Below are 100,415 nucleotides of genomic sequence, written 5' to 3'. Positions count from 1 at the left end.
ATCCGTGGCCGCCCGAACAACGCCCCTCCCACCCAACTCCAGGCTCCCCCACGCAACTGAGCCTGCTCACAAAATCACCTTGCAGGAGATGACGCACGGTGCCGTGCCGATTGCGCGTCACTGCTAATTTGAATGGGAGCGGTGCTCGGCGAGGCTCATTTGTTCGTGCCAGCCTGATTACAGGTCGAAGCGATCCACCGCGCGGCGCCGCTCGTTGTCATCGCGCACGTCGTAGTTGGCTGTCGTCTGGATGTTGCTGTGATGGGCGAGCTTCTGCGCGATCGACAGGTCGTGCTCTTCGATCACCCGGGTGATGAACGAGCGACGGAAGTCGTGGGGCATGATCTTCACCCCGACCTGCGTGCCACGCTGGCGGGCGATGTAATAAATCGCGTGTTTGGTAATGCGCTCGCGGGTGATGTGGCTGCCGCGACGGATACGGTTGAACAAAAAACCGTCGTCGCTCTCGCCTTCCTTGAGCTGTGAGCGGCGCAGTTCCAGCCAGGCATCAAGCTTGGCGAACGCCCAGGTCGGCGCGTATTTGATCAGTTGTTTATTGCCTTTACCGGTGACGGTCAGGCTGCGTTCGCAGAAGTCTACCTGGGCCAGGTCCAGGTCCACCGACTCTGACTTGCGCATGCCGGTGCCATACAACAACGCGATGATCGCCGCATCGCGCAGGCCTTGCGGGCGCGGATCGGCCGCGCAGACTTCCATCAACTCATGAATCAGCGTGCGCTTGAGATTGCGCCCTTGAGAAAGCCGCGTTCCGGCAATGCCTTTGACCGAACGCATCTTCAACAGGTGATCCTGGCTGATCAGGCTCATGCGCCAGGCTTCATTCATCACGCCGCGCACGGCGTTGACGTACAGCGACGAGGTGTTCGGCGCGTAACCGTCGGTACGCAGGGCGGCAACCAGCGAAATCACATCCTCGGGTTGCAATCCGTGCCAGGGAATTTCCTCGATGTTCACCTCTTCAAAACCGAGGCGGTCGGCGGCGTCCTGCAAGACGTAACGCATGGTCAACTGGCTGGAAGGTGCCAGCCGGGCCAGATAAACGGTCAGCGGGTTGGGCGTTGCGGGGGTGGAAACAGAACCAGGTAAGTCAATCAAACCAAATGCCTTGAAAAAAAACACATCAACAGAAGAAATCAGCTCGAACACCGGCATGACGGGTCGCCGGGGGCACACAACCTGCCGAGCGAGGGCGCAAAAGTCAATTGCTGGCACACCGGAATCCCCCCGATCAATACGCCCGTAGGAGCTGACGAGTGCAACGAGGCTGCGATCTTTTGATTCTGTTTCCTCGATCAAAAGATCGCAGCCTTCGGCAGCTCCTGCACAGGGGGCGGGGTTGACCGGGAATCCTTCTGCGCAGAGGATGTGTGCCGCCTGCGAACTAAGGACGTTCAATTCTCCATGGCCACCTATTCCCCTCTCGTCCGCCGCTTGATGATCAGCTCGCTGACCATCGTCATCAGTCGTGCCCTGATCGGCCCGCTATTGACTCTGTTCCTCAGCAATCAACTCGGCCTTAACCCGGCCGACGTCGGGCTGTTGCTCGGGATTGCCGTGTTCAGTGCGACGCTGCTGTCGCTTTATGGCGGGTACGTCATTGATCGGCTGGACAAGCGCAAGTTGCTGATCCTGACCATGCTATCCAGCGGCATCGGCCTGATCCTGCTGGCCTTCGCGAAAAATTTGTACCTGGTCACGCTGATTCTGATCGTCACCGAAACCGCGTCGGCGCTGTTCCTGATTGGCTCCAAAGCGATCCTCAGTGAAAACCTGCCGGTCGGTCAGCGGGTCAAGGCGTTCTCGCTCACCTACACGCTGACCAATATCGGCTATGCCGTTGGCCCCATGATTGGCGTGGTGATTGCCGGGGTATGGCCGATCGCGCCGTTTATTGTCGCCGGGGCGATTGCCGCTGGCAGCGTGTGCCTGTTGATGGGCGTGAACAATGAAGCGTCTGCCGAATCGGTGACCAGTGCGCCGCAGAGCTTTCTCAAAACACTGATCACGCTGAAGAACGACCGGACATTGATCCTGTTCACCCTTGGCTGCTTGCTGAGCACGGTGGTTCATGGACGCTTCACCCTGTACCTGTCGCAATACCTGCTGGTGACCGAGGATCAACAAGGCACGCTGGACACCATGGCCGCCCTGCTCGCCTGCAACGCGATCACGGTGATCCTTCTGCAATACCAGGTCGGGCGATTCCTCAAGCGCGAGCAACTGCGGCACTGGATTGTCGCGGGCACGGCGCTGTTCATCGTCGGTTTGATCGGATTCAGCCTGGCCGACAGCCTCCTGAGCTGGTGCGTGGCAATGTTCATCTTTACCCTCGGCGAAATGATCATCTATCCGGCTGAGTTCCTGTTCATCGACACGCTCGCCCCTGAAGAACTGCGCGGCAGCTATTACGGCGCACAGAATCTCGCGGCACTGGGCGGTGCGCTGAGCCCGGTGATCAGTGGCTTCCTGTTGGTTCACACCCCGGCGCCGACGATGTTTTATGCGCTGAGCGGCCTCGCCGCGATTGGCGGCTATCTGTGTTTTATCAGTGGGCGGCGCACCTCTTTACTTCAACATTAATGCACTCAAACTGCATTTATATGAATTTGTCAGCATCGGGTTTGATCGGCACACTGTGCACGTTCCTCCCCCAATAGTTGGAACTCTTCAGAGGGCTTTCCGGATTTGCCGGACAAGTCCTTTTTTTTGTCCCGCTTTTTTACAACTGCCTCAAGGATCGGTTTCATGCTCGCTCGCTGGTTACCCGCCGCCATCAATACCCGCCCCACTGAATGGAGCCGCGCCGCCATCGGCATGGCATTAGGCACGCTATTCAGTGTCTGGCTGTGCAGCCGGGTGTTCGGCATTGACGTCGCCTACCACTTGATCGGGCCTTTGGGAGCTTCGGCAGTGTTGCTGTTTGCAGTGTCGTCAGGCGCGCTCGCCCAGCCGTGGTCGATCATTGGCGGCTATCTGAGCGCTGGTGTAGTGTCGCTGCTGGTGGCGCATGTGTTGGGGCGCACGCTCGGCAGCGCCTGTCTGGCGGCGGGCATGGCGCTGATTCTGATGTGCTGGCTGCGCTGCCTGCACCCGCCGGCCGGTGCATTGGCGCTGACATTGGTGCTGGCCGATCCGGCAACCATTGCCATGGACTGGAAAGCCATGGGCCCGGTGATGCTGGGCGCGGTGTGCATGTTGTTCAGTGCCCTGGCGTACAACAACCTGACGCGCATTCGTTACCCGAAGCGTACTGCCGAGCCTGCGCCTGCGGTGATACCCGTCGATACGCAGGCGATCACCGCCGAAGACCTGAAACTGGCCCTCGCTGACATGGAAGCCTTTATCGACGTCACGCCGGAAGATCTCGAGCAATTGATCCACGCCAGTGAACTGCACGCGAAACGTCGCAGCATTCGCGGTGTCTTCTCCTAAAGATGGCTTCATACGCGGTAATCGTTCCCACGCAGAGCGTGGGAACGATCCGTACCGGTGCTGCCCCGACGTTGGTCTAAGGTAAAAACGCAGACTTGCCCTGCAGATATCCCCGTTGTATCGGGCAAATTTGCACTGTTAGGATCCGGTATCGCCCTGGCAAGGGCTTTTTTCGAATAAAAAACAATAAAAGCAGGGAGTTAGCGATGACCGCACAGGCTTCATCACCGAGGACTTCGTCCATGGATGCCATGCAACATGAAGTGCTGGCCGAGGTACGTAATCACATCGGTCACCTCACCCTCAATCGCCCCGCCGGCCTCAACGCCCTCACCCTCGACATGGTTCGCGACCTGCAGCGGCATCTGAATGCCTGGGCAACAGATGCCCGCGTGCACGCTGTCGTCTTGCGCGGTGCCGGCGAAAAAGCCTTCTGTGCTGGCGGCGACATTCGTTCCCTCTACGACAGTTTCAAAAGCCGCGACACGTTGCACGAAGATTTCTTTGTCGAGGAATACGCCCTCGACCTGACCATCCACCACTACCGCAAACCGGTACTGGCGCTGATGGACGGCTTCGTCCTCGGCGGCGGCATGGGCCTGGTGCAAGGCGCCGACCTGCGCGTTGTCACCGAGAAAAGCCGTCTGGCGATGCCCGAAGTGGCCATCGGTTACTTCCCCGACGTTGGCGGCAGCTATTTCCTGCCGCGCATACCCGGTGAACTGGGCATCTACCTCGGCGTCAGCGGCGCGCAGATTCGTGCTGCCGATGCGCTGTATTGCGGCCTCGCCGACTGGTATCTGGACAGCAGCAAGCTAGATAAGCTCGACGAACAGCTCGACCGCCTCGAATGGCACGATTCACCGCTCAAGGATCTGCAAGGCCTGCTTGCGAAGCTCGCCGTGCAAACCCTTCCCGACGCGCCACTCGAAGCCTTGCGCCCGGCCATCGACCATTTCTTCGCCTTGCCGGACGTGCCTAGCATGGTCGAGCAGCTGCGTGCCGTGACCGTCGCCGACAGCCATGAATGGGCAACCGCCACGGCCGATCTGTTGGAAACCCGTTCGCCACTGGCCATGGGCGTGACCCTTGAAATGCTCCGTCGCGGCCGTGAACTCAGCCTGGAACAGTGCTTCGCCCTTGAGCTGCATCTGGATCGCCAGTGGTTTGAAAACGGTGACCTGATAGAAGGCGTGCGCGCCCTGTTGATCGACAAAGACAAGACCCCGCGCTGGAACCCTCCGACCCTTGCCGGACTGCACCCCGAGCATGTCGGGAGTTTTTTTCGCGGATTTGATAAGCGTGGGAGCTGAATCATGCACGACCTCGAATTGAGCGAAGAACAAGTGATGATCCGCGACATGGCCCGGGACTTCGCCCGTGGCGAAATCGCGCCCCACGCACAAGCCTGGGAAAAGGCCGGCTGGATCGACGACGCGCTGGTGGCGAAGATGGGCGACCTCGGCCTGCTCGGCATGGTGGTGACGGAAGAATGGGGCGGCACGTACGTCGACTATGTCGCTTACGCACTCGCGGTGGAAGAGATCTCCGCCGGTGACGGCGCGACGGGCGCGTTCATGAGCATTCACAATTCGGTCGGTTGCGGGCCGGTGCTCAATTACGGCAGCGAAACGCAGAAACAGACCTGGCTGGCGGACCTGGCCAGTGGCAAGACGATTGGCTGCTTTTGCCTGACCGAACCCCAGGCCGGATCCGAGGCGCACAATCTGCGCACCCGCGCCGAACTGCGCGATGGCCAGTGGGTCATTAACGGCGCCAAGCAATTCGTCAGCAATGGCAAACGGGCGAAACTGGCCATCGTATTTGCAGTGACGGATCCGGAGCTGGGCAAAAAAGGTCTGTCAGCGTTTCTGGTGCCCACTGATACACCGGGCTTCATCGTCGATCGCACGGAACACAAGATGGGCATTCGGGCGTCCGACACCTGCGCCGTCACCCTGAACGATTGCAGCATTCCAGAGGCTAATCTGCTCGGCGAACGTGGCAAGGGCCTGGCGATTGCCTTGTCCAACCTTGAAGGCGGACGCATCGGCATCGCTGCGCAAGCGCTGGGCATTGCCCGTGCGGCGTTCGACGCGGCATTGGCCTACTCGCGCGATCGTGTGCAGTTTGACAAACCGATCATCGAACACCAGAGCATCGCCAACCTGCTGGCCGACATGCACATGCAAATCAACGCGGCGCGGTTGATGATCCTGCATGCGGCGCGCCTGCGTTCGGCTGGAAAACCGTGTTTGTCGGAAGCCTCGCAAGCCAAGCTGTTCGCTTCGGAAATGGCCGAGAAAGTCTGCTCATCGGCGATTCAGATTCATGGCGGGTACGGGTATCTGGAGGATTACCCGGTGGAGAAATACTACCGGGATGCGCGGATCACCCAGATTTATGAAGGGTCGAGCGAGATACAGCGGATGGTGATTGCACGGGAGTTGAAAAACTACCCGATCTAAAAGCTAAAGATCGCAGGCTGCGGCAGCTTCTACAGGGCTTTGTGGTGTATTGCATGTTGCGTACACCACAAAGCCTGTGGGAGCCGGGCTTGCCCGGGAAGGCGTCAGCACGGACGCCGATTATTTACCCTGAAACTCAGCGGGCCGCTTGGCCACAAACGCGGCCATCCCTTCCTTCTGATCCTGGGTGGCAAACGCCGCATGGAACACCCGGCGCTCAAACCGTACACCCTCAGCCAAATTGACCTCGAACGCCCGGTTGACGCTTTCCTTGATCATCATCGCGATCGGCAACGACTTGCTGGCAATCACCGCAGCGACTTTCAGTGCCTCATCGAGCAATTCATCACTTGGCACAATCCGCGCAACGATGCCGCTGCGCTCCGCTTCCACCGCGTCGATCAACCGCCCGCTCAAACACATTTCCATCGCTTTGGCCTTGCCTACCGCGCGGGTCAGTCGCTGGGTACCGCCCATGCCGGGCAGCACGCCGAGATTGATTTCCGGCTGACCGAATTTGGCGTTGTCACCTGCCAGAATAAAGTCGCACATCAGCGCCAGTTCGCAGCCGCCACCGAGGGCAAAACCATTAACGGCTGCAATGATCGGCTTGCGCCGGTTGGCCACCCGGTCGCTGTCGCTGAACAAGTCGTCCATGTAGATTTGCGGATACGTCAGCTCGGCCATTTCCTTGATGTCGGCACCGGCCGCGAAGGCTTTCTTTGACCCGGTCAGGACGATACAGCCGATGTTCGCGTCCGCTTCCAGACCATCAAGCGCATGGTTCACTTCGCTGACCAGCTGTGCGTTCAAGGCATTCAGCGCTTGCGGCCGGTTCAACGTGATCAAACCCACACGATCATGGATTTCCAGCAAAATCGTTTCGTAATTCATACATAACTCCAGTCAAATTCGATCCCGTGTTAGACGCAGGCTGTGATCTTGATGCCTGATCGTTCCCACGCTGTGCGTGGAAATGCAGCCGGGACGCGCCGCGTTCCCTTCGATCAAAGATCGTCCGAAAGCGGCCCCGAGCCTGCGGCAGCTCCTACAGGGGGTGGTTATAGGTTGCGCGAAATGACCATGCGCTGAATGTCGCTGGTGCCTTCGTATATCTGGCAAACCCGCACGTCGCGGTAGATGCGCTCCAATGGGAAATCGTTCAGGTAACCGTAGCCGCCAAGGGTTTGCAGCGCCATGGAGCAGACCTTCTCGGCCATTTCCGAAGCGAACAGTTTGGCCATCGACGCCTCGACCAGCGCCGGTTGGCCGCTGTCGCGCAAGGCAGCGGCGTAATGCACCATTTGCCGTGCCACGGCGATTTGCGTGGCCATGTCCGCCAGGCGAAACGCGACTGCCTGATGTTCGATGATCGGTTTGCCGAAAGCGTCGCGATCACGGGCGTAATCACGGGCCGCTTCGAACGCGGCGCGGGCCATGCCGACCGATTGCGACGCGATGCCGACGCGCCCGCCTTCAAGGTTGGCCAAGGCGATTTTGTAGCCCTCGCCCTCCTCGCCCAAACGGTTGGCGACCGGGACTTTCACATCTTCGAACAATATCTGGCAGGTGTCGGACGCGTGTTGACCAAGCTTGTCCTCGACGCGTGCCACTTTATAGCCTGGCGAATCAGTCGGCACGATAAACGCGGTGATGCCGCGTTTACCGGCGTTCGGATCGGTCACGGCGAACACGATCACGATCCCGGCGTTCTGGCCGGAGGTGATGAACTGTTTGCAACCATTCAAGACATAGTGATCGCCCTCCAGCCGTGCGCGGGTTTTCAGGCTGCTGGCGTCGGATCCGGCCTGGGGTTCGGTCAAGGCGAAGGCGCCGAGCATCGCGCCGCTGGCCAACGGTTTGAGGAAGCGTTCGCGCTGATCGTCGTTGCCGAATTTGAGAATCGGCACGCAACCCACCGAGTTGTGCACGCTCATGATGGTCGAGCACGCACCGTCACCGGCGGCGATTTCTTCCAGGGCCATGGCGTAGGCCAGGTAACCCGTTTCGCAACCGCCCCACTGCTCCGGCACCAACATGCCGAAAAAACCCAGCTCGGCCATTTCGCCGATGGCCTCCCTGGGGAAACGATGTTCGCGATCCCACTCGGCGGCGAACGGTTTCAGCCGCTCCTCGGCAAACTGCCGGGCCATGTCGCGGATCTGTTGTTGGTCTTCGTTGGGAATCATCGTAAATCCTCAAAAGGCTCCCCTCTGTAGGAGCTGTGTAGGAGCTGTCGAGTGCAATGAGGCTGCGGCAGCTCCTACATGGACGGGGGAGTTTAATAGACGCATTCCACGGCCATGGCTGTCGCTTCGCCGCCGCCGATGCAAATGGCCGCGATGCCGCGTTTCAGGTTTTTTTGGCGCAAGGCCGAGAGCAAAGTCACCAGAATCCGCGCCCCAGACGCACCAATCGGATGACCGAGCGCACAGGCGCCGCCGTGGATATTGAGCTTTTCATGGGGAATTTCCAGGTGGGTCATGGCGGCCATGGCCACCACCGCGAACGCTTCGTTAACCTCAAAAAGATCGACCTGATCCAGCGACCAACCCGTCTTTTTCACCAATTTCTTGATCGCCCCAATCGGCGCCACCGGAAACAGCCCCGGTGTATCGGCAAACGCCGCATGACCGTGGATAACCGCCAGTGGTTTCACACCGAGTTGTTGCGCCTGCGACTGACGCATCAGCACCAGCGCCGCCGCGCCGTCAGAGATCGAACTGGAATTCGCCGCCGTCACCGTGCCGCCCTCGCGGAACGCTGGTTTCAGCGAGGCGATCTTGTCGAGTTTGGCTTTCGGCGGCTGCTCGTCGTGGCTGATCAGCACCTGTTCCTTGCCGACCGTCACAGTCACCGGAACGATTTCGTCCTGGAAGCTGCCGTCCTTGATCGCCTGCTGCGCGCGGGTCGTCGAAGCAATGGCATAGGCGTCCTGGGCTTCGCGACTGAAACGATTGGTTTCAGCGCAATCCTCGGCGAAGGTGCCCATCAGGCGGCCCCTGTCGTACGCATCTTCAAGTCCATCCAGGAACATCGAATCCAGCACGCGACCGTGCCCCATGCGGTAACCGCTGCGTGCACGATCAAGCAGGTACGGCGCGTTGGACATGCTTTCCATGCCGCCCGCGACGATCACATCGGCACTGCCGGCGAGCAGCATGTCGTGAGCCAGAATGGCCGCTTCCATGCCCGAACCGCACATCTTGTTCAGCGTGGTGCAGCGGGTCGATTTATCCAGCCCCGCGCCGAGAGCGGCTTGACGCGCAGGCGCCTGACCGAGACCGGCGGGCAGGACGCAACCGAACAGCACTTCTTCAACCGCGTCTGGCGCGACACCGGCGCGCTCGACAGCCGCTTTGATCGCGGCGGCGCCGAGTTGCGGCGCGGTGAGGCTTTTCAGTTCGCCCTGGAAACCGCCCATTGGGGTGCGGACGGCGCTGACGATGACAATCGGGTCGTTGGCAGTGGTCATGACAATTTCTCCTTACTTGGCGGCCATGCGCAAGGCGCCGTCGAGACGGATCACCTCGCCATTGAGCATGCTGTTTTCAATGATGTGTCGCACCAGCGCGGCATACTCGGCGGGTTTACCCAAGCGCGGCGGGAACGGCACGCCAGCGGCCAGGGACTCGCGAACTTCCGGGGTCATGCCGGCCATCATTGGCGTTTCAAAAATGCCTGGGGCGATGGTCATCACGCGGATGCCGAAACGCGCCAGTTCACGGGCGGCTGGCAAGGTCAGGCTGGCGATAGCGCCTTTGGAGGCGGCATATGCGGCCTGGCCGATCTGCCCGTCGAACGCGGCGACCGAGGCGGTATTGATGATCACGCCGCGTTCACCGTCGGCATTCGGTTCGCTCTCGGCGATCGCTGCGGCGGCCAGTCGCAGCATGTTGAAGCTGCCGATCAGGTTGACGTTGATCACCTGAGCGAAACTGCCCAGCGCGTGCGGGCCATTCTTGCCGAGGATCTTCTCGCCACGAACGATACCGGCGCAATTGACCAGACCATTGAGCCCGCCGAAGGCATCGACCGCTGCTTGCACGGCAGCCTCGGCGGCGGCTTCGTTGCTGATGTCAGCCACCACGCTCTGCGCGCCTAGGCGCTCGGCCTGAGCGGCAACGGCCTCGGCATTCATGTCTATCAGCATCACTTTGGCGCCGGCGGCCACCAGCAATTCAGCGGTGGCGGCACCGAGGCCGGACGCGCCGCCTGTGACGATAAAAGCCTTATTTTCGATCTGCATGACGGTTTTCCCTGGATTCAAGCTGAAACGTTCTTCGCTGCGGCCTCTTGAGCCTTGGCGATTTCCTGGTTGCGCAAGATAAAGCGCTGCAATTTGCCGCTCGGGGTCTTGGGCAATTCGCTGACGAATTCGATTTCACGCGGGTACGAATGCGCGGCCAGACGTTTGCGCACGTGTTGGCGCAATTCTTCGGCCAGCGCCGGCTCCGCACGGTATTGAGGGTTAAGCACGACGAAGGCTTTGACCAGTTCGGTGCGCTCCGGATCGGGCTTGCCGACGACCGCTGCTTCCACCACCGCCGGGTGCTCGATCAACGCGCTTTCGACGTCGAATGGGCCGACGCGATAGCCGGACGTGGTGATCACGTCGTCGCTGCGACCGACAAAGCTGATGCTGCCGTCCGGGTTCCATTCCACGGTGTCGCCGCTCAAGTAGTAATCGCCAACGAACGCTTTAGTGACCACACCCTCGTAGCCGCCGAACCAGCACATCGGTGATTGCGCACGGTCGATGGCGAGGATGCCCGGCTGGCCGACACCGAGTTCGTTGTGCTGATCATCCAGCACGACGATGCGATGGCCCGGCGAGGCGAAACCGGCGGCCCCCAAATGCACCGGATGGTCGAGACCGTGATGGTTGCACAGCACCATGCCCAGTTCGGTCTGGCCGTAATGGTCGTGAATGACCACGCCGAGGTTGTCGGCGAACCAGCGGATCACTTCCGGGTTGAGCGGCTCGCCAGCGCTGCTGACGATGCGCAGCTTGCCCTTGATCGATTGGGCGAACTCATCGCCGCCGGCGATCAGCAAACGATAGGCCGTGGGCGATCCGGTGAGGTTGGTGATGCCGTACTTGTTGATCACCCGGCAGGTGCTTTCAAGGGTGAACGGGCCATCGTAAAAGGTGATCGGGTGGCCCATCGACAACGGCCCGGTCACGCCGAAATAAATGCCGTAGGCCCAGCCAGGATCAGCGACATTCCAGAATGAATCTTCCGGACGCAGATCCACCGCGTCGCGGGTGTAATTCTGGAAAGCGACGATGGCTTTCAGCGGCACGGACAAGGCTTTCGACGGCCCGGTGGTGCCCGAGGTGAACATCAGCAGGAACGGGTCTTCGCCGGTCAGCAGCACCGGTTCGCAGACGTTGGAGTAGTTGGCCAGTTCAGCCCAGAAGCTGTAATCGCCACGGACGATGCCCTGACCTTTGGCGCCGCCGACGGTTACCACGGTTGGGCAGTCTGCGACGTCAATCAGCTTGGTGCGATTGACCGCATCACTGACGACGACTTTGGCGCCGGAGCTGTTCAGGCGGTGCTCCAGCGCCTTGGGGCCGAACGCGGTGAACAGCGGTTGATACACCGCGCCGATGCGCCAAGTGGCGAACACAGTGATTAGCAATTCGATGTTGCGTGGCAGCAGGCCGGCGACCTTGTCGCCCTTTTGCACGCCTTGGGCGAGCAGGAAATTGGCGAAGCGCGCGGCTTTGTCTTGCAGGTCGCTGAATGTGTACGTGGCGCTGGCGCCATCGCGGCCTTCCCAGAACAGCGCGATGCGCCCGGGCAAAGCGTGGCGGTCGCAGCATTCGACGCAGGCGTTCAGTGCGTCGAGCGAACCGCTGAGCGCGGCCTCGACGGTGTGCTGATAGCTGAACTGTGTGGTAGCGGACAAGTAATCGCGCATTGCCAGAATCCCTCTGTGTTTTTATTAGGCTGGGAACCGTTAACAACACAGGGATACTCGCTCCGCTCGGCGGATGCGGCAATGGCCAAAGCCATCAAGATGGATGACCGGTTTGGCCAATTCTCCATTCCTGCTCGTTCCCACGCAGAGCGTGGGAACGATCTCGTCAACGAGGCTGAGGGATGGATGATTCGTTGAGGATCAGGCTGCGGTAATGGCCGGGGTTGGAACCCGACCACTTTCGAAATGCCTTGTAGAACGAACTGGTGTCGGCAAATCCCAGCCGCTCGGCAATTTGCGCGAAGCTGATCGAAGGCTCCGCCAGCCAGGTGATGGCCAATTCCTTGCGTACGCTGTCCTTGAGCCCCTGCCAGGTCTGTCCTTCTTCTGCCAGGCGCCGGCGCAGGGTCGAGGCCGACATGCACAACTGCTGCGCCAGCGCCTCGGTTTCCGGCCATTGTTCGGCGGGCAACTGGCGCAGATCCTTTTTGATTCGACTCGCCAGGCTTTCAGGGTCGCGATACTTCACCAAAATATTGGCCGGCGCATGGGCCAGAAAACGCTTCAGTTCGCCCTCACTGCGCTTGATCGGCAGTTCGAGGCAATCGGCGGCAAAGATCATCCGCGTGCGGGGTCGGTCGAAACGCAGGTTTTGCGAAAACATCACCCGGTAGTCGTCACAGAAATCCGGGGCCGGACAGCGCAACTCGATAGCGAGAATCGGAATGCGCCGCCCTGCCAGCCAGCAAGCGACGCCGTGAACGATCATCCAGTAGGTGAAATAGGTAAACGCGCGGAGTGGCTGCGGGTCGTCTTCAAGCAGGACGATTTCCGCCAGGCTTTGTTGATGCACCAGTTGCGCGGGCAGACGTTCGAGCATCAGCGACAGAAAGGTCAGCCCGGTGCTGAGCCCGGCAGCCAATGTTGGCTGGGCCATGGCACTGCGGCAAAGGAATTCCAGGCTGCCGGACTTGAGCTTGCGCGAATCCATGCCGAAAAATTCGTCATCGCCACGCCGGGCCAGCAGACGCCAGAGCCGTGCGTAGTTCGAGGCGGGGACGCGACCTTGCTCGGCCTGCAACATCGCCGGATCAATGCCGACCTTGCGCAAGACCTCTTCGGTGGCCGCGCCCGGCGCACAACTCTGCAACAGCGCTTCACGCACCAGTTGGATGGCGATGGTGTCTTTTTCCGACATGGAGCGCGGCGAACCCTGTTTATTGAATGCCCGGCATCTTAACGCAGCACCCTGCATACAACACACAACCTGTAGGAGCGAGCCTGCTCGCGAACGCGTCCGATCAGCAATATCTACACAGGCTGATACACCACCATCGCGAACAGGCTCGCTCCTACAGGGATTTGTGCAGGTTTGTCGCGAGAATGCTGGCGACCCGACATGAAACCTCGTTCAGCTTACGTTCAGCTAAATGGCAACCATCACCATTTGAGAATGACTTTCATTATGTTACAACTTGTAACCCAATTCAGTTGCTGATCGGTGTCCGATGCTTGTCCCCTTTCTCATCATGCTGCGCGAAGGCATTGAAGCCGCGCTGATCGTCGGCATCATTGCCAGTTACTTGCAGCAGACCGGTCGTGGCCAGTGGTTGCCGGCGGTATGGATCGGCGTTTTTCTCGCCGCCGCACTGGCATTGCTGGTGGGCGGTGGTCTTGAACTGGTCAGTGCCGAATTTCCGCAAAAGCAGCAGGAGCTGTTCGAAGGCGTAGTCGGCCTGGTCGCGGTAGGCATTCTCAGTTCCATGGTGTTCTGGATGCGCAAAGTGGCGCGTTCGATCAAGCATTCCCTGCAGGCTTCACTCGATCACGCGTTGACCACTTCGAAACACCAGGTCATCGCGCTGATCGCCATGGTGTTTTTCGCCGTTGCCCGTGAAGGCCTGGAAACCGTGTTCTTCCTGCTCGCGGTATTCCAGCAAAGCGAAGGCTATGGCGCGCCGATTGGCGCCCTGCTCGGCCTGGCGCTGGCAATCATCGTCGGTGTTCTCATCTACACCGGCAGCATGCGCCTGAATCTGTCGGCGTTTTTCCGCTGGACCGGGCTGTTCATTCTGGTGGTTGCTGCGGGGATTCTGGCCAACTCGGTGCAGGCGCTGCATGAAGCCGGGGTGTGGAATCACCTGCAAACAGTGCTCTTCGATTTCAGCGCAACGCTGCCGATGGACGGCCCATTGGGCTCGGTGCTGGCCGGCATGTTCGGCTATCAGGATGGACCAACCGTCAGCACCCTCGGCGCGTATCTGATTTACCTGGTGGTGGCGCTGGTGATGTTCTTCCTCCCCGCGCCCGCGCAATCGTCTTCCGTTTCCTGCCAATAAGGGCGCTCATGTCAAAGCCTCTACCACCCCAGGCTCCACCTGCCCGTGCGTTGCGCTGGGCGCTGGCCGGTTCGGTGATCGTAATGATCGCCGCCGGTGGCCTCTTCTACTACGCCTCGAAAATGGCCGCCGCCAAGCGTCAGCACAACCATGACGAAGTCGTCGTCAACATTCACCCGCACAGTTGCGAGCCGAATGCGCTAACGGTGCCGGCCGGACGCGCGAGTTTCCGCATCGTCAACCGTTCCGACCGCGCCGTGGAATGGGAAATCCTCGACGGCGTGCTGGTCGTCGAAGAGCGCGAAAACATCGCGCCAGGCCTAAGCCAAGTGATTAACGCCAACCTGCAACCGGGCGATTACGTCATCACTTGCGGCCTGCTGAGCAATCCGCGCGGCACCCTGCACGTCACGCCGACCGCGGCATCCGATGCCGCCGCCAAGGCCAAACCGTCGATGGTCGCGTTTGTCGGGCCGTTGTCCGAGTTCCGTGTGTACTTGGCGAGCCAGGGCAGCGCGCTGATCAAAGCGGTGACTGCGCTGAATCAAGCCATCGAAAGCGGCGACTTGAGCCAGGCGCAAGCGCTCTACCTGCCGGCCCGTGCCGCGTATCAGCGACTGGCCCCGGCCGCGCAACGACTGGCGGAACTGGACAACAGCATCAATGCCCGCGCCGATTATTTCGAAAAACGCGAGCAGGATCCGGCGTTCGTCGGCTTTCACCGCGTCGAATACGCGCTGTTCCAGCAACGCAAGCTGGTCGACCTGACGCCAGTGGATCAGCGCTTGCTCGCCGATGTCACCACGCTCAAGCAGCAATTGTTGGCGCAACCCCTGCCGCCGGAGCAACTGGTGAGCATCGTCGTGCGCAACCTCAACACGCTCGCCGACGTGCGCGCCGCCAGCGGCGAAGAGGAACGCTACAGCCACACCGACCTCAACGGTTTCGCCGCAAACCTTGCGACGAGCCACAAAGTGGTCGACTTGCTGCGGCCGCTGTTGAGCAAATCCGCCGCCAACCTGCTGCCGAAGATCGACAGCGCTTTGGCTGATTTCGACACGCTACTCAACGGTTTCAAGGTCAAGGACGACTACGCCAGTTACGACAGCGTCAGCGACGAGCAGCGCAAGCAGATCGCCGACAAGGCCAAGGCGCTGGCCAATGCACTTGATGGGATCGATCCCGCCCTTGGCCTTTCCGGCCTGTAAGCAGAAGACGACGACCAATGAACGATTCAGAACACTTCAATTTGCAACGCCGCCGCGTCTTGATGGGCATGGGCGCCGCGGGCGTCGCACTGGCCGGTTCAGCCTTGAGCTGCCCGGCAATGGCGGCGGCGCCGGCGCAGGTCACTGAGGCACCCAGCAGCGAGAAAACCGAAGACCGTCACGACTTTTACGGTGTGCATCAGAGCGGCATCGTCACACCGCGCCCGGCGGCCGGCATGCTGGTCGCATTCGACGTATTGGCGAGTGATCGCGACGATCTGGAGCGGCTGTTCCGCACCCTCAACGAGCGCATCGCTTTCCTGATGCACGGCGGCCCGGTGGCGCAGATCGATCCGAAACTGCCACCGCCGGATTCCGGCATCCTCGGCCCGGTGGTGACGCCGGATAACCTGACCATCACTGTGTCGGTGGGTGAATCGCTGTTCGACGAGCGCTTTGGCCTCGAAGCGGCGAAACCCAAGCGTCTGGTGCGCATGGTCGGTTTTCCCAACGATGCGCTGGAGCCCGACTGTTGCCACGGCGACCTGACGCTGCAATTTTGCGCCAACACCGCTGATACCAACATCCACGCCCTGCGTGACATCGTGAAGAACCTACCGGACTTGTTGCTGGTGCGCTGGAAGCAGGAAGGCAGCGTGCCGCCGCAAGCGCCGCTCAAACCTGGCGAACCGGCACAAAGCGCGCGTAACTTTCTCGGTTTTCGGGATGGCTCGGCCAACCCGGATTCCAACGATGCCAAGGCCATGGATCGCCTGATCTGGGTGCAACCAGGCAGCGACGAACCGGCCTGGGCGGCCAATGGCAGCTACCAAGCGGTGCGGATCATCCGCAACTTCGTCGAGCGCTGGGATCGCACACCCTTGCAGGAACAGGAAAGCATCTTCGGCCGGGCCAAAACCACTGGCGCGCCCATCGGCGGCAGTCATGAAACCGAGGTTCCGGATTACAGCAAAGATCCTCACGGCAAAATCACCAAGCTCGACGCACACATCCGTCTGGCCAACCCGCGTACCGCCGAGAGCCAGGCCAATCTGATCCTGCGCCGGCCGTTCAACTACTCCAACGGCGTGAACAAGAACGGCCAGCTCGACATGGGCCTGCTGTTCATCTGTTACCAGGCCGATCTGGAAAAAGGTTTTATCACCGTGCAGACCCGCCTCAACGGCGAACCGCTGGAGGAATACCTCAAGCCGACCGGCGGCGGTTACTTCTTCACTCTGCCCGGTGTGAAAGGCGACCAGGACTTCATCGGCCGCTCGCTGCTCGATGCCACACAACCGACAAAAACCGCATGACCACCCCAACACGGAACCGTCCCATGAAGAAGTCACCCCTCGCGTTACTGCTGACCCTTGGCTTGCTCAACACTCCGCTGTCGGCCTTCGCGGCGACCGCTCCGCTGGAGCTGGTGGGGCCGATCTCGGATTACAAAATCTACGTCACCGAACAATTGGACGAATTGGCCAGCCACACCCAGCAGTTCACCGACGCAGTGAAAAAAGGCGACTTGGCCACCGCGCAAAAACTGTATGCGCCGACCCGGGTTTACTACGAGTCGATCGAACCGATCGCCGAGCTGTTCAGTGACCTCGATGCGTCCATCGATTCGCGCGTTGACGACCACGAAAAAGGGGTCGCCGCCGAAGACTTCACCGGTTTCCACCGTCTCGAATATTCGCTGTTCTCGGAAAAAAGCACCCAGGGCCTGACTGAATTGGCTGATGGTTTGAACAAGGACGTGAAGGACTTGCAGACCCGTGTGGCTGGCCTGACCTTCCCCCCGGAAAAAGTCGTCGGCGGCGCCGCTGCGCTGCTGGAAGAAGTCGCCGCCACGAAGATTTCCGGCGAAGAAGACCGTTACAGTCACACCGACCTGTATGACTTCCAGGGCAACATCGACGGCGCGAAGAAAATCGTCGATTTGTTCCGTCCGCAGATCGAGAAGCAGGACGCGACGTTCATCGCCAAAGTCGACAAGAACTTCGCCACGGTGAACAAGATTCTCGCGAAGTACAAAACCAGGGATGGTGGTTTCCAGACCTATGACAAGGTCAAGGACAGCGACCGAAAAATGCTGGTCGGGCCGGTGAATACACTGGCTGAAGACCTTTCCACGTTGCGTGGGAAACTGGGTCTGAACTGACTGCTTTAGCGTCTGGCACGGCCTCATCGCGGGCAAGCCCGGCTCCCACAGGGATTTGGTTTGTCCACAAATGCTGTGTTACACCAACAAACCTGTGGGAGCCGGGCTTGCCCGCGAAGACGTCAGCACCTGCAACGCTAATTCCGGATCTGCTTACAAAATCCTGTACAGCAACCGCTCGATCCGCACCCGGCTCACACGTTTGAGAAACTTGGCCACCCCGGCCGGGTAATCCGGCAGGGTTTCCAGATCCTGGAAACTCTCGATCCGCCGAGTATGGACAAAAATCTCGTCCAGTTCGCGCTGACGGGGCGCCAGCCATTCCCCTTTCGGGTCATCCATCAGCAACGCATTTTCCAGGTCAAGCCGGAACGCACGCGGGTTGAGGTTGTTGCCGGTCAGCAACGTGTAACGCTGATCGACCCACATGCCCTTGAGGTGATAGGTGTTGTCGCCGTCACGCCAGAGGTGCAGGTTCAACTGGCCGCTGTCGATGTTGCGCTGATGACGCTTGGCGAAGCGGCGCAGGCTGATCTCGTACAGGTAGGGCAACGCTGCGATGACCTTGAACGGCTCGCTCGGGGGAATGTAAAAATCGTTGGCCGTCTTGTCGCCGACCACGATGTCAATCTTCACACCACGGGCCAGCGCGCGGTTGACCTCGCGGATGACTCCCAGGGGGAGGTTGAAGTACGGCGTACAGATGGTCAGTTGCTGCTTGGCGCTGGCGATCAGTTCGAGAATCGCGCGGTTCAGCGGGTTGTTCTTGCCGACGCCGAGCAACGGCGCAACCGACAGACCATCGCGCGCCGTGCTGCCGGCGCTGGTGTCGTAAGTCGCGTATTTGAGGCGGCTGCGCAGGTCGCCGATGTCATTGCGCAGGCTGCGGGTGGTCGGCAGATTCGGCAGGTCAAGGCGATGCACCGCTTTCGATTCGGTCAGGCCATGCTTGACCAGATGGTGCATGGAATCGGCAAGGTCGCGGTTGTTCAGCACGTGATAGCGGTCGAAACGGTACTTGTCGAACTTGTGCAGGTACACATTGTTCAGACTCGCGCCGCTGTAGATGACACTGTCGTCAATCACGAAACCTTTCAAATGCAGCACGCCGAACAACTCACGAGTCTGCACCGGCACGCCGTAGACAGGCACTTCGCTCTGGTGGGTGCGCGTCATCTCCTGATACCAGGCCGAGTTGCCCGGTTGCTTGCCGGCGCCGATCAACCCGCGCTGGGCGCGCAGCCAGTCGACCACCACGACCACTTCCAGCTCCGGCCGCGCCAGTTTGGCGGCGTGCAAGGCATCGAGAATTTCCTGACCGGCCTCATCCTGTTGCAGATAGAGTGCGACGATGTAGATGCGCCGGGTCGCCTGAGCGATCTTCTCCAGCAGGCAACGACGAAACTCGGCGGCGCCGGACAGAATGGTCACGGCCTCGGCGGTCAGCGGAAAGCTGCGCAGTTTGGGCAGCAGAGAACGTTTGAAGAGCAACGGCATAGGGCTCGCAATGATCGAATCCGAAGAGTGCGAAAGCTTACACCATCGCTCCCGTCGGGTCTCGCTGGCACCAGAAAAGATCGCAGCGTTCGGCAGCGCCTACATCGATCCGTGCAGGAGCTGCGGCACGCTGCGATCTTTTCACTTTAAAAAATAAATTGACCATGAAGAACGATCGTTCTACAGTCCGCTCATGAACAAAATCACCGACACAACCACACGCGACATCATCCTCGATGTCACCGAAAAGCTGATCTACAAAAGCGGCATCGCAGCCACTGGCATGGATCTTCTGGTGAAAACCGCGGGCGTCTCCAGGAAAAGCATCTACCGTTACTTCGCCAACAAGGAAGAGTTGACCATTGGCGCCCTGCAACGGCGTGACGTGCGCTGGATGAGCTGGTACAGAAACGCCGTGGATCAGGCCGCAACTCCCGCCGACCGCTTGCTCAACCTGTTCACCGTGCTCGGAAGCTGGTTCGATTCGGAAGGTTTTCGCGGTTGCGCTTTCATCAACACCAGCGGCGAAACCGGCAACCCACAAGATCCAGTGCGATTAGTCGCCAAGGATCACAAACAAAAGCTGCTCGACTATGTGTGCGAAATTTGTACCGAACATGGCGCCGAAGATCCGCAACTGCTGGCCAGGCAACTGCTGATCCTGATCGATGGCGCCATTACCGTAGCGCTGGTGATGGGTGATCACGGCGCGGCCGATAATGCGCAATTAGTGGCGCGAAAATTATTGGATCTGTAACGCTTCAATAAGCCTGACAACATTCAACTTGATCGGAGACTTGATATGTCCACTGCAGCCGAAGTTCGCCCGCCACTGCCGCCGTTCAACCGTGAATCCGCCATCGAAAAGGTCCGTTTGGCTGAGGACGGCTGGAATTCCCGCGATCCGCAACGAGTTTCGCTGGCCTACACCCTCGATACCAAATGGCGCAACCGCGCCGAATTCGCCAACAACCGTGAAGAAGCCAAGGCGTTCCTGACCCGCAAATGGGCCAAGGAGCTGGATTATCGGCTGATCAAGGAATTGTGGGCTTATTCCGACACCCGTATTGCCGTGCGGTATGCCTATGAGTGGCACGACGACTCCGGCAATTGGTTTCGGTCTTACGGCAACGAGAACTGGGAGTTCGATGAAAACGGCCTGATGTTCCAGCGCTACGCCTGCATCAACGACTTGCCGATCCAGGAAAGTGAACGCAAATTCCGCTGGCCGCTGGGCCGCCGGCCGGACGATCACCCGGGCCTGTCCGAACTCGGCTTGTAACCAGTCCCCCATGTAGGACCTGCGGCACGCTGCGATCTTTTGATCCTTTTTAAGCAGCGTGCCGCGGCTCCTGCAGGTATCAGCCGCGAATCCTGTAGGAGCCGGGCTTGCCCGCGAAGGCGTCAGCCGGGTCGCCGCAACAACTGGAAATGAGTAACATGGCAGCCCTTCCCCGCAGCCCAGCGCTGCACCCCTGCCGAATAAGCCCGACTCCATGCCTTTCGAACTCAGCGTAGATCTCACCACCCTGGCCATCCTGGCCGTCGTTGCCTTTGTTGCCGGTTTCATCGACGCCATCGCTGGCGGCGGCGGTTTGTTGACCACACCGGCCCTGCTCACCGCCGGCCTGCCGCCGCATCTGGTGCTGGGCACCAACAAACTGAGTTCGACGTTCGGCTCGGCGACCGCCAGCTTCACCTTCTACCGGCGCAAGCTGTTCCACCCGCGTCAGTGGGTGCATGCCATCGTCGGCACGCTGATCGGCGCCTTGGCCGGCGCCATCGTCGCGCACTACCTGCCAGCAGAATGGCTGAACAAGATGCTGCCGGTGATCGTCTTCGCCTGCGGTCTGTATCTGTTGTTCGGCGGCACGCCCAAAGCACCGCTGGACAGCGATGCACCGATCAAAAAGAAATGGCAATCGACCCAGGGCTTCAGCCTCGGTTTCTATGACGGCGTGGCCGGCCCCGGCACAGGCGCATTCTGGACAGTCAGCAGCCTGTTGCTCTATCCGATCGACCTGGTCAAGGCCAGCGGCGTGGCGCGCAGCATGAACTTCGTCAGCAACATCGCCGCGTTGTCGGTGTTTGTGTTCTCGGGGCAAGTGGACTGGATCATCGGCCTTAGCATGGGCATGTCGGTGATGGTCGGCGCATTCTTCGGTGCGCGCACCGCGATCAGCGGTGGCGCGAAGTTCATCCGTCCGGTGTTCATCACCGTGGTGCTGGGCCTGACCGTACGTTTAGCCTGGCAGCACTGGTTCAGCGTGGCCTAAGCGGCGCGCCACGTAGACGTCGATCAGGTAACGGGCAATCGAACGCGACGCCGGCAATGGCGGCAGGTTGTGTACGTTGAACCACTGGGCGTCTTCGATTTCGTCTTCCTGACAGACAATCTCGCCTCCCGCATATTCGGCATGGAAGCCGAGCATCATCGAGTGCGGGAACGGCCAGCACTGGCTGCCCTGGTACTGAATGTTCTTCACCTCGATCTGCACTTCCTCGCGCACTTCGCGAATCAGGCAATCTTCCGCCGACTCACCCGGTTCGGCGAACCCGGCCAGCGTGCTGTAAACCCCGGTGACGAAACGCGGCGAGCGTGCCAGCAGCACCTCATCGCCACGGGTCACCAGCACGATCATGCTCGGCGAAATGCGCGGATAATTGCGCAGGTCACACGGCTGGCAATGCATTGCCCGCTCCCGTGGCACTTGGGACATCGCCTGCCCGCAATTGCCGCAGAAACGATGCTCGCGGGCCCATGTGCCGATTTGCGCCGCATAACCCAGCACTTTGTAGACGGTGTGATCGCCATCCAGCATGAACGCCCGCAAGCCCTTCCAGTTACAACCCGGCACTTCGCTGGCATTCGACAGCTCCAGCAAGAACACCGGTTCGCCGTCGAGATGGCCGATGCCGTGCTCGGTCAATACGGACAAATCCTGGCGTTTGAGCCATTCCCGAGGGAACAGCGCGCCGTTGTCGTCGAACAGAAAGCCTTCGGGACTGCGCGCAACGGCCCAGCCGCCGGGTTGATCGGTGTCCAGTACTGCGGTGATCCAGCGAGATGTCATGGTTTATTCTTCAATCCAGAAATTCGGGTTTCTGTTTGCTCATATGGGCGGCCATGGCCACGCGCAGATCGGTGGATTGCAGCATGGCGGCGTTCCAGGTGGCAACGTATTCGAGGCCATCGTCGATGCGATGGTCACGCATGTAACTGATCATTGCCTTGGTGCCGGCAATCGCAATCGGCGATTTGGCGGCGATCTCGCGGGCGATCTCCATCACGCCTTCGAGCAGGCTGTCCTTGTCGGCGTAAACGCGGTTGACCAGGCCGATGCTGCGGCCTTCTTCGGCACCAAAGGTGCGACCGGTGTACGCCAGCTCCCGCAGCATGCCGTCACCGATGATCCGTGGCAACCGTTGCAAAGTGCCAACATCGGCGGCCATGCCGATATCGATTTCCTTGATTGAGAATTGCGTGTCTTCGGCGGCGTAGCGCATGTCGCACGCGGCGATCAGGTCGATGGCGCCACCGAGGCAATAACCGTGAATCGCCGCCAGTACCGGTTTGCGGCAATTATCGACGGCATTGAAAGACGCTTGCAGGGCGAGGATCTTGCGCCGCAGCAGACGCGCATTGCGACCCACGTCCTTGCCCAGTTCATTGGCCACCCCGGCGAGCATCATCAGATCGATGCCGGAAGAAAAGTGTTTGCCGGCACCACCGAGCACCACCACGCGCACTTCGTCGGTCTCGTCGACCCACTGGAAGATCTCGATGATCTCGGTCCAGAACGCGGCGTTCATCGAATTGATCTTTTCCGGCCGGTTGATCTGCACATGAGCGATGTTATCGACCAATTCGACGCTGAAGGCGGAGTATTGAGACATGGCGATGATCCTTTACCGGCAGAAAAATGAGGCCCGAACTATAACAAGGCATCGGGGCGGTGGTTCGGCCAAAAGCGGGACTGGATCAAGCGCCTGCATGGGTGTTCAATCCGAAACGCCGATCAACGGGCATGGGCGGTCGAGCACAACCGCTGAATTTGGTCTTTCTTTATAGGATGCGCAAAACGATGTACCACCATGGAGCCTGAACCATGACTATCCGCTCAGTGATGTTCGCCGCGCCGTTGTTGATGGCCGCTGTATTGTTTAGCCCTCTCGCCTTCGCCGACGGCGATGAAGATGAACCGGTGAAGAAGCCCGACTGCCCGAAAGGTCAGGTCTGGGACAGCAAAACGCAGGAATGCGTGTTGGTGACGAGTAGTCTGTTGCCAGACGCCGACCGTACCGATTACGCCTATCGTCTGGCCAAGGACGGGCGTTATGAAGAAGCCTTGGCCCTGCTCGATACCCTGAAATCGCCGAACACCGCCAAGGCCCTGAATTATCGCGGTTATGCCACGCGCAAACTCGGCCGTACGGATGAGGGCATCGGCTATTACCTGCAATCGGTGAAACTCGATCCGCAGTACGCGCAAGTGCGTGAATATTTGGGCGAAGCCTACGTGACCAAAGGACGACTGGATCTGGCCCAGGAACAGCTTCAACAGATCCGTTCGATCTGCGGCACCGGTTGCGAGGCTTATCGGGATCTGGCCGAAGCGATCAATGGGTCATCGAAAACCTGACGCAGCGCTGCGTTCGGCAAATGACAGGGCAACGCTATGCATCACCGATGAGCCTCAGAAATATTGCACCCTGAAGTTATCCATCGAGAACCAGTCCGGCGTCGGGCAATGGAAATCCAGGCGCACGATGCCCGTCGCTGCGAATTCGACGTTCACCGGTGTGCCATAGGAGGCGCCGATCCGCTGCACACCGAGCAGTGCTCCGTCGTCGTTGTAGTACGACACGGTGCTGTCATCGTAATTGGAGCTGACGTGCCAGAAGCTGATCCGTGAACAGCCCTGGCTGAGTGCCAATTCGACATTTACAGGATCGACGCCATTGGCTTCGCGGCCGACACTCAGTACTTGCCCCTCGATTCGGCCCGTAAACGACTCACCAATTTCAGTGCGCTCGGTGATTGCACACTCGCCCTCACCCGATTTGAACGTGATGAGCATGCCGGGCACTTCAATCACTTCCCCTGCTCGCACGGTTTGGGACGGCACTTCGGTAAAGTCTTGAAGCAAGACGGGCGGTGAATCCAGCAGCTGCAAAATTCGCGGCGTGAAGCACACCGCTGCACTCTCATCATCATGCCCGTCAAAGGCGACTTTCAGCTCGATGCGCAACGTGCTGCCTGGCTGGAACTTGAGCAGCAGTTCACGCGGCACGGTGTTATCGAGGCCGCTGCCGACTTCCGGTTTGGTGACTGGCGCGCCCTGTGCAATGGGAACCACGTATTCATCGCCGTTCCTGTCAATGCCGTGCAGTCGGAACCAGCGCAACTGGTCGACTGCCATGGACGGCCATGGTTCGCACTAGGCCTGCGCGGGGCCGGTGAACGTAACGAGATCCAGAACTTGGTTGTCCAGTGATTGCGGCAGCGTCGGTATCGGCAAGCGCCAATCGTTGTCTTCAATACGCTTGACCGTCACATCGCGAGTGCGTGACGGCTGAGTGGCGCTACCGCGCAACAGCGCCCACGAAAGTTTCAGCACGTTGCCCTGATTGGCCGCCAGTACGGGTGCCTTGAGCAGAAAATTTGCCCGATGGTTTTTGTTGAACGCGACGGCGGCTAATGGGGGGGAACCGATCCCCGCCGTACCTTGAACGTTGATTCGGGCCTGGTCGCCTGGCTGGTCTTCAAGGTATTCGACGCGCGCGGTGATGCCTTCGGCAAACGCCAACGGATCGATCTCATCGCCCGCACCCACCAGGACGGGTGGCTCCAGCGCACCTGCCGATGCGCCTTTGATGCTGACCCGCTGCACGGTGGAGCGATCCAGCTCAACGCCCGCGCTAACCCGCGTATAGCTGAACACCGCCGACCCGCCTGCCGCCGCGAGAAAACAGGCGTGCGGCACCGGCAGCGAATACATGAACGGCACGTTTTTCACGGTTTCCGCCAAGGTCAGCCGTTCAGTTTCATCCCCCAACTGGAAACGGCAGGTCAGCTGTATTTCGTCGTCCTTCAACCAGCTGCGCGAGACATACACCTGAGCCGTCGCTGGCTTGCCGGCCAGTTTTTCCAGATCGATGACATCGGGATCGTCTTCAGAGTCGTTGGGGTCTTCGCTGACAATCGGCGGGTCGAACCAGGTGCCTTTTACCCTTACAAACAGGTTCACGGTAACGGAGTCGGGGCTGTTTACGTCAGGGCCGTTTCCGACCCGATCCAGCACCGTGAAACGCACCGGAAATTGCGGATTGTCACCGGCAGCGAGAAACGTCGCCTCGTCGATCATCATCCGGATCGGCTGCTGCTGCTCCACTTCGTCCTGGTTGACGATATGCCTGAGAACTTCGCCATTGCAGTACAGCTGAATCATGTCGAATGCCCGCATCAGCGGATAAAAAACGCTGACCTCGACGCCCAGGCGCGCACGCTCGGGATCCACGCCCTCCTCCAGAACTTCATTCGGCACGGTGATTGAAAGTTCGGAATGGCCTTCTTGATCGGGGAAGCGATCCATCTGCCCCGGACGCTCGGTGTTAAACCAGACCTGCAATGGCTGCGACGTTTCGATTTCAACCGTGGCCCGCTGCAGGCCATATTCAAGAACGTTCAGCTTGTCCTTCCATAGTTCCGCCGGGACGTAGACAGTCGCCTGTTGCGACGCCTCCCCCTCTGCGATTTCTATCTCAGTGGCGACGTCACCGTTCAGCCGTACAACGTAATGATCTTTTGCGGATGCCGACGGCGCCGGCTCGATAAGCACTTTTACCCCCTCGGGATAGAGGTAGGTCAGAGCCAGCGGAAGCCCGGCATCAATGGGTTCCGGCCCCAAAATGTCTACCTTCATTTCCGGGATGTGAGGTTGTACGAGTGTCGAGTCGGCCATTGCGCGGTTTTCCTTGGTACGAGGACAAAATCAGCACTGTCCATCAAACACTGGAGACCCCTCAGCCGCTACTGTCAGATCTGACAGGTAAACCGTGCTCAGTGTTGCCACTTATCGGAAACTGATGCCATCGGCGTTCAGGAAGACGTTGGCAACCACAAACGGAATCGCGCGCCGGCCAATGGCGACGACTCAACCGTCAGGTTGCCACCTTGGGCCTCGAGTGCCCGGCGACTGATCGCCAGACCGAGGCCGAAGCCACCCGTGGCGCGGTCGCGGCTGCGGTCAAGTCGATAAAACGGTTCGAAGATCCGCTCGCGCTCGTCATCGGGAATACCGATGCCATCGTCATCGACCCAAATCTCACAACCCTTGGGGCAAACCTGGACGCCGATCTGGATGCGCTTTTCGCAATAGCGCATGGCGTTGCGCACCAGATTCTGGATGGCCCGGGCGGTCAGTCGTGGATCAAGGGAAAAACGTTCCAGTTGGCCGTGGAGCAAGACGTCGATGACGATGTCAGGTGTTTCCAGTTCTTCATCGACGCTGCCCAGGATGCTATCGATGAACTCGTCGAGCGCCACTTCGACCCGCTCCGGCAGGTGCGCCGGATTTTGCAGGCGGCTGAAAGACAGCAGCTCCAGCACCAACTCATCCAGCTCACGAATGTGCGCCACCAAGCCTTGCAGACGTTCGCGGCTCGCCACCGGAAGATCATCGGACAGCGCCAGGGCGAGGCCGAAATCCAGACGCGTCAATGGTGTGCGCAGCTCGTGGGAGACGGCGTTGAGCAAGTCGCGCTGCTGATTGAGCAGGTTTTCGATGTCGCCAGCCATGGTGTCAAACACATGCGCCAGGCTGCCGATATTCGAATGAGGCGAAATTTTCGTGCGTTCGCTCAGTTGGCCCTTGCCGAACCGTTCGGCAGTGCCTTTAAGCCGCTCCAGATCCCGCCAGTGCGGACGTAACCACAACAGAAGGCAAGCGAGCAGGGTCGCGCCGATCAGCACGTTGATGCTCCAGTACAACAAATTGACGTCCAGCGGATCCGGCGGCACCACCATTTGCACCACCGCATCGCCATTCAGCGGCGTGACCGCCAGGGTTCGCCAGCCCCAGTCGCCAATGCGCACCACGTTTTCGCCCTGGCGCAGGCGTTCGCGTTCGTCCGGGGTGAAGTGGGCGTCATCGATGCGTGCCAGCACGATGTGCAGCGGCTTGAACTCCTTGTCCATCTGCGCCGCCAATGCCGGCCATTGCGCTTGCGGCACGGCCTGAAACTGGCGGGTGATGAGCGACTGCAAACCACGGGAATAGTCGAGGTTGTAAGTGACGAATCGCTCGCGGAATGCCATGACCACCAGATCCGGCACCAGATAAATCGCCGCGCTGTAGGAGACGATTGTCACCAGATACAGGCGAAAGAGGATTCTGAACATCGGCTCAGCATTCCCACTCGGAACGGCTGAACAGATAACCCTTGCCCCACACGGTCTTGATTTTGCGCGCCTCGCCGGCATTGTCGTCGAACTTGCGCCGCAGTTTGGAGATTGCCACGTCCACCGAACGATCAGTGCCGTTGAATTCGATGCCGCGCAAGCGTTGCAGGATCTGATCACGGCTGAGCACTTCACCGGCATGCCGGGCCAGCACCACCAGCAGGTTGTATTCGCCGCTGGACAATTCCACCGGTTGCTCGCGCCAGGTGACCGTGCGTTCGGACAGGTCAATGCACAGGTTGCCCATCAGGATGCGGTCGTTGACGGTGACCGGTTCGCCGAGACTGCTGCGGCGCAGCAAGGTGCGCACGCGAGCGAGCAACACCCGGGGTTCGCAAGGTTTGGTGACGTAGTCATCGGCGCCCATTTCCAGGCCGAGTACTTGATCGTGACTGTCGTCGCGGGCGGTGAGCATCAGGATTGGCAACGCTGCCGAATCGGCCCGCAGCAGGCGACAGACCTGTAAACCGTCAAGGCCCGGCAGCATCAGGTCGAGGATCACCAGATCCGGCGGACTGACCCGCGCGCGCTCGCGCACGTGATCGCCACGGCCGATCACGCTGACGCAGTAGCCGTTGCGTTCCAGATAACTGGCGATCAGTTCGGCGAGGGCGGTGTCGTCTTCGACCAGGAGGATGTTGGGCATGGGGCGTCCGGAAAATGCTGTGGTGTTTGGGCCGGCCCCTTCGCAAGCAGGCTCGCTCCTACAAGCGGTGTTGTGAACGTCAGCAATTCACTGTAGGAGCCGAGCTTGCTCGCGAAGGCGGCGCAACTGTCGCAATAAGTTTCAAGGACTGAAGGATATACGGCCTCACCCGCCCCCGAGCAAAACCCTTACACAATTTCACAGAGCACGTACAAAGCTTCACCGCTACCTTGCTCAACTGTCCGTAGGATGCGGGCATCAATATTGGGGGTAGTACATGTCGAAGAATCTGCTGGCCGGGCTCGGCCTGATTGCGTTGATGCTGACAGTGAGTGCCTGCGACTCGTCCTCGAACACAGAAAGCGAGGCACCGCCCGCCACGGTGCGCATCGAAACCCTCGAAGCCCGCCCCCTGTCGATCAGCAGCGAACTGAGCGGCAGGATCGCCGCGCCACGGATCGCCGAAGTGCGCGCCCGGGTCGCTGGCGTGGTGCTGCAACGCACCTTCCGCGAAGGCAGCGACGTGAAAAAAGGCGATGTGCTGTTTCGCATCGACCCGGCGCCGTTCAAGGCTGACCTCGACAGCGCCGACGCCGCCCTGCGCAAGGCCGAGGCCAATGCGTTCCAGGCCAAATTGCAGGAGCAGCGTTACGCCCAGTTGATCGATGACAACGCCATCAGTGGCCAGGATTACGACAACGCCCGGGCCAATGCACGGCAGACGGCCGCCGACGTCGCGGCCAACAGGGCTGCCGTTGAACGGGCGAAGCTGAATCTGGGTTACGCCACCGTCACCGCGCCGATTTCCGGGCGTATCGGCCGTGCGCTGGTCACCGAAGGCGCGCTGGTCGGGCAGAACGAGACCACGCCGCTGGCTTTGATTCAGCAACTGAATCCGATCCATGCCGACCTGACCCAGTCCACCCGTGAACTCAATGAACTGCGCCGGGCATTCCGCTCCGGCCATTTGCAACAGGTCGGCCAGGATCAGGTGAAAGCCACGCTGATTCAGGACGACGGTAGCCTGTATGCGCTGCCTGGCAAGTTGCTGTTCACCGACATAACGGTTGATCCCGGTACCGGCCAGATCATCCTGCGCAGTGAATTCCCTAACCCTGACCTTGACCTGTTGCCCGGTAGTTTCGTACGGGTGCGTCTGGAGCAAGCCGTGATCCAGCACGGTCTCACCGTACCGCAACGGGCGATTTCCCGTGACGGCGCCGGTGTTGCGCAAGTGCTGACGATCGACGAGCAGATGCGCGTGGCCCAGCAGCCGGTGCAATTGGGTGCGGTGCAGAACGATCGCTGGATCGTCACCGGCGGTTTGAAACCGGGCGACCGCATTGTCATCGAAGGCCTGCAGCACGCTCGTCCCGGCGAGAAAGTGCAGGTCGACGACACCCCTCTTCCCCTTGCCCAGACTTCCGGGCAGTAAGCAGGACGCTTTTTTATGCCGCAATTTTTTATCGACCGGCCGGTGTTCGCCTGGGTAGTGGCGTTGTTCATTTTGCTGGCCGGCGCATTGGCCATCCCGCAGTTGCCGGTGGCGCAATACCCCGATGTCGCTCCGCCGCAGATCGAGATCTATGCCGTTTACCCGGGCGCCTCAGCGCAGACCGTAGACGAAAGCGTGGTCAGCCTGATCGAGGAAGAGCTCAACGGCGCCGACCATCTGCTTTATTTCGAATCCCAGAGCAGCCTTGGCAGCGCGACAATCAAGGCGACTTTCCGGCCGGGCACCAACCCGGAACTGGCGCAGGTCGACGTGCAGAACCGTCTCAAGGTGGTCGAGTCACGCCTGCCCCAAGCGGTAAACCAGCAAGGTTTGCAGGTTGAAAAGGTGTCCGCCGGTTTCCTGCTATTGATCACCCTCACCTCCAGCGACGGCAAACTCGACAACGTGGCGCTCAGCGATTACCTGGCGCGCAACGTGATGAACGAGATCAAGCGTCTGGACGGCGTCGGCAAGGCTCAGTTGTACGGCGCCGAGCGAGCAATGCGCATCTGGATCGATCCGCAGAAACTGATCGGCTTCAATTTGACTCCGGCCGACGTCAACGCCGCCATCGTCGCGCAGAACGCCCAGGTTTCGTCGGGCAGCATCGGCGACCTGCCGGGCCCCGGCACGCAGGAAATCACCGCGACCATCATGGTCAAGGGGCAGCTGTCGACGCCGGAAGAATTCGCCGACATCGTGCTCAAGGCCAACCCGGACGGTTCAACCGTGCGCATCGCCGACGTGGCGCGGGTCGAGATCGGCAGTCAGGAATACCAGTTCGGCACGCGTCTGAACGGCAAGCCGTCCACGGCGGTCGGCGTGCAATTGTCGCCAGGTGCCAACGCGCTGAGCACCGCGACGCTGATTCGGGCGAAAATGGATGAGCTGTCGCGCTACTTCCCGGCGGGCGTGGAATACAAGATTCCGTACGACACCTCGCCGTTCGTCAAAGTCTCGATCACTAAACTCGTTTACACCCTCGGCGAAGCAATGCTGCTGGTCTTCGCGGTGATGTTTCTGTTTCTACAAAATGTGCGCTACACGCTGATCCCGACCCTGGTGGTGCCGGTCGCCTTGATGGGCACCTTTGCCACGATGCTGGCGCTGGGGTTTTCAATCAACGTGCTGACCATGTTCGGCATGGTGCTGGCCATCGGTATTCTGGTGGACGACGCCATTGTGGTGGTGGAAAACGTCGAACGGATCATGGCCAGCGAAGGCCTTTCGCCGAAAGAGGCGACGCGCAAAGCCATGGGCCAGATCACCGGCGCGATCATCGGCATCACCGTGGTACTGGTGGCGGTGTTCATTCCGATGGCGTTCATGCAGGGATCGGTCGGGGTGATCTACCGCCAGTTCTCGCTGTCGATGGCTACCTCGATTCTGTTCTCGGCGTTCCTTGCACTGACCTTGACTCCGGCATTGTGCGCGACACTGCTCAAGCCCATCGGCAAGGGTGAGCATCACGCGAAGACCGGGTTCTTCGGCGGGTTCAATCGCCGCTTCGAACAATTGACCGACCGCTATCAGGGCTGGGTCGGTTATGCGCTGAAACGCACCGGGCGTTATCTGTTGATTTATGGGGTTCTGTTGATCGGCCTGGGCCTGTGTTTCGCGCGTCTACCCTCCTCGTTTCTGCCGGTAGAAGATCAGGGTTACACCATCACCGACATTCAGTTACCCCCCGGCGCGACCAAAAACCGCACGGTGCAAGTCGCCGAGCAGATCGAAAAGCACAACGCCGGCGAACCGGGGATCAGCGACACCGTGGTTATTCTCGGTTTCAGTTTCTCCGGCAGTGGCCAGAACGCGGCGCTGACGTTTTCAACGCTCAAGGATTGGTCGCAGCGCGGCAGCGACGACTCGGCCAGCTCCATCGCTGACCGTGCCAACGCCGCTTTCAGCCAGATCAAGGATGCCATGGCGTTTTCCGTGCTGCCGCCGCCTGTTGACGGCCTTGGAACGTCCAGCGGTTTTGAGTTCCGCTTGCAGGATCGCGGCGGTCTCGGACATGCCACGTTGATGCAGGCGCGCACGCAGTTGCTGGACGCCGCCGAGAAAAGCCCGATCCTGATGAACGTGCGTGAAAGTGCCCTGGCCGAAGCGCCACAAGTGCAGCTTGAAGTGGATCGCAAGCAGGCCAACGCCTTGGGCGTGTCGTTTACCGATATCGGCAATGTGCTGTCTACCGCCGTCGGGTCGGCCTATATCAATGATTTTCCCAATCAGGGGCGCATGCAACGTGTGGTGGTTCAGGCCGAAGGTGATCGACGCAGCCAGGTCGATGACCTGCTGAACATGCACGTGCGCAATAACAGCGGCCACATGGTGCCGCTGTCGGCCTTCGTGTCTGCTAAATGGATACAGGGCCCGGCTCAGTTGACTCGCTATAACGGCTACCCGGCGATTGCCATCTCCGGCGAACCGGCAGCGGGCCACAGCACGGGTGAAGCCATGGCCGAAATTGAACGTCTGGTTGCGCAAGGGCCGAAAGGTCTGGGGCAAGAATGGACGGGGCTCTCGCTACAGGAACGTTTGTCCGGCAGTCAGGCACCGATTCTGTTGGGGCTCTCGTTGCTGATCGTCTTCCTGTGCCTGGCGGCGCTGTATGAAAGTTGGTCGATTCCCGCTTCAGTGTTGCTGGTGGTGCCACTCGGCGTACTCGGCGCCGTGTTGGCCGTAACGTTGCGCGGAATGCCCAATGATGTGTTCTTCAAGGTCGGCTTGATCACTATCATCGGTCTGTCGGCGAAGAACGCGATTTTGATCATCGAATTCGCCAAGAGCCTGTACGACGAAGGACACGACCTGATCGACGCCACGCTGCAAGCTGCGCGCCTGCGCTTGCGCCCCATCGTGATGACCTCGCTGGCGTTCATCCTCGGCGTGGTGCCACTGGCCATCGCCACCGGCGCCAGTTCGGCGAGCCAGCAAGCGATCGGCACCGGCGTGATCGGCGGGATGATCACAGCGACGCTGGCGGTATTGTTTGTCCCGGTATTCTTCGTCGTCGTCATGAAACTCGTGCGCAAAACCCTGTAAGAGCTGACGAGTGAAACGAGGCTGCGGTCTTTTGATCTTCATCCGAACCACAAAATCAAAAGATCGCAGCGTGCCGCAGCGCCTACAAAAGCCTGCATGCGTGCGCTATGGTGCTGCGATGCATTGCCTCAGTGAGCCCCCATGCGCTTTCTTGCCCGTACCCACCCTCGCCTCTCCGCTGCTGCAACCTTTGGCGTTGCGGTGGGTTTGCTGACCCCTGCCGACTCCGTCATCAGCAAAATCCTCATCGGCTGGAATGCCGGTGTCTGGACGTATCTCGCCTTGATGACCTGGCTCACCGTTCGGGCCAAAGCGCCGGACGTCAGACGCATCGCCGAGATGGAGGACGAGAACGCGGGACTGGTGCTGCTGACGGTGTCCATTGCGGCGTTGGCCAGCCTGGCGACCATCGCCTTCGAACTCGCCGGCAGCCGCGACCTGGACACCACCACTAAGCTGCTTCACTACGGTTTCACCGCGCTGACCGTCGTGGGTTCCTGGCTGTTGATCGGGGTGATTTTCAGCCTGCACTACGCTCGCCTGTTTTACATTTGGGACGGCAAGGAACCGGCACTCCGTTTCGCCGAAGGCTTGACCACCCCCAATTACTGGGACTTTCTGTATTTTTCATTCACCGTCGGCGTTGCGGTGCAGACTTCCGATGTCGGCGTCGCGACCCGGGGTCTGCGCAAAATCGTATTGGCGCAATCGTTGATCGGATTTGTGTTCAACACGGCCATTCTGGGTTTTTCCATCAACATCGCCGCCGGGTTGTTCGGCTGATGCTGCACAAATCTTCTAGGCATCGAGATGAAAGCTGCGCTAAATAGGCAATCCTTCGTCCCACGGGTGCGGCATGAGCGCTAACAACTGGATCGATCTGGCCCAGGATGCCGACACCGGCATCGAGACCCTGCGCGCGCATTTCGAAGGCCACGCTTACGATCCGCACTGGCACGACAGCTATCTGGTAGGCGTGACCGAACAAGGTGTGCAGCAATTCAATTGCCGGCGCACGAAACACCAGAGCACGCCGGGTAAGGTGTTTTTGCTGGAACCGGGCGATATTCACGACGGCGATGCACCCACTGAAGATGGTTTTACCTATCGCATGCTCTACCTCGATCCGGCCTGGCTCGAATGCGAGTTGAATGGGTTGTTTCAGGATGCGCCGGGCAACAGCCAACTGAGCTTTGCCCAGACCCTCACCACCGACCCGCAACTGGCCCGCGCCACCAGTCAGGCCTTTCAGACATTGCACGGCGGCGAACTGAAAATCGTCAGGCAGTCCGCACTGGACGCATTGCTGGAACGCTTGACCTGCCATCTGCAATGGCGCACCCGTTATGCGCAGGATCCGCGCCTGCCATGGGTGGCGCAAAAAGCCCGGGACTATCTGCACGCCAACGCGCGCTTCGATATCGGCCTCGATCAAGTCGCGGCGGCCGCCGGCGTTGATCGCTTCCGGTTGACCCGCGCGTTCAAAGCCGCGTTCGGCCTTGCGCCCCACGCGTACCTGGTGCAACTGCGACTGGCCAAGGCCCGCCGTTTGCTTGCCACCGGTGCGCAACCCGCCGCCGTGGCCATGGAACTGGGGTTCGCCGACCAGAGCCATCTCGGCCGCTGGTTCGTGCGTGCCTACGGGTTGACCCCCGCTGCCTACCGCAAACGCTGCTCAAATCTTCCAGACAACTCACTGGGCGGTCATTGAAGATCGGTTCATCGATCTTCACCGGAGTTTCACCGCCATGTTGTCCACGTTTCCGACGTTACTGCCCTTCTTGCTGTTTGCCTTTGTCGCCTCGATCACTCCCGGCCCGACCAACATTCTGGTGCTGAGTAACAGTGCCCGTTACGGCCTCGGCGCAGCGGTGCCAATCATTGTCGGTGCCTGCGCGGCCGCCGCATTGCTCGTTCTGGTGGTGGGCAGTGGCGCCGGATCGGTACTCACCGAACTGCCGCAGGTGCAATTGGCCATGCAATGGATCGGCGTGGCGTGGTTGAGCTACCTGTCCTGGCAGATCTTTCGTGCGCCGGCCTTCGAACCCGGCAATGCGAAAGCAGGCGACCGGCTCGGCCTGTTCGGCGCTGCCAGCCTGCAGTTGATCAACCCGAAGACCTGGATGATGGCGCTGGCCGTTGTCAGCGTTTTCGCCGGTGTCGGCGAAGATCGCGTGGCGCATGTGCTCGCCCTGTCTCTGGTATTTTTTCTGGTGTCGCTGCCTTGTCTCGGCGCGTGGGCGTTGTTGGGAGCCGGTTCCGCACGCTGGTTGCGTTCACCCCGTGCCTTGCAACGATTCAACCGTATGATGGCGCTTTTGCTGTTGGCCTCTGCATGGGCCACCGTCCTTGTGTAATCACCGTCCGTCGTCACGGTAGAGAAATTTTCCTAGCCTTCACTTGACGAATGATTTGCTTCTGGTGTTTCCTGAAACCGGTTTCAGGATTGTCTCAATGTCTGAAACCCAATAAATCCAATAACAAGGTTTCAGACCGTGAACGACTTCTCCGCCGCCCAGCGCAGCCGCGTCACAATGCTCGATGTCGCCGAGCGCGCAGGCGTGTCCAAAGCCAGCGTGTCGCGCTTTATCGGCGACGACCGCGCGCTGCTCTCCGAGGCTATCGCCTCGCGCATCGAGCAAGCCATTGACGACCTCGGATATCGCCCAAACCAAATGGCCCGTGGCCTGAAACGCGGGCGTACCCGCCTGATCGGCATGCTCGTCGCCGATATCCGCAACCCTTATTCAATCGCCGTAATGCATGGGGTAGAAACCGCCTGCCGTCAGCACGGCTACAGCCTTGTCGTCTGCAACACCGACCGCGATGACGAGCAGGAACGTCAACATTTGGCGTTGCTGCGCTCCTACAACATCGAAGGCCTGATCGTGAACACCCTCGGCCATCACCGAGACGAACTGCATGAACTGCACCGGGAAATGCCGCTGGTCTTGGTGGATCGCAAGGTCGACGGGCTCGACAGTGACATGGTGGGCCTGAACAACCCGCAAGCGGTGCAAATGGCGCTGGAACACCTGGAACAACGCGGTTTTCGTGATGTGCTGTTGGTGACCGAACCCTATGACGGCACCAGTTCGCGGATCGAACGGGTCAGCAGTTTTCAGGCACAAATTGCGCAGCGTCCGGCCCTGCAGGGTGCAGTGCTGGAAACCGGCGACGCTCTTGCTGACGAACTTCAAACCTTTCTTCATAAGCCCGATGCCGGGCCGAAAGCGCTGTTTTGCGCCAACGGTGTCGCGGCGCTCGCGAGCACCCGTGCGCTGCGCGAAATCGGCTGCCGGCTGTTTGAGGATGTCGGTCTGATCGCGCTGGATGATCTGGATTGGTATCCGTTGGTGGGGAGCGGGATTACGGCCATTGCCCAGCCTACGGAAGAGATCGGCGCGCGGGCGTTTGCGTGTTTGCTCAAGCGGCTGCGCGGGGATGTCGGGGCGGTGGTGAAGCTGGATTTTGCGCCGGTGTTGATTAGGCGCGGCTCAACGCTCGGAAATTTGCCGTGATGCTCAGGACGCCATCGCTGGCAAGCCAGGCTCCCACAGGGTTCTGGGCTGGTAATGGATTTGGCGTCCATTGAAGATCCACTGGACCCACAGGATTTCGGGCAGCCACTCACGATCTGATGACAGAGCCGAACTATAGGAGCGAGCCTGCTCGCGCAGATCCTGATTTTTTTTGAACAAAAATGAAACCGGTTTCAGAGGTCAATAACAATGAACAAACCAGCCGTTTCCATCAGTCTCTCCAGCTACGGCGCGGATCTCGTGCGCAAGCGCGGTCAGGCTTCGTTTATCGAGGTGCTGGCCGCCGCAGGTGCCGATCGTATCGAATGGCGCGAAGAGTTGCTGACCACCGAGCGCGGTGAGCAACTGGCCGAAGCCACCCAGGCGCATCACCTGCAAAGTATCTATTCATCGCCCACTGAACTGTGGCTGGCCGGCCAGGCGAAGCCCAACCCGGAGCTGACCACGGCGCTGAAAAATGCCGAAGTCTTCGGCTCGAAGTGGCTCAAGGTATCCCTCGGTTATTTCACCGACAACAACGATCTGCAGCGCTTGGGCGAGCTGTTGAGCAACAGCCCGATCCAATTGCTGGTGGAGAACGACCAGACCCTGCACGGCGGGCGGATCGAACCCTTTCAGCGTTTCTTCACCGCTGTTGAACAGCACAACCTCCCAATCAAGATGACCTTCGACATCGGCAACTGGCAGTGGCAAGACCAGTCCGCCGCCAGTGCCGCACGCCTGCTCGGCCGGCATGTCGGCTATGTGCATTGCAAAGCCGTCGCCCGTCGCGCCGACGGCAAACTGGTGGCGGTGCCGCCGGCACTGGCCGATCTGCACCTGTGGGAACAACTGTTGCGGCACATGGCCCAAGGCGTTATGCGCGCCGCCGAGTACCCGCTGCAAGGCGATGACCTCGTGCAGTTGACCACCGAGCACGTCGCCGCCCTCGCCCGCCTCGGTCAAGCCCGCCTGGAGATTGCTCATGTCTGAGATCGATATTCTTTCGTTCGGCGAAACCATGGCCATGTTTGTCGCCGAGCAGAGCGGTGATCTGGCGGCGGTCGAGCACTTTCACAAGCGCATTGCCGGCGCTGACAGCAATGTCGCGATTGGCCTGTCACGGCTGGGCTTCAAGGTGTCCTGGCTGAGCCGCGTCGGCGCGGACTCTCTTGGCAAGTTCGTGATGCAGACTTTGGCTCGCGAAGGGCTGGATTGCAGTCATGTGGATGTCGATGCCGAACATCCAACCGGTTTCCAGCTGAAGTCGCGCAGTGATGACGGCAGTGATCCGCGTGTCGAATATTTCCGTCGTGGTTCGGCGGCCAGTCATTTGTCGCCGCAGTCGATCACCCCGGACTTGCTCGCCGCCCAACACTTGCACGCTACTGGCATTCCGCCGGCGCTGTCGGCTTCGGCGCGTGCGATGTCGTTTGAATTGATGACGCGCATGCGCGATGCCGGCCGCAGCGTTTCGTTCGACCCTAATCTGCGCCCCGGCCTGTGGGCCAGCGAGCGTGAAATGATCGGCGAAATCAATCGCCTCGCCGCCCTTGCCCATTGGGTTTTGCCCGGGTTGAGCGAAGGCCGTTTGCTGACCGGATTTGATGACCCGGCGGACATTGCTGCGTTCTACCTTGACCAAGGCGTTGAAGCGGTGGTGATCAAGCTCGGCCCGGACGGTGCCTATTACCGCACGCAAATGGATCAGGGTTTCGTTGCCGGCGTGCCGGTGGTGAACGTTGTCGATACGGTCGGTGCCGGCGATGGATTTGCCGTCGGCCTGATCAGTGCCTTGCTGGAAAACCACAGCATTGTTGATGCTGTGAAACGCGCCAACTGGATTGGCAGCCGTGCGGTGCAGAGCCGGGGCGATATGGAGGGTTTGCCGACCCGGCCCGAGCTTACCGTTGAATTTGAAAGCCGCATCGCTGGCAAGCCAGCTCCCACAATTAGCGAGTCGTACACAAAACCTGCATACGCCGCTGACCTTGTGGGAGCTGGCTTGCCAGCGATGAGGCCCTGACAGGCAACACATTAATTGGACCTGCTGCGACAAAAACAACAAGCTCAGGAGCAACGCCATGAAAACCGCAACACTCGCCGCCCGCCGCTGGTGGTACATCATGCCCATCGTGTTCATCACCTACAGCCTGGCGTACCTTGATCGCGCCAATTACGGCTTTGCCGCCGCGTCCGGCATGGCCGCTGACCTGATGATTACCCCGGGCCTGTCGTCATTGCTCGGTGCACTGTTCTTTCTCGGCTACTTCTTCTTCCAGGTGCCCGGTGCGATCTACGCGCAAAAGCACAGCGTTAAGAAGCTGATCTTCGTCAGCCTGATCCTCTGGGGCGGGCTGGCGACCCTGACCGGCGTGGTCTCAAACGCCTACTGGCTGATCGTCATCCGCTTCATGCTCGGCGTGGTCGAAGCGGCGGTGATGCCGGCGATGCTGGTCTATTTGTGCCACTGGTTCACCCGCGCCGAACGCTCGCGCGCCAACACCTTCCTGATCCTCGGCAACCCGGTGACCATGCTGTGGATGTCGGTGGTGTCGGGTTATCTGGTGCAACATTTCAGCTGGCGCTGGATGTTCATCATCGAAGGCTTACCGGCGGTGTTCTGGGCGTTTATCTGGTGGCGTCTGGCGGATGATCGTCCAGCCCAGGCCAAGTGGCTCACCGAGCAGGAAAAGCAGGATCTGGAAAGCGCCCTGGCGGCGGAACAGGTCGGCATCAAAGCGGTGAAGAATTACGCCGAGGCTTTCCGTTCGCCGAAGGTGATCATTTTGGCGTTGCAGTTCTTTTTCTGGAGCATCGGGGTCTATGGCTTCGTGCTATGGCTGCCGTCGATTCTCAAGGCCGGCGCGCAAATGGACATGATCGAAGCGGGCTGGCTGTCAGCGCTGCCCTATCTGGCAGCGGTGATCGGCATGCTGGCGGTGTCGTGGGGCTCGGACAAACTGCAAAAGCGCAAACGTTTCGTCTGGCCGCCGCTGCTGATCGCTTCGATTGCCTTCTACGGATCCTACGCCCTCGGTGCCGAGCATTTCTGGTGGTCGTACACCCTGCTAGTGATCGCCGGTGCCTGCATGTACGCGCCCTACGGCCCATTTTTTGCCATCGTCCCGGAAATCCTGCCCGCCAACGTCGCTGGCGGCGCGATGGCACTGATCAACAGCATGGGCGCGCTCGGTTCGTTCGGCGGCTCTTATCTGGTCGGATATCTGAACAGCTCGACCGGTTCGCCCGGTGCTTCGTACCTGTTGATGAGCGGCGCATTGCTGCTGTCGGTGGTGCTGACGGTGCTGCTCAAGCCCGGCGCCAGTGATCGGGTCACCGCCAAATCTGCCCACCCGCGTCCCGCGCCGGCCCACTCCTGAATTGTTGAAGAGAGACTCGCGATGAAAAAGCAGGTTGTGTTGTACAAAAAACTGTCCGCGCCATTGATGGCGCGCCTGCAAGAGCAGGTCGACGTCACGTTGATCGAAAGCCTCGACGCCGATGGCCTGATGAAGCTGCGTGACGCCCTGCCTCGCGCCCAAGGCTTGCTTGGCGCCAGCCTGAAACTCGATGCGGCGCTGCTCGATCTGGCGCCGCAGCTGGAAGCGGTGTCCAGCGTCTCGGTGGGCGTCGACAACTACGACATTGCCTACCTGACCCGACGCAAGATCCTGCTGACCAACACCCCGGACGTACTCACCGAAACCACGGCCGACACCGGGTTTGCCCTGATCCTCGCCACTGCGCGGCGCGTGGTCGAACTGGCAAACCTGGTGCGCGACGGCCAATGGCACAGCAGCATCGGCCCGGCGCACTTCGGCACCGATGTGCACGGCAAGACGCTGGGCATCATCGGCATGGGGCGGATTGGCGAGGCATTGGCGCAGCGCGGGCATTTCGGATTCGGCATGCCGGTGATCTACCACAGCCAGTCGCCGAAACCGGCGGTGGAACAGCGATTCGGCGCGCAGTACCGCAGCCTTGAGGACTTGCTGCGCCAAGCGGATTTCATCTGCCTGACCTTGCCGCTGACGGCGGCTACCGAAGGCCTGATTGGCGCCGAACAGTTCGCACTGATGCGTCCCGAGAGCATTTTTATCAACATCTCACGCGGCAAGGTAGTCGACGAAGCGGCGATGATTGAGGCGTTGCGCGACAAGCGGATTCGCGCGGCCGGGCTGGATGTGTTCGAGCGTGAACCGTTGCAGGCGGATTCGCCGTTGCTGCAGTTGAGCAACGTGGTGGCGACCCCGCACATGGGCTCGGCCACCCATGAAACCCGCGAGGCGATGGCGCGTTGTGCGGTGGAAAATTTGCTGGCAGCGCTGTCGGGAGATAAACCGGCGAATCTGGTCAACGAGCAAGCCTGGCAGGCCTGAACATCAAAAGATCGCAGCCTGCGCACAGATCCCATGTAGGAGCCGCCGCAGGCTGCGATCTTTTGCTTTAAAAAAATCGATTATTTCCAGTCATCAAATCCAATCGAACTCAAGACAAACGCTCCGGGTCAACCCGAAACACTCGCCTTGAAAGATTGGAGATGGAAAATGACTGACTATCCAAAACCACCCTTCCCGACCCAACCGCAGGCCGTGCCCGGCTCAGAACGCAAGATGGAGCCTTATCCCGATAGCGGTGAACAAAGCTACGTCGGATCTGGCCGTCTCGCCGGCAAGATTGCCTTGATTACGGGTGGTGACAGCGGCATTGGTCGGGCCGTGGCGATCGCTTTCGCTCGTGAAGGCGCCGACGTTGCCGTGGGTTACTTGAACGAACATGAAGACGCCAAGGAAACCGCGCGCTGGGTGGAATCCGCCGGGCGCCAATGCCTGCTGTTGCCCGGCGATATCGCCGACAAAGCCGTCTGCCAGTCACTGGTCGACAAAACCGTGGAGAAGTTCGGCCGCATCGACGTACTGGTCAACAACGCCGCGTTTCAGATGACCCATGAAAATTTCGAAGAAATTCCCGATGACGAATGGGTGATGACTTTCGACGTCAACATCACTGCCATGTTCAGACTTTGCCAGGCGGCGGTTAAACACATGCGTCCCGGTTCTTCGATCATCAACACCAGTTCGGTGAACTCCGACATGCCCAAGCCGACGCTGCTTGCCTATGCCACCACTAAAGGCGCGATCGCTAACTTCACCGGTGGTCTAGCGCAGATGCTCGGGCCGAAGGAAATCCGCGTGAACTGCGTGGCGCCGGGGCCGATCTGGACGCCGCTGATCGTCTCGACCATGCCCGAGGAAGAGGTTCGCAACTTCGGCGGCACCACACCGCTCGGCCGCCCTGGGCAACCAGTTGAAGTCGCGCCGATCTACGTGCTGCTAGCCTCCGACGAAGCCAGTTACATTACCGGCCAACGCTACGGCGTGACCGGCGGCAAGCCAATGCTGTGACCGTGCGCAAGAAAAAGTGAACCGCTTGCATGACGGCCACCTCCATACGTTAAGACCCTTAACCGGGGAGCCGAGGATCAGGAGGTCGTCATGTCCGCACCTATCGTCAAACTGTTCACGCAACCGAACTTCGCCTGGACGGACATTCGCCGCGAAGAAGAAGCCCACCCGCGTCACTACATTGCCCATCTGCTGCTGTTGGCGTTGATTCCGGCGGTGTGTCTGTTCATCGGAACTGTGTATGTCGGCTGGAGTCTCGCGGCGAATGAAACCGTGCGATTGAGCAGTGCCAGCGCGGTGCAACTGTGCGTCATGCTGTACCTGGCGATTGTCATCGGGGTGGCGGTGATCGGCGGATTCATTCGCTGGATGTCGCGTTCCTTTGATACGCGGCCCACGCTCAATCAGTGCATCGGATTTGCCGCTTATACGGTCACGCCGTTTTTCATTGCCGGTATCGCCGGGCTGTATCCGAGCCGCTGGCTGGCCATTCTGGTGCTTGGCGCGGCGTCGCTGTATTCAACCTTTTTACTCTTCGTCGGCCTACCGACCTTCATGCATGAGCGCAAGGAACAAGGACTGCTCTACGCCGCAAGCGTCTGGGGCATCGGGTTACTGGTGATGGTGACGATCCTGGTGTCGATGATCTTGCTGTGGTTCGACGTGCTCACCCCCGAATATCTGCGAACGACGCTTGGTTAGTCCTGCGCCATCGGGCGCTCCGTCATGACGTTCATTATCTGGGTAGCCGTGCTCGGCGCGCTGTTGCTGACCCTGGCATTGACCTCGTCGTATCTGCGCTGGATGCCCGTCACCACTTCAGCGGTGTGCCTGGTACTGGGCGTCATCATCGGCCCGGCAGGATTCGATCTGCTGAGTCTGCCGCTGGACGACGCTTCGATCTGGATGGAACATCTCACCGAAGTCGCCGTGCTGTTTTCCCTGTTCGTCTGCGGATTGAAACTGCGCCTGCCGCTGGGCGATAAGCGCTGGCTGATCGCTTATGGCCTGGCCGGTCCGGTAATGTTGCTCACTATCGCCGGTGTATGCCTGCTGCTGCACTTTGGCTTGCAACTGGGCTGGGGATCGTCGTTGCTGATCGGCGCCATTTTGGCCCCTACCGACCCGGTGCTTGCGGCGCTGGTGTCGGTAAACGACGCCCGTGATGTGGACGGCGTGCGCTTCGGGCTATCGGGCGAGGCCGGGCTCAACGATGGAATTGCCTTTCCTTTCGTCATTTTCGGTTTGTTGCTGTTGCACACCGACGGTGATCCGCAATGGTGGACGCATTGGGTCTGGCGCGATCTGCTGTGGGCCGTGCCGGCGGGATTGTTGACGGGCTACTGGATGGGGCGCGGCATCGGGCGACTGACGCTGCTGCTGCGTATCCACAACGAAGACAGCACCCTGAGCCCCAACGACTATCTGGCGCTGGCACTGATCGCACTGGCCTATGTGGTGTCCGAAGCCATCGGCGGATACGGCTTTCTTTCGGTGTTTGCCGCCGGATTGGGTCTGCGCCAAGAAGAAGTCAGCTCCACGGGAAGCGACGAAGAGCCCGCCGAACATCAGGTTCAGCCGGTGGTCGGCCACCAGAACATTGCCCCTAAACACGCGGTACATGGCGACACCGAAAGCCTGGGCGACTCTCAGGTGGCGGCGGGCATCATGATGAGTGACATGCTTGCATTCGGCGGTCTTGTCGAACGTGCCATGGAAGTTTTTTTGGTGACGTTGCTCGGCGTGGTGCTGCTGCCTCATTGGGACTGGCGAGCGCTGTGGGTCGCTGGCGGGCTGTTTTTCTTCATCCGTCCGGTCTGTGTGGCCATCCTGCCCTGGGGGTCGCTGCTCGGCAGCCGTCAGCGCCTGTTGATCGGCTGGTTCGGAATTCGCGGGATCGGCAGCTTCTTCTATCTGTTTTATGCCCTGAACCACGGTCTGGATTCCTCGGTGGCCAAAGTCTGCACGGATCTGACGTTGTCCGTGGTGGCGCTGAGCATTCTGATCCACGGAATCAGCACGCAGCCGGTTCTGGCGCGTTACGAGCGGTTCAAGAAATAGTTTTCCTGATTTTTCCACGCAGCTTTATTGGCGAAATCATCGAATTTTCGTTTATAAAAAAATGAATCTGCAGGTGATCGAGAACGGTCACATCTTTAACCCCGACCGGTTTCACGCGTCGGGGGCCGGCAGGTTCAGTTCCCCTGCGGCCTCAGCCCATGAAAAGGAACCCGAAAAACAAGGTACAGGTCATGAAAGAATGCTCGTCTTCTGCGCAAATCAAAGCCTGCAGGGCCTTCGCGCTTGAACGCAATCGGTTGATGTTTGAAGAGGCGCAGGATCTCAATCGCGCTGCACATGACTTGCTGGACGGCAGTCATCTGGATGTCGAGTTGTTTGTTCGTTATCAAGCGATGCGCAGGAAAGCCGATCTGAAGTTCCAGGAAGCCATTGAACATCTGCAACTGTTGAATGAAGATTTCCCACCGATTCCGATGTCGGCGCACCCAATTGAAAATCTGCGCCCACAGTACGAAATGCATGCCTGAGGATCACTTGATCGATTTCGCAATGATCTCCAGGAGACTGAGCTGGGTGAAGGGTTTCGACAGCTTCGGCAGGGACGCCGCGAAACCCTCCAGCCGCTCGGCATAACCGGTGACGAGGATGATCGGCAGATCCGGCTTGAGCAGGCGCACGGCATGGGCCAGTTGCGCACCGCTCATGATGGGCATGGCCATGTCGGTGATCAACAGATCAACCACTTCTCCTTGATCGAACAGCGTCAGCGCCTGTTTCGCTGACGTGGCGCTGATCACCCTGTGGCCCAAGTCTTCGAGCAGCAGAACCGTGCTGGTCAGCACCAGGCTGTCATCGTCCACCACCAGCACACTGAGCCGGGGCACCGTTGATGTTTCAGTATGCGGATCCAAGGACATGGCTTTGTCCCCGCTGCTGGCCAGCGGCAGCCAGAGTTCGGCGGTAGTGCCACGGTTTTTCTGGCTTTTGAGGATGAAACGGCCACCCAGTTGCTCAATAAAGCCGTGCACCATCGACAACCCCAATCCCGTACCTTTGCCCAGCCCCTTTGTGGTGAAGAAAGGATCCATCGCCGACGCCAGTGTGGTTTCGTCCATGCCCTCGCCGGTGTCGGTGACACTCAGGCAAACATAGCGTCCTGCTGCCAGAGGGTTTCGACTCTGCTTCAACACCACTTCCGAACGGGCAGCGATGACCACGCTACCGCCATTGGGCATCGCGTCCCGGGCGTTGGTGGCGAGGTTGAGCACCGCAAGCTCCAGTTGATTGACGTCCGCAAGCACCGGTTCGATGTCATCGGGGAAGTTCGTTTCGATCCGCACCGTTGGCCCGAGGGAACTGCGCAACAGCCCGGTGATGCCTTTGATCAGTTGCGCGACGTCGACCGACTCGGTCTTGAGCTCCTGACGCCGGGCAAACGCCAGCATCCGCTGGGTCAGCGAGACACCGCGTAATGCCCCTTGGGTGGCGTTATCCAACAAGCGGGTGATTTTCGGGTTGTCGTTCACGCGCTTGCGCACGATTTCCAGGTTACCCAGGATCACCGTCAGCAGGTTGTTGAAGTCGTGGGCGATACCACCGCTCAGTTGGCCGATGGCCTGCATCTTTTGCGCCTGGAACAACGCCTCGCGGGTGGTTTCCAGCGCCTGTTGCGACTGGGTTACTTCCGTGATGTCGCGGGTAATCTTGGCAAAACCCAGCAAAGTGCCGGTATCGCCGCGAATCGGGTCGACCACCACGTGCGCGAAAAACCGCGTGCCGTCCTTGCGTACACGCCAGCCCTTGTCCTCAAAACGACCTTCGCGCCGGGCCATTTCCAGCGCACGTTGCGGGACGCCGAGATCGCGGTCTTCAGGGGTATAGAACAAAGAGAAGTGCTGGCCGATAATTTCCTGCGGCTGATAGCCCTTGATCCGTTGCGCGCCCTGATTCCAGTTGGTCACCCGACCTTCAGGGTTGATCATGTAGATGGCGTAATCGGTGACGCTTTGCACCAGCAGACGAAACTGTTGCTCGCTTTGCTTGAGGGTCTCCTCGGCCATCTTGCGGTCAGTGAGATCGCGGGTGATCTTGGCAAACCCGAGCAGTACGCCATCCGGGCCCCGGATCGGATCGATGACCACGTGACACCAAAAATGCGTGCCATCCTTGCGCACCCGCCAGCCTTCACCTTCGAAGCGTCCTTCTTGAACCGCCGTGTCGAGGGCGCGCTGTGGCAAACCGTTCGCGCGATCCTCGTGGGTGTAGAACCGGGAAAAGTGCTGGCCCAGAATTTCCGCTTCTTCGTAGCCCTTGAAGCGTTTGGCGCCGGCGTTCCAACTGGTGATGACGCCCGTCGGATCGATCATGTAGATCGCGTAGTCGATCACCGCATCGAGCAGCAGCCGCAGGCGCATGTCTTCGATCGAGGCGCTTTCAGTCTTCTCTTCACTCATCAGGCTCACCGCAGGCACTCATTACCAGGCATATGCGCAAACAGACGGATTGGACATCGGCCACGGCACATGAATATCAATGTGATACATGCCGAAGCGCATGTAAACCGTAGCATTTATCTCGCCAACCCGGCGGCGTCCTTCGCATGATCGAGCGCCCACCAGCGCGGCAGCAACTGCGTGATCCGGGTCTCGGCAAAACGGTCGTCGATCAGCATCACCACGCCGCGATCCTCACGGGTACGAATCACCCGCCCGGCTGCCTGCACCACCTTCTGTAAACCAGGGTACAGATAGGTGTAGTCATAGCCGGCGCCGAAGATGGCCGCCATGCGTCTTTTCAACTGCTCATTGACCGGATTGAGCTGCGCCAACCCCAAGGTGGCGATGAACGCGCCGATCAGCCGTGCCCCGGGCAAGTCGATGCCTTCGCCAAACGCGCCACCGAGCACGGCAAAACCGACCCCCTGGCTGTCGGCGGTGAACTGGTCGAGAAAATCCTGCCGCTGCCCTTCGGCCATGCCCCGTGACTGGCGCCACTGAATGATGTGCGGATGACGTTCGGCCAATAGCTGCGCCACTTGCTGCAAGTAATCGAAGCTGCTGAAGAACGCGAGGTAATTGCCAGGGCGCTCGGTAAATTGCCGGGCGATCAGTTCGACAATCGGCTCCAGCGATGCCTGCCGGTGATTGAAACGCGTGGAGATGCGGCTGACGATCTGCACTTGCAACTGCTCGGCGCTGAACGGCGACTCGACGTCAATCCACACCGTGTCGGCCGGCGTACCGAGCAGGTCGGCGTAATAGTGCCGGGGGCTCAAGGTCGCGGAAAACAGCACGGTGCTGCGGGCGGCGGTCAGCCGCGGCCGAATGAATTGCGCCGGCACCACGTTACGCAAACACAGCTGTGACAGCGGCCGTTTGCGGTCGAGATCGCGTTTACTGATATCGAACAGGTAATGCTCATCGAACAGCTCTGCAACCCGGCCGAATTGCAGCATGTCGAAATAGACCGTTTGCAAGGCGCTGTCGATACCCTGCGGATGATCGTTCAGGTAGTCGCCGATGCTTGCGCAACACAGGGACAGGGCGTAAAGCAGTTTTTCCGGGGCCTTGTCGTAGCCCTGATACGGCGCAAGCTGCGTGGCGTGCAGCGCGTTCCATTCACGATTGACCCGTTGCAGGGATTTCTTCAGCACCTCGGGCGCGGTTTTACGCACGCCAGCCAACGCCGCTTGATCGAGGCTGGCGCTGTACATCTGCCGACCGCGCTCGACCAGGTTATGCGCTTCGTCCACCAGCGCCGCGACTTTCCACTGGTTGAACTGGGCAAGGCCGAACAGCAGCGCGCTGAAATCAAAGTAATAGTTGTAGTCCGCGACCACCACGTCGGCCCATCGGGCCATTTCCTGGCTCAGGTAATACGGGCACACAGCGTGTTGGGCGGCGATGTCGCGCATGGCGGCTTGATCAAGCAGATTGACCCGGGCAGCGGCTTCGCGAGCGGCGGGCAAACGGTCGTAAAAGCCTTGGGCTAACGGACAGGACTCGCCATGGCAGGCCTTGTCGGGGTGTTCGCAAGCCTTGTCCCGAGCGACCATTTCCAACACTCGCATGGGTAATGTTTCGTTGCGATCAAACAGCACTTGGGCGGCATCCAGCGCGAGTTTGCGGCCGGGGGTCTTGGCGGTGAGGAAGAACACCTTGTCCAGTTGCTGTGGCGCCATGGCCTTGAGCATCGGGAACAGCGTGCCGAGGGTTTTGCCGATGCCGGTGGGTGCCTGGGCCATCAGGCAGCGCCCGGTGCTGACGGCTTTGAACACCGATTCGGCCAGATGCCGCTGCCCTGCTCGGAAATCGACATGAGGAAAGGCCAGCCCCTGCGCCGCCCGATTGCGGGCTTCGCGGTGGGCCATTTCCTGTTCGGCCCATTGCAGGAATGACCCGCATTGCTCCTCGAAAAACTGTTGCAGCACATCGGCGTCAAAGGCTTCGACCAGGCAGGTTTCCTTCTCGCTGACGATGTCGAAGTACACCAGCGCCACATTGATCTGCGCCAGATCAAGTTTGCGGCACATCAGCCAGCCATAGACTTTCGCCTGAGCCCAGTGCAACTGCCGGTGATTGGACGGTTGCTTGCCCAGATCGCCGCGATAGGTTTTCACTTCTTCAAGGCAGTTTTGTGCCGGGTCATAGCCGTCCGCCCTGCCCCTGACTTTCAGTTGGCGGAACTCGCCCTCCAGCAACACTTCGTTTTGATAGTCGTCACTGCGCCGCGACGCCACCGTGCGATGGCCGGCGATGCCTTCCAGCGCCGTGGGCGAAGGCGTAAAGCGCAGGTCGAGATCGCCGGTTTTCGCTGTGAACTCACACAATGCCCGCACCGCAATGGCGTAGCTCAAGCGCTGTGCTCCGACCATTGCACGTAGCACACGGTCACGGGCATTTGATGTTCATGACAGAACTCCAGCCAGCGCATCTGATTGTCCTGCAAGCGGTCGCCCGGGCCTTTGACTTCGATCATCCGGTAGGTTTTGCGCTGCGGCCAGAACTGGATCAGATCCGGCATGCCGGCGCGATTGGCCTTGATATCGAGCAGCAATCGATTGAACCAGTGCTTGAGGTGTTCGGCCGGCAGGCAGGCCAATGCCTGTTCCAGCAAGGCTTCGCTCAGGGCGCCCCAGAACACGAACGGCGATTGCACGCCCCACTTGCTGACGAATCGTTCGCGGATCGTGTCGGCATAACGGCCATCATCGAGTTCTGCCATGCACGCCTGAAACAGCGCCGCGCGGCGCTCCTGAAAGTCTTCATTGAGTAAATCCACCGGCCCGCGCTGGAACGGGTGAAAAAACGCTCCCGGCAGCGGCGCAAAGATCGCCGGCCAGCACAACAGGCCGAACAGTGAGTTGATCAGGCTGTTTTCCACGTAATGCACCGGGCCTTCGTCTTCATGCAGATGCGCCTGCACATGGAATTCCACGGTCAACGCCGGATCGACCCGGGGCAGATGCAAATCAAGGCGCACCACCGGTCTTGGCGCCGCACGTTTGAGCGCCGGCCCGCCGAGTTTGCGCCGCAGACGCGGGAGTATGCGTTGCAGGCCTTGCTGTTCGGCGGCGCTTTCCGGGCATTGATCGGCAAGCGTGCCCAATTCAAGTGCCAATGCATACTCCTCGGTACGCTCCAGCACTCGAATCATCCGCAAACGTGCGCCGGGATAGGCGCAATCACGATAAATGCGCAGCGCCAGGGCGAATTCGGCAATGCGTTCGCAATACTGGCCGATCTGGAACAACGCCTTGCCGCGACGGCGCTGCAACCATGGGTTGGCGAAATCCAGGGCGCCGATCTGCCGGGCAATGTCTTCCAGCGGCTCTCCGGCTTCGAACCGTTGCTGGCAGTCATGCAGAAACAGGCAGGCATCTACGTCGGCGCGACTGCGCAGGCCTCGGGAGTCAGCACAGAATTCGACTTTTTCGTAGGTAAATATGCCGAGGTCGGCGAGGACGAATTCTGACCAGTCCTGGTGGAGATTGCCAAAAAACATCAACCGCAAGCGGTCGCACAGATCCATGAGCGTCAGGCTGAACAAGCGGTCGTCGAGATCCGGGCACCAGTCACTGAAGCAGCGCTCATCAGGAAAACGCTCGGCAAGCAGCGGCAGCCAGTCGGCCTTCTTGCCCTTGGGCTGGTCGATGTCAGCCTTGAACGCCAAAAGGATTTCCTCCTTGAGCAGCACCTCGAATAACTGCGCCATCGCCAACGGCGCCTGTGCGTCGATCCAGCCGCGCGCCAGCAACGGTTGCGCGGCGAGCGCGATGTCGCCGATTTCCGGATAACTGAGCTTGCCGAGACGAAAATGCACACCCTTGCGCATCACCATCCTCACCAAAAGGCCTTGGGGCGCTTGTGGCAGTGTTTTGAAATCACGGATGAACGCGTGCTCCTCGTCGCTCATGACATCAGCATAGCGAAGCTCAAGCCAATCAAGCACTTGCCGGAAGTTGTTGAGGTAATAGAACGGGTCGTCGAGGGGGTTGGCAGTCACGGTGATTCGAAGCCATCGGGAAGCGGATACTGGTTATGCGTACAGATACCAGTTACGGCCCGCATGAAGCAAACGGAAAAAGATCAGTGGCGCTATCAAACACGTTTTTTTCCTGATCCATCGAACTTTTTCGGGCACCGTGGCACCAACCGGACAAGCACGATGAGAAGGCCGCCAGCGGTCTAATGAATAGAGGTGGGTATGACAATCAAAACACTGGGCATTCCAATGGCAATCGCAGCCTTGCTGATTCTGGGTGGTTGCTCGACTCAAACGGTAGTCACGCTGCAAAACGGCACTCAGTACCTGACCGAGGACATGCCCAAGACCGAGACTGACGATGGCTTCTACGAGTTCGAAGACATCTCCGGCGCCAAAGTGAAAGTACGCGCCGATGAAGTCGCCACGGTGCGCAAGGAAGATTAAAACCGCACTACCAATCCACTGTAGGAGCTCTCGAATGCAACGAGGCTGCGATCTTTTGATTTTGATTTTTTAGGATCAAAAGATCGCAGCCTCGTTGAGCTCGTCAGTTGCTACAGGGTGGCGGCGGCGTGGTTAGCTACCCGTCCGAATCTTGTTCCATACGCGGGTGCGGATGCGGTCGATGTTCAGCGGCATCGCTTCGAGAGCGAAGAGCTTGCCCATCATCTCGGGGCTCGGATAAACCTTGGTGTCATTCTTGATGGCAGGGTCGATCAGACGATCTGCTTGCTCGTTACCGTTGGCGTAATGCACGAAATTGGTGATATCAGCCATCACATCAGGGCGCAGCAGATAGTTCATGAAGGCGTAACCGCCCTTTTCGTCCGGGGCATCGGCAGGCATGGCGACCATGTCGAACCAGATCGCTGCGCCCTCTTTCGGAATGGCGTAGCCGATCTCGATGCCGTTCTTGGCTTCCTTCGCGCGGCTTTCCGCTTGCAGGACATCGCCGGAGAAGCCGACTGCCACGCAAATATTGCCGTTGGCCAAGTCACCGGTGTACTTCGAGGAATGGAAGTAACTGACGTAAGGCCGCACTTTCAACAGCAGCGCTTCGGCTTTCTTGTAGTCCTCGGGATTTTTGCTGTGGTGTGGCAGACCGAGGTAATTGAGGGCGGCCGGCAGCAACTCCGGGCCATTGTCGAGGATGGCGACGCCGCATTTCTGCAGTTTTTGCATGTATTCGGGTTTGAAGATCAGATCCCAGGAATCGACCGGTGCGTCATTGCCCAGCACTTCCTTGACCTTGGCAATGTTGTAGCCGATGCCGGTGCTGCCCCAGAGATACGGGAAGCCGTGTTCGTTACCCGGATCATTGGTCTCTAACGCTTTCATCAGTACCGGGTTGAGGTTCTTCCAGTTTGGCAATTGACTCTTGTCGAGCTTTTTAAGCGCCCCACCCTGAATTTGTCGCGCCATGAAATGGTTGGAGGGAAACACCACGTCATACCCGGAATTGCCGGTCATCAACTTGCCGTCGAGAGTTTCGTTGCTGTCGTAGACATCGTACATGGCACCGAAACCGGTTTCTTTCTCGAAGTTCTTCACGGTTTCCGGCGCGATGTAGCTCGACCAGTTGTAGATTTTCACCGTTTCGGCGGCATGACTGAGGGAGGCGACCAGCAACAGCGGCGCCAATGCGAGAGTTTTCTGGATCATGGGGCGATTCCTGTAAGGGCTGTTTTCTGTTTTGTTCGGCAGGCAATCAAAGATCGAAAAATCGGTGAATCAGAAAATCAAAACGTAGGTCTTGCGCACGGTTTCCTGGATGTCCCAGATACCGAGGCTGTTGGCTGGCAACATCAGTGCATCGCCGCCTTGTATGTGCAGGGTTTCGCTACCGTCGTCCGGAGTGAACGTGCAATGTCCGGAAATGAAGTGGCAGAACTCCTGAGCAACGATCTGCCGACGCCAGCGCCCGGGCGTGCATTCCCAGACACCCGTTTCGACGCCGTCGTCGCGCTCGACGCTGGTGGTCGAAGCAATCGCCACCGGCGTGCCGAGGGGAACGGCCACCGGGTTGGATTCGTCCAGAGGCAGGGTCGCGGTGTTTTTGAATTGGGTGATGCTCATGGCGTTTCCTGTTTATGTTGAAGTCGGTGTTTAGTGCATGAAACTTTCCATGAAACCGGCGACCTGGCTGGCAAGCTTGCGCCGCCACGGAGCTGTCGCCGGGTTCGCCAGGGTCTGGTCTTCATGGACGAAGCTTTTGATGATTGCGTTGTAACCGAGCCAGCGGCAGGGCTCGGGCTCCCAGGCACGCAGTGCGTGAATGCCGCCGTCGGGCAGCACCCATGGCTGATGCACCAGCTCGGAATCACGCTCGAGAATAAGATCGGCCAAGGTGCGACCGCCGAGATTGCTCGCACCCACGCCCTCCCCGCCGTAACCGCCAGACAAGGCTATGCCGTTGGCGCGATCACAAAGCATGTGCGGTCTGAAGTGGCGTGACATGCCGAGGTTGCCGCCCCACGCGTGAGTGATCTGCACGTTTTTGAGCTGCGGGAACAGTTCACCGAACAGATAGCGGCGCAACTCGACTTCATCACGCGTCAGGTCGAAGTTGTGGCGTAGATTGCCGGCGAATTGGTAGCCGCCCCGAGCGCCAAAGACCAGGCGATTGTCTGCGCTGCGCTGGCCGTAGGTGACTTGTCGGCTGAATTCGCTGAAAGCCTGGCCGCGACTGAGGCCGATCTCATCCCAAGTCGCGGTCGAAAGCGGTTCGGTGGCGACGATCAGACTTTGTACCGGCAACTGATAACGGCCCAGCGGCGGCAGCGTGACCGAATAGCCTTCGACGGCCGGCACGATCCAGCGGCTGCGAACCGTCGATGAATCCGTGCGCAGGCTGCCGGGCTGCCAGTGGGTGACCGGGCTGTTTTCGTAGATTTTCACGCCCATGGCCTCGACCGTGCGGGCCAGACCGCGCACCAGTTTCGCCGGCTGGATCGTGGCCACATGGGGCGCGTAAATACCGCCGTAAGGTCTGGCAATGCGGATTTGCTGCGCCAGTTGCTCGGGGCTGAGCCAGCGGTAATCGTTTTCGGTCAGGCCTTGGGCATGCAGCGAATCAAGGTATTCGCGCAGATGGGTTTCCTGTTCCGGGTAACGGGCCGCGCAATACAGCACCCCGCCCTTGCGGTAGTCGCAGTCGATGCCCTCACGTTCGAGCACGAGTTCCACTTCATCGGGAATGCTGTGCAGCAAGTCGAACGAGGCGCGACGTTGTTCCGGTGACAATCCGGCGAGCAAGCGATCTTCGCCCAGCAGATTCCCCATCAGCCAGCCGCCATTGCGGCCGGATGCGCCGAAACCGGCGGTTTGCGCCTCGATGATGGCGATGTTCAGGCCGGGCGCCTGTTTTTTCAGGTAGTAGGCTGTCCAGAGTCCGGTGTAACCGGCGCCGATGATTGCCACATCGACGTCCAGATCACGTGCCAGCGCGGGACGTGCGAGCAATGGCTCGTCGAGTTGATCCATCCACAAACTGATAGTGCGCCACGCCGGCATGCAAGACTCCGCCACTGAAATGTTCGATGGCGTCGATCCTAGTGCGGCGGCTCAGGTGTTGTCTTGCGCGCGTGCCCGCAAAGAAATTTGTTTGACGTAGGCCTTGGGTGACTGGCCCGTGTGCTGACGGAAACAGCTATAGAACGCCGATAACGAGTTGAAGCCGGCGGCAAACGCCAGTTCATCAATGCGCAGTGGCGGCGTGGCGTTGTCAAGCGACCGCAGCAAATGCTGCAACCGAGCCTGGTTGACGTAGCGATAGAAACTTTGCCCTAACACCTGGTTGAGCAGGTAGGAAATCTGGTTGCGGCTGTAGCCGCACTCTTTTGCCACGCGTTGCAAATCGAGTTCGGGGTCGAGGTAGGGTTGCTGGCGTTCGAAGTACTGCTGCAGATCGTCTGCCATGAAACTCAACTGACGCGGCGACAACCCGAGACGGCTTGCTGCTGGCCGCTGATTGACCGGGGTCGATCCGGTCGCCTGCTCGCGCACCAGCGAGGCGTACTCGTTGACGCGCCAGATCAGGCCGTCCTTGACCGTGATGGCTTCGCTGGACCGGAACGACACCAACCCGTCGCCGCCACGCAGAGTCACTTCGTACTGGATGAACGCTGTGTTGCCGTCGATGCGGATGCGGTCACAATGCTCCAGCGCCTCATCGGATTCGCGCGGCATGCTGACGCGTACGTATTCGCGCAGCTCATTCAGCCCTAGTACGCGGTTCTGGAAGAAGTCGTTGTATTGGATATCCTCGTGATAAAGCGCCATCACCCCGTCCAGGTCACGGTGTTTCCAACACAGGTGGTAGCGCATGACCGTCTCGGCCGTGGCTTTGCTCTGCTCGGGGCCGTCGTTGGCAGCGTGCATAGGGGACTCGCGAAAAAAAACCGACTTTGCCCAACTTCAAGCTGCGCAGCAATGACAAATCCGTACTGGCACTTTGGCGATTAATGCGCCTTGCGTGACACGAATCAAAAAAAATCGAGCAATCCGCCGGACGGACTCAAAAAATCCACAGTAGTTTCACATCGGGGTGCTACTTTTAATGGCAGTCACCGGTTGAGCCAATGAAGGCTCTTCCCACCTAAGATGGGCAAAAGGAAGCGCTCGATGAAGCAGGCGGGTTTCACCATGAATAAAGGGTCAAGCAAAGTCACGTTCCCCAATGCTTGCCAGCTCATGCGCTGGCATTTTCATCCCATGGGTTTCGAGGCGACGATGGACGCACCGGGCAGTCTGATCGCCCGTTTGTTCGACCGGGCCAGCGGCGAAACCGTCATCGCCATCGCGGGCATACCTTGCGCGACGGTGATGAATGCAGCGGATGTAGAGCGAATCATTGAAGCGGTCGAAGACGAACTTGAGGCGTTTATTCCTCCAGAATCGTTGAGAAGCTACGCCTAACTTATTGGTTTAAAACAAAAAAGCCCGAATTGATCGGGCTTTTTTTATGCCTGAGGGATTCAAGCTGTTTTCTGGCTTTGCCGGTGATCCACGAAAAACGGCTTGCCCTTGCCAATCTGCTCGGACGCTCGCGGCATGTTCACCGCTTGGCTGTCCTGCGGCTCGACGTACCAGTAGCAGTGGCTGACGGCGCGGGTGATTCCGACGTAAGCCAGGCGCAGGATTTCGTCCTTCTGCGCCGTGTCATACGGCTCGCTGTCGCCGGTTTTGCCTAGCCCTGCCATGCGATACACCTGATTTTTATAGGGTGAACTGGTCAAGTGCTGACAATCGCCGAGCAGGAAGACCGCGTCCGCCTGCAAGCCTTTGGCGCTGTGATAGGTCAACTGTTTCAATCGCCGGGATTCATACGGCAAGCTCGAATCAACATTAACTACCGATTGAATTTGCTTTTCTATCAATAATTTATCGCTGCTTTTTCGATAAAGCATCAAGATTGAATGGCCTTGTCGGTAGTGCTCCGCGAGGCATTCGCCCAGTGCCTGGTCATCGCGCTCCAACACGTTCACGGGCTGCAACGGCTTCTGATCACCGCTGGCCTTGGCCTTTTTGCCAGGAATTGCCGGCGCCGCCCGCACTATGTGTTCAGCAGCATCGATGATGTGCTGATGGCTGCGATAGTTGTCACTGAGCATCACTCGCGTGGTGCTCGGCGACGGGAACTCTTTATTGAACGCCATGAAGTAGCTCGGCGAACTGCCGCGCCAGCCATAGATCGACTGCCAGTCATCCCCTACGCATAACAACGACGAGCGCTGTGCGCCGCGACCCACGTGCATGGCCGGGCCGCGGTTGCGGATTTCGCCGAGACTGGCGCGGATCCATGACACGATCTGCGGGGAAACATCCTGAAACTCGTCAATCATCAGGTGCGACATCGGTCGCAGCAAGTCGTCGCTGAGTAACTTGAGATTTTCCGGGGAGTGTTCACTGAACAGGGCAAACATGCGGTTGTAGGTCATGACCGGCGGTTTCTGATCAAGCAAGTGATCTTCCAGCGCACGCCAGAACAGGCTCAGCGCCTCGAAAAACAAACGATCCGGATCATCCTTGGCAAAGCTCATGCGCCCCACTGCATCGGGCACGTCCAGCCCCAGATTCTCGATGAATCCCGCAGCCGTCACGAAACAGTCCAGCAGCGGCGCAGAAGCCAGTTCGCCTTTGACCTTGTAATCGAAACCGGGCCCTGCGCTGGCATCTCCCGCCAACGTGGCCAAAACACGTCTTGATGACTCGTAACTATCCAGCCAAATCAAAGGCTTACGACAGAAAGCTTGAAATAGGGTTCGCTTTACTGCCCATTCCGCACGCACGCTGAGCTTCGCGTTCGGCCGGCAGACTTGCGGATTTTCTTCAGGATCAAAGCCGAGCACAACCCATGCGTCCAGGCTTGGAATATACCCGTGGCTATGGAACGTCGAGCCGTTGATTTCAAAGGTCTGGCGCTTCGGCTCGATCCCCTTGATCGGCCAGGCACCAGCGCGAAACCATAAATCCTCGATGACATCACACAATTCATCATCACGTTTGGCTGCCAGTTCGGTTACCGCCATGCGTTTCTGCACGTCTGGATGATCGCGCTCCAGCTCCTTGAGCTGCAAGGCATGGCGGGACAGCGGCTGAATCAACTGGCGAAAACGCTCGTCCTCGCGGAACAAACGGTAATAGCAGGCGTTGAGCTGTTGGCGCTGAGCGTCGTTGATACGCAAATCGAACGGATTGCTGTCGACGTCCTCGTCTGCACCTTGCGGCCGATGACTGAGGTTTTCGAAAGCCTGCAAACGCTCGAACCCCGGCAGACTGCGCACCATCGGCAGAATGCGCGAGTGAAAGGTGCGCACCAGTTCGCGTGCCTGTTTCTGGCTCACCGCCCGCTGCCACAGCGCGAAGACTTCGATCAGCTTCAGGATGAAATCCTTGCGCGACTCGCGGGTGAATGTCACCACCGTCATCGAGTCCAGTTCGAAACCCAGATAATGCGTCAACAGCAGAATGCGCAGTACCAGTGTGGTGGACTTGCCCGCACCGGCGCCGGCAATCACCGATGTGGACGGCGTGTCGCTGAAAATCATCTTCCATTGCGCCACGCTCGGCTGCGCATGAGCCGGCAGCAGACGCGCAACATCGGCCTTTATGCGTTTCTTCAGCTCCGGAGTGAGCGGCAGGCGCCAGTCATCGAACAAGTGATTATCGACGCCGGGAGGACGATGTTCCGTGTTGCGGCTGTCACGAATCAGCAGCACTTGGCGGCCTTCTTCCAGCCCTTCCAGCTTGCCCTCGTTGAAACCGTACTCGACGCCCGCCGTGTGGCCGCTGCGAAAGCCATCAGCCTGGCCGTGCAACCAGGATGCGCGATGTTGCGCGCGCAGACGCGTCAGTCCATGACCAAAAAAACGCGCGGCCAAGCGCTTGAACCAAGGCATTTCTGCCAAAGGACGGAGTTCGGGGGGAAGTTCGGGGATGCGTTGCGCCACGCTGACGGGCTCCAGTGTGTGAGGCTGTAGGGTGCCATGGTGGCTGCATTTGCCGTTGAGTTCTAGCGAAATGCTTTCATGTCATTGGGTTAGGCGACGAATTGAAAGTTGAGTGAAGCTCTGCCGAGCGTTTTCACATCAACATATTCGATATGAATGCCGCATTTTTTACGCTTTTTGCCGGTAAGTGCTTGCTAGATGATGACTGCCATCAATCACCGGTCTCGGTTCATGGCGTTGGCAATGCGCCCCAGGACGAGCCTTTTGAGGAGACGATCATGCTTGAACTCAGACCTTTCAAATCGCTGGGCGGCGCTCATCACGGCTGGCTGGATGCCCACCACCACTTTTCGTTCGCCGAATACTATGATCCGCAACGCATGAGCTGGGGCAACCTGCGAGTGTGGAACGACGACATTATTGCGGCCGGCAGCGGTTTCCCGACCCACCCGCACCGGGACATGGAAATCATCACTTACGTGCGTGAAGGCGCGATTACTCACCAGGATAATCTCGGCAACAAGGGCCGTACCGAGGCTGGCGACGTGCAAGTGATGAGTGCCGGCACCGGCATCGCCCATAGCGAATACAACCTGGAGTCCAGCGAAACCCGGATCTTCCAGATCTGGATTCTGCCGACCGAAACCGGTGCGCCGCCCTCGTGGGGTGCGAAACCATTCCCGAAAGGCGATCGCGAAGGTTTTGTGACATTGGCCAGCGGCAAGGCCGGTGATGACGAAAGCCTGCGTATTCGCGCTGATGCTCGCCTCGTGGCGGCCACCGTCAAGGCTGGAGAAACCGCCGAATATCACCTCGATACGGGACGTCGTGCGTACCTCGTGCCGGCGACGGGTGTCATTGAAGTCAATGGCTTACGCGCACAAGCTCGAGACGGTATTGCGGTGGCAGACGAACGAGTGTTGTCCGTCACAGCCATTGAAGACAGCGAAATTGTGCTGGTGGATCTGGCGTGAATACCTGAAGTTCAGACGCTGAGGTTTTTTCAATTTGCAGGAGCAGCCTCGTTCCACTCCTCAAAAAATGGGCGACCGTTGTGGTCGCCCTTTTTTCGTGTGTCACTGGGTGGAAATTGCGCCATCGACCAGGGTTTGCGCTTCGGCAACCAGTTGCTTGAGGTGGTCATCGCCGATGAAGCTTTCGGCGTAGATCTTGTAGATGTCTTCAGTGCCCGACGGACGTGCCGCGAACCAGCCGTTCTCAGTCATCACTTTCAGGCCACCGATGGCTGCATCGTTGCCCGGCGCATGGCTGAGAATGCTCTGGATTTTCTCGCCCGCCAGCTCGGTCGACGTGACCTGACCCGGCGACAACTTACTCAGCAGGGCTTTCTGCTCCGGATTGGCCTTGGCGTCAACGCGTACCGAAAACGGCTCGCCGAGTTCGTCGGTCAGTGCACGGTAAGCCTGGCTTGGGTCGCGACCGGTGCGGGCGGTCATTTCTGCAGCCAGCAGCGCCGGAATCAAGCCATCCTTGTCGGTGCTCCAGACGCCACCGTCCTTGCGCAGGAACGAAGCGCCGGCGCTTTCTTCACCGCCAAAGCCCAGGGAGCCATCGAACAGGCCATCGGCAAACCACTTGAAACCCACCGGCACTTCATACAGACGACGGCCCAGGCGTTTGGCCACACGGTCGATCAAACCGCTGCTGACCACCGTTTTTCCGACAGCAGCATCGGCGCGCCATTGCGCACGGTTCTGGAACAGGTAATCGATCGCCACAGCCAAATAGCTGTTCGGCGCCAGGAGGCCGCCAGACGGCGTGACGATGCCGTGACGGTCGTGATCCGGGTCGCACGCGAAGGCGACGTCAAAGCGTTCTTTCAGGCCGATCAGGCCTTGCATGGCGTGGCTGGAGGATGGATCCATGCGAATCTGGCCGTCCCAGTCGACCGTCATGAAGCGAAAGGTCGGATCCACGGCCTTGTTCACCACGTCCAGGTCGAGGCGGTAATGCTCGGCAATCGCCGACCAGTAGCGCACCCCTGCTCCACCCAGCGGATCGACACCCAGGCGCAGCTTGGCATCACGAATCGCATCGAAGTCGATGACATTGATCAGGTCGGCGACGTAGGTGTTGAGGTAGTCATGGCGATGAGTGGTTGGCACCTTCAGCGCCTGTTCATAGCTGATGCGCTTCACGCCGGCCAGTTTATTGGCTAGCAGCTCGTTGGCCTTGGCTTCGATCCACTTGGTGATGTGAGTGTCGGCAGGGCCGCCATTGGTGGGGTTGTATTTGTAACCGCCGCTTTGCGGAGGATTGTGCGAAGGCGTAATGACCACGCCATCCGCCAGGCCCGAAGTGCGACCCCGGTTGTAGCAAAGAATCGCGTGAGAAACCGCCGGTGTCGGCGTGTATTCGTCATTGGCAGCGATCATTACGGTGACACCGTTGGCCGCCAATACTTCCAATGCACTGGCACCGGCCGGGGTCGACAGCGCGTGGGTATCGATGCCGACAAAGAGCGGGCCATCAATGCCTTGCGCTTCACGGTACAGGCAGATTGCCTGGCTGATGGCCAGAACGTGCCATTCATTGAAACTCAGGTCGAACGAGCTGCCCCGGTGTCCGGACGTGCCGAACGCCACACGCTGGGTGGAAATCGAAGCATCAGGCTGGCCAGTGTAATAGGCCGTCACCAGTCGCGGGATGTCGACCAACAATTCTGCCGGTGCCGGTTTACCCGCAAAAGGACTGAGTGTCATGCAAAACCTCTGAGATCGAGTGGTTCAGGAAATACAGCGCAGTTTACGGACGATTTGACCGCAACGCGATGTGAACGATCCAGCATATTCTCGACGTTTTCCCACATTCAACTGCCGGGCGCCAATCGCAGCGCATCGCCCAGAAGACCGACCACACTCGCGAGTTCCTGATCGGCGCAATTACCCGGGCTCAAACGCAGGTAGTCAGCGTGCAAACCTTGCAGGCTGAACAGCTCACCCGGCGCGATGACCACCTGCTGCTTGAGCAGACGGTGAAAGACAGACGCCATGTCTACCTTACGCCGTGAACACACCCAGATTGTCGCGCCGCCCTGGGGATCGATGATATGCAGCGTATCGCCCAAGCGCTCCCGCAAGAGTTGAATCAGCAGGGTTCGCCGCTCCTTGAGCAAACGCCGCAGCAGGTGCAGGTGTTGATCAATACGTCCACTGGTATACAGCCGCGCGACTGCCTTTTGACGAATGGGCGACAGACGAAATGCACGCAACAGAAAATGCCGTTGCAGCGCCTCACGCCACTGACGGGACAATACAAAGCCATAAGGCGCCTCGGCTCCCATGATTTTTTCGAGGGTCGAAAACACCAACAGGCGGTCGGGATCCAGCAAATCACGCAGACGCAGCGGTGACTTCACGTCGCTCAGCTCGCTGTGGCAATCGTTTTCCAGCAACCAGACGTCGTGACGCATCAACAATTGCGCTATGTCCCGCAGATGGGCTTCGGCAAGCACGCTGCCGAACGGCATGCTCAATCCTGATGACAACAGGATCAGCCTGACCGTTTCTGCATTGATCAGGCTGCCCAGTTGTTGCAGATCAATTTCGCCTTGCGCCTGTAAAGGCAGTTCGATGACCCGTACTTCAGCGGCGCTTAGCAAACGCAGGATGACCCAGTCACAGGGTGATTCGACAATCACTGTCGTGTTTCGCAAATCCAGCACGCGGATGAGTATCTCCAATACACCGCGCAAATCCGCGCCGATATAGACATCCTCGGCATGCCAGCACTGCGTCGGCGACGTAGTGTAGCGAGCCGCCAGAACGGTGCGCAGTTCCAGTTCACCACACGGTTGCAGCGGTATCGGCGGCTGTCTTGGGTACTGGCGCAGCAGTTCTCTTTCGAGCATTAGCAGCGGGCTGTCCAGTGGTTGCAACGATGCCGGGTCGTCCATGCTCAGCACCCGCATGCCGGGGCGCCGTGCATGGATGTAAAGGGTTTCCAGCAAGTCGCCGCCACCCAAAGGTGGCATGAGGGATGCGGCGGCATGGGTGTAATAGCCTGATTTGGCAACCGAATAGACCCGCCCCTCCTTTTCCAGTAGCGAATAGGCGTATTGGATTGTGGAAATCGACACATTCAAGCGATCGGCCAGTTCACGCAGTGAAGGCAGCCTTACCGCCCCCTCGCCACAGGGTTCGCTGATCAACTGCGCCAGATAACGGTACACCGCCTGATAAGCGAATTCGCTTTCCCGCGGCGCTTTCATGAGTTCGCCTCCCTGGCTTCCCATACCGCTCACGGTCAACCTTCAGCGGAACGGTCACCCGGTGCAGCCCCGGCATTGTCGAATTCACCATCATCCGATGCCTCGCCAAGTGACAGGGCGTCGGGCTCATGGCGTATACGGACCGGGCCCATGCCATACAAGCGAGTGATCAGTTTGACCGGCAAGCCGCTGACATCCGTCATCCAGTGCAGCACCTGATCGGGCGCATGCAAACCCTGCATGGCGCGGTGCAGGTCGGGCAGCGCCACCAACATGCCGGGGTGGCAACTGCGCAAGAACCGTTCAAGACCCGCGCCGCCGTCGATGAACGGTGCATGAATCAGACAGGTGAGCTGCGTCTCGCTGACGCCGTAGCCAGCCTGTAATGCAGCAGCGGCCCGCAAACGCAGTTCATCGAAATCGCGCAAATAACCGAAGGTCGTCAGCAACCGTTCGCAGACCGGCTCCGGCACCAGGTTGCGACGCAACTCATCCACGCTGCGCTGAAGATAATCCGAGACGCCGGCCTGATAAGTGCGCCCCTCGATCAGACTGGCTTGCAGGCCGCATAGATGCCCGGCGATCAACGGGTCCGCCAATTCGCTGTCAGTTAAATCCTGCGCAAACTCTTGTGCCTGGAAGCCGAGGAAATCACTGAGCAACGGCCACCGCTCCTTCAAATCGCCGGCGACGATGTCGTGAATGTCGATGCAGGTACTGCGTCGGCATGCTTCGAACTGTCCAGCTGGACGCCACGGCGCCAGGTCCGCCTCCGGGTAGAACATTCGAAAACAGTCGCCACCCAAACCGTCAAGCAGTACGAAAAGCTCTTCGAACCCGCCGTTATGAGACCTGAGCGCGCCCAGCCCGGCCTTTTGCGTGGCACGATCCAGGCCCTGCAGGAAAGCGTTCTGGCGGCGCGGGCCCTCACTGCCGAGCAACGCATCCACGCCATTATTCCAACGCGCAATCTGCCCGTAGAATTCGGCCGTGGCGAGATAGGTGTGATCCCACAGCTCAAGCTTTTCATCCCAGTTGCGACGATGCCCCATCGTCAACAGATTCAAGCGGCTTGCTTCGTTGCCTTCGTCACTGAATGCGGCCAGATGATTGAACGACAGCACCTCTCGATGATCGACCATCAACAACTCGACCCGTGGGTCATCGTAAAGAAATAGCGCGCTGTAGCTGCGGTGCATATTGTGCAACGCCGTTGTAGCCGTGCCTGCGCCACGCAGGTTGGCGACTCGCAGCTGGAACGTCCCCGGTGCTCGACCGGCAATGCTCAGCTGTGCCGCGCGCAGCAGAGCCAGTGCGTAACAGCTGTCGCGGGTGCCGGACTGAATGACCAGCACCTTGAAATCTCCGATGCGCTCCGTTCCGCCCGCAGCGACGACGAGGCGCTGTATCAGCAATTGCAACGCCGTGCGTTCGGCACGGGAAAAGAAACTCAGCAATCGCTGCAGAACTTGCTGGTAGACATAATTCATTGCCTGATCATGGATCGTACTCATCAGTAATTACCCGGTAGCCAAAGTTTCATATCGCGCAGTCACGGTCTCAGGCCCACGCAATAAAGTATTTAATTAATAGACGCTTAAATGCTAACACTTAAGTTTTCGTAGTTATTTGAAACACATGAAGCGGCGCTCCAACCCAACGAACACTTGGCACCGGCAAACCCTTGCTCCTGTTGATTTTTCTCGTGCTCCGGAGACTCCTAGGAAACTTCCGACACTGTCCCACGGACAATGAGTACAAGAAAAAAAGAACGGCGCTCGGCGCATCCCTACAACCATTAAACAGAAATAGGCACAGCGGATATAAACACGGTTTAGATAATTCGAAAGTCGAAGAGAATGTACAGCCATAGCTCATTCCTTGAGATGAAGTAATTACTCAATTATCAGGGGTTATATGATGATTAGAAGATACAGATCGACAGGAAAAACCAGTTCAGTTGCTGAACGGCGTCGAGCAATGAGCCCGAACTGTCTGAGGATGCGGTGGGATAACACAAAAGAGTCCGTGAAATCACGGACTCTGATCAGCAGGATTAAGCCGGTTCGACCTTGAGGGCCACTCGTTCGCGGCATGGGCACTCGTCCATGTAGCGATGGGCCTGGACGAACTCGTCGAACGGGAATACCCGTGTCTTGAGCGGCAACAGCACGCGATCGGCCGTCAATTGGTTGATATCACGCAGGGCACGCTGCAACGCGACGTGATCCTGAGTGATGCCCAGTTCGGGTTTGCCCGTGAAGTTGCCGATGCAGTGCACAAAGAACTGAATGTTCTTCTGGAAGGCAGCACAGGCCGGAAACGGCGTCTGGTTTCCCCCTTGCAGGCCGTACAGCACGAGGCTGCCACGTGGTGCAAGGACGTCGCCGAGCAACGACATCTGCGGACCGCCGAGACCGTCGAAGACAACATCGACGCCACGGTTATCGGTGATTTTGTTGATCCGCAGCAGCAGATCTTCCTCTTCGGTGACGATGACCTTCTCCGCCCCGAGGGATAACAGATATTCACGTTCTTCCGCGCTTTTCGTCGCGGCAATCACGCGAATGCCCAAGGCTTTGCCCAATTGCACAAAGGAAGGACCGGCGCAGTGGCTGGCATCGGTGACCAAGGCATATTGCCCCGGTTTGACCCGTGCCAGATCGGCGTAAGCAAAGTAGGCGATCAACAGCGGCGTGTAATGCACGCTGGCTTCGATCGGGCTGAGCACATCCGGGTAACGGGTCAATGCCGTGCGCGGCAGAACGATCAGCTCACCGTAGACCGGATAGTCGTTGGGGCTTTCCGCCGGGAAGCTGGCCACTTTATCGCCGACAGACAGATCCTCGACGTCGTTGCCCACGGCGGTTACTACGCCAGCCATCTCATGGCCAAGGCCGGAAGGGAGGCGCGCCTGAGACGAAGCCAGGTTCTGACGCCAGAGCGTGTCATACCAGCTGATGCCGATCGCTTCGACACGCACCTGCACTTCGCCAGGACCTGGCTGAGCGGCCGCATGCTCTTCGCATTTGAGCACCTCGGCCGGACCAAACTTGTGAAAACGGATCGTGCGGGACATCGCAAACCTCGCCAAAGTAACCTCTAATGCCCTGAACTCTATCCGGGCTTTCGGCCCAAGACTATCAGTGGCTATTAATAGTCGACATGCCTGTCATTGATTCCGCCGTATGGGCAGCCTGATCACGATGCATGGAAAAAACTGCTGCCTTGTATTCAGTAAAGCTGAATTTTCCGGTGCAGAGTACCAGCCTTTGCCCGTAAGATTCATGCCGGTCATTGTTCTCATATGACTGCTTTCGTCAAGCTTGATGACTCTGCCAGGACTCCAGATGAATCGTAATGACCTGCGTCGCGTCGACCTGAACCTGTTGATCGTTTTCGAAACCCTGATGCACGAACGCAGCGTGACACGGGCTGCGGAAAAGCTGTTTCTCGGTCAACCGGCCATCAGTGCGGCCCTTTCGCGCTTGCGTGGCCTGTTCGACGATCCGCTGTTCGTGCGCACCGGGCGCAGCATGGAACCGTCCGCCCGGGCCATGGAAATCTTCGCCCTGCTCTCGCCGGCCCTGGATTCGATTTCCACGGCGGTCAGCCGTGCAGCAGAGTTTGATCCCGCTACCAGCACGTCCGTGTTCCGTATCGGCCTGTCGGATGATGTCGAATTCGCGTTGCTGCCGATGCTGCTCAAACGCCTGCGCGCCGAGTCGCCTGGCATCGTGCTGGTTGTGCGTCGGGTCAACTACATTCTGATGCCAGGCTTGCTCGCATCGGGCGAGATTTCCATTGGCGTCAGCTACACCACCGATTTGCCGGCCAACGCCAAACGCAAGGTGCTGCGTCGCAGCAAACCGAAACTGCTGCGTGCCGACACCGTGCCGGGGCCGTTGAGCCTGGACGATTACTGCGCCCGCCCCCACGCATTGGTGTCATTCGCTGGCGACCTGAGCGGCTTCATTGATGAAGAGCTGGAAAAACTCGGCCGCAAACGGCATGTCGTGTTGGCCGTTCCGCAGTTCAACGGATTGAGCACCCTGCTTGCCGGCACCGACATCGTCGCCACCGTGCCGGACTACGCCGCCGACGCGCTGACCTCTGCCGGTGGCGTGCGGGCCGAAGAACCGCCGCTGCCGACCCGCTCCTTCGAGCTGCACATGGCCTGGCGCGGGTCGCAGGACAACGATCCGGGTGAGCGTTGGTTGCGCTCGCGAATCCAGATGTTTTTTGGCGACCCCGACAGTCTTGCCTGACACCACCTACACGAACACGGCGTCCTTACAGATCGTGCAACACTGAATTGTCATCAACGAGATTGATAGCCCCCTAACGAAAGCCTCATCCTAGAGGGCTTGCTTCGCGTTCATATCATTCCGAATGATAGTTACCTTTGCTTCATTCGATTCGTGCGATACATACCCCGCCGATCATCATCCGCCCATTCTCAATACAAATGGGCGGATGCATCCATGGAACAGTCACTTAAACATTTGCGCTTCCCGTTGGCTCTTTTGGCCGTACTGGTGATGAGCGCTTGCGGCAAAACCCCGGAGACTGCCGCCGCACCCGCAGCCGCCAAAGTCAGCGTGGCCAAGGTGCTGGAGCAACCGGTCAACGAGTGGGACGAGTTCACCGGGCGCCTCGAAGCACCGGAGACCGTTGAAATCCGTCCACGGGTCTCCGGCCAGATCGACGACGTCGCCTTCACCGAAGGCGCGCTGGTCAAGAAAGGCGACTTGCTGTTCCAGATCGATCCGCGTCCGTTCCAGGCCGAGGTTCGCCGCCTCGAAGCCTTGGTCGCTCAATCGCGCGCCAACGCCACCCGCAGTGAAAACGAAGCCCGGCGCGGCGAACGCCTGCGCACTAGCAACGCCATTTCCGCTGAACTGGCTGACTCGCGCACCAGCGCTGCGCAAGAAGCCCGCGCTGCCGTTGGCGCTCTTCAGGCGCAACTGGATCTGGCCAAGCTGAACCTGAGCTTCACCCGCGTCACTTCACCGATCAGTGGTCGCGTCAGCCGTGCCGAAATCACTGCCGGCAACCTTGTGACCGCCGATACGACAGCGCTGACCAGCGTCGTTTCCACCGACAAGGTCTACGCCTACTTCGATGCCGATGAGCGCGTGTTCCTCAAATACACCCAACTCGCCCGTCAGGGTCAGCGCGGGGCGACCACGCCGGTGTACATGGGCCTGTCCAACGAAGACGGCAACCCGCACCTGGGCCAGATGAACTTCGTCGACAACCAGGTCAATCCGAAAACCGGCACCATTCGCGGTCGCGCGGTGTTCGACAACAGCGATGGCACCTACACCCCGGGCCTGTATGCACGGCTGAAACTGGTCGGCAGCGGCACCTACAACGCCATGTTGATCAACGATGAAGCGGTCGGCACCGATCTGGGCAAGAAATTCGTGCTGGTCATGGATGCCGACAACAACACCGTTTACCGCTCGGTTGAACTCGGCCCGAAAATCGAAGGCCTGCGCATCGTGCGTACCGGCCTGCAAAAGGACGACACGATCATCGTCAAAGGTCTGCAACGGGTCCGTCCTGGCTCGCCGGTCACGCCAGAAGTAGTTCCGATGGCGACCAAGGAAACTATTGCCGCACTCGCCCAACAACGACAAGCGCTGGAAGCCAGCAACCTGCCTAAAGGCGCGCCAGTAAAAGCTGCGTCGGGTTCGGTTGCGAAACTGGCTGCTACGACCCCACGCGGTTAAGGGATAACAACTCCGATGAATTTTTCCCAATTCTTCATTTCACGGCCGATCTTCGCAGCGGTGCTCTCGCTGCTGATCCTGATTGCCGGTGCGATCTCGCTGTTCCAGTTGCCGATCAGCGAATACCCGGAAGTGGTGCCACCGACCGTCGTGGTTCGCGCCAACTTCCCGGGTGCCAACCCGAAAGTCATCGGTGAAACCGTGGCCGCTCCTTTGGAGCAAGCCATCACCGGCGTCGAGAACATGCTGTACATGTCCTCGCAATCCACGGCTGACGGCAAGATCACCCTGACCATCACCTTCGCCCTGGGCACTGACCTGGACAACGCGCAGGTGCAGGTGCAGAACCGGGTGACGCGTACCGAGCCGAAACTTCCCGAGGAAGTGACACGTATCGGTATCACCGTCGACAAGGCATCGCCCGACCTGACCATGGTTGTGCACTTGACCTCGCCGGACAAACGCTACGACATGCTGTACCTGTCCAACTACGCGATCCTCAATATCAAGGATGAGCTGGCGCGGCTGGGCGGGGTCGGCGACGTGCAGCTGTTCGGCATGGGCGATTACTCGCTGCGCGTCTGGCTCGATCCGAACAAGACCGCTTCGCGCAACCTGACGGCTACCGACGTGGTCACGGCGATACGTGAGCAGAACCGCCAAGTCGCTGCCGGTCAACTCGGTGCGCCCCCCGCCCCGACTGCCCAGAGCTTCCAGCTGTCGGTCAACACCCAGGGCCGTCTGGTCAGCGAGGAAGAGTTCGAGAACATCATCATTCGCGCCGGCGATGACGGTGAGATCACTCGCCTCAAAGACATTGCTCGCGTTGAATTGGGTTCCAGCCAATACGCCTTGCGTTCGCTGTTGAACAATCAGCCGGCCGTGGCTATCCCGATCTTCCAGCGTCCAGGCTCCAACGCTATCGATATCTCGAACGAAGTGCGCGGCAAGATGGAGGAACTGAAGAAGGGCTTCCCGCAAGGCATGGATTACAGCATCGTCTATGACCCGACCATCTTCGTGCGCGGCTCGATCGAGGCGGTGGTTCACACCCTCTTCGAAGCACTTATTCTTGTGGTTCTGGTGGTGATCCTGTTTCTGCAAACCTGGCGCGCCTCGATCATCCCGCTCGTGGCGGTGCCGGTATCGCTGATCGGTACGTTTGCGGTCATGCACCTTTTTGGCTTCTCGCTCAACGCGTTGTCGTTGTTTGGCCTGGTACTGGCCATTGGTATCGTGGTGGACGACGCCATCGTGGTGGTGGAGAACGTTGAACGGAACATAGAACTGGGACTCACACCGGTCGAAGCCACCAAGCGCGCCATGCGTGAAGTGACCGGCCCTATCGTTGCCACGGCGCTGGTACTGTGTGCGGTGTTTATTCCGGCAGCCTTCATTTCCGGCTTGACGGGACAGTTCTACAAACAATTCGCGCTGACCATTGCGATCTCGACGGTGATCTCGGCGTTCAACTCGCTGACCTTGTCGCCGGCATTGGCGGCGGTGTTGCTCAAGAGCCACGACGCGCCCAAAGACCGTTTCTCCAAGGTGCTGGACAAAATTTTCGGTGGCTGGTTGTTCCGTCCGTTCAACCGCTTCTTCGATCGTGCCAGCCATGGCTACGTCGGCACCGTGCGCCGGGTCATCCGTAGCAGCGGCATCGCTCTGCTGTTGTATGCAGGCCTGATGGTGTTGACCTTCTTCGGCTTCGCCAACACCCCGACCGGTTTCGTACCCGGCCAGGACAAGCAATACCTGGTGGCCTTCGCGCAACTGCCGGACGCTTCTAGCCTGGATCGCACCGAAGACGTGATCAAGCGCATGTCTGACCTGGCCCTGAAACAGCCAGGCGTGGAAAGCGCCGTCGCGTTCCCGGGGCTGTCCATCAATGGCTTCACCAACAGCCCCAACGCCGGCATCGTGTTCGTCACCCTGAAACCGTTCGACGAACGTAAAGACCCGAGCATGTCTGCCGGTGCGATTGCCGGGGCCTTGAACGGTCAATACGCGAATATCCAGGAAGCGTACATGGCGATCTTCCCGCCCCCGCCGGTTCAGGGCCTGGGCACCATCGGTGGTTTCCGCCTGCAAATCGAAGACCGGGGCAACCTGGGCTACGACGAGCTGTACAAAGAAACCATGAACATCATTGCCAAGAGCCACAACGTGCCGGAATTGGCCGGGCTGTTCACCAGTTACACCGTGAACGTGCCACAGGTCGATGCCGCCATCGACCGGGAAAAAGCCAAGACCCACGGTGTGGCCGTCAGCGACATCTTCGACACCCTGCAAATTTACCTGGGTTCGCTGTATGCCAACGACTTCAACCGCTTCGGTCGCACCTATCAGGTCAACGTTCAGGCTGATCAACAGTTCCGCCTCGAATCCGACCAGATCGGCCAACTGAAAGTACGCAACAACAAAGGCGAAATGATCCCGCTGGCGACCTTCATCAAGGTCAGCGACACCTCGGGCCCGGATCGCGTGATGCACTACAACGGTTTCATCACCGCAGAAATCAACGGTGCGGCAGCCCCGGGCTACAGTTCTGGCCAGGCCGAAAAAGCCATCGAGAAACTGCTCGAGGAAGAACTTCCGAACGGCATGACCTACGAATGGACCGACCTGACTTACCAGCAGATTCTGTCCGGCAACACCGCGTTGTTCGTGTTCCCGCTCTGCGTCTTGCTGGCGTTCCTGGTGCTCGCCGCTCAATACGAAAGCTGGAGCCTGCCACTGGCGGTGATCCTGATCGTACCGATGACGCTGCTGTCGGCCATTACCGGCGTGATTGCCTCCGGTGGCGACAACAACATCTTCACCCAGATCGGTCTGATCGTACTGGTGGGACTTGCCTGTAAGAACGCCATTCTGATCGTCGAGTTTGCCAAGGATAAACAGGAAGAAGGTCTCGACCCGCTGGCCGCTGTGCTTGAAGCCTGCCGCTTGCGTCTGCGGCCGATCCTGATGACTTCGTTCGCGTTCATCATGGGTGTGGTGCCATTGGTGTTCTCCAGCGGTGCTGGTGCCGAAATGCGTCACGCCATGGGTGTGGCGGTGTTCTCCGGGATGCTCGGGGTGACCTTCTTCGGTCTGCTGCTGACGCCGGTGTTCTATGTATTGATCCGTAAGTTCGTGGAACGCGGTGAGCAACGCAAAGCGGCCAAGGCACTCAATCTTCAAAAGCCACTGGAGGCGCAACAATGAGTCTGAAAGTCTTCCTGCCGAGCCTTTTGGTACTGGCGCTGAGCGCCTGTGCCGTCGGCCCTGACTACAAGACCCCGGCGACGGAGGCGGCCAATATCACGACCGCCACCGACGGCGCCGCCGGTCAGAAGAACTTTGACCGCTCGCGCTTCGAAGGCATCTGGTGGCAGCAGTTCGATGATCCGATCCTCAACCAGTTGGTGACTCAGTCGCTGCAAGGCAACCGTGATTTGCGCGTGGCGTTCGCCCGCTGGAAGTCCGCCCGGGCGATTCGCGATGACGTCAGCAACGACGCCATGCCGACCATTACCAGCCGCGCCAGTAGTGACCTGGGCAAAGGGCAAATCCCGGGCCAGACCACCGACCGCGTCAACAGTGAGCGCTACGATCTGGGACTGGACATGGCTTGGGAGATCGACCTGTTTGGTCGCATCCAGCGCAATCTGGAATCGGCCGACGCCGAGCAGCAATCGGTTGAAGCCGATCTGTACCAGCTCCAAGTCACCATGATCGCCGAACTGGTCGACGCCTACGGTCAACTGCGCGGCGCTCAACTGCGGGAAAAAATCGCCCTGGCGAACCTGAACAACCAGCAGGAGTCACGCAAGATCACCATCAGCCTGCGTGATGCCGGCGTCGGTGATCAGCTCGATGTCGAGCGTGCCGATGCGCGTTTGGCCTCGGTTGAAGCCAGCGTGCCGCAGCTGCAGGCCGAACAGGTACGACAGAAAAATCGGATCGCCACCCTGCTGGGCGAACGTGCGGACAAACTGACCGTCGACCTGAGCCCGAAAGACTTGCCGGCAATTGCCAAGGCATTACCGATTGGCGATCCAGGTGAACTGCTGCAGCGTCGCCCGGACATTCTCAGCGCTGAACGGCAGCTTGCTTCCGCTACCGCGCGAATCGGCGTGGCGAAAGCGGATCTGTTTCCTCGCGTCAGCCTCAGCGGCTTCCTCGGCTGGACGGCCGGGCGTGGTTCGCAGATCGGCTCGTCGGCGGCCAACGCCTGGGCACTGGGCCCGAGCATCACTTGGGCGGCGTTTGACCTGGGCAGCGTGCGGGCCCGTCTGCGCGGCGCCGATGCCGATGCCGAAGGCGCGCTGGCGAATTACGAGCAGCAAGTGCTGCTGGCGCTGGAAGAATCGGAAAACGCCTTCAGCGATTACGGCAAACGCCAGCAACGGTTGATCTCGCTGATCCGTCAGAGCGAATCGAGCCGCCGGGCGGCTGATTTGGCCGAAATACGTTACCGAGAAGGCACGGCGGACTTCCTCGTCCTGCTCGATGCCCAGCGCGAGCGTCTGGCCGCCGAAGACAGCCAGGCCCAGGCCGAAGTCGATCAGTACCGCGGCATCGTCGCGATCTACAAAGCCCTCGGTGGCGGCTGGCAACCGGAGACCGTCGCCAGCAAGTGACGGATTGTTAAAGAGCTCCTTTGGTTGGCCGCAACCAGCCAAATTTTTGCCCCGCGTATCATTCGGTCGCGGGGCTTTTTTGTGCAAACCCCTGAAGGAGCTGCCGAACGCGGCTCGTACACAGGGGAATTTCAATGGACGGTTTGACTCAGGCGCGGTGCTGGTCGAAGCTTGCAGCCCTGACCTTTTCGGATACCCGCATGCTTCAGTCTCGCCGCTATCTGTTTATCAGCCTATCCCTGCTGCTTGTCGCCATCATTGCGTGGCTGTCATTGCGCTCGACTGCGCCCGTGATTCCGGAAGCGATCAAACACGGTTACAGCGAGGCTCTGACGGCCGCAAGAGCAGGTAAACCGGGCGCCGCACGGGTTTTGTACCAGCAATTGGCGCGCCCTGACCTGTCGGTAAAAAGACGCGTCTGGTTGCATACTGAATTGCCCAACTACCCCAGTCCCCAGGCGTTGAAACTCGCGGACATCGATCTGCAGCACGAAGCCGCCGACGTTCGTCTGGCAGCGATCAAAAGTGTGATGGGCCTGGTGCCCGGCGGCCAGCGCAGCCTGCTGTTAGGGCCGCTGCTTGACGATGAAAATCAGACCGTTCGCTTCGCCGCGATCAATGCCCTGCTTGGACTGACGCCGGATGAACTGGGTTTGTATTTCGGCCCCTTGCAACAAGCCATCGACGGCTGGGAAGACGCGCTCAAACGTGAACCGCAGACCGCCGAAACCTTCGTCCAGCTCGCACGCCTGTATGTGCACAACGCAAAACTCAAGCAAGCGCAGCAGGCGCTGGATCAGAGTCTGCAGCGCGATCCCGGCAACCTCCCGGCACTGGTGCTGCAAATCGACGTGCTGGATCGATTAGGCCAAAGCGATGCCGCGCGGCAACTGCTCGCCAAACAACTCAAAGCACAACCGGATTCGGCGTATCTGCAACATGCGCTCGGTCTGTGGTTGCTGCATCACGAGCAGCGCGAGTACGCCCTGCTCGGCCTGTCCAAAGCCGTGGAGCTTGCCCCCGACAACAAGGACTATCGCTACGATCTGGCGACTACGCTGCACGACGCCGAAGAACTCGAAGCTGCGCAAAAGCAGTTGCAGGAGATCGTCCAGCGGCATCCCGCCGACCGCAAGGCGCGGGTTTTGCTGATCAATTACTGGAAGGAAAGCGGCCAGTTACAGAACGTGCAAATCTTGCTGGCGGAGCTGGAACAGCTCAATCCAGACGACCCGTCCTTGCAGCAAGGCCTATGAAAGGCGGACACATTCGATCATAAAATGCGGAACCCCCTACTCGGCCAACGGTCAAGTAATCAGGCAGTCAGTTGGCACAGGGCCAGCTGCCTCGATTCCCCTGGTCATTAGAGGGCATTCTTTGTCTGACTATAACGAGTTGAACCGTGCAAAAGCCGCCACCGGCATCGTAGGTCTGGATGACATCCTGACCGGTGGCTTGTCACGCGGCCATGTATTCCTGCTCGAAGGCGAGCCAGGAACCGGTAAGACCACGGTCGCTTTGCATTTCCTCATGGCCGGCTCACTCGCCGGCGAACGCTCGTTGTATATCACCCTGTCGGAAACCGAACTTGAGCTGCGCCAAGGCGCAAAGTCTCACGGTTGGGATCTGGACGAAAACATTGAAATCTTCGAGCTGACACCGCCGGAAAGTCTGCTCAACGCCGAACACCAACAGAGCCTGCTGTATTCCTCCGACCTTGAATTGGGCGAGGCGACCAAGCAGATTTTCGAAGTGGTCGAGCGCTTCAAGCCGACCCGCGTGGTACTCGACAGCCTTTCCGAAATTCGTCTGCTGGCGCAGAGCTCGCTGCGCTATCGCCGACAGATTCTGGCGATCAAACATTATTTCGTCCGTTACGACGCCACCGTGTTGTTGCTGGATGACTTGACCACCGAATCATTGGATAAAACCGTGCACAGCGTTGCGCACGGCGTGATTCGCCTGGAGGAACTGACCCCCAACTATGGCGCAGAACGACGCCGCGTCCGCGTAGTGAAGTACCGGGGCCAGAAATACCGTGGCGGATACCATGATTTCACGATCATGGGCGACGGCATTCACGTCTTCCCTCGGCTGGTCGCTGCCGAGCATCGCGGCGATTACCCGCGCCTGCAATTGACCAGCGGCATCAGAGAGATGGACGCCTTGCTCGGCGGCGGCATCGAAACCGGTTCGAGCATATTGATTCTCGGCCCGGCGGGCACCGGCAAATCGCTGATCTCGATGATCTTCGCCGCTGCCGCAGTGATGCGTGGCGAAAAAGCTGCGCTGTTCATCTTTGACGAAGAGTTGGGTCTGCTGTTCGAGCGCATGCGAAGCCTGGGCATTGATCTCGCGGCGTTGCAAGCCACAGGCAATCTGCTGATCGAACAAGTCGATGCCGCCGAACTGTCTCCCGGCGAGTTTTCCCACCGTGTGCGCAGTTGCGTCGATGAACTTGGCATCAAAACCGTGGTAATCGACAGTATCAATGGCTATCAGGCAGCAATGCCGGAAGAGAACGCCCTGGTGCTGCACATGCACGAACTGTTGCTGTATCTGAATCGCAAAGGCGCCGCGACCTTCATGACCGTTGCCCAACACGGGCTGGTCGGCGATATGCAGACGCCGGTTGACATCACTTATCTGGCCGATACCGTGATCCTTCTGCGCTACTTCGAAGCCGTCGGCAAAGTGCGCCGCGCCATTTCGATCATCAAAAAACGTACCGGCAGTCATGAATCGACCATTCGCGAGTACCGCATTTCGTCCCGGGGCATCACCATCGGCGAACCGCTGGAAGCTTTCCAGGGCGTGCTGCGCGGCGTGCCAACCTACTTGGGTGCGAGCAATCCGCTGCTAAAGGATGAAACCTTGTGACGGCAACTGAACTGCTGCCGGAGCGGACGCTGATTCTGGCGCCTATGGGCCGCGACAGCCAGATCGCCCTGATGATCCTCAAGGAAGCAGGATTCGGCGGCGTGATCACCCCGGATCTCGGCGCGCTGTGCTTGGCACTGGAATCCGGCGCCGGGCTCTTGCTGATCGCCACCGAAGCCCTGCGCGGGCCGGAACTGGAGACCCTGCTGCTGCAACTGGATCAACAGCCGGCCTGGTCGGATTTGCCGATCGTCTTGCTGACCCACCACGGCGGCCAGGAACAGGGGCCTTCCTCGCGGCTCAGCAGCTTGCTGGGCAACGTGACATTTCTCGAGCGGCCGTTTCACCCGGCAACGCTGGTCAGTCTGGTCACCACCGCTCTGCGCGGGCGGCGACGACAATATGAGGCGCGTGACCGTCTGATCGATTTGAGCGACAGCGAGCGACGCCTGCAATCGACGCTCGAAACCCTGGAGCAACAAGTCGAAGAACGCACCGCGCAACTGCGGCACAACGAGGAAATCCTGCGTCAGTCGCAGAAGATGGAAGCGGTCGGCCAGTTGACGGGCGGCATCGCCCATGACTTCAACAACATGCTGACGGGCATCATAGGCAGCCTCGAACTGTTGCGCCGTCGCATCGCACGTGGCCGCACTGACGATCTGGAAAGTCTGATCGACCTCGGTGTGACATCAGCCAACCGCGCTGCGAGTCTGACCCATCGGTTACTGGCATTCTCGCGACGCCAGTCGCTGGATTCCAAAGCGGTGCAGATGAATGCGCTCGTGCTGTCCATGGACGAGTTGCTGCAACGCAGCCTCAACGAAAGCATTCACCTGGAGATGCGCCTGGGCGAACCATTGTGGGTGGCCAAAGCAGATCCGAATCAACTGGAAAGCGCCCTGCTCAACCTGGTGATCAACGCCCGGGACGCCATGCCCAATGGCGGCAAACTGGTGGTGGAAACGGCCAATCAGGTACTGGATGCGCAATTCACCGCGGCTTACAGCAACCTGGAGCCGGGCGATTACGTGATGCTCAGTGTCAGCGACAGTGGCTGTGGCATGCCTGAATCGGTCATCAACCGCGCCTTCGACCCGTTTTTCACCACCAAGCCGATCGGTCAGGGCACCGGGCTGGGCCTGTCGATGATTTACGGTTTCAGCAAACAGTCCGGCGGACATGTATCGATCGACAGCGAAATCGATCAAGGCACCACGGTGAAACTGTATCTGCCACGTTTTATTGGCGAGGATGTACCGCAAGAAACCTTCGATACCTTGCAGGCGCCCCATGCGAAGGACGGAGAAACCGTCCTGATCGTCGAGGATGATCCAGCCGTCCGGGTGCTCGTCAGCGCCGTGCTCAGTGAGTTGGGTTACGCCTTTGTCGAAGCTGGCGATGCGGACAGCGCCGTGCCGATCCTCGACTCATCGCAGCGCATCGACCTGCTGATCAGCGACGTCGGACTGCCGGGCATGAACGGCCGGCAACTGGCCGAAATCGGTCGGCAATTACGTCCTGATCTCAAGGTGCTGTTCATTACCGGCTATGCCGAGCACGCCGCAGTGCGTGGTGGTTTCCTCGACTCGGGGATGCAGATGATCACCAAGCCTTTCACCTTCGATCTGCTCACCGCCAAAGTACGCGAAATGATCCGCTCCTGAACAACCCACCCCCCCTTTTGTAGAAGCTGACAAGTGAAACGAGGCTGCGATCTTTTGATCCTGTTTTTTAACAGCAAGATCAACAGATCGCAGCCTCGTTTATCTCGTCAGCTCCTACACGTAGCGGCTTGCGTCAGGCGAGCAGTTCCTGGATTTTTTCCTGCAACACGTCGAGGTCAAAGGGTTTTTCAAGGATCGGTGCCTTCTGCGTGATCGGGCTGCCGGTCTCACGGATTTCCTGCGGATAGCCGCTGATGAAAATCACCTTCAGATCCGGTCGCAGCTTCACCGCAGGCTCGGCAATCTGCACGCCGGAGATGCCGCCAGGCAGACGGAAATCGGTGATCAATAAATCCAGATGCGGTTTGCTCGACAGAATATCGAACGCCTGCTCGCCGTTTTCGGCCTGCAGCACGCGATAACCCTGCCCTGACAGATAGTCCGCCAGCACCATCAAGATAACCGGTTCGTCTTCGACGACGAGTACTACATCTTGCGCATCTTCACTCATGGGAAGCCTTTGTTCGGTCAATAGCTGCTGATACGACCGTGTGGTCACTCAGAGGTTGCGTTCATTTCGCCGCTTTCCTGAATCGGTAGACAAACGCGAAACAGGGCACCCTCATTGATTCGACTTTCGACGACGATTGAACCGCCATGTGCGGCGACGATCTGCTCGGAAATAAACAGACCCAGCCCGAGACCGGCGATCACTGTCTTGGCGGACACCCGTTCGAACTGTTGAAAAATGCGCTTCTGGTTTTCTTCGCTGATGCCGATGCCCTGATCCTGCACCTCGACACGCGCCTCGTTACCCTGGCGGTAAACCCGCACCTGCACCGGGTTGCGCCCGCCATACCGCAAAGCGTTAGTCATCAGGTTAGTGACCACCTGCTCGATGCGGAATTCGTCCCAGCAGCCCAGTACCGGATCATCGGCCTCCAGGGATACCGACGTCTCTGCGGCTTCGATTTGTTGCGCCAGGTTTTCCAGAAGCGTTTGCACCAGTTTGCGCAAGTCGACCGGGCTTGGCCGGATCGACAATTTGCCAGTGCGGATTCGCGACACATCGAGCATGTCTTCGATCAGACGAATCAGGCTTTTGATCTGCCGCTCGTCGCGGTCGACCATGGCGTGCATTTTGTCGAGTGTGAACGCCGATGCGTTGTCGCGGGCCAAGTGCATCTTGCGCAACTGGGTTTCCAGAATCAGGCCGTTGAGCGGCGTACGCACTTCGTGGGCGACAATGGACATAAAGTCATCGCGCATGCGCACCGCCTGTTCCAGCTCAAGCTGCGTTCTTTGTAACCGCTCAAGCAGCGCTTCCTGTTCGCGACGGCTTTGTTCAAGCGCGTCCACCTGCTGTTTCATGGCTTTGCTTTGGCGGTACAGGTCAACAAAGATGTTGACCTTGCTTTTTACCGCGTGGATATCCAGCGGTTTGTGCAGAAAGTCCACCGCACCGCTTTCATAGCCCTTGAACGCATAGTTCAACTCACGGCCGGCAGCGCTGACAAAAATGATCGGGATGTTTTTGGTCTTTTCGGTGCCACGCATCAACTCGGCCAGTTCAAAGCCGTTCATGCCCGGCATCTGTACGTCGAGGATGGCCATGGCGAATTCATGCTGAAGCAGCAACGACAATGCTTCGTCCGCCGACAGCGCCTTGTAGACCGTGCGGTCCTCACGCTTGATCAGCGCTTCCAGGGCCAGCAGGTTTTCCGGCAGATCGTCGACGATCAGCAGTTTGGCTTGGATGTGGTTCAGCATGCGATTCGTTCCAGCTCGACAAGCAGACGGCCGATGCCGTGCAGAGGGAGAATATGATCAGGTTGGTGCGAATCAAGCGCGGCCTGGGGCATCGTGGCAACTTGAGCGTCTTCGGGATCCTGAACGATGGTCAGGCCGCCCCGTTTTTTGACCTCGGCCATTCCGCGCGCGCCGTCTTGATTGGCGCCGGTCAACAAGACTGCAGCGAGCGCCGGACCGTAGGCATCGGCAGCGGACTCAAACAGGTAATCAATGGATGGCCGCGAATAATGCACACGATCCTCCAGGCTTAACGACAGGCTGCGATCCTGCTCCACCGACAGGTGATAGCCGGGGCTGGCGACGTAAACGGTACCGGCGTGAATGTCCAGTTTGTCGCCGGACTCCAGCACCGGCAGCGACAACCGCCGGGCGAAGACGTCGACCAACTGGCTACGACGCTCGTCCGGCAAATGCAGCACGATAATGATCGGCAATACGAAGCCCTTGCGCAGTGGACTCAGCAGCGTCAACAACGCCTCGACGCCGCCGGCGGAAGCGCCGATCACAATCGCCTCTACCCGAGGTAATGCCGTTGCGTCGTTCATGATTTGCGATAGATCCGTTCTTGTTTGACCAGCGGCTGAAACTGGGTCGCATAGCCGGAAAAATCCAGGGTTTCCTTGCTGCCCAACACCAGAAACCCTCGGTGGCACAAGGATTCATGAAACAGCCCGAACGCCCGATCCTGAAGCTTCTTGTTGAAGTAGATCAGTACATTACGGCAGGAAATCAACTGGGTTTCCGAGAACACGCTGTCGGTGGCCAGGCTATGGTCGGCAAACGTCACGTTTTCGCACAGACTCTTGTCGAAAATCGCATAGCCATAGGCAGCCGTGTAGTACTCGGCGAACGACCGCTGGCCGCCGGCCTTTTGGTAATTGGCAGTGTAGGCGCGCACATTCTCCATCGAAAAAATCCCTTGCTTGGCCTTGTCCAGCGAGCGCGGGTTGATGTCGGTGGCGTAAATGATCGTGCGGTCGAGCAAGCCTTCTTCACGCAGCAGAATCGCCATCGAATAGACCTCCTCGCCTGTACTGCAACCGGCGATCCATATCTTGATCGACGGGTACGTTTTGAGCAGCGGCACCACTTCCCGGCGAATGGCGAGGAAATGTGAAGGGTCGCGGAACATCTCGCTGACGGGAATCGTCAGCAATTGCAGCAATTGCATGAACGCCGTCGGGTCATGCAGGACTTTTTCCTGCAAGGCCGAAATGGTCGCGCACTCAAATTGACTCAACGCATGTTGCACCCGGCGCTTGATCGACGCGCCGGAGTAATCTCGAAAATCGTAGCTGTATTTGAGATAGATCGCCTCGATCAACAGCCGTAATTCGATTTCGCTGTTACGTTGCTCTGGATTACTGCGTTCCACTAAATGCGTTCCATCTTCGGTAGCCACACGCGAATCAACGAAAACAGGCGATCCAGATCGATGGGTTTGGCCAGATAATCGTTGGCGCCGGCCTGCAGGCAGCGCTCCTGATCATCCTTCATGGCCTTGGCCGTCACCGCAATGATTGGCAGCTTGCGCCAGCGCGGATCCTTGCGGATTTCGATGGTGGCTTCAAACCCGTCCATCTCCGGCATCATCACGTCCATCAACACCAGATCGATGTCGTCGACCTCATTCAATTTATCAATCGCTTCAAGGCCGTTACGGCCGATGACCACGATTGCACCTTTATGCTCCAGCGCGCTGGTCAGGGCAAAGATGTTGCGCACATCATCATCCACCAGCAGCACCTTGCGACCTTCGAAGACCTTATCGCGACTGCGCGCGGTCTTGAGCATCTTCTGCCGCTCATGGGACAACTGCGATTCGACTTTGTGCAGAAAGAGTGTGACCTCGTCCAGCAGCCGCTCAGGCGAGCGTGCACCTTTGATGATGATAGAGCGAGAATATTTGCGCAGGTCGGTTTCTTCATCACGGGTGAGGTTGCGACCGGTGTAGACGATTACGGGCGGAAACGAGCAAATATCCTCGGTGGACATACGTTTGAGCAGCTCGTTGCCGAGCATGTCCGGCAGTTTCAGGTCGATGACCATGCAATCGAAAATCGTCGTACGCAGCAGTTCGAGCGCGTCTTGCGCGAGGCCGACCGCAGTGATTTCGATGTCTTCGTCGCCGATCAATCGGGCAATGCTTTCGCGTTGCAGGTCGTCGTCTTCCACGAGCAACACACGTTTGACTTTTTGCGTCAGCTTGGCTTCGAGACGGGCAAATACGTCCTTGAGCTCTTCGCGGGTGGTCGGCTTGACCGCGTAACCGATGGCGCCCATGTGCATTGCCGCCTCGACCCGATCCTCTACCGAAATCACATGCACGGGGATGTGCCGCGTTTCGGCGTGCTCTTTCAAGCGCTGCAATACGGTCAGCCCGGAATGATCCGGCAGGCGCATGTCAAGCAGAATGGCGTCCGGCAGATACTCGCTGGCCAGGTCATAGCCTTCGTCTGCACCGTGGGCGACCAGGCATTGGTAGCCTAGCTCATGGGCCAGATCGTAAAGGATGTGCGCAAAGTTCGGCTCGTCTTCCACCACCAGAATGCAGCGGGTGGCGAACGGTGCCTTTTCACGGTCATCGGCGAAGCGCGGAATATTGACCACTGCCGCTGGCTGTACAACTGCCGGGACGGCTGCAATGGGTGCAGGAGCGCTTGGGACCAGGGTCATAGCAGACTTCGGCGCCTCGTCGGACTCGCTGTACTGCAAAGGCAGCACGAGAGTGAACACACTGCCCTGCCCCGGCGCGCTGCTGACGCTGATCGTACCGCCCAGCAACGTCGCCAGATCCCGGGAGATCGACAAGCCGAGGCCGGTGCCGCCATAGCGACGGTTGGTGGTGCCGTCGGCCTGGCGGAAGGCTTCGAAAATGCTTTCCTGCTGATCTGCGGCGATGCCGATCCCGGAATCGCGCACGATGAAGGCGATGTGATCGTCCGGATAACTGGCAACCGTCAGGCTGACAGTGCCCTGTTCGGTAAACTTAACTGCGTTCGACAACAGGTTTTTCACCACTTGCTCGACACGCTGGCGATCGGTGAACAGCGTCACCGGCGCATCAGCCTGGACATCGACGGTAAACGTCAAATGCTTGTCTGCCGCCATCGGCTTGAACATGCCGCGCAAACCTTCGACCAGGCGCTCGACGCTGGTATTTTCGGCAAATACTTCGAGTTTGCCGGCCTCTACCTTGGAAATGTCGAGGATGTCGTTGATCAGGTGCAGCAGGTCGTTGCCGGCTGAATATATCGACTCGGCAAACTTGACCTGTTCGGCGGTGAGATTGTCCTGCGGATTTTCCGCCAGCAACTTGGCCAGAATCAGCGAACTGTTCAGCGGCGTGCGCAGTTCGTGGGACATGTTGGCGAGGAATTCTGACTTGTATTTGCTGGAGCGCTGCAACTCTTCGGCGCGTTCTTCAAGCTGGATCTGCGCCTGATTGAGTTGAGTGTTTTTATCGTCCATGGCGTCGCGCTGTTCAGCAAGCACCTGCGCCTGCTCGGCCAGTTGTTCGTTGGTCTGCTCCAGCTCGACCTGCTGGGTTTCCAGATGGGCCTGGGACTCCTTGAGGATGCGCGACTGCTCTTCGAGTTCCTCGTTGGCGGTTTTGAGCTCTTCTTGCTGCACCTGCAACTCTTCGTTGAGCTGCTGGGTTTCGGCCAGAACCTCCTGCAAGCGCTGACGGTAGCGAGCCGCCTCGATGGACGTGCCGATATTGCCGGCAATCAACTCCAGCAAGGCAATGTCACGATCAGTGAGCGGGCGCAGGAAGCCCAGCTCGATCACGCCGTTGACCCGGTCGTCGTCGCTGGTCGGCACCACGAGGACGCTGTGAGGCAAGCCTTCACCCAGCCCCGAACTGACCTTGAAATAGTCCGCCGGCACTGAATCGAGACGAATCAGCCGTGCCTGTTGCGCAACCTGACCGACAATCCCTTCACCGCTGAAAATCGACTGATCCTGCTCTTCCTGCTCGCGAGAGAAGCCGTAAGTCGCCACGCGCTTGAGGCCGCCGTGCTCTTCGCGCACATAAAGTGCAGCCACGGCCGTGCCGAGGTATTGCGCACAGAATTGCAGAATGTTGCGGCCCAACAAGTTCAGCGTCAGTTGCCCGATAACTTGCTCGGCCAGTTCGGTCTGGCCATTGCGCAACCAGGCCTGACGCTCCAACCGTTCGGCACTGGCCTGCTGCGCGGCAAGGTTGGCAACGTAGTTTTCCGACAGACTGACCAGATCGCGACGGCCGACGTAGGCCAGCAGACCGCTGATACCCGCCACGAACAGCAAATACAGGGTGATGCTCCAGATCGTCGTACGGCGTACATCTTCGTTGCGCGTGGCCCGTAGCAATTGCTCGGTTTCAATGATGTCTTCGAACTGCTTGCGGATCTCATCGGTCAGGCGCTTGCCGCGTCCGGCCTTGATCGCAGCGCGGTAGTCACCGCTGGAGCGCTGCAGGTCGATCATCGACTGCGCATAATTCGCCCACTCGATCTGCAATGCCTGCAAGCGGCGAACGCGATCGGTCTGCACCGGATTGTCACCGGTCAGCTCCAGCAGGGTCGTGAGCGCAACGGCGATGCGCGGCTTGGCGATTTCGTAGGGATCGAGGAAATGTTCGTCGCCGCTGAGCAAGTAACCGCGCATGCCGGTTTCCAGATCCACGTTGAGCTTCACCGCCTCGTTGGCGTTATTGATCACCCGATCGGTGTGCTCGACCCATTGGATCACGGACAACAGATAAGTAATCAGCGACACGAAGAACACGGCACTAAGCACGCCGACGCCAAGCGGGAGGCGGATGTTGCGGCTCAGGAGCTTGCGAAACCGTTGCTCGTCGACCGAAGACGGAGAGGACATGAGGCAGCCTTGTCGAACTGTTGAAACGGAGGAGTTTGCCCCAAAACAGCTACTCGGATCCATTTTTCTCATAGCTTAATAGGCTAATTCCTACATTTGCTTGCGCCGGATCATACGCCAGCGGTTATGCTTTCTTTTTTGTATCCAAACGGGAACTTGTGACCCCGCGCCATTTACTCATGCAAGAGACCGGCGATTCCAATCGACCGTGTTCCCCGAATTCCCTTCTTGAGAGACACCATTATGTCCGCCAATACCTCCACCATCCTTGTCGTTGAAGACGACGGCATCGTGCGCATGCTCATCGTCGATGTGCTGGAGGAGCTGGAATTCAGCGTGCTGGAAGCCGACGGCAGTGAGCAGGCACTGGAAATCCTCGGCAATACGCAACAACAGATCGACTTGATGATGACCGATGTCGGCCTGCCGGGCATGGATGGCCGAGAACTTGCCAATGAAGCACGTAGCCTGCGGCCTACCCTGCCCATTCTGTTCGCCAGTGGTTACGCGGAAAACATTGAGGTGCCGGACGGCATGCATTCCATTGGCAAGCCGTTCTCCATTGATCAACTGCGCGACAAGGTCAAGGGCATCCTCAATCCCGCTTGATGAGTACTGACAGTTTCGGCGGCCGGCTGTGGTTTAATTGCGCCTTTTTTTGACCCGGCCCGTCGCAAGGAACACCCGCTCATGAATCAACCCACCGCCACCCGCGTTCTGGTCATCGGCTACGTCTGGCCTGAACCTCGCTCTTCGGCGGCCAGCGGGCACGTGATGCAGATCCTTGAAGCGTTCCTGGCGCAGGGCTGGGACATCACCTTCAGCAGCCCCGCCGGCCCGGGCGAACATAAGGCCGATCTGGCTGCGCTGGGCATTCGCGAAGTACCGATCGAGCTCAACAACAGCAGTTTCGACGTCTTTATCAGTGAACTTGCACCGGACATCGTGCTGTTCGATCAATTCATGATGGAAGAGCAATTCGGCTGGCGCGTCGAGAAACACTGCCCCGACGCCCTTCGCGTGCTGGAAACATCTGATCTGCAAAGCCTGCGTCATGCCCGCCATCAACGCCTCAAGGATCGTTTGAAGGCCAGTGCGGATCAGGATGATTTCAGCGAACTGTTTGCCCCGGCGCTACGTGAAGAGTTCGAATTGATGGCCGACACCGACCTCGCCAAACGGGAAATCGCCGCGCTGTATCGTTGCGATCTGAACCTGATGATCTCCGAGGTGGAAATTGAACTGTTGGTCGAGCAGTTCGGGCTGCCTCGATATTTGTTGCACTGGTGCCCGCTGATGATCAATCCGCCCACGTTGCCGCCACGTGGGTTCGAAGACCGGACGCATTTTTTGAGCATTGGCAATTTCCGTCACGCGCCGAATTGGGATGCCGTGCTCTGGATGAAAACCACGGTCTGGCCATTGATCCGCGCCCAACTGCCCACCGCTCAATTGCACCTTTATGGTTCTTACACGCCGCCAAAAGCCACGGCGCTGCACAATGCCGCCCAAGGTTTTCACGTAATGAACTGGGCCGAAGACGCGTTGCAAGTCATGTCCGAAGCGCGTATCTGCCTGGCCCCGCTGCGCTTTGGTGCCGGCATCAAGGGCAAACTGGTCGACGCCATGTTGTGCGGCACGCCCAGTGTGACCACGCCGATCGGGGCTGAAGCCATGCATGGCGAACACGAATGGCCGGGCACCATCGCGCAGACGGCACAAGCGCTGGCGGACAGCGCGGTGAAACTTTATAAGAATCAGGCGGCGTGGGCGGACGCACAGTCTTGCGGGCATTCACTGCTGCGTGATCGTTATGACCGTTCAATACATGGCCCGGCGCTGATTGAAAAAATACTGTCCTGCAAGAAGAACCTGTCCAAACTAAGAAGTAACAACTTCACCGGCAGCATGTTGCGCCACCATGCGCACAAGAGCACTCAGTATATGGCGCAGTGGATTGAGGCGAAGAACCGCAGCTAATCCTTCTACAACTTACAAACAGCATCAACATCTTTATTGGCGAACAACTCGGCGAGCGTTATAAACATCCTGCCTGTCACTACTCAACTTTAAACGAGTGGTGACCTCAACTAATTTGCAAGGATGCTTATATGAACGACATCGTCAAACATGATTTTCCAACACGCAACTGGATGGTGGCCACACCTTCTATCGACAACCTGACGCTTTCTGAACTCACCCTGCCGGGAACACATAACTCGGGCTGTGACTGGCGAGCCACCTACGACCCCGCTCCGGGCTGGGTTTCGCCGATCTTTGGAACCGCACCGACGCGGCACTGGGCAGCCTGCCAGCACCAATCCTTTCTTGACCAGCTGCAGTACGGCGCACGGGCGCTTGATGTGCGCCTGTTATTTGAACCAGGGAACAATGGGCATGAACAGTTCATGTTTCACCACAACAGCATTCGCTCATCTCGAATGCTTGTAAATCTTCTATTCGACCTAAACGTGTTTTTGCAAGACAACCCGGACGAATTTATCGTACTTAACTTCCAGCATTTCGAGGGCATCGGCACAGAGTTCGATTACAAGCAATTCAATGATGTTGTATTGGATTTTATCGGTGACCGGATGATACCCGTCACCAACACTTACTTGACACTGGCAGAGCTGAAGCGTGCCAGTCCGCTTCAACGAATACTGGTTGGCTGCCCTCATCACAGCGCGCTGAATGAAAGACAATTTCACGATGCCATCAATGGCCTATGGTCGGGAAATAACCTGACCAACGCTTCGGAACTGGAAACATTCATTTCTCGCGTGATGACTAGCCCCCCGTCCAGATGGGCGCCCTGGTGCCTGTCCGCCACCGCCTACAGTGCGCTCGGTGGCCCGACCGATATTCATAGCGAGCTCGATAGCATGTTTGATACCACCAAAAACAATTGGGCGCAGAACTGCAACATCATCAGTGTCGACTTCATGGAAGAATCGAAAATCGTAGCCCATTGCCGAAACGCAAGTATCGCCAATGCTACGAGAAAGCATCGCTGACACTTGCTCAAGACATGTTTGAACAGATATTTCTGTCACTGGCAATGCTCACCGCCCCTTCTATGCTGGGTTCATGAAGCCTCTCAGCGAGGCAAACCGGAAGCGACATCGCGGCTTCCATCATGAATATTGTCTCCCCAAGGATCGGGGCGACGTCCGCGACAAGGAATCGTCATGACTTCAAGCATCGTCAGAACACTTGATAAAAATCGGTGGATGACCAACACCGTCGATATCGGCCGGCTCAAGCTGGCCGATATCGTCTGGCCCGGTGCGCATAACACCGGCATGGACAAAAAAGCCCCGAATTATGAGGTGGTCCTGGGTCACTGGACGACCTGCCAGAACGATTCGTTCGCCTGGCAACTCGCCAATGGCGTGCGCGCCTTCGACATTCGGCTAGGTTGCACGGCTGGGCCGCAGATACCGGTGCTCTATTTCCACACCGATTTTTTCGATGAGTCCGACATCGTCCGCTACTGCTGGAGCGCGATCAGCATGAAGGCTGTCTACGCTGAACGTCTGCACCTGCGGGCGTGAGCATTCCCGGCAGGCTGGCACATGAGACGCATAACGAGGCATGATCCGTAGGCAATTACAAAAAAGTGCCCTGACATGACCAAGACAGCTCGCGTGACCGACCCCTCCTACGAGTTGATGGATGACCATAACGGGTTATCCATCATCTACCGCCAGCACGGCTTCCCGTGCCCGCTGGTGCGTTGGCATTTCCACAAGGAATACGAGTTGCACTTGATTGTCGCCAGTTCGGGCAAGGTCTTCATTGGCGACTACATCGGTAATTTTTACCCGGAAACCCTGTTCCTTACCGGCCCCAATCTGCCACACAACTGGATCAGCCAGATTGCCGAGGACGAGGTGGTTACCAAGCGCGACATGCTGGTGAACTTCACCGACGAACTGTTTGAAAGCGGTCATCAGGTGTTTGCCGAGCTGAAGACCCTTGCCCCCCTGTTGGAGCGTGCGAAGTACGGCATCGAATTCCGCTGTAAAAACACCATTCGCCAAGCGATGGATCTGATGCAGCGCATCGCCGAAACGCAAGGCATCACCCGTTTGGGGCACTTTTTCATTCTGATGGAGCTGCTCGCTGCGAGTGACGACTTCCAACTGTTGTCGGGCGCAACGACGCCGCAACTCGCGGACGAGCACAACATCGACCGCACCAACCGTGCGGTGGACTACATTTTTGCCCACTACGCGCGTGATCTGACGCTTGAAGAAGTCGCCGATCATCTGGGCATGAAACCCACCTATTTCAGCCGCGTCTTCAAACAAGCCACGGGGCGCAATTTCATTGAGTTCGTCAATCGGCTGCGCATCAGCAAGTCGTGCGAATTGCTGGCCGACGGTGATAAACCGGTGACAGATGTGTGTTTCGAGTCCGGTTTCAACAATATTTCCAACTTCAACCGGCGCTTTCAGCAACTCAAGGGCATGACACCTTCGCATTACCGGCGCTTGGTGGTACAGCGCCTGACCGAACCGATGCCCCAGGATCGCGTGCTTCTGTAGCAACTGCCGATGGCTGCGATCTGCTGATCTTCATCAGTGCAAAAAAGTATCAGCCCAAGTGCGACCAACGATTTGTCAGCCCAGCGATAGAAGGCTGTAATCAGCGCAGATTCTTCCTGCAGTCGGAAGACACAAAAACAATAACTGTCCTTCTGTCACCCGCCGGGTGCAGAAAAGGAGTGCATGATGCAACCCACTGCAAAAGCTCTGCTCGCCCTCACCTGCATGACCCTCAGCAGCGTCAGCCTTGGCGCCCAGACCCTGACCATCGCCACCGTCAACAACAGCGACATGATCCGCATGCAAAAGCTCTCGAAAACCTTCGAGACCGAGCATCCGGACATCAAGCTCAATTGGGTCGTACTTGAAGAAAACGTCCTGCGTCAGCGCCTGACCACCGACATCGCGACTCAGGGTGGCCAGTTCGACGTCCTGACCATTGGCATGTACGAAGCCGCACTTTGGGGCGCCAAGGGTTGGCTGGAACCCATGAAGGATCTGCCGGCCAGTTATGCCCTCGACGACGTGTTCCCATCGGTGCGTGAAGGCTTGTCAGTGAAGGGTTCGTTGTACGCCCTGCCGTTTTACGCTGAAAGCTCGATCACCTATTACCGCACCGATCTGTTCAAGGACGCCGGGCTGACCATGCCGGAGCGTCCGACCTGGGAAGAGATTGCCGGGTTCGCCGAAAAACTCACCCAAAAAGACAAAGAACAGTACGGTATCTGCCTGCGCGGCAAGGCCGGCTGGGGCGAGAACATGGCGCTGATCACCACTGTCGCCAACGCCTATGGCGCGCGCTGGTTCGATGAGCAGTGGAAACCTGAATTCAGCGGCCCGGAATGGAAGAACGCGCTGAATTTCTACGTCGACACCATGAAAAAATCCGGCCCGCCGGGCGCATCCAGCAACGGTTTCAACGAAAACCTCGCGCTGTTCAACAGTGGCAAATGCGCAATCTGGGTCGACGCCAGCGTCGCCGGTTCATTCGTGACCGACAAGACCCAAAGCAAAGTCGCCGATCACGTCGGTTTCACCTTCGCTCCGCACCAGACCACCGACAAAGGCTCGGCGTGGCTGTATTCCTGGGCGTTGGCAATTCCGACCAGTTCCAAAGCCAAGGAGGCTGCGAAAACGTTCAGCGCCTGGGCCACGTCCAAGGAATATGGTGCATTGGTGGCCGAAAAAGACGGTATCGCCAACGTGCCGCCGGGCACACGAGCTTCGACCTACAGCGATGCTTACATGAGCGCCGCGCCGTTCGCCAAGGTCACGCTCGAATCGCTTAAAGCCGCCGACCCGAGCAAGCCGACCCTCAAGCCTGTGCCCTATATCGGTATTCAACTGGTGACCATTCCTGAGTTCCAGGCCGTCGGCACCCAGGTCGGCAAGCTGTTCTCCGCCGCGCTGATTGGCCAGACGACCGTCGACCAGGCCCTGACCGCCGCGCAGCAAACCACCGAACGCGAGATGAAGCGCGCCGGTTATCCCAAGTAACCCGCAAGGTTCGCTCCTGCCTTTTGTGGGAGCGAGCCTGCTCGCGATGAGTCCATATCAGTCACTGTGATGTGAATGACACACCGCTATCGCGAGCAGGCTCACTCCTACATTAGATCTCCATAGGTCTGTATGACTCGGTTGTGATCACCATGAATACTTCAACTGCCAAAGCCCACATTGAACTGCCTCAGGCGCAGCGCAAAAGCCGCGTGGCCAACCCCGGCTGGTTTCTGGTCAGCCCGTCGGTGGCCTTGTTGCTGCTGTGGATGATCGTGCCGCTGGGCATGACCGTCTACTTCTCGATGATTCGCTACAACCTGCTCTACCCCGGCGAAAACGAATTTGTCGGGCTGGAGAATTTCACTTACTTCCTGACCGATTCGGGTTTCATGCCCGGCGCCACCAATACGCTGTTGCTGGTAGGCAGTGTGTTACTTATCAGCGTGGTGCTCGGCGTATTGATCAGTGCGTTGCTGGAAGCCAGTGAGTTCCTCGGTCGCGGCATCGTGCGGGTCATGCTGATTTCGCCATTTTTCATCATGCCCACCGTCGGTGCGCTGATCTGGAAGAACCTGATCTTCCACCCGGTATCGGGGATCCTCGCTTACATCTGGAAACTCTTCGGCGCACAGCCGGTGGACTGGCTGGCGCATTACCCGCTGCTGTCGATCATCATCATTGTGTCGTGGCAGTGGCTGCCCTTCGCGATCCTGATCCTGATGACCGCCATGCAGTCCCTCGACCAGGAACAGAAAGAAGCCGCGCGCCTCGACGGCGCCGGCCCCATCGCGATTTTCTGGCATCTGACGCTGCCGCACCTGGCACGGCCGATAGCCGTGGTGGTGATGATTGAAACGATCTTCCTGCTGTCGGTGTTCGCCGAGATCTTCACCACCACCAACGGTGGCCCCGGCTATGCCTCGACCAACCTCGCCTACCTGATCTACAACCAGGCGCTGGTGCAGTTCGACGTCGGCATGGCATCCGCCGGCGGCTTGATCGCCGTGGTCATCGCCAACATCGCCGCGATCATTCTGGTGCGGATGATCGGCAAAAACCTGACCGACAAAGCCTGAGGCCGACCATGACTCTTCAACAATCGCGTCGCCTGCAAAGCGTACTGCTCGGCACCCTGGCCTGGGCCATCGCCATCGTGATTTTCTTCCCGATTTTCTGGATGGTGCTGACCAGTTTCAAAACCGAAATCGACGCCTTCGCCACGCCGCCGCAGTTCGTCTTCATGCCCACACTGGAGAACTACCTGCACATCAACGAGCGCAGCGATTACTTCAGCTTCGCCTGGAATTCGGTGGTGATTTCCTTCAGCGCCACGGCTCTTTGCCTGCTGATCGCGGTGCCGGCGGCCTACTCGATGGCGTTCTACGAAACCCAGCGCACCAAAGGCACGTTGCTGTGGATGCTCTCCACGAAAATGCTGCCGCCGGTGGGCGTGCTGATGCCGATCTACCTCTTGGCGAAGAGCCTCGGCCTGCTCGATACGCGGATCGCACTGATCGTGATCTACACGCTCATCAACCTGCCGATCGTGGTCTGGATGGTTTACACCTACTTCAAGGACATCCCCAAAGACATCCTCGAAGCCGCGCGCCTCGACGGCGCGACACTGTGGCAAGAGATGGTGCGCGTGCTGCTGCCGATCGCCAAGGGTGGCCTCGCCTCGACCGTGCTGTTGTCGCTGATCCTGTGCTGGAACGAGGCGTTTTGGTCGCTGAACCTGACGTCATCAAAAGCCGCGCCGCTGACCGCGTTGATCGCCTCGTATTCGAGCCCCGAAGGGCTGTTTTGGGCCAAGTTGTCGGCCGTGTCGACCCTGGCCTGCGCGCCGATTTTGATTTTCGGCTGGATCAGCCAGAAGCAATTGGTGCGCGGCCTGTCGTTCGGCGCCGTGAAATGAAAATTCAAAAGCAAAAGATCGCAGCCTTCGGCAGCGCCTAAACCGAATGCTGTATCGGCAACGCCCTCCTGTAGGCGCTGCCGCAGGCTGCGATCTTTTGATCTTAAAAAATAACAACTGGAGGCTTACGATCATGGCCAACCTGAAAATCAAGAATCTGCAAAAAGGCTTCGAAGGCTTTTCCATCATCAAAGGCATCGACCTCGAAGTGAACGACAAGGAATTCGTGGTCTTCGTCGGGCCGTCGGGCTGCGGCAAATCCACCCTTCTGCGCCTGATCGCCGGCCTGGAAGAAGTCAGCGGCGGCACCATCGAACTGGACGGCCGCGACATCACCGAAGTCAGCCCGGCGAAACGTGACCTGGCGATGGTGTTCCAGACTTACGCTTTGTACCCGCACATGAGCGTGCGCAAAAACATGTCCTTTGCGCTTGATCTGGCGGGCGTACCGAAGGCCGAAGTCGAGAAAAAAGTCGGCGAAGCCGCGCGCATCCTCGAACTGGGCCCCATGCTCGAACGCAAACCGAAACAGCTCTCTGGCGGCCAGCGCCAGCGTGTCGCCATCGGCCGGGCCATCGTGCGCAACCCGAAAATCTTCCTGTTCGACGAACCGCTGTCCAATCTCGACGCAGCGCTTCGTGTGCAAATGCGTCTGGAATTGCTGCGCCTGCACAAAGACCTGCAAGCGACGATGATTTACGTGACCCACGATCAGGTCGAAGCCATGACCATGGCCGACAAAGTCGTTGTGCTCAACGGCGGCAAAATCGAACAAGTCGGCTCGCCGCTGGATCTGTATCACCAACCGGCCAACCTGTTTGTCGCAGGCTTTCTCGGTACGCCAAAAATGGGCTTCCTCAAAGGCCAGATCGTCAGTATCGACAGTCAGAGCTGCGAAGTCTCCCTCGACGCCGGCACACGCATCACGCTGCCGCTGAATGCCACGAACCTGAGCATCGGCAGCGCCGTCACCCTCGGTATTCGCCCGGAACACCTGGAGCTGGCGCAACCCGGCGACTGCACCTTGCAGGTCATCGCCGACGTCAGCGAACGCCTGGGCAGCGACACCTATTGCCACGTTGTGACCAACGCGGGTGAAGCCCTGACCATGCGCGTGCGCGGCGATCTCGCCAGCCGTTATGGCGAAACGCTGAGCCTGCACCTGGATGCGACCCAATGCCACCTGTTCGACGCCGACGGCGTGGCGCTGACCCGCCCGCTGCGCGCGGCTGCCTGAGACCGATCCGATGAAACTGAACAAACAGAACCTCAACCGCCTCGCCGCCGAAGTCAAACTGCCCGCCTACAACCTGAGCGATACACGTCAGGGCATTGCCCACATCGGCGTCGGCGGATTCCATCGCGCGCATCAGGCGTATTACACCGATGCGCTGATGAATACCGGAGAAGCATTGGACTGGGCCATCTGCGGCGTCGGTCTGCGTGCCGAAGACCGCCGCGCCCGGGACGATCTCCAGGAGCAGGACTACCTGTTCACCCTGTTTGAACTTGGCGACAGCGATGACACCGAAGTCCGCGTGATCGGTGCGATCCGCGACATGCTGCTCGCCGAAGACGATGCCCAGGCATTGATCGACAAGCTCGCCGATCCGCAGATTCGCATCGTCTCGCTGACCATCACCGAGGGCGGTTATTGCATCGATGACAGCAACGGCGAATTCATGGCGCATCTGCCGCAGATCAAGCACGACCTCGCTCACCCGGACGCACCGAAAACCGTGTTCGGCTTTCTCTGCGCAGCGCTTGCCAAGCGCCGCGCCGAGGGCACGCCGGCATTCACCCTGATGTCCTGCGATAACCTGCCGCACAACGGCGCCGTCACGCGCAAGGCACTGCTCGCGTTCGCCGCATTGCGTGATATCGACCTGCGCGACTGGATTGAGGCCAACGTCAGCTTCCCCAACGCCATGGTTGACCGCATAACCCCGATGACCAGCACCGCGCATCGCCTGCAACTGGCCGACAAACATGCAGTGGACGACGCCTGGCCGGTGGTCTGCGAGCCATTCGTGCAATGGGTGCTGGAAGACAAATTCGTCAATGGCCGCCCGGCTTGGGAGAAGGTTGGCGTGCAGTTCACCGACGACGTCAGTCCGTACGAAGAGATGAAAATCAAACTGCTCAACGGCAGCCATCTGGCGCTGACGTATCTGGGCTTTTTGAAGGGTTACCGCTTCGTCCATGAAACCATGAACGACCCACTGTTCGTGCGCTACATGCGTGCCTACATGGATTTGGACGTGACCCCGCAGCTGGCGCCGGTGCCGGGCATCGACCTGAGCGACTATAAAGACACACTGGTGGCGCGGTTCTCCAATCAGGCAATCGCCGATCAACTTGAGCGGGTGTGTTCGGACGGCTCGTCGAAGTTTCCCAAGTTCACGGTTCCGACAATCAATCGGTTGATCGCCGACGGTCAGGAGACTAAACGTGCGGCGCTGGTCGTAGCGGCCTGGGCGTTGTATTTGAAGGGCGTTGACGAGAACGGCGATACCTATTCGATTCCTGATCCACGGGCGACGTTCTGCCAGGCGCTCGTGACGAATGATGCGTTGATTACTCAGCGGTTGTTGGCGGTTGAGGAGATCTTCGGGACGGCGATTCCGCGCTCGGCCGAGTTTGTGGCGGCGTTTGAGTGGTGTTGCAACAGCTTGCGCGAAGTCGGCGTTACGCGGACTTTGGAGCGGGTGTTGGCCTGACAACCCCTCACCCGGCGCTCACGAAACGCCCGGGTTGCCTGATCGTTCCCACGCTCCGCGTGGGAACGCCTCAACGGACGCTCCGCGTTCGGCTTTGGATGGGACGCACAGCGTCCCGGGCTGCATTCCCAGGCAGAGCTTGGGAACGATCTATTAACGCGGGGTAATCATGACAAAACAACAGCTTTTCCTCGGCATCGACTGCGGCACCCAAGGCACCAAAGCGATCATCCTCGACGCCGCCAATGGCCAAGTGCTCGGCCAAGGCGCCGCCGCACACACGATGATCAGCGGCGCCAACGGCCGTCGCGAACAAGACACAAGCCAATGGCTGCAAGCCTTCACCAAAGCCACACGCCAGGCACTGTCAGCCGCCAACGTCGACGGCCAGGCCATCCTCGGCATCGGCGTCTCGGGCCAGCAACACGGCCTGGTCTTGCTCGACGACCAAGGCCAGGTATTGCGCCCCGCCAAACTCTGGTGCGACACCGAAACCAGCCCGGAAAACGATCGACTGTTGACCCACTTGGGCGGCGAACAAGGCTCGCTGGAACGCCTCGGCGTGGTCATCGCCCCGGGTTACACCGTGTCCAAGCTGTTGTGGACGAAAGAACAACACCCGGACATTTTCTCGCGCATCGCCCGCGTCTTGCTGCCCCACGACTACCTCAACTTCTGGCTCACCGGCCGCAGTTGCAGCGAGTACGGCGACGCCTCCGGCACCGGTTATTTCAACGTGCGCAGCCGCCAGTGGGATTTGCAGCTGCTGCGCGATATAGACCCAAGCGGTCGCCTGCAATCCGCGTTGCCCGAGCTGATCGACGCCCATCAAGCGGTCGGCACGCTCCTGCCATCGATCGCCGAACAGCTCGGCATCAATCCTGACGCCGTGGTATCCAGCGGCGGCGGTGACAACATGATGGGTGCCATCGGCACCGGCAACATCAAGCCCGGCGCGATCACCATGAGCCTCGGCTCGTCCGGCACGGTCTACGCCTACGCCGAGCAACCCCAAGTCAGCCCGGATGCCTCGGTCGCCACCTTTTGTTCTTCGAGCGGCGGCTGGCTGCCGCTGATCTGCACGATGAACCTGACCAACGCCACCGGTGCGATCCGCGAGCTGTTCGACCTCAACCTCGAACAATTCAACGACCTCGTCGCCCAATCGCCCATCGGCGCTGACGGTGTCAGCATGCTGCCCTTCCTCAACGGCGAACGCGTCCCCGCCCTGCCCCACGCTGCAGGCAGCTTGCACGGCTTGACGGCGGACAATCTGACCAGGGCAAACCTGTGCCGCGCCGTCGTCGAAGGCACCACCTTCGGCCTGCGCTATGGGCTGGATCTGCTGCGCCAGAATGGATTACAAAGCCGCAGCATTTGCCTGATCGGCGGCGGCTCGAAAAGCGCCGTGTGGCGGCAAATCGTCGCCGACATCATGAACACCCCGGTGATCTGCACCGAACAAAGCGAAGCCGCCGCCCTGGGCGCGGCGATTCAAGCGGCGTGGTGCACGTCATGGTCGAACGGCCGTGAAGACAGCCTTGCCGATCTGTGCGAACGTTGCGTCAAACTCGACCTGAGCAGCGAAACCTTGCCAGTCGCGGCCAATGTCGCAGCGTTCCAGCAAGCCTACGAACGCTATCAACAGCATGTCGCAACCCTATAAAGAGCAAATAACTATGTACCTGGTGTGTGGCGAAGCCCTGTTTGATTTCTTCAGCGAAGAGGACGCCAGTGGTTTGGCGTCGAGAGTGAATTTCAAGACGATTGCCGGCGGCTCGCCGTTCAACGTCGCCGTGGGCTTGCGGCGTCTGGGCGTGGATTCGGCGCTGTTCGCCGGGCTGTCCACCGACTACCTCGGCCGGCGCTTGCAGCAAGTGCTGAGTGACGAAGGTGTGCGACCGGACTATCTGGTGGATTTCGCCGCGCCCACAACATTGGCAATGGTTGCGGTCGGCGCCAATGGTTCGCCCCACTACAGTTTTCGCGGTGAAGGCTGCGCCGATCGGCAATTGAGCCTTGCTCATCTGCCTGAGCTCGGCCCCGAAGTGCGAGGGTTGCACATCGGCTCATTCTCGCTGGTGGTACAACCGATTGCCGACACCCTGCTGACGCTGGTGCAACGGGAAAGCGGCAAACGCCTGATCAGCCTCGACCCGAACGTTCGCCTCAACCCTGAGCCAAACATCGACCTGTGGCGTGAGCGCATCGCCACACTGGTGCAACTGGCGGATCTGATCAAAGTCAGCGATGAGGATCTGAGCCTGCTGTACCCCGAGCAGGATCCGCAGCGGATCATCGAAGGCTGGCTGGGGCATCGTTGTCAGGTCGTGTTCCTGACCCGTGGTGGCGACGGCGCGACCGTGTTCAGCCGTCAGCATGGTTCATGGTCGGCGCCGGCCAGCACCGTGAAAGTTGCCGACACCGTGGGCGCCGGCGATACCTTTCAGGCTGCACTGATCACTTGGCTGACCGAACAAGGTCTGGATTCGGTGGAAGGTGTGCAGCAGCTGAGCCGCGCGCACATCGACGGCATGCTGAAATTTGCCGTGCAAGCCGCCGCGCTGACCTGCAGCAAAACCGGGCCGGATCTTCCCTATCGCGAACAGTTGAACTGACGCCATTGCGCCGCGATTTGATCATTCCAACGGCCGCCGCAGATCGTTCCCATGCTCCGCGTGGGAACGCAGCCCGGGACGCTCCGCGTTCCTGACAATCAAAAGATCGCAGCCTCCGGCAGCTCCTGCAAAGGTCAGCGCTTACAACACCGAGAAGTTGTAACTCACTATCACCCGCGTCTCATCCACGTCCCGGGCGAACTGCTCGTAATTGGTTCGATACGTCGCATTGCGCAACCGCACGCTAACGTCCTTGAACGTGCCGCTCTGAATCACATACTTCAACTCACTGTCGCGTTCCCATTCCTTACCGTCCTGATCACTGCCCAACACCTTGATGTGGTCACCGTTCACATAACGGGTCAGAAAGCTCAGCCCATTGATCCCGATGGCCTTGAAGTCATAGTCATAACGCAACTGCCACGAACGCTCCTGTGCGGCGGCAAAATCGTTGACCTGAACATAGTTGACCAGATACGGGTTGGTGCCATCCAGATACGGCATCGAGTTATCACCGTTCATGCGCTGCCAACCGGCGCTGAATGTGTGGCCGCTGATCCCGTAAGACAACAGGCCGCTCAACGCGCGGTTGTCGATGGAACCCGCTCGAGCCGCGCCGCTGTCGGCACTCTTGAGCAAGCGCACATCGGCCTTCAAAACGCCGCCGCCCAGTGGCTGATTGGCCATCAAACCAACGAAGTGCTGGCGGTAGATGTCTTCCAGCTCGGCGTAGTGATACTGCCCGGTCAGACGATCATTGATCTTGTAATCGAAGCCGTACATGTCGAAGTGATCCGCCGTGGTGTTGCAGGCGTAACGCTTGTTCTTGCAATGCACGCGGATGTCTTGGGAATCGGTCGAATCACGCGCGGTGTACTTGTCCAGACGCGCGGCCATGAAGGTCAGATCTTTCACGTTTTTGGAGGTCAACATCGCGCCGTTGAACATTGTCGGCAGAAGGCGGCCGTCGTTGTATTTGAGCAACGGCACATCCGGCAGCAACGTCCCGTACTTCAGCACTGTGTCAAAGATGCGCATTTTCGCAGTGACGCCCGCTTTCGCGTATTGATCCTTCGAGCCACGCGGATTTTCACCCGAAGACGGCAGCAAACCACTGTTGCTGCTGTCGGCGCTGGAATCCAGCTTCAAACCCAGCATGCCGATCGCATCGATCCCGAAACCCACCGTGCCTTCGGTATAGCCCGATTGCAGATTGAGAATAAAACCCTGGGCCGACTCTTCGCGCTTCGACGCGCCCTGATCGCTGGAGGTATGCCCGTCACGGAAATCGCGGTTGAAATACACCGTGCGCGATTCGCTCTTTACTGTGGTGTCTTCGAGAAAACCGCTGGCCTGAACCGGTGCGATAAAACCGGCACACAGCAGTAAGGCTCCGACGCCGAAAGAATGGCGCGGGGTGATAAAGGGAAACGGGGGACGCATGACGAAAAGCTCCAACATGACAGCGAGCCGGACTGGCCGGCATTCGCCCAAAAAATAGCCTCTAACCCGAGCCAGAGAGGGGTCGGGAGAAACTGAATACGCGGGGGTGTTGTGACAAATGGTGGCAGAAGGCTGTCAGACGCCAAAGGCGACTTTAGTCGGAAATTGGCCGCTCGTTAATGTTCTAACGGTTTGTTTCGCGTTGTTGCGATGCTTAACGGCGAGTCGATAATTTGCCCGCAATCATGGGCTCGCAGCCTTCAACTAAGGGTTTTCCCTATGTCTGGAGGCTGCTACGCCTACGGCATTTGAGCCTTGTACGCGACAGACTAATCCTGCAACATTCGACACTTGCTAATTCAATGGACGGATTTCACGGCATGTTGGACGCCAACGCAACCCACATTACCCTCACACTCGAAGGTGTCTCTGCTGACTTTCAAGTCCTCAGTTTCGTCGGCCGTGAAGCCCTCAATCAGCCTTTCCGGTTCGACCTCGAACTGGTCAGCGCCCGCCCCGACCTCAAACTTGAAGAGATCCTGCACAAGCCCGGTTGCCTGACTTTCGGCGCCACCGGTGAAGGCAAGATCCACGGTCTGGTCTATCGCATCGAGCAAGGCGATTCCGGCAAGACCCTGACCCGTTACAGCCTCAGCCTGGTGCCACAACTGGCCTATCTGCAGCACAACCATGATCAGCAGATTTTCCAGCACTTGAGTGTGCCGAAGATCATCGGCCAGGTGCTTGAGGATCGCGGCATTCTCGCTGACGCCTACAGCTTCCAGCTCGGCGCCGAGTACCCGGAACGTGATTATTGCGTGCAATACGACGAGTCCGATCTGCATTTCATCCAGCGCCTGTGCGAGGAAGAAGGCATTCACTTCCACTTCCAGCACAGCAGCAGCGGCCACAAACTGGTGTTCGGCGACGACCAGACCGTGTTTCGCAAACTCAAGCCGGTGAACTACCAGCAAGACTCCGGCATGGCCGCCGACACACCGGTGATCAAGCGCTTCAACCTGCGCCTGGAAACCCGCACCACCCGCGTCAGCCGCCGCGACTACGACTTCGAAAAACCGCGCCTGCTGCCCGAAGGCGCCGCCAAGACTGAATTCGCCCCGGATCTGGAAGACTACGACTACCCCGGCCGCTTCGTCACCCGCGAGCGCGGTAAACAACTGTCGACCCGCGCGCTGGAACGCCATCGCAGCGACTACGCCCTCGTCGAAGGCAAGGGCGATGAACCGACGCTCACCAGCGGCCATTTCATGACGCTGGCGGAACACCCGCGCAGCGAATGGAACGACCTCTGGCTGCTGCTCGAAATCGTCCACGAAGGCAAACAACCGCAGGTGCTCGGCGAAAACGTCACCAGCGACGTCACCGACAACAAAAGCGATTTCCACCAAGGCTACCGCAACAGCTTCCTTGCCACCCCGTGGGACGTCCACTTCCGCCCTGCCCTCGAACACCCAAAACCAAAAGTCCTTGGCAGCCAGACCGCCATCGTCACCGGCCCGCCCGGCGAAGAAATCCACTGCGATCAATACGGCCGCATCAAAGTGCAATTCCACTGGGACCGCGACGGCCAGGCCAACGACCAGACCTCCTGCTGGCTGCGCGTCGCCAGCGGCTGGGCCGGCAACGCCTACGGCGGGCTCGCCATTCCGCGCATCGGCATGGAAGTACTCGTCACCTTCCTCGAAGGCGACCCCGACCAGCCACTCGTCACCGGCTGCCTCTACCACAAGGAAAACGTCGTTCCCTACGACCTCCCGGCCAACAAAACCCGCAGCACCTTCAAAACCCTGAGCTCCCCGGGCGGCAACGGCTACAACGAATTCCGCATCGAAGACAAAAAAGGCGCGGAACAAATCTACCTCCACGCCCAGCGCGACTGGGACGAAAACATCGAACACGACCAGAAAATCCGCATCGGCAACGAACGCCATGACACGGTCGAGGCCAATGTTTACAGCGAGTTCAAGGTTGAAGAGCACCGCATCACACACCTGGATCGCAAAAGTGAAATGCGCGCGGACGATCATTTGACTGTGACCACGACCCAGCATGTGAAAGTGGGGACGGGCCAGTTTGTTGAGGCCGGGACGGAAATTCATTACCACGCGGGTGAGAAGGTTGTTGTTGAAGGTGGGATGGAACTGACGGCCAAGGCTGGTGGGAGCTTTGTGAAGGTGGATGCTGGGGGTGTGACCATCAGCGGGGCTGAAGTAAAGGTGAATTCGGGG

At 59.1% G+C, this 100,415-nt stretch carries 80 protein-coding genes and 1 pseudogene; 49 read left to right on the top strand and 32 right to left on the bottom strand.

The genetic code is table 11. The features are described from left to right. Positions 1 to 177: 177 nt before the first annotated feature. The gene (locus tag GIW69_RS14855; protein ID WP_496570921.1) at positions 178 to 1,116 is read right to left on the bottom strand and encodes a site-specific integrase; all 939 of its coding nucleotides are present in this window, start codon (positions 1,114 to 1,116) and stop codon (positions 178 to 180) included. A gap of 306 nt (positions 1,117 to 1,422) precedes the next feature. Between GIW69_RS14855 and GIW69_RS14850 the strand changes: the two genes are divergently transcribed. The 4 genes from GIW69_RS14850 to GIW69_RS14835 all read left to right on the top strand — a co-directional run bounded on the left by GIW69_RS14850 (position 1,423) and on the right by GIW69_RS14835 (position 5,921). Beyond that, on the top strand, positions 1,423 to 2,601 hold the full coding sequence (locus tag GIW69_RS14850) for an MFS transporter (protein ID WP_236483428.1): 1,179 nt from the start codon (positions 1,423 to 1,425) through the stop codon (positions 2,599 to 2,601). 165 nt (positions 2,602 to 2,766) lie between these two features. After that, positions 2,767 to 3,453: an HPP family protein gene (locus GIW69_RS14845; protein WP_236483427.1), complete on the top strand. Its 687-nt coding sequence runs from the start codon at positions 2,767 to 2,769 to the stop codon at positions 3,451 to 3,453. Positions 3,454 to 3,659: 206 nt separating this feature from the next. After that, a complete protein-coding gene (locus tag GIW69_RS14840; protein WP_236483426.1) occupies positions 3,660 to 4,766 on the top strand; it encodes an enoyl-CoA hydratase/isomerase family protein in 1,107 nt (368 codons plus the stop codon). A gap of 3 nt (positions 4,767 to 4,769) precedes the next feature. Further along, on the top strand, positions 4,770 to 5,921 hold the full coding sequence (locus GIW69_RS14835; protein WP_236483425.1) for an acyl-CoA dehydrogenase family protein: 1,152 nt from the start codon (positions 4,770 to 4,772) through the stop codon (positions 5,919 to 5,921). A 120-nt stretch (positions 5,922 to 6,041) separates the two neighbouring features. On the opposite strand, the gene GIW69_RS14830 is transcribed toward GIW69_RS14835, so the two are convergent. From GIW69_RS14830 to GIW69_RS14805, 6 genes are all read right to left on the bottom strand, one after another. Then, on the bottom strand, positions 6,042 to 6,815 hold the full coding sequence (locus GIW69_RS14830; RefSeq protein ID WP_236483424.1) for an enoyl-CoA hydratase: 774 nt from the start codon (positions 6,813 to 6,815) through the stop codon (positions 6,042 to 6,044). Between the two features lie 167 nt (positions 6,816 to 6,982). Further along, on the bottom strand, positions 6,983 to 8,110 hold the full coding sequence (locus GIW69_RS14825; protein WP_236483423.1) for an acyl-CoA dehydrogenase: 1,128 nt from the start codon (positions 8,108 to 8,110) through the stop codon (positions 6,983 to 6,985). Between the two features lie 92 nt (positions 8,111 to 8,202). Further along, positions 8,203 to 9,396, bottom strand: coding sequence for an acetyl-CoA C-acyltransferase (locus GIW69_RS14820; protein WP_236483422.1), 1,194 nt, complete (start codon positions 9,394 to 9,396; stop codon positions 8,203 to 8,205). 12 nt (positions 9,397 to 9,408) lie between these two features. Then, on the bottom strand, positions 9,409 to 10,170 hold the full coding sequence (locus GIW69_RS14815; protein ID WP_236483421.1) for an SDR family NAD(P)-dependent oxidoreductase: 762 nt from the start codon (positions 10,168 to 10,170) through the stop codon (positions 9,409 to 9,411). A 17-nt stretch (positions 10,171 to 10,187) separates the two neighbouring features. Further along, positions 10,188 to 11,852, bottom strand: coding sequence for an AMP-binding protein (locus GIW69_RS14810; protein WP_236483420.1), 1,665 nt, complete (start codon positions 11,850 to 11,852; stop codon positions 10,188 to 10,190). 166 nt (positions 11,853 to 12,018) lie between these two features. After that, entirely contained in the window at positions 12,019 to 13,050 is a 1,032-nt protein-coding gene (locus tag GIW69_RS14805) for an AraC family transcriptional regulator (protein ID WP_236483419.1), read from the bottom strand. A 310-nt stretch (positions 13,051 to 13,360) separates the two neighbouring features. Here GIW69_RS14805 and efeU point away from each other — a divergent pair, with 310 nt between their 5' ends. The 4 genes from efeU to efeO (GIW69_RS14785) are packed head-to-tail and all read left to right on the top strand — an operon-like array spanning position 13,361 to position 17,563. Beyond that, entirely contained in the window at positions 13,361 to 14,191 is an 831-nt protein-coding gene (efeU, locus tag GIW69_RS14800; protein ID WP_236483418.1) for an iron uptake transporter permease EfeU, read from the top strand. An 8-nt stretch (positions 14,192 to 14,199) separates the two neighbouring features. Next, on the top strand, positions 14,200 to 15,399 hold the full coding sequence (efeO, locus tag GIW69_RS14795; protein WP_236483417.1) for an iron uptake system protein EfeO: 1,200 nt from the start codon (positions 14,200 to 14,202) through the stop codon (positions 15,397 to 15,399). A 17-nt stretch (positions 15,400 to 15,416) separates the two neighbouring features. Beyond that, on the top strand, positions 15,417 to 16,715 hold the full coding sequence (efeB, locus tag GIW69_RS14790) for an iron uptake transporter deferrochelatase/peroxidase subunit (RefSeq protein ID WP_236483416.1): 1,299 nt from the start codon (positions 15,417 to 15,419) through the stop codon (positions 16,713 to 16,715). 23 nt (positions 16,716 to 16,738) lie between these two features. After that, complete coding sequence (gene efeO, locus GIW69_RS14785) at positions 16,739 to 17,563, top strand: iron uptake system protein EfeO (protein WP_236483415.1); 825 nt, start codon at positions 16,739 to 16,741, stop codon at positions 17,561 to 17,563. Positions 17,564 to 17,716: 153 nt separating this feature from the next. Here the strand turns inward: efeO (GIW69_RS14785) and pssA are convergent, their stop codons facing one another. After that, positions 17,717 to 19,060: a CDP-diacylglycerol--serine O-phosphatidyltransferase gene (gene pssA, locus GIW69_RS14780; RefSeq protein ID WP_236483414.1), complete on the bottom strand. Its 1,344-nt coding sequence runs from the start codon at positions 19,058 to 19,060 to the stop codon at positions 17,717 to 17,719. Between the two features lie 193 nt (positions 19,061 to 19,253). Here pssA and GIW69_RS14775 point away from each other — a divergent pair, with 193 nt between their 5' ends. The 3 genes from GIW69_RS14775 to GIW69_RS14765 all read left to right on the top strand — a co-directional run bounded on the left by GIW69_RS14775 (position 19,254) and on the right by GIW69_RS14765 (position 21,336). Beyond that, a complete protein-coding gene (locus GIW69_RS14775; protein WP_236483413.1) occupies positions 19,254 to 19,817 on the top strand; it encodes a TetR/AcrR family transcriptional regulator in 564 nt (187 codons plus the stop codon). 45 nt (positions 19,818 to 19,862) lie between these two features. Then, positions 19,863 to 20,342, top strand: a complete 480-nt coding sequence (locus GIW69_RS14770; RefSeq protein WP_236483412.1) for a nuclear transport factor 2 family protein — start codon at positions 19,863 to 19,865, stop codon at positions 20,340 to 20,342. Between the two features lie 214 nt (positions 20,343 to 20,556). Further along, complete coding sequence (locus tag GIW69_RS14765; protein WP_236483411.1) at positions 20,557 to 21,336, top strand: TSUP family transporter; 780 nt, start codon at positions 20,557 to 20,559, stop codon at positions 21,334 to 21,336. On the opposite strand, the gene nudC is transcribed toward GIW69_RS14765, so the two are convergent. Together nudC and GIW69_RS14755 are read right to left on the bottom strand one after the other, a co-directional pair. Further along, positions 21,304 to 22,134 carry an NAD(+) diphosphatase gene (nudC, locus tag GIW69_RS14760; RefSeq protein WP_236483410.1) on the bottom strand — a complete coding sequence of 277 codons (831 nt, stop codon included), beginning with the start codon at positions 22,132 to 22,134 and terminating at the stop codon, positions 21,304 to 21,306. The genes GIW69_RS14765 and nudC overlap by 33 nt on opposite strands. A 10-nt stretch (positions 22,135 to 22,144) precedes the next feature. After that, entirely contained in the window at positions 22,145 to 22,957 is an 813-nt protein-coding gene (locus GIW69_RS14755) for a crotonase/enoyl-CoA hydratase family protein (protein ID WP_236483409.1), read from the bottom strand. Between the two features lie 212 nt (positions 22,958 to 23,169). Here GIW69_RS14755 and GIW69_RS14750 point away from each other — a divergent pair, with 212 nt between their 5' ends. Next, complete coding sequence (locus tag GIW69_RS14750) at positions 23,170 to 23,703, top strand: tetratricopeptide repeat protein (RefSeq protein ID WP_236483408.1); 534 nt, start codon at positions 23,170 to 23,172, stop codon at positions 23,701 to 23,703. Positions 23,704 to 23,757: 54 nt separating this feature from the next. Here GIW69_RS14750 and GIW69_RS14745 read toward each other — a convergent pair whose 3' ends face one another. From GIW69_RS14745 to GIW69_RS14730, 4 genes are all read right to left on the bottom strand, one after another. Then, positions 23,758 to 24,483: a hypothetical protein gene (locus GIW69_RS14745; RefSeq protein ID WP_236483407.1), complete on the bottom strand. Its 726-nt coding sequence runs from the start codon at positions 24,481 to 24,483 to the stop codon at positions 23,758 to 23,760. 18 nt (positions 24,484 to 24,501) lie between these two features. Continuing rightward, positions 24,502 to 26,025, bottom strand: a complete 1,524-nt coding sequence (locus tag GIW69_RS14740; protein WP_236483406.1) for a hypothetical protein — start codon at positions 26,023 to 26,025, stop codon at positions 24,502 to 24,504. Positions 26,026 to 26,162: 137 nt separating this feature from the next. Beyond that, positions 26,163 to 27,464, bottom strand: coding sequence for an ATP-binding protein (locus tag GIW69_RS14735; RefSeq protein ID WP_236483405.1), 1,302 nt, complete (start codon positions 27,462 to 27,464; stop codon positions 26,163 to 26,165). 4 nt (positions 27,465 to 27,468) lie between these two features. Next, entirely contained in the window at positions 27,469 to 28,170 is a 702-nt protein-coding gene (locus GIW69_RS14730; RefSeq protein WP_236483404.1) for a response regulator transcription factor, read from the bottom strand. A 277-nt stretch (positions 28,171 to 28,447) separates the two neighbouring features. On the opposite strand from GIW69_RS14730, the gene GIW69_RS14725 reads away from it, so the two are divergent. From GIW69_RS14725 to GIW69_RS14660, 14 genes are all read left to right on the top strand, one after another. Next, positions 28,448 to 29,605: an efflux RND transporter periplasmic adaptor subunit gene (locus GIW69_RS14725; protein ID WP_236483403.1), complete on the top strand. Its 1,158-nt coding sequence runs from the start codon at positions 28,448 to 28,450 to the stop codon at positions 29,603 to 29,605. Between the two features lie 15 nt (positions 29,606 to 29,620). After that, positions 29,621 to 32,710 carry an efflux RND transporter permease subunit gene (locus GIW69_RS14720; RefSeq protein ID WP_236483402.1) on the top strand — a complete coding sequence of 1,030 codons (3,090 nt, stop codon included), beginning with the start codon at positions 29,621 to 29,623 and terminating at the stop codon, positions 32,708 to 32,710. A gap of 141 nt (positions 32,711 to 32,851) precedes the next feature. Next, a complete protein-coding gene (locus tag GIW69_RS14715; RefSeq protein ID WP_236483401.1) occupies positions 32,852 to 33,493 on the top strand; it encodes a DUF1345 domain-containing protein in 642 nt (213 codons plus the stop codon). A 73-nt stretch (positions 33,494 to 33,566) separates the two neighbouring features. Further along, positions 33,567 to 34,421: an AraC family transcriptional regulator gene (locus GIW69_RS14710; RefSeq protein ID WP_236483400.1), complete on the top strand. Its 855-nt coding sequence runs from the start codon at positions 33,567 to 33,569 to the stop codon at positions 34,419 to 34,421. A 37-nt stretch (positions 34,422 to 34,458) separates the two neighbouring features. Beyond that, positions 34,459 to 35,067 (top strand): LysE family translocator, encoded by a 609-nt coding sequence (locus GIW69_RS14705; RefSeq protein WP_236483399.1) that lies wholly within the window; start codon positions 34,459 to 34,461, stop codon positions 35,065 to 35,067. Between the two features lie 138 nt (positions 35,068 to 35,205). Beyond that, positions 35,206 to 36,231, top strand: a complete 1,026-nt coding sequence (locus GIW69_RS14700) for a LacI family DNA-binding transcriptional regulator (protein WP_496570920.1) — start codon at positions 35,206 to 35,208, stop codon at positions 36,229 to 36,231. Positions 36,232 to 36,441: 210 nt separating this feature from the next. Further along, positions 36,442 to 37,224: an apurinic/apyrimidinic endonuclease family protein gene (locus GIW69_RS14695; protein WP_236483398.1), complete on the top strand. Its 783-nt coding sequence runs from the start codon at positions 36,442 to 36,444 to the stop codon at positions 37,222 to 37,224. Continuing rightward, positions 37,217 to 38,257 (top strand): sugar kinase, encoded by a 1,041-nt coding sequence (locus GIW69_RS14690; RefSeq protein WP_236483397.1) that lies wholly within the window; start codon positions 37,217 to 37,219, stop codon positions 38,255 to 38,257. Before GIW69_RS14695 ends, GIW69_RS14690 begins: the two co-directional genes overlap by 8 nt. A 58-nt stretch (positions 38,258 to 38,315) precedes the next feature. Continuing rightward, on the top strand, positions 38,316 to 39,614 hold the full coding sequence (locus tag GIW69_RS14685; protein ID WP_236483396.1) for an MFS transporter: 1,299 nt from the start codon (positions 38,316 to 38,318) through the stop codon (positions 39,612 to 39,614). A 21-nt stretch (positions 39,615 to 39,635) separates the two neighbouring features. Continuing rightward, positions 39,636 to 40,613: a 2-hydroxyacid dehydrogenase gene (locus GIW69_RS14680; protein ID WP_236483395.1), complete on the top strand. Its 978-nt coding sequence runs from the start codon at positions 39,636 to 39,638 to the stop codon at positions 40,611 to 40,613. 168 nt (positions 40,614 to 40,781) lie between these two features. Beyond that, on the top strand, positions 40,782 to 41,639 hold the full coding sequence (locus GIW69_RS14675; RefSeq protein ID WP_236483394.1) for a glucose 1-dehydrogenase: 858 nt from the start codon (positions 40,782 to 40,784) through the stop codon (positions 41,637 to 41,639). 90 nt (positions 41,640 to 41,729) lie between these two features. Next, the gene (locus GIW69_RS14670) at positions 41,730 to 42,341 is read left to right on the top strand and encodes a Yip1 family protein (protein ID WP_236483393.1); all 612 of its coding nucleotides are present in this window, start codon (positions 41,730 to 41,732) and stop codon (positions 42,339 to 42,341) included. A gap of 24 nt (positions 42,342 to 42,365) precedes the next feature. Next, positions 42,366 to 43,700 carry a cation:proton antiporter domain-containing protein gene (locus tag GIW69_RS14665; RefSeq protein ID WP_236483392.1) on the top strand — a complete coding sequence of 445 codons (1,335 nt, stop codon included), beginning with the start codon at positions 42,366 to 42,368 and terminating at the stop codon, positions 43,698 to 43,700. Between the two features lie 191 nt (positions 43,701 to 43,891). Beyond that, the gene (locus GIW69_RS14660) at positions 43,892 to 44,188 is read left to right on the top strand and encodes a hypothetical protein (protein ID WP_236483391.1); all 297 of its coding nucleotides are present in this window, start codon (positions 43,892 to 43,894) and stop codon (positions 44,186 to 44,188) included. Positions 44,189 to 44,191: 3 nt separating this feature from the next. On the opposite strand, the gene GIW69_RS14655 is transcribed toward GIW69_RS14660, so the two are convergent. The 3 genes from GIW69_RS14655 to GIW69_RS14645 all read right to left on the bottom strand — a co-directional run bounded on the left by GIW69_RS14655 (position 44,192) and on the right by GIW69_RS14645 (position 50,165). Then, positions 44,192 to 46,114: a hybrid sensor histidine kinase/response regulator gene (locus GIW69_RS14655; protein ID WP_236483390.1), complete on the bottom strand. Its 1,923-nt coding sequence runs from the start codon at positions 46,112 to 46,114 to the stop codon at positions 44,192 to 44,194. A 116-nt stretch (positions 46,115 to 46,230) separates the two neighbouring features. Further along, positions 46,231 to 48,516 (bottom strand): ATP-dependent DNA helicase, encoded by a 2,286-nt coding sequence (locus GIW69_RS14650; protein ID WP_236483389.1) that lies wholly within the window; start codon positions 48,514 to 48,516, stop codon positions 46,231 to 46,233. Continuing rightward, the gene (locus GIW69_RS14645) at positions 48,513 to 50,165 is read right to left on the bottom strand and encodes a VRR-NUC domain-containing protein (RefSeq protein WP_236483388.1); all 1,653 of its coding nucleotides are present in this window, start codon (positions 50,163 to 50,165) and stop codon (positions 48,513 to 48,515) included. Before GIW69_RS14645 ends, GIW69_RS14650 begins: the two co-directional genes overlap by 4 nt. A 201-nt stretch (positions 50,166 to 50,366) precedes the next feature. Here GIW69_RS14645 and GIW69_RS14640 point away from each other — a divergent pair, with 201 nt between their 5' ends. Next, complete coding sequence (locus GIW69_RS14640) at positions 50,367 to 50,591, top strand: YgdI/YgdR family lipoprotein (protein ID WP_236483387.1); 225 nt, start codon at positions 50,367 to 50,369, stop codon at positions 50,589 to 50,591. Between the two features lie 132 nt (positions 50,592 to 50,723). On the opposite strand, the gene GIW69_RS14635 is transcribed toward GIW69_RS14640, so the two are convergent. From GIW69_RS14635 to GIW69_RS14620, 4 genes are all read right to left on the bottom strand, one after another. Next, on the bottom strand, positions 50,724 to 51,809 hold the full coding sequence (locus GIW69_RS14635) for a polyamine ABC transporter substrate-binding protein (protein ID WP_236483386.1): 1,086 nt from the start codon (positions 51,807 to 51,809) through the stop codon (positions 50,724 to 50,726). 69 nt (positions 51,810 to 51,878) lie between these two features. Next, positions 51,879 to 52,223 (bottom strand): cupin domain-containing protein, encoded by a 345-nt coding sequence (locus GIW69_RS14630; RefSeq protein WP_236483385.1) that lies wholly within the window; start codon positions 52,221 to 52,223, stop codon positions 51,879 to 51,881. A gap of 30 nt (positions 52,224 to 52,253) precedes the next feature. Beyond that, positions 52,254 to 53,660 carry an FAD-dependent oxidoreductase gene (locus GIW69_RS14625; RefSeq protein ID WP_236483384.1) on the bottom strand — a complete coding sequence of 469 codons (1,407 nt, stop codon included), beginning with the start codon at positions 53,658 to 53,660 and terminating at the stop codon, positions 52,254 to 52,256. 51 nt (positions 53,661 to 53,711) lie between these two features. Further along, positions 53,712 to 54,527, bottom strand: coding sequence for a helix-turn-helix domain-containing protein (locus GIW69_RS14620; protein ID WP_236483383.1), 816 nt, complete (start codon positions 54,525 to 54,527; stop codon positions 53,712 to 53,714). A gap of 264 nt (positions 54,528 to 54,791) precedes the next feature. Between GIW69_RS14620 and GIW69_RS14615 the strand changes: the two genes are divergently transcribed. Further along, positions 54,792 to 55,064 carry a DUF1652 domain-containing protein gene (locus GIW69_RS14615; RefSeq protein ID WP_236483429.1) on the top strand — a complete coding sequence of 91 codons (273 nt, stop codon included), beginning with the start codon at positions 54,792 to 54,794 and terminating at the stop codon, positions 55,062 to 55,064. Positions 55,065 to 55,123: 59 nt separating this feature from the next. On the opposite strand, the gene GIW69_RS14610 is transcribed toward GIW69_RS14615, so the two are convergent. Then, complete coding sequence (locus GIW69_RS14610; protein WP_268945494.1) at positions 55,124 to 57,547, bottom strand: UvrD-helicase domain-containing protein; 2,424 nt, start codon at positions 57,545 to 57,547, stop codon at positions 55,124 to 55,126. A 329-nt stretch (positions 57,548 to 57,876) separates the two neighbouring features. Between GIW69_RS14610 and GIW69_RS14605 the strand changes: the two genes are divergently transcribed. Then, positions 57,877 to 58,572 (top strand): pirin family protein, encoded by a 696-nt coding sequence (locus GIW69_RS14605; RefSeq protein ID WP_236483381.1) that lies wholly within the window; start codon positions 57,877 to 57,879, stop codon positions 58,570 to 58,572. 102 nt (positions 58,573 to 58,674) lie between these two features. Here the strand turns inward: GIW69_RS14605 and pgm are convergent, their stop codons facing one another. The 4 genes from pgm to GIW69_RS14585 form a co-directional block, all read right to left on the bottom strand. Further along, on the bottom strand, positions 58,675 to 60,321 hold the full coding sequence (gene pgm, locus GIW69_RS14600) for a phosphoglucomutase (alpha-D-glucose-1,6-bisphosphate-dependent) (protein ID WP_236483380.1): 1,647 nt from the start codon (positions 60,319 to 60,321) through the stop codon (positions 58,675 to 58,677). A 107-nt stretch (positions 60,322 to 60,428) separates the two neighbouring features. Further along, positions 60,429 to 61,829 (bottom strand): aminotransferase-like domain-containing protein, encoded by a 1,401-nt coding sequence (locus GIW69_RS14595; RefSeq protein ID WP_236483379.1) that lies wholly within the window; start codon positions 61,827 to 61,829, stop codon positions 60,429 to 60,431. A gap of 35 nt (positions 61,830 to 61,864) precedes the next feature. Then, a complete protein-coding gene (locus tag GIW69_RS14590) occupies positions 61,865 to 63,343 on the bottom strand; it encodes a hypothetical protein (RefSeq protein ID WP_236483378.1) in 1,479 nt (492 codons plus the stop codon). A 542-nt stretch (positions 63,344 to 63,885) separates the two neighbouring features. Beyond that, positions 63,886 to 64,908 (bottom strand): zinc-dependent alcohol dehydrogenase family protein, encoded by a 1,023-nt coding sequence (locus tag GIW69_RS14585; RefSeq protein ID WP_236483377.1) that lies wholly within the window; start codon positions 64,906 to 64,908, stop codon positions 63,886 to 63,888. 271 nt (positions 64,909 to 65,179) lie between these two features. Here GIW69_RS14585 and GIW69_RS14580 point away from each other — a divergent pair, with 271 nt between their 5' ends. From GIW69_RS14580 to GIW69_RS14550, 7 genes are all read left to right on the top strand, one after another. Further along, on the top strand, positions 65,180 to 66,097 hold the full coding sequence (locus GIW69_RS14580; RefSeq protein ID WP_236483376.1) for a LysR family transcriptional regulator: 918 nt from the start codon (positions 65,180 to 65,182) through the stop codon (positions 66,095 to 66,097). A gap of 216 nt (positions 66,098 to 66,313) precedes the next feature. Then, positions 66,314 to 67,567, top strand: coding sequence for a multidrug efflux RND transporter periplasmic adaptor subunit MexE (gene mexE / locus GIW69_RS14575; RefSeq protein ID WP_236483375.1), 1,254 nt, complete (start codon positions 66,314 to 66,316; stop codon positions 67,565 to 67,567). 15 nt (positions 67,568 to 67,582) lie between these two features. Beyond that, positions 67,583 to 70,774 carry an efflux RND transporter permease subunit gene (locus tag GIW69_RS14570; protein WP_236483374.1) on the top strand — a complete coding sequence of 1,064 codons (3,192 nt, stop codon included), beginning with the start codon at positions 67,583 to 67,585 and terminating at the stop codon, positions 70,772 to 70,774. Continuing rightward, a complete protein-coding gene (locus GIW69_RS14565) occupies positions 70,771 to 72,192 on the top strand; it encodes an efflux transporter outer membrane subunit (RefSeq protein ID WP_236483373.1) in 1,422 nt (473 codons plus the stop codon). Before GIW69_RS14570 ends, GIW69_RS14565 begins: the two co-directional genes overlap by 4 nt. A gap of 200 nt (positions 72,193 to 72,392) precedes the next feature. Then, positions 72,393 to 73,448 carry a tetratricopeptide repeat protein gene (locus GIW69_RS14560; RefSeq protein ID WP_236483372.1) on the top strand — a complete coding sequence of 352 codons (1,056 nt, stop codon included), beginning with the start codon at positions 72,393 to 72,395 and terminating at the stop codon, positions 73,446 to 73,448. A gap of 121 nt (positions 73,449 to 73,569) precedes the next feature. After that, on the top strand, positions 73,570 to 75,072 hold the full coding sequence (locus tag GIW69_RS14555) for an ATPase domain-containing protein (protein WP_236483371.1): 1,503 nt from the start codon (positions 73,570 to 73,572) through the stop codon (positions 75,070 to 75,072). Beyond that, positions 75,069 to 76,739, top strand: a complete 1,671-nt coding sequence (locus GIW69_RS14550; RefSeq protein WP_236483370.1) for an ATP-binding protein — start codon at positions 75,069 to 75,071, stop codon at positions 76,737 to 76,739. Before GIW69_RS14555 ends, GIW69_RS14550 begins: the two co-directional genes overlap by 4 nt. Positions 76,740 to 76,872: 133 nt before the next feature. Here GIW69_RS14550 and GIW69_RS14545 read toward each other — a convergent pair whose 3' ends face one another. The 5 genes from GIW69_RS14545 to GIW69_RS14525 are packed head-to-tail and all read right to left on the bottom strand — an operon-like array spanning position 76,873 to position 83,417. Then, positions 76,873 to 77,250 (bottom strand): response regulator, encoded by a 378-nt coding sequence (locus tag GIW69_RS14545; protein WP_236483369.1) that lies wholly within the window; start codon positions 77,248 to 77,250, stop codon positions 76,873 to 76,875. Positions 77,251 to 77,294: 44 nt separating this feature from the next. Further along, positions 77,295 to 78,509, bottom strand: coding sequence for a hybrid sensor histidine kinase/response regulator (locus GIW69_RS14540; protein ID WP_236483368.1), 1,215 nt, complete (start codon positions 78,507 to 78,509; stop codon positions 77,295 to 77,297). Then, a complete protein-coding gene (locus tag GIW69_RS14535) occupies positions 78,503 to 79,096 on the bottom strand; it encodes a chemotaxis protein CheB (protein ID WP_236483367.1) in 594 nt (197 codons plus the stop codon). The genes GIW69_RS14540 and GIW69_RS14535 overlap by 7 nt, the downstream gene beginning before the upstream one ends. Further along, positions 79,093 to 79,926: a CheR family methyltransferase gene (locus GIW69_RS14530; RefSeq protein WP_236483366.1), complete on the bottom strand. Its 834-nt coding sequence runs from the start codon at positions 79,924 to 79,926 to the stop codon at positions 79,093 to 79,095. The genes GIW69_RS14535 and GIW69_RS14530 overlap by 4 nt, the downstream gene beginning before the upstream one ends. After that, a complete protein-coding gene (locus GIW69_RS14525; protein ID WP_236483365.1) occupies positions 79,926 to 83,417 on the bottom strand; it encodes a response regulator in 3,492 nt (1,163 codons plus the stop codon). Before GIW69_RS14525 ends, GIW69_RS14530 begins: the two co-directional genes overlap by 1 nt. A gap of 243 nt (positions 83,418 to 83,660) precedes the next feature. Between GIW69_RS14525 and GIW69_RS14520 the strand changes: the two genes are divergently transcribed. The 12 genes and pseudogenes from GIW69_RS14520 (at position 83,661) to GIW69_RS14465 (ending at position 96,723) form a co-directional block, all read left to right on the top strand. Continuing rightward, complete coding sequence (locus GIW69_RS14520) at positions 83,661 to 84,026, top strand: response regulator (protein WP_236483364.1); 366 nt, start codon at positions 83,661 to 83,663, stop codon at positions 84,024 to 84,026. 81 nt (positions 84,027 to 84,107) lie between these two features. Beyond that, positions 84,108 to 85,397: a glycosyltransferase gene (locus GIW69_RS14515; RefSeq protein WP_236483363.1), complete on the top strand. Its 1,290-nt coding sequence runs from the start codon at positions 84,108 to 84,110 to the stop codon at positions 85,395 to 85,397. A gap of 131 nt (positions 85,398 to 85,528) precedes the next feature. Next, positions 85,529 to 86,434 carry a PI-PLC domain-containing protein gene (locus GIW69_RS14510; RefSeq protein WP_236483362.1) on the top strand — a complete coding sequence of 302 codons (906 nt, stop codon included), beginning with the start codon at positions 85,529 to 85,531 and terminating at the stop codon, positions 86,432 to 86,434. Positions 86,435 to 86,608: 174 nt separating this feature from the next. Then, positions 86,609 to 86,878: pseudogene (locus tag GIW69_RS14505) on the top strand (PI-PLC domain-containing protein); the annotation flags it as partial. A 171-nt stretch (positions 86,879 to 87,049) separates the two neighbouring features. Beyond that, positions 87,050 to 87,970, top strand: coding sequence for an AraC family transcriptional regulator (locus GIW69_RS14500; RefSeq protein WP_236483361.1), 921 nt, complete (start codon positions 87,050 to 87,052; stop codon positions 87,968 to 87,970). Between the two features lie 186 nt (positions 87,971 to 88,156). After that, on the top strand, positions 88,157 to 89,467 hold the full coding sequence (locus GIW69_RS14495; RefSeq protein ID WP_236483360.1) for an ABC transporter substrate-binding protein: 1,311 nt from the start codon (positions 88,157 to 88,159) through the stop codon (positions 89,465 to 89,467). 152 nt (positions 89,468 to 89,619) lie between these two features. After that, a complete protein-coding gene (locus tag GIW69_RS14490; RefSeq protein WP_236483359.1) occupies positions 89,620 to 90,546 on the top strand; it encodes a carbohydrate ABC transporter permease in 927 nt (308 codons plus the stop codon). Positions 90,547 to 90,554: 8 nt separating this feature from the next. Further along, positions 90,555 to 91,385 (top strand): carbohydrate ABC transporter permease, encoded by an 831-nt coding sequence (locus GIW69_RS14485; protein ID WP_236483358.1) that lies wholly within the window; start codon positions 90,555 to 90,557, stop codon positions 91,383 to 91,385. Positions 91,386 to 91,518: 133 nt separating this feature from the next. After that, a complete protein-coding gene (locus GIW69_RS14480) occupies positions 91,519 to 92,622 on the top strand; it encodes a sn-glycerol-3-phosphate ABC transporter ATP-binding protein UgpC (RefSeq protein WP_236483357.1) in 1,104 nt (367 codons plus the stop codon). Between the two features lie 10 nt (positions 92,623 to 92,632). Further along, positions 92,633 to 94,105 (top strand): mannitol dehydrogenase family protein, encoded by a 1,473-nt coding sequence (locus tag GIW69_RS14475; protein ID WP_236483356.1) that lies wholly within the window; start codon positions 92,633 to 92,635, stop codon positions 94,103 to 94,105. Between the two features lie 169 nt (positions 94,106 to 94,274). After that, entirely contained in the window at positions 94,275 to 95,771 is a 1,497-nt protein-coding gene (gene xylB / locus GIW69_RS14470; protein WP_236483355.1) for a xylulokinase, read from the top strand. A 13-nt stretch (positions 95,772 to 95,784) separates the two neighbouring features. Further along, entirely contained in the window at positions 95,785 to 96,723 is a 939-nt protein-coding gene (locus GIW69_RS14465; protein ID WP_236483354.1) for a carbohydrate kinase family protein, read from the top strand. A 141-nt stretch (positions 96,724 to 96,864) separates the two neighbouring features. Here GIW69_RS14465 and GIW69_RS14460 read toward each other — a convergent pair whose 3' ends face one another. Next, entirely contained in the window at positions 96,865 to 98,166 is a 1,302-nt protein-coding gene (locus GIW69_RS14460; RefSeq protein WP_236483353.1) for an OprD family porin, read from the bottom strand. Between the two features lie 380 nt (positions 98,167 to 98,546). On the opposite strand from GIW69_RS14460, the gene GIW69_RS14455 reads away from it, so the two are divergent. Beyond that, positions 98,547 to 100,415 (top strand): type VI secretion system Vgr family protein (locus GIW69_RS14455; RefSeq protein WP_236483352.1); only part of this gene is annotated, 1,869 nt, incomplete at its 3' end.

The sequence above is a fragment of the Pseudomonas syringae genome (assembly GCF_021605415.1).
Taxonomy (GTDB): Bacteria; Pseudomonadota; Gammaproteobacteria; order Pseudomonadales; family Pseudomonadaceae; genus Aquipseudomonas; species Aquipseudomonas syringae_S.
The sequence above is the reverse complement of the archived record's forward strand: the minus strand, read 5'-3'. Positions and strand labels throughout refer to the sequence as shown.

Bases quoted from the DNA above. Each gene is read 5' to 3' on its own strand.
- GIW69_RS14775 (WP_236483413.1), top strand. From the start codon at position 19,254: ATGAACAAAATCACCGACACAACCACACGCGACATCATCCTCGATGTC.
- GIW69_RS14845 (WP_236483427.1), top strand. From the start codon at position 2,767: ATGCTCGCTCGCTGGTTACCCGCCGCCATCAATACCCGCCCCACTGAA.
- GIW69_RS14745 (WP_236483407.1), bottom strand. From the start codon at position 24,483: ATGGCAGTCGACCAGTTGCGCTGGTTCCGACTGCACGGCATTGACAGG.
- pgm (WP_236483380.1), bottom strand. From the start codon at position 60,321: ATGACACTCAGTCCTTTTGCGGGTAAACCGGCACCGGCAGAATTGTTG.
- GIW69_RS14515 (WP_236483363.1), top strand. From the start codon at position 84,108: ATGAATCAACCCACCGCCACCCGCGTTCTGGTCATCGGCTACGTCTGG.
- GIW69_RS14835 (WP_236483425.1), top strand. From the start codon at position 4,770: ATGCACGACCTCGAATTGAGCGAAGAACAAGTGATGATCCGCGACATG.
- GIW69_RS14820 (WP_236483422.1), bottom strand. From the start codon at position 9,396: ATGACCACTGCCAACGACCCGATTGTCATCGTCAGCGCCGTCCGCACC.
- GIW69_RS14480 (WP_236483357.1), top strand. From the start codon at position 91,519: ATGGCCAACCTGAAAATCAAGAATCTGCAAAAAGGCTTCGAAGGCTTT.
- GIW69_RS14460 (WP_236483353.1), bottom strand. From the start codon at position 98,166: ATGCGTCCCCCGTTTCCCTTTATCACCCCGCGCCATTCTTTCGGCGTC.
- GIW69_RS14640 (WP_236483387.1), top strand. From the start codon at position 50,367: ATGACAATCAAAACACTGGGCATTCCAATGGCAATCGCAGCCTTGCTG.
- pssA (WP_236483414.1), bottom strand. From the start codon at position 19,060: ATGCCGTTGCTCTTCAAACGTTCTCTGCTGCCCAAACTGCGCAGCTTT.
- GIW69_RS14840 (WP_236483426.1), top strand. From the start codon at position 3,660: ATGACCGCACAGGCTTCATCACCGAGGACTTCGTCCATGGATGCCATG.
- GIW69_RS14830 (WP_236483424.1), bottom strand. From the start codon at position 6,815: ATGAATTACGAAACGATTTTGCTGGAAATCCATGATCGTGTGGGTTTG.
- GIW69_RS14510 (WP_236483362.1), top strand. From the start codon at position 85,529: ATGAACGACATCGTCAAACATGATTTTCCAACACGCAACTGGATGGTG.
- GIW69_RS14685 (WP_236483396.1), top strand. From the start codon at position 38,316: ATGAAAACCGCAACACTCGCCGCCCGCCGCTGGTGGTACATCATGCCC.
- GIW69_RS14580 (WP_236483376.1), top strand. From the start codon at position 65,180: ATGAATCGTAATGACCTGCGTCGCGTCGACCTGAACCTGTTGATCGTT.
- efeO (WP_236483417.1), top strand. From the start codon at position 14,200: ATGTCAAAGCCTCTACCACCCCAGGCTCCACCTGCCCGTGCGTTGCGC.
- GIW69_RS14655 (WP_236483390.1), bottom strand. From the start codon at position 46,114: ATGAGTGAAGAGAAGACTGAAAGCGCCTCGATCGAAGACATGCGCCTG.
- GIW69_RS14720 (WP_236483402.1), top strand. From the start codon at position 29,621: ATGCCGCAATTTTTTATCGACCGGCCGGTGTTCGCCTGGGTAGTGGCG.
- GIW69_RS14485 (WP_236483358.1), top strand. From the start codon at position 90,555: ATGACTCTTCAACAATCGCGTCGCCTGCAAAGCGTACTGCTCGGCACC.
- GIW69_RS14595 (WP_236483379.1), bottom strand. From the start codon at position 61,829: ATGAAAGCGCCGCGGGAAAGCGAATTCGCTTATCAGGCGGTGTACCGT.
- GIW69_RS14695 (WP_236483398.1), top strand. From the start codon at position 36,442: ATGAACAAACCAGCCGTTTCCATCAGTCTCTCCAGCTACGGCGCGGAT.
- nudC (WP_236483410.1), bottom strand. From the start codon at position 22,134: ATGACATCTCGCTGGATCACCGCAGTACTGGACACCGATCAACCCGGC.
- GIW69_RS14495 (WP_236483360.1), top strand. From the start codon at position 88,157: ATGCAACCCACTGCAAAAGCTCTGCTCGCCCTCACCTGCATGACCCTC.
- GIW69_RS14565 (WP_236483373.1), top strand. From the start codon at position 70,771: ATGAGTCTGAAAGTCTTCCTGCCGAGCCTTTTGGTACTGGCGCTGAGC.
- GIW69_RS14660 (WP_236483391.1), top strand. From the start codon at position 43,892: ATGAAAGAATGCTCGTCTTCTGCGCAAATCAAAGCCTGCAGGGCCTTC.
- GIW69_RS14500 (WP_236483361.1), top strand. From the start codon at position 87,050: ATGACCAAGACAGCTCGCGTGACCGACCCCTCCTACGAGTTGATGGAT.
- GIW69_RS14755 (WP_236483409.1), bottom strand. From the start codon at position 22,957: ATGTCTCAATACTCCGCCTTCAGCGTCGAATTGGTCGATAACATCGCT.
- GIW69_RS14740 (WP_236483406.1), bottom strand. From the start codon at position 26,025: ATGGCCGACTCGACACTCGTACAACCTCACATCCCGGAAATGAAGGTA.
- GIW69_RS14605 (WP_236483381.1), top strand. From the start codon at position 57,877: ATGCTTGAACTCAGACCTTTCAAATCGCTGGGCGGCGCTCATCACGGC.
- GIW69_RS14715 (WP_236483401.1), top strand. From the start codon at position 32,852: ATGCGCTTTCTTGCCCGTACCCACCCTCGCCTCTCCGCTGCTGCAACC.
- GIW69_RS14585 (WP_236483377.1), bottom strand. From the start codon at position 64,908: ATGTCCCGCACGATCCGTTTTCACAAGTTTGGTCCGGCCGAGGTGCTC.
- efeB (WP_236483416.1), top strand. From the start codon at position 15,417: ATGAACGATTCAGAACACTTCAATTTGCAACGCCGCCGCGTCTTGATG.
- GIW69_RS14750 (WP_236483408.1), top strand. From the start codon at position 23,170: ATGACTATCCGCTCAGTGATGTTCGCCGCGCCGTTGTTGATGGCCGCT.
- GIW69_RS14675 (WP_236483394.1), top strand. From the start codon at position 40,782: ATGACTGACTATCCAAAACCACCCTTCCCGACCCAACCGCAGGCCGTG.
- GIW69_RS14815 (WP_236483421.1), bottom strand. From the start codon at position 10,170: ATGCAGATCGAAAATAAGGCTTTTATCGTCACAGGCGGCGCGTCCGGC.
- GIW69_RS14725 (WP_236483403.1), top strand. From the start codon at position 28,448: ATGTCGAAGAATCTGCTGGCCGGGCTCGGCCTGATTGCGTTGATGCTG.
- GIW69_RS14630 (WP_236483385.1), bottom strand. From the start codon at position 52,223: ATGAGCATCACCCAATTCAAAAACACCGCGACCCTGCCTCTGGACGAA.
- GIW69_RS14540 (WP_236483368.1), bottom strand. From the start codon at position 78,509: ATGCTGAACCACATCCAAGCCAAACTGCTGATCGTCGACGATCTGCCG.
- GIW69_RS14525 (WP_236483365.1), bottom strand. From the start codon at position 83,417: ATGTCCTCTCCGTCTTCGGTCGACGAGCAACGGTTTCGCAAGCTCCTG.
- GIW69_RS14490 (WP_236483359.1), top strand. From the start codon at position 89,620: ATGAATACTTCAACTGCCAAAGCCCACATTGAACTGCCTCAGGCGCAG.
- efeO (WP_236483415.1), top strand. From the start codon at position 16,739: ATGAAGAAGTCACCCCTCGCGTTACTGCTGACCCTTGGCTTGCTCAAC.
- GIW69_RS14705 (WP_236483399.1), top strand. From the start codon at position 34,459: ATGTTGTCCACGTTTCCGACGTTACTGCCCTTCTTGCTGTTTGCCTTT.
- GIW69_RS14465 (WP_236483354.1), top strand. From the start codon at position 95,785: ATGTACCTGGTGTGTGGCGAAGCCCTGTTTGATTTCTTCAGCGAAGAG.
- GIW69_RS14690 (WP_236483397.1), top strand. From the start codon at position 37,217: ATGTCTGAGATCGATATTCTTTCGTTCGGCGAAACCATGGCCATGTTT.
- GIW69_RS14620 (WP_236483383.1), bottom strand. From the start codon at position 54,527: ATGCACGCTGCCAACGACGGCCCCGAGCAGAGCAAAGCCACGGCCGAG.
- GIW69_RS14765 (WP_236483411.1), top strand. From the start codon at position 20,557: ATGCCTTTCGAACTCAGCGTAGATCTCACCACCCTGGCCATCCTGGCC.
- GIW69_RS14590 (WP_236483378.1), bottom strand. From the start codon at position 63,343: ATGAGTACGATCCATGATCAGGCAATGAATTATGTCTACCAGCAAGTT.
- GIW69_RS14730 (WP_236483404.1), bottom strand. From the start codon at position 28,170: ATGCCCAACATCCTCCTGGTCGAAGACGACACCGCCCTCGCCGAACTG.
- GIW69_RS14520 (WP_236483364.1), top strand. From the start codon at position 83,661: ATGTCCGCCAATACCTCCACCATCCTTGTCGTTGAAGACGACGGCATC.
- GIW69_RS14670 (WP_236483393.1), top strand. From the start codon at position 41,730: ATGTCCGCACCTATCGTCAAACTGTTCACGCAACCGAACTTCGCCTGG.
- mexE (WP_236483375.1), top strand. From the start codon at position 66,314: ATGGAACAGTCACTTAAACATTTGCGCTTCCCGTTGGCTCTTTTGGCC.
- GIW69_RS14535 (WP_236483367.1), bottom strand. From the start codon at position 79,096: ATGAACGACGCAACGGCATTACCTCGGGTAGAGGCGATTGTGATCGGC.
- GIW69_RS14475 (WP_236483356.1), top strand. From the start codon at position 92,633: ATGAAACTGAACAAACAGAACCTCAACCGCCTCGCCGCCGAAGTCAAA.
- GIW69_RS14735 (WP_236483405.1), bottom strand. From the start codon at position 27,464: ATGTTCAGAATCCTCTTTCGCCTGTATCTGGTGACAATCGTCTCCTAC.
- GIW69_RS14665 (WP_236483392.1), top strand. From the start codon at position 42,366: ATGACGTTCATTATCTGGGTAGCCGTGCTCGGCGCGCTGTTGCTGACC.
- GIW69_RS14805 (WP_236483419.1), bottom strand. From the start codon at position 13,050: ATGTCGGAAAAAGACACCATCGCCATCCAACTGGTGCGTGAAGCGCTG.
- GIW69_RS14570 (WP_236483374.1), top strand. From the start codon at position 67,583: ATGAATTTTTCCCAATTCTTCATTTCACGGCCGATCTTCGCAGCGGTG.
- GIW69_RS14825 (WP_236483423.1), bottom strand. From the start codon at position 8,110: ATGATTCCCAACGAAGACCAACAACAGATCCGCGACATGGCCCGGCAG.
- GIW69_RS14710 (WP_236483400.1), top strand. From the start codon at position 33,567: ATGAGCGCTAACAACTGGATCGATCTGGCCCAGGATGCCGACACCGGC.
- GIW69_RS14635 (WP_236483386.1), bottom strand. From the start codon at position 51,809: ATGATCCAGAAAACTCTCGCATTGGCGCCGCTGTTGCTGGTCGCCTCC.
- GIW69_RS14770 (WP_236483412.1), top strand. From the start codon at position 19,863: ATGTCCACTGCAGCCGAAGTTCGCCCGCCACTGCCGCCGTTCAACCGT.
- GIW69_RS14545 (WP_236483369.1), bottom strand. From the start codon at position 77,250: ATGAGTGAAGATGCGCAAGATGTAGTACTCGTCGTCGAAGACGAACCG.
- GIW69_RS14810 (WP_236483420.1), bottom strand. From the start codon at position 11,852: ATGCGCGATTACTTGTCCGCTACCACACAGTTCAGCTATCAGCACACC.
- efeU (WP_236483418.1), top strand. From the start codon at position 13,361: ATGCTTGTCCCCTTTCTCATCATGCTGCGCGAAGGCATTGAAGCCGCG.
- GIW69_RS14680 (WP_236483395.1), top strand. From the start codon at position 39,636: ATGAAAAAGCAGGTTGTGTTGTACAAAAAACTGTCCGCGCCATTGATG.
- GIW69_RS14850 (WP_236483428.1), top strand. From the start codon at position 1,423: ATGGCCACCTATTCCCCTCTCGTCCGCCGCTTGATGATCAGCTCGCTG.
- GIW69_RS14625 (WP_236483384.1), bottom strand. From the start codon at position 53,660: ATGCCGGCGTGGCGCACTATCAGTTTGTGGATGGATCAACTCGACGAG.
- xylB (WP_236483355.1), top strand. From the start codon at position 94,275: ATGACAAAACAACAGCTTTTCCTCGGCATCGACTGCGGCACCCAAGGC.
- GIW69_RS14615 (WP_236483429.1), top strand. From the start codon at position 54,792: ATGAATAAAGGGTCAAGCAAAGTCACGTTCCCCAATGCTTGCCAGCTC.
- GIW69_RS14610 (WP_268945494.1), bottom strand. From the start codon at position 57,547: ATGCCTTGGTTCAAGCGCTTGGCCGCGCGTTTTTTTGGTCATGGACTG.
- GIW69_RS14560 (WP_236483372.1), top strand. From the start codon at position 72,393: ATGCTTCAGTCTCGCCGCTATCTGTTTATCAGCCTATCCCTGCTGCTT.